Origin of the sequence: Dolichospermum planctonicum (genome assembly GCF_005402965.1) — a bacterium.
Taxonomy (GTDB): domain Bacteria; phylum Cyanobacteriota; class Cyanobacteriia; order Cyanobacteriales; family Nostocaceae; genus Dolichospermum; species Dolichospermum planctonicum.
This window is the reverse complement of sequence record NZ_BJCF01000003.1, coordinates 1-115,343: the sequence shown is the minus strand read 5'-3', so window position 1 is coordinate 115,343 and position 115,343 is coordinate 1. Positions and strand designations below refer to the sequence as shown.

At 37.9% G+C, this 115,343-nt stretch carries 97 protein-coding genes, 4 pseudogenes and 1 CRISPR repeat array; of the genes and pseudogenes, 45 read left to right on the top strand and 56 right to left on the bottom strand.

The genetic code is table 11. From position 1 onward, the window contains the following. Positions 1-169: 169 nt before the first annotated feature. The gene (locus tag FFO06_RS02515; RefSeq protein WP_137906619.1) at positions 170-1,762 is read left to right on the top strand and encodes a glycoside hydrolase family 57 protein; all 1,593 of its coding nucleotides are present in this window, start codon (positions 170-172) and stop codon (positions 1,760-1,762) included. 118 nt (positions 1,763-1,880) lie between these two features. Here the strand turns inward: FFO06_RS02515 and FFO06_RS02510 are convergent, their stop codons facing one another. After that, on the bottom strand, positions 1,881-2,108 hold the full coding sequence (locus FFO06_RS02510) for a photosystem II protein, Psb35-related (protein ID WP_137906618.1): 228 nt from the start codon (positions 2,106-2,108) through the stop codon (positions 1,881-1,883). A 424-nt stretch (positions 2,109-2,532) separates the two neighbouring features. On the opposite strand from FFO06_RS02510, the gene FFO06_RS02505 reads away from it, so the two are divergent. Both FFO06_RS02505 and nifJ read left to right on the top strand, forming a co-directional pair. Beyond that, positions 2,533-2,979, top strand: coding sequence for a tellurite resistance TerB family protein (locus FFO06_RS02505; RefSeq protein ID WP_137906617.1), 447 nt, complete (start codon positions 2,533-2,535; stop codon positions 2,977-2,979). Between the two features lie 440 nt (positions 2,980-3,419). Further along, positions 3,420-6,971 (top strand): pyruvate:ferredoxin (flavodoxin) oxidoreductase, encoded by a 3,552-nt coding sequence (nifJ, locus tag FFO06_RS02500; RefSeq protein WP_137906616.1) that lies wholly within the window; start codon positions 3,420-3,422, stop codon positions 6,969-6,971. Positions 6,972-7,038: 67 nt separating this feature from the next. Here the strand turns inward: nifJ and FFO06_RS02495 are convergent, their stop codons facing one another. The 3 genes from FFO06_RS02495 to FFO06_RS02485 are packed head-to-tail and all read right to left on the bottom strand — an operon-like array spanning position 7,039 to position 7,958. Beyond that, the gene (locus FFO06_RS02495) at positions 7,039-7,458 is read right to left on the bottom strand and encodes a PIN domain-containing protein (RefSeq protein ID WP_137906615.1); all 420 of its coding nucleotides are present in this window, start codon (positions 7,456-7,458) and stop codon (positions 7,039-7,041) included. Between the two features lie 17 nt (positions 7,459-7,475). Next, entirely contained in the window at positions 7,476-7,691 is a 216-nt protein-coding gene (locus FFO06_RS02490) for a hypothetical protein (RefSeq protein ID WP_028082405.1), read from the bottom strand. A gap of 30 nt (positions 7,692-7,721) precedes the next feature. Continuing rightward, positions 7,722-7,958, bottom strand: a complete 237-nt coding sequence (locus FFO06_RS02485) for a UPF0175 family protein (protein WP_137906614.1) — start codon at positions 7,956-7,958, stop codon at positions 7,722-7,724. A 243-nt stretch (positions 7,959-8,201) separates the two neighbouring features. Here FFO06_RS02485 and FFO06_RS02480 point away from each other — a divergent pair, with 243 nt between their 5' ends. Together FFO06_RS02480 and FFO06_RS02475 are read left to right on the top strand one after the other, a co-directional pair. Next, positions 8,202-8,447: a helix-turn-helix domain-containing protein gene (locus tag FFO06_RS02480; RefSeq protein ID WP_028082404.1), complete on the top strand. Its 246-nt coding sequence runs from the start codon at positions 8,202-8,204 to the stop codon at positions 8,445-8,447. Beyond that, on the top strand, positions 8,447-9,187 hold the full coding sequence (locus tag FFO06_RS02475) for a hypothetical protein (RefSeq protein WP_028082403.1): 741 nt from the start codon (positions 8,447-8,449) through the stop codon (positions 9,185-9,187). The genes FFO06_RS02480 and FFO06_RS02475 overlap by 1 nt, the downstream gene beginning before the upstream one ends. Here the strand turns inward: FFO06_RS02475 and FFO06_RS02470 are convergent. Next, complete coding sequence (locus FFO06_RS02470; protein WP_137906613.1) at positions 9,144-10,337, bottom strand: DNA cytosine methyltransferase; 1,194 nt, start codon at positions 10,335-10,337, stop codon at positions 9,144-9,146. The two genes, FFO06_RS02475 and FFO06_RS02470, sit on opposite strands and share 44 nt — an antisense overlap. A gap of 236 nt (positions 10,338-10,573) precedes the next feature. Between FFO06_RS02470 and FFO06_RS02465 the strand changes: the two genes are divergently transcribed. Then, positions 10,574-10,870: a hypothetical protein gene (locus tag FFO06_RS02465; RefSeq protein WP_137906612.1), complete on the top strand. Its 297-nt coding sequence runs from the start codon at positions 10,574-10,576 to the stop codon at positions 10,868-10,870. Between the two features lie 3 nt (positions 10,871-10,873). Continuing rightward, entirely contained in the window at positions 10,874-11,278 is a 405-nt protein-coding gene (locus FFO06_RS02460) for a type II toxin-antitoxin system VapC family toxin (protein ID WP_137906611.1), read from the top strand. A 95-nt stretch (positions 11,279-11,373) separates the two neighbouring features. On the opposite strand, the gene FFO06_RS02455 is transcribed toward FFO06_RS02460, so the two are convergent. Continuing rightward, positions 11,374-12,951, bottom strand: coding sequence for a B12-binding domain-containing radical SAM protein (locus FFO06_RS02455; protein ID WP_137906610.1), 1,578 nt, complete (start codon positions 12,949-12,951; stop codon positions 11,374-11,376). A 275-nt stretch (positions 12,952-13,226) separates the two neighbouring features. Here FFO06_RS02455 and trpS point away from each other — a divergent pair, with 275 nt between their 5' ends. The 8 genes from trpS (at position 13,227) to FFO06_RS02415 (ending at position 20,803) form a co-directional block, all read left to right on the top strand. Next, a complete protein-coding gene (trpS, locus tag FFO06_RS02450; protein WP_137906609.1) occupies positions 13,227-14,372 on the top strand; it encodes a tryptophan--tRNA ligase in 1,146 nt (381 codons plus the stop codon). Positions 14,373-14,499: 127 nt separating this feature from the next. Then, the gene (locus FFO06_RS02445; protein ID WP_137906608.1) at positions 14,500-15,414 is read left to right on the top strand and encodes a methylenetetrahydrofolate reductase; all 915 of its coding nucleotides are present in this window, start codon (positions 14,500-14,502) and stop codon (positions 15,412-15,414) included. Positions 15,415-15,505: 91 nt separating this feature from the next. Then, on the top strand, positions 15,506-16,249 hold the full coding sequence (locus FFO06_RS02440) for a Uma2 family endonuclease (RefSeq protein ID WP_137906607.1): 744 nt from the start codon (positions 15,506-15,508) through the stop codon (positions 16,247-16,249). Between the two features lie 436 nt (positions 16,250-16,685). Then, positions 16,686-16,940 (top strand): DUF6737 family protein, encoded by a 255-nt coding sequence (locus tag FFO06_RS02430; protein WP_137906606.1) that lies wholly within the window; start codon positions 16,686-16,688, stop codon positions 16,938-16,940. Continuing rightward, complete coding sequence (locus FFO06_RS21355) at positions 16,924-17,637, top strand: TIGR04283 family arsenosugar biosynthesis glycosyltransferase (protein ID WP_190371700.1); 714 nt, start codon at positions 16,924-16,926, stop codon at positions 17,635-17,637. The genes FFO06_RS02430 and FFO06_RS21355 overlap by 17 nt, the downstream gene beginning before the upstream one ends. A gap of 27 nt (positions 17,638-17,664) precedes the next feature. Further along, the gene (locus FFO06_RS21350; RefSeq protein ID WP_190396737.1) at positions 17,665-18,351 is read left to right on the top strand and encodes a TVP38/TMEM64 family protein; all 687 of its coding nucleotides are present in this window, start codon (positions 17,665-17,667) and stop codon (positions 18,349-18,351) included. Between the two features lie 225 nt (positions 18,352-18,576). Further along, complete coding sequence (locus FFO06_RS02420) at positions 18,577-20,124, top strand: mercuric reductase (protein ID WP_137906605.1); 1,548 nt, start codon at positions 18,577-18,579, stop codon at positions 20,122-20,124. Between the two features lie 79 nt (positions 20,125-20,203). Further along, positions 20,204-20,803, top strand: coding sequence for a MiaE family protein (locus tag FFO06_RS02415; protein ID WP_137906604.1), 600 nt, complete (start codon positions 20,204-20,206; stop codon positions 20,801-20,803). Here the strand turns inward: FFO06_RS02415 and FFO06_RS02410 are convergent. Further along, positions 20,800-21,132, bottom strand: a pseudogene (locus FFO06_RS02410) (DUF4351 domain-containing protein); the annotation flags it as partial. The gene FFO06_RS02415 and the pseudogene FFO06_RS02410 sit on opposite strands and share 4 nt — an antisense overlap. A gap of 108 nt (positions 21,133-21,240) precedes the next feature. Here FFO06_RS02410 and recR point away from each other — a divergent pair. Continuing rightward, entirely contained in the window at positions 21,241-21,798 is a 558-nt protein-coding gene (gene recR / locus FFO06_RS02405; protein ID WP_236097053.1) for a recombination mediator RecR, read from the top strand. A 229-nt stretch (positions 21,799-22,027) separates the two neighbouring features. On the opposite strand, the gene hisS is transcribed toward recR, so the two are convergent. Together hisS and FFO06_RS02395 are read right to left on the bottom strand one after the other, a co-directional pair. Next, positions 22,028-23,422 carry a histidine--tRNA ligase gene (gene hisS / locus FFO06_RS02400; protein WP_137906603.1) on the bottom strand — a complete coding sequence of 465 codons (1,395 nt, stop codon included), beginning with the start codon at positions 23,420-23,422 and terminating at the stop codon, positions 22,028-22,030. A 244-nt stretch (positions 23,423-23,666) separates the two neighbouring features. Beyond that, entirely contained in the window at positions 23,667-25,088 is a 1,422-nt protein-coding gene (locus FFO06_RS02395; protein WP_137906602.1) for an aldehyde dehydrogenase family protein, read from the bottom strand. Between the two features lie 496 nt (positions 25,089-25,584). Between FFO06_RS02395 and FFO06_RS02390 the strand changes: the two genes are divergently transcribed. Together FFO06_RS02390 and FFO06_RS02385 are read left to right on the top strand one after the other, a co-directional pair. Next, positions 25,585-26,448: an isocitrate lyase/PEP mutase family protein gene (locus tag FFO06_RS02390; RefSeq protein WP_137906645.1), complete on the top strand. Its 864-nt coding sequence runs from the start codon at positions 25,585-25,587 to the stop codon at positions 26,446-26,448. A gap of 132 nt (positions 26,449-26,580) precedes the next feature. Further along, positions 26,581-27,942 carry an NAD(P)/FAD-dependent oxidoreductase gene (locus FFO06_RS02385; protein ID WP_137906601.1) on the top strand — a complete coding sequence of 454 codons (1,362 nt, stop codon included), beginning with the start codon at positions 26,581-26,583 and terminating at the stop codon, positions 27,940-27,942. A 196-nt stretch (positions 27,943-28,138) separates the two neighbouring features. Here the strand turns inward: FFO06_RS02385 and FFO06_RS02380 are convergent, their stop codons facing one another. The 9 genes from FFO06_RS02380 to FFO06_RS02345 form a co-directional block, all read right to left on the bottom strand. Next, positions 28,139-28,357, bottom strand: a complete 219-nt coding sequence (locus tag FFO06_RS02380; protein ID WP_137906600.1) for a hypothetical protein — start codon at positions 28,355-28,357, stop codon at positions 28,139-28,141. 2 nt (positions 28,358-28,359) lie between these two features. Beyond that, complete coding sequence (locus FFO06_RS21345) at positions 28,360-28,623, bottom strand: J domain-containing protein (protein ID WP_201275404.1); 264 nt, start codon at positions 28,621-28,623, stop codon at positions 28,360-28,362. Then, positions 28,610-29,014 carry a hypothetical protein gene (locus tag FFO06_RS21340; protein WP_190371706.1) on the bottom strand — a complete coding sequence of 135 codons (405 nt, stop codon included), beginning with the start codon at positions 29,012-29,014 and terminating at the stop codon, positions 28,610-28,612. Before FFO06_RS21340 ends, FFO06_RS21345 begins: the two co-directional genes overlap by 14 nt. 62 nt (positions 29,015-29,076) lie before the next feature. Beyond that, positions 29,077-33,387, bottom strand: a complete 4,311-nt coding sequence (locus FFO06_RS02370; protein ID WP_137906599.1) for a beta strand repeat-containing protein — start codon at positions 33,385-33,387, stop codon at positions 29,077-29,079. Positions 33,388-34,095: 708 nt separating this feature from the next. Next, positions 34,096-35,834: direct repeats of the CRISPR family, unit length 36 nt; unit sequence GTTTCCATTCAATTAATATCCCCAGCGAGTGGGAAC. 676 nt (positions 35,835-36,510) lie between these two features. After that, positions 36,511-37,800 carry a Glu/Leu/Phe/Val family dehydrogenase gene (locus tag FFO06_RS02365; protein ID WP_137906598.1) on the bottom strand — a complete coding sequence of 430 codons (1,290 nt, stop codon included), beginning with the start codon at positions 37,798-37,800 and terminating at the stop codon, positions 36,511-36,513. An 865-nt stretch (positions 37,801-38,665) separates the two neighbouring features. Beyond that, positions 38,666-40,150: a carotenoid oxygenase family protein gene (locus FFO06_RS02360; RefSeq protein ID WP_137906597.1), complete on the bottom strand. Its 1,485-nt coding sequence runs from the start codon at positions 40,148-40,150 to the stop codon at positions 38,666-38,668. A 34-nt stretch (positions 40,151-40,184) separates the two neighbouring features. Further along, positions 40,185-41,522: a folate/biopterin family MFS transporter gene (locus tag FFO06_RS02355; RefSeq protein WP_137906596.1), complete on the bottom strand. Its 1,338-nt coding sequence runs from the start codon at positions 41,520-41,522 to the stop codon at positions 40,185-40,187. Positions 41,523-42,136: 614 nt separating this feature from the next. Next, a complete protein-coding gene (locus tag FFO06_RS02350) occupies positions 42,137-42,685 on the bottom strand; it encodes a Uma2 family endonuclease (RefSeq protein WP_137906595.1) in 549 nt (182 codons plus the stop codon). Positions 42,686-42,955: 270 nt separating this feature from the next. Further along, complete coding sequence (locus FFO06_RS02345; protein ID WP_137906594.1) at positions 42,956-44,962, bottom strand: eCIS core domain-containing protein; 2,007 nt, start codon at positions 44,960-44,962, stop codon at positions 42,956-42,958. Positions 44,963-45,073: 111 nt separating this feature from the next. Between FFO06_RS02345 and FFO06_RS02340 the strand changes: the two genes are divergently transcribed. Then, positions 45,074-47,176 carry an ATP-binding protein gene (locus tag FFO06_RS02340; RefSeq protein ID WP_137906593.1) on the top strand — a complete coding sequence of 701 codons (2,103 nt, stop codon included), beginning with the start codon at positions 45,074-45,076 and terminating at the stop codon, positions 47,174-47,176. Between the two features lie 197 nt (positions 47,177-47,373). On the opposite strand, the gene FFO06_RS02335 is transcribed toward FFO06_RS02340, so the two are convergent. The 20 genes and pseudogenes from FFO06_RS02335 to FFO06_RS02250 all read right to left on the bottom strand — a co-directional run bounded on the left by FFO06_RS02335 (position 47,374) and on the right by FFO06_RS02250 (position 67,445). Further along, positions 47,374-47,586: a hypothetical protein gene (locus FFO06_RS02335; protein ID WP_137906592.1), complete on the bottom strand. Its 213-nt coding sequence runs from the start codon at positions 47,584-47,586 to the stop codon at positions 47,374-47,376. A gap of 4 nt (positions 47,587-47,590) precedes the next feature. Then, entirely contained in the window at positions 47,591-48,019 is a 429-nt protein-coding gene (locus FFO06_RS02330; protein WP_137906591.1) for a contractile injection system spike tip protein, read from the bottom strand. 254 nt (positions 48,020-48,273) lie between these two features. Continuing rightward, positions 48,274-50,364, bottom strand: a complete 2,091-nt coding sequence (locus FFO06_RS02325; protein WP_137906590.1) for a hypothetical protein — start codon at positions 50,362-50,364, stop codon at positions 48,274-48,276. A gap of 52 nt (positions 50,365-50,416) precedes the next feature. Continuing rightward, positions 50,417-52,057, bottom strand: a complete 1,641-nt coding sequence (locus FFO06_RS02320) for a phage tail protein (RefSeq protein ID WP_137906589.1) — start codon at positions 52,055-52,057, stop codon at positions 50,417-50,419. Continuing rightward, positions 52,038-53,018, bottom strand: a complete 981-nt coding sequence (locus tag FFO06_RS02315) for a baseplate J/gp47 family protein (protein ID WP_137906588.1) — start codon at positions 53,016-53,018, stop codon at positions 52,038-52,040. The genes FFO06_RS02320 and FFO06_RS02315 overlap by 20 nt, the downstream gene beginning before the upstream one ends. A 3-nt stretch (positions 53,019-53,021) precedes the next feature. Then, on the bottom strand, positions 53,022-56,519 hold the full coding sequence (locus FFO06_RS02310; protein WP_137906587.1) for a baseplate J/gp47 family protein: 3,498 nt from the start codon (positions 56,517-56,519) through the stop codon (positions 53,022-53,024). 41 nt (positions 56,520-56,560) lie between these two features. Further along, positions 56,561-56,950, bottom strand: a complete 390-nt coding sequence (locus FFO06_RS02305) for a GPW/gp25 family protein (protein WP_137906586.1) — start codon at positions 56,948-56,950, stop codon at positions 56,561-56,563. Next, the gene (locus FFO06_RS02300) at positions 56,950-57,648 is read right to left on the bottom strand and encodes a phage baseplate assembly protein V (RefSeq protein ID WP_236097050.1); all 699 of its coding nucleotides are present in this window, start codon (positions 57,646-57,648) and stop codon (positions 56,950-56,952) included. The genes FFO06_RS02305 and FFO06_RS02300 overlap by 1 nt, the downstream gene beginning before the upstream one ends. A 5-nt stretch (positions 57,649-57,653) precedes the next feature. Further along, positions 57,654-58,715, bottom strand: a complete 1,062-nt coding sequence (locus FFO06_RS02295) for a phage late control D family protein (RefSeq protein WP_137906584.1) — start codon at positions 58,713-58,715, stop codon at positions 57,654-57,656. Positions 58,716-58,729: 14 nt separating this feature from the next. Beyond that, a complete protein-coding gene (locus FFO06_RS02290) occupies positions 58,730-59,407 on the bottom strand; it encodes a CIS tube protein (protein ID WP_137906583.1) in 678 nt (225 codons plus the stop codon). After that, positions 59,404-60,975 carry a hypothetical protein gene (locus FFO06_RS02285; RefSeq protein ID WP_137906582.1) on the bottom strand — a complete coding sequence of 524 codons (1,572 nt, stop codon included), beginning with the start codon at positions 60,973-60,975 and terminating at the stop codon, positions 59,404-59,406. Before FFO06_RS02285 ends, FFO06_RS02290 begins: the two co-directional genes overlap by 4 nt. 8 nt (positions 60,976-60,983) lie before the next feature. Continuing rightward, positions 60,984-61,469: a phage tail protein gene (locus tag FFO06_RS02280; RefSeq protein ID WP_137906581.1), complete on the bottom strand. Its 486-nt coding sequence runs from the start codon at positions 61,467-61,469 to the stop codon at positions 60,984-60,986. A 16-nt stretch (positions 61,470-61,485) separates the two neighbouring features. Continuing rightward, positions 61,486-61,623: pseudogene (locus FFO06_RS22420) on the bottom strand (DUF6760 family protein); the annotation flags it as partial. 17 nt (positions 61,624-61,640) lie between these two features. Next, positions 61,641-62,003: a phage tail assembly protein gene (locus FFO06_RS02275; RefSeq protein ID WP_137906580.1), complete on the bottom strand. Its 363-nt coding sequence runs from the start codon at positions 62,001-62,003 to the stop codon at positions 61,641-61,643. Positions 62,004-62,030: 27 nt separating this feature from the next. Further along, entirely contained in the window at positions 62,031-62,471 is a 441-nt protein-coding gene (locus FFO06_RS02270; protein ID WP_137906579.1) for a phage tail protein, read from the bottom strand. Between the two features lie 85 nt (positions 62,472-62,556). Continuing rightward, on the bottom strand, positions 62,557-63,672 hold the full coding sequence (locus tag FFO06_RS02265; RefSeq protein WP_137906578.1) for a phage tail sheath family protein: 1,116 nt from the start codon (positions 63,670-63,672) through the stop codon (positions 62,557-62,559). 1 nt (position 63,673) lies between these two features. Beyond that, positions 63,674-65,029, bottom strand: a complete 1,356-nt coding sequence (locus FFO06_RS02260) for a phage tail sheath family protein (RefSeq protein WP_137906577.1) — start codon at positions 65,027-65,029, stop codon at positions 63,674-63,676. A gap of 260 nt (positions 65,030-65,289) precedes the next feature. Then, a complete protein-coding gene (locus tag FFO06_RS22415; RefSeq protein ID WP_306420167.1) occupies positions 65,290-65,973 on the bottom strand; it encodes an RNA-guided endonuclease InsQ/TnpB family protein in 684 nt (227 codons plus the stop codon). Between the two features lie 41 nt (positions 65,974-66,014). After that, complete coding sequence (locus FFO06_RS22410; protein WP_306420161.1) at positions 66,015-66,554, bottom strand: hypothetical protein; 540 nt, start codon at positions 66,552-66,554, stop codon at positions 66,015-66,017. Between the two features lie 237 nt (positions 66,555-66,791). Beyond that, positions 66,792-67,445, bottom strand: a complete 654-nt coding sequence (locus tag FFO06_RS02250) for a Pvc16 family protein (protein ID WP_137906576.1) — start codon at positions 67,443-67,445, stop codon at positions 66,792-66,794. Positions 67,446-67,966: 521 nt separating this feature from the next. Between FFO06_RS02250 and FFO06_RS02245 the strand changes: the two genes are divergently transcribed. Both FFO06_RS02245 and FFO06_RS02240 read left to right on the top strand, forming a co-directional pair. Further along, positions 67,967-68,242: a hypothetical protein gene (locus FFO06_RS02245; protein WP_137906575.1), complete on the top strand. Its 276-nt coding sequence runs from the start codon at positions 67,967-67,969 to the stop codon at positions 68,240-68,242. A gap of 238 nt (positions 68,243-68,480) precedes the next feature. Further along, positions 68,481-70,208, top strand: coding sequence for a succinate dehydrogenase/fumarate reductase flavoprotein subunit (locus FFO06_RS02240; RefSeq protein WP_137906574.1), 1,728 nt, complete (start codon positions 68,481-68,483; stop codon positions 70,206-70,208). Between the two features lie 306 nt (positions 70,209-70,514). Here the strand turns inward: FFO06_RS02240 and rpsU are convergent, their stop codons facing one another. The 13 genes from rpsU to FFO06_RS02175 all read right to left on the bottom strand — a co-directional run bounded on the left by rpsU (position 70,515) and on the right by FFO06_RS02175 (position 82,362). Continuing rightward, positions 70,515-70,694 (bottom strand): 30S ribosomal protein S21, encoded by a 180-nt coding sequence (gene rpsU, locus FFO06_RS02235; protein ID WP_028084685.1) that lies wholly within the window; start codon positions 70,692-70,694, stop codon positions 70,515-70,517. A gap of 101 nt (positions 70,695-70,795) precedes the next feature. Further along, on the bottom strand, positions 70,796-72,085 hold the full coding sequence (locus tag FFO06_RS02230; protein WP_137906573.1) for a hypothetical protein: 1,290 nt from the start codon (positions 72,083-72,085) through the stop codon (positions 70,796-70,798). Positions 72,086-72,382: 297 nt separating this feature from the next. Continuing rightward, positions 72,383-73,882, bottom strand: a complete 1,500-nt coding sequence (locus tag FFO06_RS02225; protein WP_137906572.1) for an Ig-like domain-containing domain — start codon at positions 73,880-73,882, stop codon at positions 72,383-72,385. A 104-nt stretch (positions 73,883-73,986) separates the two neighbouring features. Next, entirely contained in the window at positions 73,987-74,754 is a 768-nt protein-coding gene (locus FFO06_RS02220; RefSeq protein ID WP_137906571.1) for a TIGR03943 family putative permease subunit, read from the bottom strand. Positions 74,755-74,926: 172 nt separating this feature from the next. Next, entirely contained in the window at positions 74,927-75,982 is a 1,056-nt protein-coding gene (locus FFO06_RS02215) for a permease (protein WP_137906570.1), read from the bottom strand. 330 nt (positions 75,983-76,312) lie between these two features. Then, on the bottom strand, positions 76,313-76,891 hold the full coding sequence (locus FFO06_RS02210) for a Uma2 family endonuclease (RefSeq protein WP_137906569.1): 579 nt from the start codon (positions 76,889-76,891) through the stop codon (positions 76,313-76,315). Positions 76,892-77,121: 230 nt separating this feature from the next. After that, a complete protein-coding gene (locus tag FFO06_RS02205; RefSeq protein ID WP_137906568.1) occupies positions 77,122-77,661 on the bottom strand; it encodes a Uma2 family endonuclease in 540 nt (179 codons plus the stop codon). Between the two features lie 35 nt (positions 77,662-77,696). Beyond that, complete coding sequence (ccmO, locus tag FFO06_RS02200) at positions 77,697-78,482, bottom strand: beta-carboxysome assembly protein CcmO (protein ID WP_137906567.1); 786 nt, start codon at positions 78,480-78,482, stop codon at positions 77,697-77,699. Positions 78,483-78,582: 100 nt separating this feature from the next. Then, a complete protein-coding gene (gene ccmN / locus FFO06_RS02195) occupies positions 78,583-79,350 on the bottom strand; it encodes a beta-carboxysome scaffolding protein CcmN (RefSeq protein WP_137906566.1) in 768 nt (255 codons plus the stop codon). 160 nt (positions 79,351-79,510) lie between these two features. Next, on the bottom strand, positions 79,511-81,178 hold the full coding sequence (ccmM, locus tag FFO06_RS02190) for a beta-carboxysome scaffolding protein CcmM (RefSeq protein WP_137906565.1): 1,668 nt from the start codon (positions 81,176-81,178) through the stop codon (positions 79,511-79,513). A gap of 114 nt (positions 81,179-81,292) precedes the next feature. Beyond that, positions 81,293-81,598, bottom strand: coding sequence for a beta-carboxysome shell vertex protein CcmL (ccmL, locus tag FFO06_RS02185; RefSeq protein ID WP_028084695.1), 306 nt, complete (start codon positions 81,596-81,598; stop codon positions 81,293-81,295). A 6-nt stretch (positions 81,599-81,604) separates the two neighbouring features. Then, positions 81,605-81,949 (bottom strand): carbon dioxide-concentrating mechanism protein CcmK, encoded by a 345-nt coding sequence (locus FFO06_RS02180; RefSeq protein WP_015080435.1) that lies wholly within the window; start codon positions 81,947-81,949, stop codon positions 81,605-81,607. Positions 81,950-82,053: 104 nt separating this feature from the next. After that, on the bottom strand, positions 82,054-82,362 hold the full coding sequence (locus tag FFO06_RS02175) for a carbon dioxide-concentrating mechanism protein CcmK (RefSeq protein WP_027401081.1): 309 nt from the start codon (positions 82,360-82,362) through the stop codon (positions 82,054-82,056). 641 nt (positions 82,363-83,003) lie between these two features. Between FFO06_RS02175 and FFO06_RS02170 the strand changes: the two genes are divergently transcribed. From FFO06_RS02170 to FFO06_RS02125, 10 genes are all read left to right on the top strand, one after another. Continuing rightward, on the top strand, positions 83,004-84,860 hold the full coding sequence (locus FFO06_RS02170; RefSeq protein WP_137906564.1) for an NAD(P)H-quinone oxidoreductase subunit F: 1,857 nt from the start codon (positions 83,004-83,006) through the stop codon (positions 84,858-84,860). A gap of 146 nt (positions 84,861-85,006) precedes the next feature. Beyond that, complete coding sequence (locus FFO06_RS02165) at positions 85,007-86,509, top strand: NADH-quinone oxidoreductase subunit M (RefSeq protein ID WP_137906563.1); 1,503 nt, start codon at positions 85,007-85,009, stop codon at positions 86,507-86,509. A gap of 59 nt (positions 86,510-86,568) precedes the next feature. Continuing rightward, positions 86,569-87,699 carry a CO2 hydration protein gene (locus tag FFO06_RS02160; protein WP_137906562.1) on the top strand — a complete coding sequence of 377 codons (1,131 nt, stop codon included), beginning with the start codon at positions 86,569-86,571 and terminating at the stop codon, positions 87,697-87,699. 502 nt (positions 87,700-88,201) lie between these two features. Continuing rightward, entirely contained in the window at positions 88,202-89,950 is a 1,749-nt protein-coding gene (locus FFO06_RS02155) for a serine/threonine-protein kinase (protein WP_137906561.1), read from the top strand. Then, on the top strand, positions 89,950-90,714 hold the full coding sequence (locus tag FFO06_RS02150) for a hypothetical protein (RefSeq protein ID WP_137906560.1): 765 nt from the start codon (positions 89,950-89,952) through the stop codon (positions 90,712-90,714). Before FFO06_RS02155 ends, FFO06_RS02150 begins: the two co-directional genes overlap by 1 nt. A gap of 97 nt (positions 90,715-90,811) precedes the next feature. After that, positions 90,812-91,093: a type II toxin-antitoxin system RelE/ParE family toxin gene (locus FFO06_RS02145; RefSeq protein WP_137906559.1), complete on the top strand. Its 282-nt coding sequence runs from the start codon at positions 90,812-90,814 to the stop codon at positions 91,091-91,093. 11 nt (positions 91,094-91,104) lie between these two features. After that, entirely contained in the window at positions 91,105-91,395 is a 291-nt protein-coding gene (locus tag FFO06_RS02140) for a HigA family addiction module antitoxin (protein WP_137906558.1), read from the top strand. 15 nt (positions 91,396-91,410) lie between these two features. Further along, the gene (locus FFO06_RS02135; RefSeq protein ID WP_137906557.1) at positions 91,411-91,962 is read left to right on the top strand and encodes a hypothetical protein; all 552 of its coding nucleotides are present in this window, start codon (positions 91,411-91,413) and stop codon (positions 91,960-91,962) included. Between the two features lie 73 nt (positions 91,963-92,035). After that, complete coding sequence (locus FFO06_RS02130; protein ID WP_228036400.1) at positions 92,036-92,359, top strand: type II toxin-antitoxin system ParD family antitoxin; 324 nt, start codon at positions 92,036-92,038, stop codon at positions 92,357-92,359. A 6-nt stretch (positions 92,360-92,365) separates the two neighbouring features. After that, positions 92,366-92,689 carry a type II toxin-antitoxin system RelE/ParE family toxin gene (locus tag FFO06_RS02125; RefSeq protein WP_137906644.1) on the top strand — a complete coding sequence of 108 codons (324 nt, stop codon included), beginning with the start codon at positions 92,366-92,368 and terminating at the stop codon, positions 92,687-92,689. A 146-nt stretch (positions 92,690-92,835) separates the two neighbouring features. On the opposite strand, the gene FFO06_RS02120 is transcribed toward FFO06_RS02125, so the two are convergent. Next, a complete protein-coding gene (locus FFO06_RS02120) occupies positions 92,836-93,456 on the bottom strand; it encodes a (2Fe-2S) ferredoxin domain-containing protein (protein WP_137906556.1) in 621 nt (206 codons plus the stop codon). 15 nt (positions 93,457-93,471) lie between these two features. Next, entirely contained in the window at positions 93,472-93,729 is a 258-nt protein-coding gene (locus FFO06_RS02115) for an Asr1405/Asl0597 family protein (RefSeq protein WP_137906555.1), read from the bottom strand. A 349-nt stretch (positions 93,730-94,078) separates the two neighbouring features. On the opposite strand from FFO06_RS02115, the gene dpsA reads away from it, so the two are divergent. The 7 genes from dpsA (at position 94,079) to nblB (ending at position 102,633) form a co-directional block, all read left to right on the top strand. Continuing rightward, positions 94,079-94,633, top strand: a complete 555-nt coding sequence (gene dpsA / locus FFO06_RS02110) for a DNA starvation/stress protection protein DpsA (protein WP_137906554.1) — start codon at positions 94,079-94,081, stop codon at positions 94,631-94,633. Between the two features lie 541 nt (positions 94,634-95,174). Continuing rightward, the gene (gene carB / locus FFO06_RS02105; protein ID WP_137906553.1) at positions 95,175-98,483 is read left to right on the top strand and encodes a carbamoyl-phosphate synthase large subunit; all 3,309 of its coding nucleotides are present in this window, start codon (positions 95,175-95,177) and stop codon (positions 98,481-98,483) included. A 670-nt stretch (positions 98,484-99,153) separates the two neighbouring features. Continuing rightward, positions 99,154-100,110 carry an RNA polymerase sigma factor, RpoD/SigA family gene (locus FFO06_RS02100; RefSeq protein ID WP_028084705.1) on the top strand — a complete coding sequence of 319 codons (957 nt, stop codon included), beginning with the start codon at positions 99,154-99,156 and terminating at the stop codon, positions 100,108-100,110. Between the two features lie 232 nt (positions 100,111-100,342). Further along, positions 100,343-100,684, top strand: coding sequence for a DUF760 domain-containing protein (locus FFO06_RS02095; RefSeq protein WP_137906552.1), 342 nt, complete (start codon positions 100,343-100,345; stop codon positions 100,682-100,684). Positions 100,685-100,792: 108 nt separating this feature from the next. Continuing rightward, positions 100,793-101,215, top strand: a complete 423-nt coding sequence (mutT, locus tag FFO06_RS02090) for an 8-oxo-dGTP diphosphatase MutT (RefSeq protein WP_137906551.1) — start codon at positions 100,793-100,795, stop codon at positions 101,213-101,215. A 253-nt stretch (positions 101,216-101,468) separates the two neighbouring features. Further along, positions 101,469-101,927 (top strand): CBS domain-containing protein, encoded by a 459-nt coding sequence (locus FFO06_RS02085; protein ID WP_137906550.1) that lies wholly within the window; start codon positions 101,469-101,471, stop codon positions 101,925-101,927. Positions 101,928-101,970: 43 nt separating this feature from the next. Then, a complete protein-coding gene (nblB, locus tag FFO06_RS02080) occupies positions 101,971-102,633 on the top strand; it encodes a phycobilisome degradation protein NblB (RefSeq protein WP_137906549.1) in 663 nt (220 codons plus the stop codon). A 221-nt stretch (positions 102,634-102,854) separates the two neighbouring features. Here nblB and FFO06_RS02075 read toward each other — a convergent pair whose 3' ends face one another. Both FFO06_RS02075 and FFO06_RS02070 read right to left on the bottom strand, forming a co-directional pair. Then, on the bottom strand, positions 102,855-103,373 hold the full coding sequence (locus tag FFO06_RS02075) for a DUF456 domain-containing protein (protein WP_137906548.1): 519 nt from the start codon (positions 103,371-103,373) through the stop codon (positions 102,855-102,857). A 46-nt stretch (positions 103,374-103,419) separates the two neighbouring features. Next, a pseudogene (locus FFO06_RS02070) lies at positions 103,420-103,524 on the bottom strand (cofactor assembly of complex C subunit B); the annotation flags it as partial. Positions 103,525-103,550: 26 nt separating this feature from the next. On the opposite strand from FFO06_RS02070, the pseudogene FFO06_RS02065 reads away from it, so the two are divergent. The 7 genes and pseudogenes from FFO06_RS02065 to FFO06_RS02035 all read left to right on the top strand — a co-directional run. Further along, positions 103,551-103,679: pseudogene (locus FFO06_RS02065) on the top strand (HEAT repeat domain-containing protein); the annotation flags it as partial. A gap of 134 nt (positions 103,680-103,813) precedes the next feature. Then, the gene (gene bioU / locus FFO06_RS02060) at positions 103,814-104,818 is read left to right on the top strand and encodes a (S)-8-amino-7-oxononanoate synthase BioU (protein ID WP_137906547.1); all 1,005 of its coding nucleotides are present in this window, start codon (positions 103,814-103,816) and stop codon (positions 104,816-104,818) included. A 264-nt stretch (positions 104,819-105,082) separates the two neighbouring features. Beyond that, positions 105,083-105,721 carry a lysophospholipid acyltransferase family protein gene (locus tag FFO06_RS02055; protein ID WP_137906546.1) on the top strand — a complete coding sequence of 213 codons (639 nt, stop codon included), beginning with the start codon at positions 105,083-105,085 and terminating at the stop codon, positions 105,719-105,721. Positions 105,722-105,920: 199 nt separating this feature from the next. Beyond that, positions 105,921-107,021 (top strand): HindVP family restriction endonuclease, encoded by a 1,101-nt coding sequence (locus tag FFO06_RS02050; protein ID WP_137906545.1) that lies wholly within the window; start codon positions 105,921-105,923, stop codon positions 107,019-107,021. Continuing rightward, positions 107,021-107,983, top strand: coding sequence for a DNA cytosine methyltransferase (locus FFO06_RS02045; RefSeq protein ID WP_236097049.1), 963 nt, complete (start codon positions 107,021-107,023; stop codon positions 107,981-107,983). Before FFO06_RS02050 ends, FFO06_RS02045 begins: the two co-directional genes overlap by 1 nt. 15 nt (positions 107,984-107,998) lie before the next feature. Further along, positions 107,999-110,485, top strand: coding sequence for an ATP-dependent helicase (locus tag FFO06_RS02040; RefSeq protein WP_137906544.1), 2,487 nt, complete (start codon positions 107,999-108,001; stop codon positions 110,483-110,485). A gap of 167 nt (positions 110,486-110,652) precedes the next feature. Next, positions 110,653-110,955 (top strand): DUF2288 domain-containing protein, encoded by a 303-nt coding sequence (locus FFO06_RS02035; RefSeq protein WP_137906543.1) that lies wholly within the window; start codon positions 110,653-110,655, stop codon positions 110,953-110,955. A gap of 139 nt (positions 110,956-111,094) precedes the next feature. Here the strand turns inward: FFO06_RS02035 and FFO06_RS02030 are convergent, their stop codons facing one another. Beyond that, positions 111,095-115,117, bottom strand: coding sequence for a serine protease (locus tag FFO06_RS02030; RefSeq protein WP_137906542.1), 4,023 nt, complete (start codon positions 115,115-115,117; stop codon positions 111,095-111,097). Between the last annotated feature and the right edge of the window lie 226 nt (positions 115,118-115,343).

Sequence of the window (115,343 nt, the reverse complement as noted above, 5' to 3'; positions counted from 1 at the left end):
TTTATAACCGCCCGTTTAACTTCCGCGCAGCGGTGCTAGGCCAAAATATTTTTCTAATAACTATTAACTTAGCATTCATGACCAATGACCTATATAGTCTTAAAATATTCTTAATTTCCCCACACAGACTTTTTGTCTGTAACCTCCAAGTACCACACAGAAAAATATTATGGCTATAGGCTACGTCGCGCTTGTACTTCATGCACATCTACCCTTCGTTCGTCATCCGGGAAGTGACTACGTGCTAGAAGAGGAATGGCTTTATGAAGCGATTACAGAAACTTACATTCCCTTATTAAAAGTATTTGAAGGCTTAAAGCGAGATGGTGTTGATTTTAAACTCACCATGAGCATGACACCTCCCTTAGTGTCCATGCTTCGTGATCCTCTATTACAAGAACGCTATGATGCTCATCTAGCTCAATTAGAAGAGCTTGTAGAATTAGAAGCCGAGCGCAATATCCATAATGGTCATGTTCGTTATTTAGCGGAACATTATGCAACTGAGTTTAATGAAGCGCGGGAGTTATGGGAACGTTATCAAGGTGATTTAGTTACAGCATTTAAACAGTTCCAAGATAGTAATAACTTAGACATTATTACCTGTGGTGCTACCCACGGCTACTTACCATTAATGAAAATGTACCCCCAAGCTGTATGGGCGCAAATTCAGGTAGCTTGTGAACATTATGCGGAAACCTTCGGCCAAGCCCCCAAAGGGATTTGGTTGCCAGAATGTGCCTATTATGAAGGTGTAGAACGAATGCTGGCTGATGCTGGTTTACGTTATTTCCTCACAGATGGACATGGTATTTTATACGCTCGTCCCCGCCCGCGTTTTGGTAGTTATGCCCCAATTTTTACGGAGACTGGTGTAGCAGCTTTTGGTCGAGACCATGAATCTTCTCAGCAAGTATGGTCTTCTGAGGTCGGTTATCCTGGTGCAGCAGAATACCGGGAATTTTATAAAGATTTGGGTTGGGAAGCTGAATATGAGTATATTAAGCCCTATATTATGCCCAATGGACAGAGGAAAAATACAGGTATTAAGTATCATAAAATCACTGGTCGAGGCTTGGGTCTGGCGGATAAAGCCCTCTATGATCCTTACTGGGCAAAGGAAAAGGCCGCAGAACACGCTGCTAATTTCATGTATAATCGTGAGCAGCAAGCTGGACATTTACACGGTATGATGGGTCGGCCACCAATTATTGTTTCTCCCTATGACGCGGAGTTATTTGGTCACTGGTGGTATGAAGGTCCCTGGTTTATTGATTATCTGTTCCGTAAGTCATGGTATGATCAAAAAACCTATGAAATGACCCATTTGTCCGATTACTTACGTGCTAATCCTCATCAGCAGGTATGTCGTCCCTCTCAATCTAGTTGGGGCTTTAAGGGTTTCCATGAATATTGGTTGAATGATACCAATGCTTGGGTTTACCCGCATTTACATAAAGCTGCGGAAAGGATGATTGAAATTTCCCAAATGGAAGCAGAAGATGAGTTACAATTAAAGGCACTTAACCAAGCTGCGCGAGAATTGTTATTAGCACAATCTTCTGACTGGGCTTTTATCATGCGGACCGGAACAATGGTTCCCTATGCGGTGAGAAGAACTAGATCACATTTAATGCGTTTTAATAAATTGTATGCAGATGTGAAAGTGGGTAAAGTTGATAGTGGTTGGCTGGAAAAAGTTGAGTCCATAGATAATATTTTCCCCAATATTAACTATCGCGTTTATCGTCCTGTATTTTAATGGAGTCGTAGATCCTCGACTTTTTCTTCATGTCGGGTCTATGCCTAGAAAAGCAAAACCCCCAGTTATAATCCTGGGGGTTATTTTTATACACATCTTGTCAAGCTGCCATTAAATACTATTGAGGTAAGTTACGGCTGTTGTAAGCATCTATGGCATAGGCTGGAGTGCGTTGAGTATAGTCTGTATCTAAGCCAGTAATAGATTTAGCTAAAGCTTCAAACTTATCAGAAGCCCAATTACGTTCGTGAATGGGCTTGCTTTGTTCACCCATGAAGTATGCTAAAGAACCAATAACGGAAGCTGCTACCCAACCAACAACCAATAGAGAGATTAAAATAGTCATTTGAGAACCTCGGTTTTTACTTTTTGTAACCTTATGTAAATAAATATAACAGATTATTAACAAAGCTTGCAAATTGTTTTTTGGTGTGCATACCCAGCAAAGAGGTGAGGAAATCCCCACTGTCATAATTTTGTAACAACAAGCACTAAAATAAGACACTGTGATCAACAAAGAATGAATATAGGCTATTTGGGGATCAAACAGAATAAAGTGTAGCTTGGGTTTCACTTCGTTTAACCCAACAAATTCAAGTTTCTTTACCTCAACCCAACCGACAAGATCAGCGATTCCTGCGGAGCGCAACGCTTACGCACTAAATAACGTTCAATTACAAAACTTTATTTACTGTAAAATACCCCATATACTGATCTATAGGTGTTAAATTAATAAATAGACTTATAACCTTTGTCAGGAGGGTGAAATTATGGGTTTATTTGATAGAATTGCTGGTAGTACCAAAAAAGCCTCCAGCACATTAGGTCCTGCGGAAGCTTTTGCAGCAATCGCTCTGATTGCAGTTGCATCTGATGGATATATCAGCGATACAGAAGCCCAAGCACTCAGCACAATTTTAGGACGGATGCAGCTATTTAGAAGCTATCCCGGTGATGTGATGCGAAAAATGTTTGATAAACTTCTCAGTATCATGCAGAGGGAAGGTTTGGATGCTTTGTTGAATGCTGCTATTGCTGCCCTACCTCATGATCTCACAGAAACAGCTTTTGCGATCGCCACTGATATTGTTTTAGCTGATGGTGAAGTCACAGAAGAAGAACAAAAACTATTGAATGATTTGTTTCAACTCTTAGAAATTTCCGAAGAAACAGCAATTAAAATTATTGATGTGATGTTGATTAAGAATAAGGGTTAAAAAGTTGGCTAAGGTGTCTTCATTGACACCTTATTTTAATCTAATTGTCAGGATTCAGGATATAGAAAACTTGATCTAGCAGGGAACAGGCTTCATGCTTCATTCTCAACTCCTGATCAGGAAATAGGCCAATTTAGAATAAAATGGCAACGAAAAAAACTCCCGCACCTCTACCCCATGAAAATCATCAAACTTTGATCAATCAAAGATGATAAATATTGAGTACAACATTAATATTAATAGTAATAGTATATTTACCATCTGCTATAATCAAAATATTGGCTAGAAGTCAGAATAACTAATAACTAATAATTAATAATTAATAAAAATGTAATATATCTGACAAATTAACTTCCTGACTCTAGCTATTTCTAATGCTTATCTTTTTGGTTTCTCTGCATACAGTTGAAACAACCACAAAAGACTCAGGAAGAAAAATCATGAACAAATCTTATGCCACAATTGATGGTAACGAAGCCGTTGCCCGTGTAGCCTACAAATTAAACGAAGTTATCGCTATTTATCCTATCACCCCATCTTCAAATATGGGTGAATGGGCTGATAGTTGGATGTCGGAAAATAAACCAAATCTTTGGGGTACAGTTCCCAGCGTCACCCAAATGCAAAGCGAAGGAGGGGCTGCTGCTGCTGTCCATGGGGCATTACAAACGGGGGCATTAAGTACAACCTTCACCGCTTCCCAGGGATTATTATTAATGATTCCTAACTTGTACAAAATTGCCGGAGAATTAACTAGTTTTGTCCTTCATGTTTCTGCCCGTTCCTTAGCTACCCATGCGTTATCTATTTTCGGTGATCATAGTGATGTTATGGCTGCTAGGGCGACTGGTTTCGCTTTTTTGTGTTCGGCTTCTGTCCAGGAAAGTCATGATTTTGCCTTAATTTCTCATGCTGCGACTTTAGAAACAAGAGTGCCATTTTTGCACTTTTTTGATGGGTTTAGAACTTCCCATGAAGTGCAGAAAGTTGAGTTATTATCAGATGAAGATCTCCGGGAATTTATACCTATAGAATTAATATCTAACCATCGTCAACGCTGCTTAACTCCAGATAAACCAGTATTACGAGGAACAGCCCAAAATCCCGATGTTTACTTTCAATCTCGTGAAGGTGCAAACCCTTATTATCATGTTTGTGCCGATATTGTTGAAAAGATCATGGATAAATTTGGCAAACGCACAGGTAGATATTACAAACTCTATGAATATCATGGTGTAGCAGACGCAGAAAGAGTAATTGTGATCATGGGTTCTGGTTGTGAAACTGTCCATGAAACTGTAGATTATCTCAACAACGCAGGGGAAAAAGTTGGAGTTATTAAAGTGCGACTTTTCCGCCCATTTGATGTGGCAAGATTCATAGAAGCATTACCCAATAGTGTCAAATCCATTGCAGTTTTGGATAGAACTAAAGAAGCCGGCAGTGCAGGAGAACCATTATATTTAGATGTGGTGACAGCTATTTATGAAGGCTGGAAAAAAACTACATTTCCAAAAATTGTTGGGGGGAGATATGGACTTTCTTCTAAAGAATTTACTCCCGCAATGGTTAAGAGTGTTTTTGATAATCTTAGCCAAATTAAACCCAAGAATCATTTTACAATTGGGATTAATGATGATGTTAGTTTCACCTCTTTAAATTTTGACTTTAATTTCTCTACAGAACCGGATCATGTAGTTCGGGCAATGTTTTATGGTCTGGGTTCAGATGGTACAGTGGGTGCAAATAAGAACTCCATCAAAATCATCGGTGAAGGTACAGAAAATAACGCCCAAGGTTACTTTGTTTATGATTCCAAAAAATCCGGTTCAATGACAGTTTCTCACCTGCGTTTCGGACCTGAAAAAATTCGTTCAACCTATCTCATAGACAAGGCTAATTTTATCGGTTGTCACCATTGGGGATTTGTGGAAAGTATTGATATTTTAAAAGCTGCTGCACCAGGGGCGATTTTATTGTTAAATAGTCCTTATGATGTAGATACAGTTTGGGAAAATCTTCCCTTGAAAGTAAAACAGCAAATTCTCGCCAAAAATCTCAAAGTTTACACTATTAATGCCAGTCAAGTGGCGAAAAATAGTGGTATGGGGCATAGAATTAACACTATTATGCAGGTCTGTTTCTTTGCTTTGGCGGGAGTATTGCCAGAAAAAGAAGCAATTGCTAAAATCAAACAGTCCATAGAGAAAACTTATGGCAAAAAAGGTGTGGAAGTTGTCCAGAAGAATTTAAAAGCTGTAGACAACACCCTAGAAAATCTCCATGAAATCGAAATTCCTCTCGTACAAATAGGTAATAAAGAAAATTGCCAATTAGCAATTACCAAACCCAAATTTGTTGAGAATGTTCTCAGTAAAATTATGGTCTGGGAAGGTGATGATTTACCTGTGAGTGCTTTACCCGCTGACGGAACTTTTCCCAGTGGGACTGCAAAATGGGAAAAACGCAACGTGGCGGCAGAAATACCAGTTTGGGATAGTGATGTCTGCGTTCAGTGTGGTAAATGTGTGATGGTTTGTCCCCACGCGGCTATTCGCGCTAAAGCCTATCCAGCTAGTGAATTAGTCAAAGCACCGACAACTTTTAAATCAACTAACGCCAAAGATAAGAGTTTTGCTAACCAGAAATTCACTATTCAGGTAGCCCCAGAAGACTGTACAGGCTGCGAAATTTGTGTTAGCGTGTGTCCTGCCAAAAACAAAGCCGAACCCACCCGCAAGGCCATTAACATGAGTCCACAATTACCCTTGCGGGAACAAGAACGAGAAAATTGGCATTTCTTTTTGAGTTTACCAAATCCTGACCGGAAAACTTTGAAAGTAAACCAAATTCGACAACAACAATTACAAGAACCATTGTTTGAGTTTTCTGGTGCTTGTGCTGGTTGTGGAGAAACCCCCTACCTTAAATTATTAACACAATTATTTGGCGATCGCTCACTCATTGCCAACGCCACCGGTTGTTCTTCCATTTATGGAGGAAATTTACCCACAACTCCCTGGAGTCAAAACGCAGACGGAAGAGGTCCGGCTTGGTCTAATAGTTTATTTGAAGATAACGCCGAATTTGGTTTTGGTTATCGTTTATCCATAGACAAACAAGCAGAATTTGCAGCAGAATTATTATCACAATTAAGTAATGAAATTGGCGATAATTTAGTTAATGCCATTCTTAAAATGGAACAAAAAACCGAAGCTGATATTTGGGACCAGCGGGAAAGAATTGTCATCCTCAAACACAAATTAGCACAACTTTCCGAAACCACAACAGAAGCCAATCTAAAATCCAAAATCCAAAATCTCCAATCCTTAGCTGATTATTTAGTTAAGAAAAGTGTGTGGATAGTTGGGGGTGATGGTTGGGCCTATGATATAGATTTTGGAGGAATTGATCATATAATTTCCACAGGTCGCAATGTGAATATTTTGGTCATGGACACAGAAGTTTATTCTAATACCGGAGGACAATCTTCTAAAGCTACTCCCAAAGCCGCAGTAGCTAAATATGCGACTGGAGGTAAACCTGCACCCAAGAAAGATTTAGGTTTAATGGCCATGACTTATGGTAATGTTTATGTTGCCAGCGTCGCTTTAGGTGCGCGAGATGAACATACACTCAAAGCATTTTTAGAAGCGGAAGCTTTTGATGGTCCATCAATCATAATTGCCTATAGTCATTGTATTGCTCACGGGATTGATATGACCACTGGTTTACAACAACAAAAGGCTTTAGTAGACTCAGGAAGATGGTTATTATATCGCTATAATCCGGCATTACAAGACCAGGGTAAAAATCCCCTACAATTGGATATGAAAGCGCCTTCTGAGTCAGTAGAAAAATCCATGTATCAGGAGAACCGCTTTAAAATGTTGACGAAGAGTAAACCGGAGGTGGCGAAATTGTTGCTAGAACAAGCGCAAGCAGAAGTTAATGCTAGATGGGAGATGTATCAATATTTGGCTAATAGGTAATTGGTAATTGGTAATGGGTAATTGGTTTTTACCTGTTACCTATTATCAAATAATCAATCACAAATTTTCATTCTCGCCAATTATCTATGATTAAAGGATAACCTAATGCTTGAATTTTCTGATAATGCTTAGTATTACCTGTGACTAAAATTAAATTGTTTTGGATAGCGATAGAAGCTATTAATACATCTGCTAATCCTATTGGTTGTCCAGTGCTTTCTAAATCAGCATGAATCAATCCTGAAAGTTCTGCACTTTTTTGGTCTAAATGTAGGATTTCGATTTGAGATAAATCTGCTAAAAATTCTTGAATGCGATCATGACGATTTAATTTTCTCCATCCCTTAACAATTTCGGAAACAGTAATTACAGAAATTGTATAATGTTTCCATATTGCTCTATATGCAATAGCATTGGCATTTATTTTAGGATTTTTACCTTTACGGATTTCTGAAGTAATATCTGTATCAATTAAAGATTTTCTCACAACTCAATTATTTTTGATTAACTTCTATGGTGTAAAATATCTTCAACCATTTTATCTACTAATTCAGCATCATTAGACCATTCACCAATAAATGAATTATTGATAATTTCTGGTTTGGTTAATTGCTCAATCATTGCTTTGATTAAGTCGGCAACTTCACAATGATGTGTTTGTGTCAATTGTTCTATTTTCTCAAAAGTTTCTTGATCAAGTTCAATTTCTATTTTTTTCATGATTTCAGTTATTTTTATTTGATATAGTTATTATATTATAGCAAAGTTTTTTAAATCAACATCTAAATCAGTTTCATCATAATGAATATTAATGTTTCTGAGAGCTAATTCATTCTGAAATTGCAGTAAAGGCATTTTAGCCAGTTGGGATGCTTTAACGATACTAATTTTTTTTCTTTCAAAGAATAAAATAATCAATTCTAAAACTAATTCTTTTTCTGATAATCCACTGGCTTGGACAATATCTTCGGAAATGACTAAGCTCATGATGATCCTCCTGTTAACACAGACTAGAAAAATTATAACACATAGGTAGATATTTGTTGTTTTCTGGCATAAATTTGAGAACGGACAATTTTCACTTCTTCCGTAATTTCCTCTAAGGGTACAAGCAGTAACAATCGAACGCAGATGGACGCAGATAATTTTGTACTTCATTTGATAGATCATATCCTCTAATGTGACACATCGTCCGTAGACTGATCGTCCATAAAGACTCATAATCAGTACATGAATGAATCAAAACAAAAAATTCTTGATGCTTTAGGTTATCTGGTCAGACAACGTAGAACGGAGTTAGGAATTTCACAAGAGGAGTTAGGACTACGCGCTAACTTAGACCGCACATACATTTCTGGTGTGGAACGTGGAGTCAGAAATCCTTCCCTCACTGCTCTTGTCAGTCTTGCAGATGGCTTAGGTATTAGTGTTTCTACTCTTTTAACAAATTTAGAAATCGAAGCTGATAAAATATAGTGACAAACCAACAAAATTTAGTCGAAACAATTAAAGGCCAATTTCGACAAGGATCAACTCAATTACAAGTCTTTAATCTTTTATCAGATCAAAAATGGCATTGCAGGGAGTGCGAAGGAAAAAATATTGGATCAACTCAGTATGCTGGTGGTGGAGGTATTCAAGGACTACAACGCGGGACAAGGAGTCGTCCTGGTCTTGTCATTGAAACAAAAAAGAATTTTTGTCCAACTTGTCAACAAATACGGTTAGGAGATTGCTGGACAGGAGAGATAAAATCAGCTAATTCAGTTTCTAATATACCAGCTTCTTTAGTTCAAAGAATTCTCCAGGTTTATTCATATACAGATGTAATAGAACAGAGACAAAGAGAGAAGCATGAGTTAGTTATTGATCATAGATTTCCTATGGAACGTTGGGGAAAAAGTGAAGCTCCACATTTAACCTCTATGAGTGAAACCGAAATCAGGAAAAAATTTCAATTACTCAAGAAAGATGCTTCTGGAAATCATAATCTTTTAAAATCGAGAAGTTGTGAACGTTGTATTAAAACTGGTAAACGCGGTACACCTTTTGGCATTAAATTCTGGTATCAATCAGGTGAAGATTGGCCTTCCCAACATCAGCGAGGTGATGAAGCTGAGGAAGGTTGTATTGGCTGTGGTTGGTATGATTTTGAAACTTGGCGTAATGCACTTAACCAAAAACTATCTCAGGTTGATGAAAATGAGGTAAATTAGCAAATTGTTTTCTGTTAATTGCAATATCATTTAAGTAAGGAATCAGTGCATAACCAATACACTCTGCTAAACGTGGTGGAACAGCATTACCTATTTGCCACATGGCTTTTTTCATACTACCTTCAAAAATAAATGAATCGGGAAATGTTTGTAATCTTGCCATTTCCCTAGCAGAAATCACACGATTTAAATAAGGGTGAATATGTGTACCACCATGATTTTCTTTTACTGTCATACTCGGTTTACCAGGATATTGTCTTTTGAAAGCATCAACATATTTTGTATATAAAGAACCGCCAGGAGGAACTTGAGCAAGACGTTCCATATACTCCCGTGAATGTTTAGTCCACTCGTGATTAATTTCAGGGATGGGTGTGTATTCTGGTAAATCAGAAATTGCTGATTCAATAGCTTTGTATTCTTCTCGGTTTAATTGAGATTTAGGATAAGGGTTAGGCATCCCAAATCTATTAGCGATAAAAATAGCTCTTGGTCGAATTTGTGGTACTCCATAAGCAGCAGATTCTAAAATTGCCACAGAAATATGAGGATAACCAATAGATTCAAAAGCTTCAATAATTGCTGTCTTTACATCTCCTTTTTGTATTGTCAAAATACCTGGCACATTTTCCATCACTACATACCAAGGGCGTATTTCGGAAACAACACGCACGAATTCATAAAATAATCTATTTCGAGGATCTTTTGGATCACGTTTTCCTGCTACTGAAAATCCTTGACATGGTGGACCACCAACAACAATATTAACTTGAGGTGATCCGATTTTTTGCAGCCAATTTTCGGGGGAAAATTGTTCAATATCTCCACAGAAGTTATGACATTGTGGGAAATTTTTTTTGTGCGTAGCAGAAGCGATTGGACTAATTTCTACACTAGCTAATGGTGTAAATCCAGCTTGGAATAATCCTTGTGTGATCCCTCCAGCACCACAAAACAGATCCACAAAAGTATATTGAGATAATGGACTTGCTGGGGAACTAACATCAGTAAATATCTTATATGGATCAGAATTTTCTTGATCTAGTTCGCGCTGAATACGCTCATAGCGCCCTAACTTTGGCTTTTTTTGCTTTTGGCTAGGATTATGCTCATCCTCGTTAGGTAAAAAAGAGATTTGTGTTCCTTGCATTCGATAATTGATATGAACGTTTGCTTTGCTGTGACATATAGTCTACAATACATCAAGCATAGCAAAATTGGCAACATAATTCTAAAAACGAGAAACGAGAAAATTTATCTCGTTATCTGACACAATCTATTACTCAAAAATTAACACTGGAGTAATGAACAGGCATCAGATAACTAAAAAATGCTAAAATATATAACATTCATGAATATCATTTACATTTCTCTGGAGGAAATATTATGTTATCAACAGAACTTCAACAAGAATCAATGAAAACAAGAATTGAGAAAATTGTGGCTATTTTAATGGAAGAACGTCCTTTATTTAAGGAAGAACTAAATGCAGAGGAAATGATTCAGCATTTATGTAACATATTTCAGAAAAATTTATCTGTTGAGGAGTTTAATCTCATGGAAGATCAAGACTTAAAAAAACGCTGTAGCGGTATTTTATCTGTAGAAATCCTGTCAGGATTGTTAAATGATTTAACTCCTGAACAAATAGCTATTTTTGACGAAGCAGTTAAAAGGAAATAAAAAATGACTTATTTATTAGATACCAACATTGTTTCTTTTGCTATCAAAAATAATCTCGTAATTAAGGAAAGATTAGAAGAATTACGTTCACAAGAAGAATTAATATCCATTAGTTGTATTACTTATTTTGAGGTTAAAAGAGGTTTATTTGCAGTCAACGCAATTAAACAATTAGAAAGATTTGATAATTTCTGTAAGGATTTTCAAATCATTTTCTTAGATAATTTAGCAATTTTAGAAAAAGCCGCAGAAATTCATGCAAATCTCAGATTAAGAGGATTACCAATCCAAACAGAAGATATTTTAATTGCTGCAACTGCTATCGTTAAAGGGTTTATTCTAGTTTCTCATGATAGTGATTTATTGAGAGTTGAGGAATTAACTTTAGAGAATTGGTTAGAAGAATAGGTTTTATGTACATTTTATTATGAGAAATAGAAATAGATCCCCGATTTCTCTAGAAAGTCGGGGACATGGGTATTCAGTATTTTAAATTAATCAACTTAACTCACAGTTTCTAACTGTAAACTTATTGCTTTTTTATCCTCTTCATGCTGCTGAAATTCTGCTAATTCTGATTCTATTTCAGCTTTGACCTCATGACGGAACTTAAAAAAATGTTCACCCACACCTAAAGCAATTAAATAATCATATAATAGATGAGGTTTACGGCGTATCATTGTAATTAATTGCTGCCAAAAAACAAAACGAGTAGAACGTAATACACCTTGTCGCCAACAAATAGACATTAAAAATTTAAACTCTGATTTAGTTAAAATTCGTTGATATTTAGCCCGCCAACCTTCTATCATCATAAAATGTTTAAAAGTCCGTTTCAGGTATGGCATAGGTTCATATAAATTCCAAAAAGTATCAATAAATTCCCCAGCAATTTCCGACATTGGCCGAGTCGGAACAAAATTCATTAAAGCTTTTTGAGAACCAACAAATTCACCCAAACCATCTCTTAATCTTCCCTCTGTTTGCAAGCGATTCCACATAGCTGTATTGGGTAAAGCTTGCAGCAAATTTAAATGAGCTTGGGGAATACAAGTTTCTTCTACAAATTCTTGAATCCGTTTACCTGCACCTGGTTTTTCATGATCAAATCCTAAGATAAAACCAGACATAATTTGTAATCCCGCTTTAGTAATTTTATGGCAGGATTCCACTAGAGAACTGCGAGTATTTTGTGGTTTATTAATTCCTACCAGACTGTCTATATCAGGGGTTTCAATGCCCATAAAAACTTGCACAAAACCAGCCTTTACCATTAATTCTAGTAATTCATCATCCTCTGCTAAATTTAAAGAAGCTTCCGTCAATAAAGCAAAAGGATAATTGCGTTTTTCCATCCAAGGAATTAACTCTTTTAAAAAGACCTTAGCATTACGTTTATTGCCAATAAAATTATCATCAACTATAAACACATAACGCCACCAACCCATATTATATAAAACATCCAATTCTGCTAGAATTTGTTCAGGTGTTTTGGTGCGGGGTTTACGGCCAAAAAGAGTAATAATATCGCAAAATTCACATTGGAATGGACAACCACGGGAAAATTGCACAGTCATTGCTATATAAGCATTCAAATCTAATAAATCAAATCGAGGTAAAGGAGTTGTAGTGACATCTGGTTTTTCTGTAGCCCGGAAAATTCCTTTTTCTTCTCCCTTTTCTAAAGCTTCTAAAAACATGGGAATAGTGATTTCTCCTTCATCTAAGATTAAATAATCTGCCCCCGCTTCTAAAGCAAATTCTGGAACAGATGTGGCAAATGGTCCGCCGACTGCCACTTTTTTACCTAATCTTTTACCTTTTTTAATTAATTCACTAAAATCCTGTTTTTGAATAATCATGGCCGAGATAATGACAAGATCACACCATTGCCAATCTACATCATTTTCTAGACGAACATTGCGATCGCTCAATCGCAATTCCCAATCACTTGGTAACATTGCCGCTACCGTAATTAAACCCAATGGGGGATTAGTAGCCCGCAGATTTGCTAAATCAAGAGTTTCCTGATAAGACCAAAAAGAATTAGGCATTATCGGCCAGATTAATAACGCTTTCATCAAGCATATCCCCCTGATTTATTTTCCTATTCAAGCCCATTTAGTCTGAACTATAAAATCTGGGTTCGTTACTTTTTATCCCTCTGGAGGTACATATTTTTTATTTTTAGATCTAGAAAATAATTCCATAAGATAATGATGTTAGAAAAATTTTTCCCTCAGCAGACTGGGAAATTTTGCCAAACACCAATAACTAATCCCCAATGACGGCTAAAATGAGTCTTGTAACCGCCCCATTGACAAAGCGGGGAAGAGGAGATAAATAACGGATAATTATGGGTAAGCAGCGCGTTCTGTCGGGAGTTCAACCAACTGGTAATTTACACTTAGGTAACTATTTAGGTGCGATTCGTAACTGGGTAGAAATTCAAGACCAGTATGAAAATTTCTTTTGTGTGGTAGATTTACACGCCATTACTGTACCACATAATCCCGCCACTTTAGCGGCTGATACCTACACTATTGCGGCTTTATATCTAGCCTGTGGTATTGATTTACAATATTCTCATATCTTTGTTCAGTCCCACGTTTCCGCACACAGTGAACTTTGTTGGTTACTCAACTGCATTACTCCCTTAAATTGGCTACAGGACATGATTCAATTTAAGGAAAAGGCACTTAAACAAGGTGAAAATGTCAGCGCTGGTTTATTGACATATCCAGTATTAATGGCTGCGGATATTTTGCTTTATCAAGCGGATAAAGTTCCTGTCGGTGAAGATCAAAAGCAACATTTAGAACTGGCGCGGGATATTGTTAACAGGTTTAATCATCAATTTCCCAATCGCACACAACGGACCATTGCAGAAGAAAATATTAAGCTACGCGCTTATGATATTTGGCAGAAATCGGGAAATCAAAACTCATTAACTAATTATTTTCAAGCCAAAAAAGAACTTGAGCAGGAGCTTTTGAAGAAAAAAAAAGCACCCGTATTCAAGTTACCAGATCCTTTGATTAGAAAGGAAGGTGCAAGGGTAATGAGTTTGACAGATGGAACACGGAAAATGTCAAAATCAGATCCCTCGGAATTAAGCCGGATTAATGTTTTAGATTCACCTGAGCAAATTGTCAATAAAATTAAACGCTGTAAAACCGATCCAGTTCGCGGTTTAACCTTTGATGATGTAGAACGTCCCGAATGTCATAATTTATTAACCCTGTATACCCTATTAGCGGGAAAAACGAAGGAAACCGTAGCGGCCGAATGTGCAGATATGGGTTGGGGACAATTCAAACCTTTGTTAACAGAAACAGCGATTAATGCTTTAAAACCAATTCAGGATAAATATAAGGAGGTAATGGCAGATAAAGGCTATTTAGAGTCAGTTTTAAAAGATGGTAAAGAAAAAGCCGAGGCTATAGCTAATCAAACCTTAGCAGATGTAAAAGCAGCACTAGGTTATACAGTGCCTTTATAATTAGAATTGTATAGATGTTAGATTCCTGGACTCTTTGACCAGTCAGGGATCTGACTCATACTAAGGTTTAAACTAGAAAGTGTAATTCAGTTTACCTTTAAGAAAACCTTAAAATTAAATTTGCATCATGCAGAATAGCTATAGCACCAGTACATTAAACAACTTCCGCACCGCCGTAGCAGCAGGAGATTTTCTCATTACCGCTGAAGTTGCACCTCCGAAAGGGGGAGATATCACCCATACCATAGAAATGGCGGCGACTCTTAAGGGGAGAGTTCATGCTGTCAATATTACTGACGGTAGCCGCGCTGTGATGCGGATGTCTTCCTTGGTAGCTTCGGCAATTTTACTGCAAAATGGGATTGAGCCGATTTGTCAATTTGCTTGCCGCGATCGCAATAGAATTGGATTACAAGCTGATTTAATGGGCGCTCATGCTTTGGGTATCCACAACATTTTAGCTTTAACTGGCGACCCGGTAAAAGCAGGTGATCATCCTCAAGCCAAAGCTGTTTTTGATTTGGAAGCTGTGCGATTATTGCAGTTAATTAGAAACATGAATCTGGGAGTTGATTTTAATGAAAAACCTTTAACTGATGGTAAATTAGACTTATTTGCAGGGGCGGCGGTAGATCCTCAATCTCACAGTTGGTCCGGTTTACAAAGTCGGTTTGAAAAGAAAATAGCAGCCGGAGCGCAATTTTTTCAAAGTCAATTAATTACTGATTTTGAAATATTAGAGAAGTTCATGGATAAAATTGCCTGTGGTTATAATAAACCAATTTTAGCAGGAATTTTTCTCTTGAAATCGGCGAAAAATGCCCAATTTATTAACAAAGCTGTTCCCGGTGTGAATATTCCTGAACACATTATTGAGAGATTAGCTAAAGCAAAACATCCCCTGGAAGAAGGAATAAAAATTGCCGCAGAACAAGTGCAAATTGCTAGAGAATTGTGTCAAGGAGTGCATATTATGGCGGTCAAGCGGGAAGATTTGATCGCGCCAATTTTGGATTTAGCGGGGGTAGAGAAGGTTAGTTAGGAGGAAAAAGCGATCGTATTTAGTTAGGTGCGATCGCTTTCCCCCCCAATTTTGCTAAACTAGAATAAACCTCACACTATTAGGAGGATATATGACTTTTACAACTGATGTTCAGGAAGATCCAGACTTACGCCCTTATCCAGAAACCTCGCTTCCAGATCATACCCAATTACCAGACTCTAACGGTACATTCGTGAAAAATTGGCAAGAACATCCCCAAAGTATTCTACTAACTGATTCTATCAAACCAGTATTACAAAAACTTTATTCTGATGGTCAATATTTTATTGGTCAGGATTTAGGTATTTATTGGCGTATTACTGAACCACCAGAAATTGGTGCAGCAGCGCCAGACTGGTTTTATGTTCCCAATGTCCCACCTTCTTTAGATGGTAAAAGCCGACGTTCCTATGTTCTTTGGCAAGAATATATTTCACCATTAATTGTGTTAGAATTTGTTTCTGGGAATGGTGCAGAAGAGCGAGATAAAACGCCTTGGAAAGGTAAATTCTGGATTTATGAACAGGTGATTAAACCCGCCTTTTATGGCATTTATGAAGTGAATAAAGCCAGTATAGAAGTTTATGAATTAATTGGTGGACAATATCAGTTATTACCAGCAAATGAACGAGGACATTATCCAATTACACATACAGGTGTGGAGTTAGGTTTATGGACGGGTGAATATCAAAATATGGAGTTACCCTGGTTGCGGTGGTGGGATTTGCAAGGTAATTTATTATTAACTGGTGAAGAAAGAGCCGAACAGGAAACACAAAGAGCAAATCGCTTGGCTGCACAATTACGGGCTTTGGGAATTGAACCGGAAGCGTAATATTAAATTACAGCAAATTGTCATCAAACCCGGAACAAGAACCCCACCCCCAAACCCCTCCCCGCAAGGGATCAGAAGGCTAAGATGTACATTATATGATTGGAAATCGCTGTAAATGTAATGGTGACGATTTTGGATTTAACGGGAGTAGAGACAGATGATCAATAACCTTTTCACCACCAAACAAACTATCAGACTAATAAACTTCATCATGATTACCAATATCAAGTAAAAGAATCACTTCTTCTGTATTATTTTCATCAATTTCTAAAGTAAACAAAATTCGACAGTCGTAACCACAAGAACAAGCTTTTAATCCTCATAATTTTCCCTGTAATGAATGAGTGCTTAATTGACTTGACCAACAACCTCCTAGCCTAAAATAGACATTTCCTGCTAAACTAAAAAACAAATCCATAAATTTCTTCATAGAAAAATGTCTCAACAACAAACAATTAACCCCTGGAAATATAAACCTTGGTGGTGTCAACCTTGGTCAATTGTCCTGACTGCTATCACATTAATTAGTGGTAGTTGGTTAGTATTTAAAATTATGTGGTTAACAATTTTAGTGGCCATTCCACTATTAATTTGGATGGGATTTTTTCTATTAATTTGGCCGCAGATGATGGTTGAAAGTGGGCTTTTGAATAATATAGATAACAATGATCATCATGAAAGAAATGATTAGTCAAAATACTCACCAAAAGCAAATTTCTATTATTATTCCCACTCTCAATGAAGCGGATAATATTCAATCTGCAATTAATAGCACAAAATCCAGCACAAATATAGAAATAATAGTTGTTGACGGTGGTTCAAAAGATGAAACATTATTGATAGCTAAATCCTTGGGTGCTAAGATAATTGTCTCTCCCCCTGGACGCGCTAATCAAATGAATGTGGGTGCTATGGCTGCTAGTGGGGAAATTCTCCTGTTTCTCCATGCTGATACCCGTTTACCAACTAATTTTGAGCAAATGATTCGGAAAACATTAGCAAAACCAGGAATTGTGGCTGGTGCATTTGCTTTACAAATAAATTCACCTCATTGGGGGTTGCGTTTTGTCGAATTTGGGGTAAAATGGAGATGCAATCTTTTACAAATGCCCTATGGTGATCAGGCTATTTTTTTGACTAAGGATGTATTTCAAAAAGTTGGTAATTTCCCCCAAATACCGATTATGGAAGATTTTGAAATGGTCAGGAAATTAAAACATATCGGCAAAATTTATCTATTATCCACACCTGTAATTACTTCACCGCGTCGGTGGTTAAAAAAAGGAATTTTGCCAACTACTCTTCTGAATCAAATTATTATCATTGCTTATTTATTGGGTATTTCCCCCAATCAAATTCGTAATTGGTACTCTTCTTCAAAATTGTAAAAATTGTAAAAATTGTAAAAAATTTTCATGGTTATGACATTTTTATCAGAAATAGATTTGGCTTTAGCACAGGAATCTATTAAAGCATCTTCTCCCAGTTTTCTCTCATTTTTACAAAATACTTTACAATGGATTAATGGCCTTGGTGCTTTGGGAGGAATAGTATTTATTGCTATCTACATTCTTGCTACTTTGGCTTTTTTACCAGCCGCAATTCTCACTTTAGGTGCTGGAGTAATTTTTGGTGTAATTTGGGGTTCTTTATATGTGTTTATCGGTGCTACCTTGGGTGCTGTAGCTGCATTTTTGGTAGGACGTTATGTAGCTAGAGGTTGGGTAAAAGAAAAAATCTCTAGTTATAAAAAATTTGCCAATATTGATCAAGCAGTTAGCAAAGAAGGATTAAAAATTGTCTTTTTAATTCGACTCTCTCCTTTATTTCCTTTCAATTTATTAAACTACGCTTTGGGAGTTACTAGTGTTTCTTTAAAAGACTATTTTTTGGCTTCATTCGGGATGATTCCGGGGACAATTATGTATGTTTATCTGGGACATTTAGTAGGAGATTTAGCGTTAATTGGTAATAAGAGCCAACCTGATAATATGATTCTCCATTGGGTAATTCAAATTATTGGTTTAATAGCCACAATTGCGGTTACGGTTTATGTCACTAAGATAGCTAAAAAGGCTTTAAAAGAGGAAATATTAGAATGATTTTCCTAAGCATTTAGTAAACTTAAATATTAGTGTTATTACTAGGAAAGTATGATTATATATCAGTGCTTCACTGCTAATGATTAATCTCCCCAACTCTGAAATATTCTAGATTTGTTAAATATAAAACTGACAAATTTTTGATGATGATCTATTTATTAAATAAAGATTAGATAATCAAAAAATACTTTATCCTTTATCCTTGATAATTTAGAGGTAAAATAAATGTCAATTCCCGAATCTCCAAGAGTAACAATTCGTCCCATGGATGAGTATAATCAAAAACTACTCAAAAATGTTCACCCCGATAATTGGGTTAATCCCCAAGGGGCTGATTTGTATGATTTGGTAGTAATTGGTGGGGGAACTGCGGGTTTAGTTGTGGCTGCGGGTGCTGCGGGTTTAGATATAGGTCTAAAAGTCGCATTAATTGAAAAAAATCTTATGGGAGGAGATTGTTTAAATTTTGGTTGTATACCTTCTAAATGTTTAATTCGTTCTTCCCGTGTAGTTGGAGAAATGCAGAAAGCTAAGGATTTAGGTGTTAATATTTCCCAACAATTTGATATTGATTTTTCCACAGTTATGGAAAGAATGCGACGCATTCGGGCTAGTATTAGTCATCATGATTCCGTGGAAAGATTTAAAGGTTTAGGAATTGATGTTTTTTTAGGTGATGGTAAATTTACAAATAATAATACTATAGAAGTTGCCCAGAAAACATTAAAATTTAAAAAAGCTGTAATTGCTACGGGTGCTAGGGCTATTAAACCGAAAATTCGCGGAATTGAAGCAGCGGGTTATTTAACTAATGAAACTGTTTTTTCTCTAACTCAAAAACCAGAAAAATTAGCAATCATTGGTGGTGGTCCTATTGGTTGTGAATTAGCCCAAACATTTCGCAGGTTGGGTTGTGAGGTAATATTATTTGATCGTGGTTCACAGATTTTAAACAAGGAAGATAGGGAAGCAGCAGAAATTTTACAAAAAGTTTTAATTGATGAAGGTATTCGTTTAGTATTAAATTGTCAATTAGAAGAAGTGGTGACAGTAACCGAGGGAAAACGACTCTATTTTTCTGTGAATAGTGAACGAGACTCGGTGACAGTTGATGAAATATTAGTTGGTGCGGGACGGTGTCCCAATGTAGAGAATTTGAATTTGGCAGCAGTAGGTGTAGAATATGATCAGAATTTGGGTGTCAAAGTGAATGATTATTTGCAAACTACAAATCCCAAAATTTACGCCGCTGGTGATGTCTGCATGAATTGGAAATTTACTCACGCAGCTGATGCGGCGGCGCGAATTGTGATTAAAAATACTCTATTTTCCCCCTTTGGTTGGGGACGATCTAAACTCAGTAGTTTAATCATGCCCTGGGTGACATATACTAGCCCGGAAATTGCTCATGTGGGAATGTATGAAAATGACGCTCAAAAATTGGGGATAGAAATAGAAACTATCAAGATTCCCTTTAGAAGTATAGATCGAGCGATCGCAGATCAGGAAGAATCTGGTTTTTTAAAGATTCATCACCAGAAAGGATCAGATCAAATTCTCGGTGCAACCATTGTTGCTAATCATGCTGGGGAGATGATTTCGGAAATTACCACAGCTATTGTCAATAAAATTGGTTTAAGTAAACTTAGTAGTGTAATTCATCCTTACCCAACCCAAGCAGAAGCAATTAAAAAAGCCGCAGACGCTTATCGTCGCAGCTTACTAACACCAAAAACCAAGCAGTTATTGAGATTCTTAACAAAGTTTTCTTAATTATCAAAAAAATCAGCAATTACAGAAAATCACTGTAAAATTAATTAGCTAAATTGTTCAACTCGGAGTTATTTTTGCTGTGCTGAGTTCACCTTTACCCACTATTAATGCTCTCAAACAACCTACTAATGATGCTTGGGTAGAGCAAGCGATCGCTAATCTTGATATTATTTTATTAGATCACTCCCACTGTGAACGCAAAGCCGCCGGAGTAGCATTAAATATGATGTTTCGTTATCCTTCTCATCATAAAATGGTTAGGGAATTAACAGCGATCGCTTGTGAAGAATTAGAACACTTTGAACTGGTCAACCAATGGCTAGAACGCCGTCAGATCAAACTTACAGCCCTATCCGCACCCCCCTACGGTGCCGGCTTAAAATCCCAAGTTCGCGGCCAAGAACCCCATAGATTTTTAGACTCTTTACTCGTTACCGGTTTAATAGAAGCCCGCAGCCATGAACGTTTAGGACTTCTAGCTGCTAATTGTCCAGAACCAGAATTAGCTCAATTTTACCGCAGTTTAATGGCCTCAGAAGCCCGACATTTTGGCACATATTGGGTTTTAGCGGATACCTATTTTGAGCGAAAAATTGTCATGGATAGATTAGATGAATTAGCAGAGGTGGAAAGTCAATTATTATCAACTTTACACCCAGAACCGAGAATACATAGTTAGTCAATTTTTCCCGGACTATGTATTAATAACCAAGATTGCAAATCAGCTAAACTATTAAAATCTAAAAGTGCTTCGCTCAATTCTTCCAAAACAGATAATGGTAAACCAGAAATAGATTTTATCTTTCTTTGAGATATTTTACCAAACCGCTTTGTTAGTTGTCGAATCACCAAACCAATTGTCGCTTGTTGTATGCCTTGTTCTATTCCTTGTTCCAGACCTTGTTCTAGTCCTTCCTCCAGTCCTTCTTCTCTTCCCTCTTCCCTTCCTTCCTCTTTAATTTCTCGATAAACTCTAGTTTCTTTGAGCGTAATATCTAACATTGCATCTTTGCTCCTTTGTGCCTTGGTGCAAAACATATTTATTGTAAAATAGAGAAAAAGCCCGGAGGTAAAATTACGGTTTACGCACGTCCCTTAGCTCGATTAATTGAACAACTGCAACGGCTACCCGGAGTTGGTCCCAAAAGCGCCCAACGATTAGCCTTGCACATCTTAAAAAGACCAGAAGCAGAAGTAGAAGCTTTAGCTCAAGCACTTATTGACGCAAAAAAACAAGTGGGTTTGTGTCAAGTTTGTTTTCACCTGTCCGCAGACCCAGTATGTGAAATTTGTCGTCATCCTCAGCGAGATAATAGCACTATTTGTGTAGTTGCAGATTCTCGTGATCTGATTGCCTTAGAAAAAACCCGCGAATATAAAGGTAAATATCATGTTTTAGGTGGCGTAATTTCCCCCATGGATGGTATTGGTCCCGAACAGTTAACTATTCAAGCTTTAGTGAGACGGGTAAGCGGACAAAAACCCCAAGAGGTGATTTTAGCCATTAGTCCCAGTATCGAAGGGGAAACGACAACATTATACATAGCTCAACTACTCAAACCCTTTACTAAAGTAACTCGTATTGCCTTTGGTTTACCCGTAGGTGGTGATTTAGAATACGCTGATGAATTAACCCTGGCCAGAGCATTAGAAGGACGGAGAGAGTTAGATTAAAAGCTGCTATATTGCCTTTTTCTCTCTACAATTTAGAGAATGTAGAGACGTTTTCTATAACATCTCTACAAGGTTTGTGCATAAAGTATAGTTAAATTTGGTCGAGGTCTAATCTTTAATTACAGCAGTTCCCGATATTATGAAGTACAGATATTAATAATAAAACTCTTGTGGTGCGGGCATCTTGCCTGCACAAAGTGTACCTCACTCAAAGCTACTTGCTGTATGTTTAATGATTAGTAATTCTCCGTTTAATTTCCTCTACCAAATCTGCCAAATTTACTTCTATTTGTTCACCACTTTGTAGATCTTTTAACGACGATTTTTGCGCTGCTGCTTCCTCCCCACCAATAATTACACAAAACCTAATTCCTTGTTTATCTGCGGCTTGAAATTGTTTACCTAAAGGGCGTTTTTCAAAGTTAGTTACAACATTAATCCCCCCTTGACGTAATTGTTGTGATATTTGTAAATACATAGGCATTAAATCCTCTTGCATATTCACTACCACTACCTGAGTTGGTGTCGCAGATAAACTATTAAGAATACCCGCTTTTAACAAGCGACTAATTAACCGAGTTAAACCGATAGAAATACCCACACCAGGCATTTTTTCACCGATAAAAATTCCTACTAATTCTTCATATCTCCCACCAGAACAAATACTCCCCAAAGCCTCATGGCCTAATAGAGTAGTTTCATAAACCGTGCCAGTATAGTAATTTAAACCACGAGCAATAGATAAATCAATACAAAAACGTTTATCAGCAACTCCTAAATTTCTCACCCCATTAACCACAGTTGCTAATTCCGTTACCCCTAAATTAAATTCTGCTGCTTCGGGAATATTTTCGGCTAAATGTTTGAGTTTATCTAAAATATCATCAACACTACCATCAATTTTAATAAACTCAATAATTTTCTCCGTTTGTTCGCAAGAAATACCTTCTTTTTCTAACTCTTGTTTAACCTTAACCTCGCCAATTTTTTCCAAATTATCAATAATACTAATACAGGTTTTAATTTGCTGTTCTGCAATTCCTACAGACTGAAAAAAACCTGTGAGGATTTTGCGGTTATTCATGCGAATAACAAAATCACCAATATTAATTTTTTCAAAGATTTCCGTAATAATTGCCGGCATTTGGGCATCATAAAGTAAACTGAGTTGACCACGAGCAACCACATCAATATCACATTGTCGAAACTGCCGAAAACGTCCATCTTTTGCCCGTTCTCCCCGGAATACCATATCCATTTGATAACGAGCAAAGGGAAAAGTCAATTCATTCAAATGACGTGCAATATAAGCAGCAAAAGGAACAGTTTGATCAAATTTTAAAGCTCTAGCTTCTGAACCAGTTTCTCCCGATTTATCCTTTTCTGCTTGACGATTTGGTGGTAAAATTGGTTCGATACCATAAATAATATTATCACCTTGATTACCTTTAGCTTGCAACACTTCTAACCGTTCCACTGCTGGGGTTTCAATGGGTGTAAAACCATAACTTTCAAAAACCTTGCGAATAATATCTAGTAAATGTACTTCTAGTCGCTTTTCGCTGGGTAGAAATTCAGGAAAACCACTGGGAGTAGAAAAGTTGATTTTGTCATTTTTAGTCATGTTCTTACCTTACTAAATGGGAAATTAACTAGAGTATTAGTAAATATTAAGTAGTAAATATTAAGTAGGGTGTGTTACGGCTTGAGAATATTTGTTACCTTTAAAGATTAATGATTAGCCGTAACGCACCTTATATGTCCGTGGGTTATGCTGACGCTAACAAACCCTACTACTTACTACTATTTAAGTTTACTTTATCTTTGTTTTACTACATTTTTGCTAAACAGGCTCATATCCTATATGGTTAATTTCCATCATTAAACCACCAAGGATCTTTACTAGAGTTAGTTTTCATCAAAAATGCTTTTTTTCGTAAGAAGCGATTTAAACCCATTGTACCAATCCGTGAACCTCCCAAACCAGAAAATTTAAAAGCATTTCTGTCTCCTTCATTAATTAATGAACTTAAACCAGCATCATTAATACTAATAGTACCAGCTTCTATTTGATTGGCAACTTCTATTGCTAATTCGTCTGATTCTGCAAATACAGCAGCACTAAGTCCATAAATAGAATCATTGGCTAAATTTATCGCTTCTTCAAGATTAGCAAAAGACATCACAGGCATAATCGGTCCAAATGTTTCTTCAGTCATTATCTGCATGGAATGGTTAACTTGAGTGATAACTGTGGGACGACACCACCAACCTCCACCTAATTCTTCTACTTTACCACCACAGTGAATTACAGCCCCTTTTAACATAGCATCTTGTAAATGATCATTAATAATAGCTGCTTGTTTTTCAGAAATAATTGGACCAATTTCACCACTGTCAATAGTTGGGTAAGCTAGTTTTAATTGATGGGCTTTAGTCACTAATTGATGATAAAATTCTTCAAATATAGATTCAGCAACATAAATTCTTTCAATGGCTGAACATGACTGTCCTGTATTAGTTACAGAAGCCCATAAAATTGCTGAAGTTGCTAAATCTAAATCCGCTGATTTTAAAACAATAGCCGGGTCTTTTCCTCCCAATTCTAAAAAAGCTGGAATAAAATTAATTGCCGCATTTTCAGCGACTAAACGCCCAGTTTCCACACTCCCTGTAAAACAAATTAAATCTACATCTTCAATTAAAGCTGCTCCTGTTTGTGCTCCTCCTTCCACAAAATTTAAAACCTCTCTTAATTGGGGTATATTGTTTACGGAAGTCATTAAAGGAGCGACAAAACGAGGAGTTATTTCACTGGGTTTAACTATCACAGCACAACCAGCTAATAAGGCAGGAATTGTATCAATGGTGGACAAAGATAGGGGAAAGTTCCAAGGACTAATTACGCCAACAAGAGGATAAGGAACAGCAGTTTGTTGTAAGGAAATAAAAGGAATAGATGTATTTTTTGCCGTGCTTTGTAGTAATTGCGGAGCTAAATTACACCATTTATCAATATTAGCAAGAAATGAATCTATTTCCATGATTGATGTTGATAATCTACCCGTATCACTAACTAAAGCTTCTGTTAATTGAGTCCGTTCTGATAATATAGCTTGTTTCCATTTTTTTAAGGCCGCAATTCTTTCCTCAACTGCTAATTTTTGCCAGATAATTTGTCCTCTCCGCAGCCTGTGACATTGCTGGGAAAGTAATTTTGGTGGTGGAGGAACAATGACATAATCAAATTTACCTGTGCGGGGGTTGCGAACTTCTATGGGTTTACTCATTTGTGATTAATTTAAATGTGAATTTAAAAATATTTAATTTGATTTCGCGTCAAGGAGCAAAGGAGCAAAGACGCAAAGGAAGAATTACAATCAATATTGTAGGGCTTGCTGAAAAACCTAAAACCATTTATTAACAAACGGTAAAGGGTTTCGCGGATTTTTACCACAAAAAAGTGCCAGGTTTAGTGCCAGGTTTTGGCTAATGGTGTCTCAAAATGAATTGCATTTTTCTTTGTCGGATTTGGAAAATTGAGGATATCCAGACAGTTAAAACTGTTCCCTGTCCCCTGTTCCCTGTCACCTATCACCTGTCACCTATCACCTGTCCCCTGTCCCCTGTTCCCTGTCCCCTGTTCCCTGTCCCCTGTCACCTATCACCTGTCCCCTGTTCCCTCCCCTCACAGACAACTTATTCAGCAAGCCCTATTGTAGGTTTCCTAAACCGTTTTTACAGTATTTATTGTATTCTGAAAATAGTCCATTTATGGTTACTGGTATGTTGGCTGCTCAAAAACTGCGGGAATTACTCGCACTTCCTGAAATTATCGTTATTCCCGGTGTTTATGACTGTTTGAGTGCAAAATTGGTAGAAAAAGCGGGTTTTGATGTCGCTGCTACTAGCGGTTTCGGTATTGCTGCTTCTACCTTGGGTTTACCTGACTATGGTTTTCTCACGGCTACGGAAAATTTTTACAGTATCGGCCGGATAGCTAAGTCAATTAATATACCTTTAATCGCCGATTGTGATACGGGTTATGGTAACGCTTTAAATGTCATGCGAACCGTCCAAGATGCGGTTCAATTGGGTTTAGCGGGAATAATTTTAGAAGACCAAGAATGGCCGAAGAAATGCGGTCATTTTGCAGGTAAACGAGTGATTTCTATGACTGAACACGCGGGAAAAATCCGGGCTGCGGTAGAAGCGCGAGGTGATAGTAGTTTGGTGATTATAGCCCGAACTGATGCCCGCGGTCCTTTGGGTTTAGCAGAAGCTATTGACCGTGGTCAATTATATATTAATGCTGGTGCAGATGTGTTGTTTGTGGAAGCTCCCCAATCTGTGCTAGAGTTGCAAACTATAGCCGCTGCTTTTCCTCATGTACCATTAGTTGCAAATATTGTCGAAGGTGGTAAAACTCCGCCAATTTCTCCTCAAGAATTGCAAAATTTGGGGTTTAAAATTGTCTTTTTTCCTCTGACTGCACTCATGGCTGTCACTGAAGTCATGAATGTGTGTTTCCGTCATTTGAAGGCACAGGGAACTACTGATAATTTACCGGGTTTGATGAATTTCCAAGATTTTCAAGAACTCATGAATGTTCCTGAATATTTAGCTATAGAACAGTCATATCAACCATGATTTAATATTAGTAACCTTGACTACTTTTAGTATTTTTTTTAGTGTTCTCAATAAACGGCAAAACATATTATAATATTGTTACATATTTGTTAAGAAAGGTTACACGACTCTTAACAAAAGGAAATATTGTTTATGGTTATTCCACGCGAGAATAATGCACCACATCAGGTTGTTATCATTGGTGGTGGGTTTGGTGGATTGTATGCGGCAAAGGCTTTGGCTAATACCAATGTAAATGTGACTCTGATTGATAAACGCAATTTTCACTTATTTCAGCCGCTTTTATATCAAGTTGCCACAGGTACATTATCACCTTCTGATATTTCAGCACCATTACGATCTGTATTCAGCAAAAGCAAGAATACAAAAGTGTTTTTGGGAGAAGTAACTGATATTGACCCCAAAAAACAACAAGTTATTTTAGGCGATGAAACCATACCTTATGATACATTAATTGTAGCCACAGGTGCTAACCATTCTTATTTTGGTAAAGATCACTGGAAAGAATTTGCTCCTGGTTTGAAAACTGTGGAAGATGCAATAGAAATGCGGCGGCGGATATTTTCAGCATTTGAAGCAGCAGAAAAAGAAACTGATGCCAAACAACGCCAGGCTTTCTTGACTTTTGTGATTGTGGGCGGAGGTCCAACCGGTGTAGAATTAGCCGGTGCGATCGCCGAATTGGCATACAAAACTCTTAAAGAAGATTTCCGCAACATTGACACATCAGAAACGAAAATTTTACTATTACAAGGGGGCGATCGCATTCTCCCACATATTGCCCCAGTATTATCCAAAGTAGCAGTAGAATCTTTGCAAAAGTTGGGTGTGGTTATTCATACCCAAACCAGAGTTACGAATATTGAAAATGACATTGTTACCTTCAAGCAAAACGGTGAATTGACAGAAATTCCCTCAAAAACTATATTATGGGCTGCTGGTGTTCAAGGTTCGGCTCTGGGGAAAATCCTCGCAGAACGTACAGATGTAGAGTGCGATTTCTCTGCAAGAGTCATTGTAGAACCTGACTTAACCATCAAGGATCATAAGAATATCTTCGTCATTGGAGACTTAGCCAACTTCTCCCATCAAAATGGTAAACCCTTACCCGGTGTTGCACCCGTAGCCAAACAAGAAGGAGAGTATGTAGGTAAACTCATTCAACTCCGACTTCAAGGTCACACTTTACCACAATTTAATTACAACGACGTGGGTAGTTTGGCGATGATTGGGCAAAATTTAGCTGTTGTAGATTTAGGCTTCATTAAACTCACAGGTTTTATTGCTTGGGTATTTTGGTTAATAATTCACATCTACTTCTTAATCGAGTTTGACACTAAAATAGTAGTCATAATTCAATGGGCCTGGAATTATATTACTCGTAATCGTCGCTCTCGATTGATTACAGGGAAAGAAGCTTTTTTAACACCGCAAACTGTTAACAATAGTAGTCATTCTCCGACTACAGGAAAAAAGCAACCAGTCAATCTCTAAGATTTGTGGTTTTTAGTACCACCGCATTAACCTGGATTAAAAAACCCGCCATTCCTCTCAACACTGAATCCAATTAGGTGAGGTGGATGTTGGGTTTCCTTGCGTCAACCCAACCTACAGGGTAAAATCAAGATTATTATGATACTTTCATCAGATGAATCAACCAATTTTTCACATACAGCAGTTCCCAGTATTATCAAGTACAGATATTAATAATAAAACTCTTGTGGTGCGGGCATACTTCGACCAATCTCAGTACAAGTCTTGCCCGCACAAGGTGTACCTCACTCAAAGCTACTTGCTGTAAATTATCAAAATCAAGTTGAAAATCAAGTTGAAAATCAAGTTGCATGAGTTCAAAAGCCTCAGACAATTTTCCTTCTTCTATATAAAAAACTTCCCTATCAAATGACATATCTAAATTCCAGTAATAATACTTTTATACATAATTTCAACTCTCTCAAATATCCCTCTGTCACCAGTTTCTGGATTATCAGGATGATATATTTTAGAAAGTCTATAATAAGCAGATTTTATTTCTTCTTTTGTAGCTGTCTTTGGATCTAGTCCAAAAACCTGCCAAGGTTTGAAGTAGTTAAATATATTAATCCCATTAATACAGCCATATCCTTGTTGATTTTCTTCTCCTGATAAAATACCAACAAATTTACGATATAGCATTTCTCATGTTAATTTTAAAGCGAAAGTCAATCTTTTCCATCCCATCTGTTGCCATTATAAAAGCACCACAATTCTTTAATTCCTGCGTATTTTTCACATTAAATCTATAATATACAGCTTGCTTTAATTCCTCTATTTTAAGTGATACAACAGTTATTTTTGATTTTGGTTGAGAACTTTGGATAATAAAACAAGCAAATTGCTCCAAGATTTTAGTATCAACCCGACTCACCTTGGAAAGACGAATAATTTCATCATGTACTTGTTGGTTTAGAAGTAGTGGAGTCATTTCTTTTCGGCTACATCTTTTAACTCCGGGTTTCCATTCAATCAATGTCCCCAGTAGGGGCGAACGGCAGTTCGCCCGTACAAACACATCGTTTCCATTCAATCAATGTCCCCAGCCAGTGGCGACAAGCCCTGTAGAGGCGAACGGCAGGAAAGCCCTAACCCCTATGCTATTACTATAAAGTCTGCTGTCGTTAAAGTTGTTGGTGGATTAAACAAATTTGCAAAAGCCGCACCATTTCCTAAACCCGCTGTAATCCCATTTTGATTGTAGAATAAGTTACCACTCCCACTACTATAAACAATAAACGCAGCTTGAGTATCAACTAAATCATCATCATCAACTACCGCCAAATCACTACCTTGACTCAAACCATTACCTAGGATGCTTTGAAGAACATTAAAAGTAGCTTTACTCAAGACAAACTTATCTGTTCCTGTAGTAAAATCAAAAATCAGGTCTAAGCCAATATCACCAGCATCATAGGCTCTACCACTACTATAAATAAATCGGTCAGTCCCCGCATCACCAGTAAGAATATCATTACCCACACCTCCCGTTAAACTATCATTACCCCCATTACCTCGCAAATTATCATCCCCTAATCCTCCCACTAAGCTATTATCAAGGGAATTACCCGTTAACCTATCAGCACCATTACCACCAATAATATTTTCTATGACATTATTAGCAGCAAGAGTTAAACGAAGATTAGTGGTAACAACCGTTTGAGTTGTTGTTACTCCTAAATTCAGAGTAGCAGCCCCAGTTGTACCAGTTAAATCAATAACATCAACTCCACCTGTTAAGGTTTCCTGAATGGTGTCATTACCTAAGACTGTGGTAGCATTAAAACTATAGGTATCATTCCCATCACCACCTGCTAAAATGTTGTTAGCACTGTTCCCTATGAGGACATTGTTACCTGTATTCCCAGTACCACTAATAGCTGTAGTTCCAGTCAGAGTGAGGTTTTCCACACCAGCAGGTAATGTCAAAGTTGTAATACTTTGGATGGTATCCGTAATAGTAATCACAGGATTGGGATTAACAACCACAGCCCCAACAGGATTAGACAATGCTAAATTAAATGTTTCATTGGGTTCGTTAAAGTTGTCATTAACAATGGGAATAGAAAGAGTTGCCGTAGTTGCCCCCGCAGCAATAGTTAAAGTCCCACTCACAGGAGTATAATCACTATTGGCTGTGGCTGTACCCGCAGTGGTACTGTAATTAACGCTAACCCCTTGATTTGAAGGGGTGCTAAGGGTGAAAGTCATAATTGCGTTATTATCAACCCCTTCCACAACAGTGAGATTATTCACAGTTAAAGTCGGAACATCATCATTATTAATTGTGGCAATACCTTCTCCATCTGCTATAGTTGCATTAACAGGAGTTGAAAGATTGACCTTAAAAGTTTCGTTGTTTTCTACCAACGTATCCCCATTAACAATAACACCCACGGTTTTACTGACTTCACCAGGGTTAAATGTAATTGTTCCCGTTTGGGTAATATAATCAGTACCAGCAACAGCAGAAACGTTACTTGTTTGATAAGCGACGGTAATGGTTTGACTACTGGGGTTAGAAAGAGTCACCGCAAAGTTAAAGGTTTTTGTGCCACTATCACCTTCTGTTAAAGTCACATCATTAATACTGATTTGCGGTTGGGAGTCATTATCAGTAATGGTAATAGTGCTACTATTACTCGTTCCCACTGTATAACCAGTACCCGTCAACAGGTTGAAAATTGCTGTTTCGTTACCCTCAAATCTCGTATCTTCAGTAGGATTAACAAAAATAATGGCTGTACTACTCCCAGATGCAAAGGTAGCAACACCGTTTAATGTACTGTAATCTGTACCGTTGGTAGCTGTTCCTGATAAGCTGTAATTAACATTGAGAGATTTAGTTATGCTACCCGTGCGGTTGAGTTGGAAAATACCCAGAACTCCTGACTCCGTAGCTTGGGTATAAATAGCAGTAACAGTCACACCAGGCAAGTCATCGTTTCTAATAATGCCGATACCTTCATTTTTTAACAAAGTAGCATTAACAGCATTGGTCAACAGAACAGTAAAGGCTTCGTTAATTTCACCAACTGTATCACCATTAATGGTAATCGGTAGGGTTTTAGTTGTTTGTCCAGGAGTGAAAGTAATAGTTCCGGTTGTGGCTACATAATCATTGTTAGCAGTTGTGGCTTCATCATCAACGGTTTGGTAATTCACGCTGATAGTTTGACTATTGGGATTAGAAAGACTGACAATAAAATTAGCACTCCTTGTGCCGCTATTGCCTTCAGTGATAGTGACATCATTAATGGAGACTTGGGGGATAGCGTCATTATCGGCTATAGTTACCGTGGCTGTTTGAGCAGTTCCCAGAGTATAACCTGTGCCAGTAGCCAGAGTCAGAGTTACATTTTCGTTACCTTCAAAAATGAAGTCGTCCGTAGGTGTAACCGTGATGGTTGTGGTGGTACTTCCGGCTGCAAAGGTAGCAGTCCCCGTTAATTGCGAATAGTCTGTACCGTTGGTTGCGGTGCCAGTAATAGTATAGTTAACAGTCAAAAAATTGATATTGCTTTCGTTACGAGTCAGGGTAAAAACTCCTGGGTTGGGAGTAGTACCTGATACGGTTTCTCCTGCATTAGCATCTGTAGCAGCAACGGTAATTTGAGGAATAAAATTAGCTTGATATATCTCATAGTCTGTTCCATCCAAGCCATACCAAACTATGTTACGTGAAATTTTGGGAACAGAATCTTCATAGCTGTTATTGGTGAGTTGGATGGTACTTGTCCCATTGTAAAAGAAAATCTCATTGTCTGTACCACCATCTTTACCAACCCAAACTACATTGTTACCTGAGATTTGGGGAACAGAATCTTCATAGCTGTTATTGGTGAGTTGAGTGGTACTTGTCCCATTGTAAAGGTAAATCTCATAGTCTGTACCATCGTTGCCATACCAAACTACATTGTTACCGGAGATTTGGGGAGCAGAATCTTCATAACTGTTATTGGTGAGTTGAATAGTGCTTGTCCCATTGTAAAAGAAAATCTCATGGTCTATACCATCCGAGCCATACCAAACTACATTGTTACCTGAGATTTGGGGAGCAGAATCATTGTAGCTGTTATTGGTGAGTTGAATGGTACTTGTCCCATTGTAAAAGAAAATCTCATAGTCATAGCCATCCACGCCTCTCCAAACTACATTGTTACCTGAGATTTGGGGAGAATCATCACTGTAGTAATTACTGGTGAGTTGAGTGGTACTTGTCCCATTGTAAAAGAAAATATCATAGTTAGAGTAGCTAACATTGTAGCCGCTCCAAACTACATTGTTACCTGAGATTGCGGGTTCATAATCATCACGGCTGTTATAAGTGAGTTGAGTGGTACTTGTCCCATTGTAAAGGTAAATCTCATTGTCTGTACCATCCAAGCCATACCAAACTACATTGTTACCTGAGATTGCGGTAGCATAATCATCATAGCTGTTATTGGTGAGTTGAGTGGTACTTGTCCCATTGTAAAGGTAAATCTCATTGTCATAGCCATCTAAGCCATACCAAACTACATTGTTACTGGAGATTTGGGGAGAAGCATCATTGTAGCTGTTATTGGTGAGTTGAGTGACCACAAGATCGTTATCTGTAATCGTTAAAGTAGCGGTACTATTCGTCCCCAGGGTATAGGTAGTTGCTGCTGCCAAAGTCAGAGTAACGGTTTCTGTAAACTCGTATAAATTATCATCAATAGGGTTAACTGCCACTGTGGCAATTGGACTTCCCGCAGCAAAAGTCACCGTTCCTGATAAACTACCATAATCTGTACCATTAGTAGCCGTACCGCCAATAGTATAATTAACCGTCAGAGAACCACTAGTATTACCAGAACGACCGAGAGTAAAAACCCCAGATGTATTATTTTCGTTGGCGTTAATAGGTGTAATTCCCAAAGAAATTATAGGCAGATTTTGTTCTATTACTACTGCTTGTCCAGCTAAATTAACTACAACCTGATCATTCTCGGTTTGGAAACGAGCGATATCCCACAGACTCAAATCTTCTCCTGTTACCACCGCAGCAAAATATTCACCTTCATCTCCGGCGGTGTCTTGGTAATTCAGGATACTATCAAGATAATGCCCGTATTCTTCCAGAAATACTGCTGTAATAGCGTTTAAATCAGCGGTTTTAATTAATTCCTCCGATAAATAGAGGGTATTGGTAGCCGCCGCAAAAGCACCTCTAGCGTTGTTTATTTTACTACTAGCAATAATTTCTAAATTAGGTAACGTGCTAAAATTCCCGGTTAACCAGGCCTGTTTTAGTAGTACAGTATCTTCTCCTGTAACACCAAATATTTTTTGTAATGAAATATCAAAATCAGTGCGACCAGCAAACTTACGTAATTTAGCCAGAGCGGTTTTAAGGATAGATTGCCAATTATGATTAGTCATGACACTATACACCTGATAAGTTATTAATATTCTAAACTGGTATTTAGTGATTTTTCCAAAAGCATATCAACAATTTCCCGTATTAACGATTATCTATAGCTGCTTATTAGCATATAAAGCCATAAACAATAGTTGTAGGGTGCGTCAAATATCAACAAGGATACCCAAGGAATGGGAGAAGAAGGACAAAAATTAGGATTTATTAGCTATAACTTGCTTAATTGCTGCTCTTAAGAGATTGCGCCAATCAGGGATTTGTTTTAATTCAATTAAATCTGACATCTCAATTTTTATTTTTAGGTAGAAACTTTCTAAGAGCTTACTGTTTTTTTTGGTTGGTATAGCAACTATCAAGCTATAGAAGCCTAGAATTTTTCTTCTATTGTGAGAATACAGCAAACAGCATCATATTATGATGATGCTTATGATTATGGTGAATATAATTTTATTTGATATGCCAAAAAAAACCCGCGGGTGCAGCGCGGGAATTAAATTGTTTTTATTGATTAATAATAGTATAGCAAAAGTAGGTAAATTATGCAAGACAATTTCTAATAATTTTTTATTTTCCCATAAATCCATTATACACAATCCCGATAGAAGTTATCAAGATTCCAGACCTCATCTTTGGGCGTTTTGAGGGCGTTTCCATTCAATTAATATCCCCGACTTTGTAGGGGTGAACGGCCGTTCACCCCTACCATTTGCGGTTCCATTCAATTAATATCCCCAGCGAGTGGGAACCTTTATTTTTAAACGAGTCACAAATGAAAAATTTTGAGTTTCCATTCAATTAATATCCCCAGCGAGTGGGAACCCAAATGAACCCGGAGGTGGAATATGAACTTACAGCAGTTGTTTCCATTCAATTAATATCCCCAGCGAGTGGGAACACTACTTAACCTTTACATAGACAGTAGTGATGAGTTGTTTCCATTCAATTAATATCCCCAGCGAGTGGGAACACTACTTAACCTTTACATAGACAGTAGTGATGAGTTGTTTCCATTCAATTAATATCCCCAGCGAGTGGGAACCAGCGACATTGCGAATGAGTTGAACTGGTTTATAGAAAGTTTCCATTCAATTAATATCCCCAGCGAGTGGGAACACAGCCTATTGCACCGCGCTTAGTCATGAATTAATCGGCATAGTTTCCATTCAATTAATATCCCCAGCGAGTGGGAACACATCCAAGACGAAGAACTGAAATTGATTATTTTGTTTCCATTCAATTAATATCCCCAGCGAGTGGGAACTAGTCAGACTGCTAATAGCTTAAATATCGAGTTATCTACGTTTCCATTCAATTAATATCCCCAGCGAGTGGGAACTTAGCTGCGGTTTAAGTTGGTTCAGCCGGTTGAATCCGTTTCCATTCAATTAATATCCCCAGCGAGTGGGAACCTTATTGAAAAAAGAGACGCTGCTTATGAATCCTATGTTTCCATTCAATTAATATCCCCAGCGAGTGGGAACCATTAAAAAACAGTGAGGTTAAGCATGAGTCTAAGTCCTGTTTCCATTCAATTAATATCCCCAGCGAGTGGGAACCTATTTTGAACCATATCAATATCAAATTGACTTGGTTGTTTCCATTCAATTAATATCCCCAGCGAGTGGGAACGCATCAGAGCAAATGATAGCCGCGTGTTTAAGCGTACAAGTTTCCATTCAATTAATATCCCCAGCGAGTGGGAACCATCTAAATGATGGGTTATCCCAGCTAAACCAAGCATTGTTTCCATTCAATTAATATCCCCAGCGAGTGGGAACATCTGCATTTTCCCAGATATCTATTGATTATTTTTAAGGTTTCCATTCAATTAATATCCCCAGCGAGTGGGAACCATTTAAGCAATAAAAAGTGGTTAAGCAGTGTTGAAAATGTTTCCATTCAATTAATATCCCCAGCGAGTGGGAACATTGCCAGAAGTGCCAGAAGTGCTGACAGATGAGCAAATGTTTCCATTCAATTAATATCCCCAGCGAGTGGGAACCTTATCCCAGTAAAGAACTTATTAAAAAAGCTTGGCTAGAAGAGTTTCCATTCAATTAATATCCCCAGCGAGTGGGGACGACATCTTAAAAACATTAACGAACTTATAATATATTCGTTTCCATTCAATTAATATCCCCAGCGAGTGGGGACCCCTGCTTTTATGGCTAGACAAATCAGGAATTGATATAGTTTCCATTCAATTAATATCCCCAGCGAGTGGGAACCGGTGGTGTGTGCGTACCTTATAAACTACTGTTTGAATTAGTGTTTCCATTCAATTAATATCCCCAGCGAGTGGGAACTGTGTCAACGACTTGAATAACAAAGATGTCCTTCAGTTTCCATTCAATTAATATCCCCAGCGAGTGGGAACCGCAATGAAAAAAAATAAGGATAATGTAACAAGAATGTTTCCATTCAATTAATATCCCCAGCGAGTGGGAACCCTTCCATTTTAAACCCTTACCCAGCAAAGAGTCCAGAGACGATTTTGGCAGACCTCTGAAAAAACCTGATTTCAGGCTTCAGAAAAACTACCAACTGAAACTAACAAAACACTGAAATTATTTAATTATCAAGGTTCTGACGATTTGGCGAATCCCTGGGGTTTTTGCCCCCACTGGAGGTTTGCCAAAAATTTAAGCTGCTGTGCTAATTATATAATGATGTATATAATATGATGTTATTTCCTAGATAGTAACAAATTTTTTCTTATGTTGTGGCACAAGATACAATAACTACAAATATCAAAATCTTGATTGTTAAAGAGAACACTATGATCTCAGTCAAAAATAACCCACGGGTGCAGGGCGGGAAAAACCCATAAATAAAATAAAAAACTTACAAGTAAAATTATAGCACGTGCAATACAAAAAATCTCTACTTTTGTAGATAAATTTTCAAATATTAGTTGTAGGGTGCGTCAGATATCAACAAGGTTATTTAGATGATTTATACAGTCTGACGTGGTTGGTGAGCTTGTCGAACCACACCATACCAATGTGCCAGTTGCGTAAGTCCTGACTTTATAATTATATATGTGGAAAATGTACAGAAATTGTAAAAAGGTGCGTTAGGCTAAAGCCATAACACACCCTACTTAATTTAGATTAAAAGCATGACTAAGGATATAAACCTCTATCGGTTAAGGCTTGGGCGACTCTACCTACACCCAAAGTATAAGCAGCTAACCGCAGATTTACCCTCCTTACCTTTGACTCATGAATCACTTTACGGTAAGCCTGAACCATTAAATGTTCCATTTCTTTGTTAACTCGTTCTTCGTCCCAGAACAGGTAGGAAAGACCTTGTACCCATTCTAAATAACTCACTACCACACCCCCAGCATTGGCTAAAATATCTGGTAAGACGGTAACACCACGGGCTTCTAAAGCTCGGTTAGCTTCTAAAGTTACCGGACCATTAGCAGCTTCCGCAATAAATTGCGCTTTGATTTGATTAACATTCTCTTGAGTAATTTGGTTTTCTAATGCAGCGGGAATTAGTACATCACAGGATAAAGTTAGCAAATCTGCATTACTAATAGGTTTACCTTGGGGAAATCCCACTACACTGCGGCGGTTTTCAGCAGCGTAAGCCTTAACCACAGGAATATCAAGACCAGCTTCAGAAAATATACCTCCAGCACCACTGGAAACAGCGATAATTTTCGCTCCTGCTTTATGTAGCAATTCTGCGGCAGCACCGCCGACATTACCGAAGCCTTGAATCGCTACCCGCGCTCCCGCCAAGGATTTACCATGATCTGCTAGGGATTCACGGATGATAATCATTACACCGCGTCCGGTAGCCATTTCTCGTCCTAATGAACCACCAATAGATAGAGGTTTGCCTGTAACTACTCCTGGAACAGAATGACCCACATTAACAGAGTAAGTATCCATCATCCACGCCATTTCCCGCGCTGATGTTCCCATGTCTGGAGCAGGTATATCTACCGATGGTCCAATGTCTTTAATTAATTCACTAATATAACGGCGGCTAATTCGTTCTAATTCCCCGACAGTGAACTTTTTGGGGTCTATGGGAATTCCCCCTTTCCCACCACCGTAGGGAATACCTAACAATGCACATTTCCAAGTCATGAGCATGGCCAGGGCGGAAACTTCCCGTAATGTCACCGCCTCATGGTAGCGAATACCACCTTTATATGGTCCTAAAATATCCGAATGTTGTACCCGGTGTCCTGTCAAAACCCGCACATCTCCATTATCCATTTTCACAGGTATGGAAACTGTGACAACTTTGCGGGGATAACTAAGTATTTCTACGATACTTGCATCTAATTTCAATTCTTTAGCAGCCCATTGTAAATAGCTACAAGCTTGATCATAGGGGCAAATATGCGCCGGAGAATCACTTTCCATAAGTGGGAGAGAGGTTGTTACCATAATATTTATTCCTGAGTATAGTATCTTGTCAACTGGATTCATAAGGTTAGCTTACCCTGTTTTTTGAGAAATATATAAATTTTGTAGTTTTTGTTACAATTATATTTTTTAATTATATTTTTATTTGTATGATCTTGTTGGGTTTCGTCAACCCAACCTAGGTTAAATGAATACAGCAGTTTCCGATATTATAATGATAAAACTCTTGTGGTGCGGGCATCTTGCCCGCACAAGGTGTACCTCATAAAAATGAAATCTGCTGTATGATCTTGTTGGGTTTCGTCAACCCAACCTAGGTTAAATGAATACAGCAGTTTCCGATATTATAATGATAAAACTCTTGTGGTGCGGGCATCTTGCCCGCACAAAGTGTACCTCATAAAAATGAAATCTGCTGTATGATCTTGTTGGGTTTCGTCAACCCAACTTAGGTTAAATGAATACAGCAGTTTCCGATATTATGAAGTACAGATATTAATGATAAAACTCTTGTGGTGCGGGCATCTTGCCCGCACAAAGTGTACCTCATAAAAATGAAATCTGCTGTATGATCTTGTTGGGTTTCGTCAACCCAACCTAGGTTAAATGAATACAGCAGTTTTCGATATTATAATGATAAAACTCTTGTGGTGCGGGCATCTTGCCCGCACAAAGTGTACCTCATAAAAATGAAATCTGCTGTATGATGTTGTTGGGTTTCGTCAACCCAACCTAGGTTAAATGAATACAGCAGTTTCCGATATTATGAAGTACAGATATTAATGATAAAACTCTTGTGGTGCGGGCATCTTGCCCGCACAAAGTGTACCTCATAAAAATGAAATCTGCTGTATGATGTTGTTGGGTTTCGTCAACCCAACCTACATTAAATGAATATTTCTGGTGTAAAACTCCCATGTAAACCGTAGGGAATATGATGTTTTAGACCTAGTTTTGCAATTCTACCTTTTGCCAAATTCTGGGCATCTAAAATCACTATCTCTGAACGATGATTTTCTGCATTGTAAACTACAACTATAATCCAACCATCATCTTCTTGTTGAGAATGTGCGCGAGGAACAAAAATTGGTTCTCCTACAAATCCTCGCGGTGCTGTACTCCAAAGTTGTTTTGTTCCTGATTCTAAATCTACCTTAAAAATGGCTTGTAATGGTGCATTCAATGTTGATTGATGAGCCGCAGCACTGTATAAATAACGGTATGGTTTACCTACGTGACGTGGGTGCATAGCGGGAAATTCAGTGGTACGAGTATCTATTAACTGATTTTGGACTTGATTCTCTAATAAATTGAGATGAAATCTCCATATTTGGGGGGGTGAATTTTTATCAAAATCAGTTTTTCGATAATCGCTATTGGGTTCAACTTCCATTAATGATTCATAACAAATAGAATCAACGATAATTTCATTTTCTAGTTCAAAAGCATTAACATGATGGAAAATGAAACCTGCTTTGGTCTCTAAAATTTTGACTTTTTCCATGGGTGCTTTTGTGGTGCGAGGAATAATGATGATTTTTGTGGGTTGATTTTTTTCAACTTTAATACATTCGGCTGCACCACAGATTCCTAAAGCAAAAGGTATGGGGTTAAATTTAACGGGATTTTGGAAAAAGATACAGTAATTTTCTGTAATTACAAAATCATGAATAAAACAAAAACCAGGAACTTGATGATTTTTTTTGCTGGTAACTTCTCCCTTTGTATTCAATTCAAAGATGGTAATTGTGGTTGATAATCCCGGTTTTATGGCAAAGTTAACTAATATCCCACGGGGATCAATTCGTGGGTGGGCGCTAAAGGCTTCTCCCTTGGACAAGACACCGTTAAAATATTCATTTCCTAAGGTTTCTAAGGTGTGAGGATTGAGTAAATAGGGTTCAGCTGCTTCCCATAATGCTAGGAGTTTTTTACCCCAATAAATAACGTTGGTATTGGCAATATTTTTGAGTTTAAAATCGAAAATATTAGCTAACCAACCACCGGGTTTTTGTGTGCCGAAAACCCCCCGATAAAGAATTTTTTTTGCTTTTTGTTCTGCTAAATAACCTGCTGTTTGTACAAATCGGTTACGAAAATGAGCGCGGCCATTGATAAATGTAATGCGGCTGATCATCCCGTCACCATCAAAAGGATGGTGTAATCTTTCTCCATTTATATCTAATAAACCTGATCCATTTCTAAATAATGTTCCTGCTAATTCTGGGGGTATTTCTCCTTCAATATCATCAATCCAATAGTCATATTCTTCGGGAAGGGATTCATATCCACCTTGCCAATCTTTGATGGTATAGGATTTTTCTAGAACTTGGTTATCTTGTTGGTGATCTTGGGTTTCTAATGTTTGCATTTTTTTGGTTGACTGTCCTGAAAGACTATAAAGACTATATTGATGAACTATCATCAATTTCTATTGTACCATCTGGTAGCCAATTAATGAAAAATATGGGAATTAGAGAACTCAAGTTAGTAATGATGATTAGTAACCATAATAAATCAAATTGATTTTCTGTGATTCCTAACCATTTCATCATCATAGACCCTAACCAATAGGAAACTGTTCCTCCTAAATTAAATATAGACATTATTAAAGCAAAAAATGTGGCTTCTATGCCGGGAGGACAAAGCTTTGTTGCCAAGACTAGGACGGGCATAAATACAATTTGTCCAATCACGGTAATAACTAAATTATCACCTAAACTAAACCAATGATCATTTATTCCTAAAAGTCTGTTGGTATGAGTTACTAATAATAAGGTTGTCATTCCTAAAGCGGTGGATATAAGAATACCCCAAGTAAAGATAATTTTAAAGGAGATAGTTTTAAAGTAACGCTGAAAAGCCCACACTCCGACTAAAGAAGCAAAACTTGTGACTAATCTCACTCGTCCTAAAAATTCTGGTTGAAATTGTAGTTCGTTGGTTGTAAAATAGAAAAAAGCTGATTCGGCATTTGGTGTAGCGTGCCAAACAAATATAAATACTGTTGGTAGTAAAACTGCTTTTTTTGTGATTGCTTGACGTATTTGTATTAATTGATATTTAATATGATCATAATTGCTTTTTTGATCATCTTTGTGCAGGGGTTTTTCTGTAATTAACCAAGCGACAAATGAGGTAATTATAGGAAATAATGCCGTGATTAAAAATACTGTACGAGTGGTAAAGTATTCTAAAAGTAGGCCGCTAAAGTAAGCTGTACATAAGCTACCAATGGCTGAAATAGCCCAGCAAAGAGATTGTAAAGAACCTAATTTTTCTGCTGATTCTGATCTGGCTCTTTCCACTACTATGGAATCAACTATCACATCACTAAGAGCAACGGAAAAAGAAGAAAGGAGAATCATCATTGTTGCAATTGAGCCACTATTAACTATTGTTCCTAAACTCAACCAAGCTGCACTACCGATAATTCCCGATAGGAATATATAAGTTTTTCTATGGTAGCCAAATAATGGTAAAATATCAGCAATAAAACCATATAATGGTTTAATCATCCAAGGTATGGTACTGATACCGATAATTGCGGACATTTGTACGGGACTTAATAACAATTCATCTTTGAGAAAAAAGCTAACAGCTAACCGGGATAACATTAATATCCCTTGGACAAAATATATAGTCAGAATTGCAATTAACTCAGGAGTAAGTTTATTTCCTAAAAGAATTTGCTCAATTAGTGAATCTTTAAGTTTTGGCAATTTGGCAGCTTCATTTAACATTGAAATCAATATTTTTTAATTTTCATTTACTTTTATATCATATCGAGATATTCAAAATATTCAATCAAAATATTCAATCAAAATATTGTCTAAATTGACTTCAATTCCATTCTACAAATCTCAGAGCATATTTGCCAGGTTATAAACTTTATCAAAAGCCTTTTTCCTACCCTTCCTTTACCTCTTGGTTGTCACAAAGCAGACTTTTTGCTTCTCTTCCCAAGCAAGCAGGGCGTTTTCATTCTCGGAGGTAAAGAAGAAAAGAATAGTGATCTTTTCTTGAGAAAATCAAAAAGAGATCAGCGATCACCTAACGAAAAAAATAATTACTTTATACAGACAATTGGGTATTTTGGAAAAATAAGTGTTAATACAGCACTTCCTGATGTTATGAGGTACAAGAACCCCACCCCCAACCCCCTCCCCGCAAGCGAGGAGGGGGCTTAAGATGTACTTCATAAGAGCGGAAACCCCTGTATTGATGAGAATCTTTGGTTAAAAAGTGTTGCTTTAAAATGGGAATATAAAGATCCAGCAGACTGAATTATTGTGGCTTTAGCAGATCAATATTATGCTCCTATTATTACCAAAGATCAAAAAATTAATCCAGATTTCTAAGCTTGTTGTTGGGTTAAGGCAATGATTGTCTCTACTGTAAAATCAGAAATGTTATCTAAAGTAGGAAGTTGATCATTTCCTGCATAAATTAGGGGTAATTCCTGTTTTTCCCAAACCCAAATTTGTCGGCGTTGAATGTCAATTAACCAGGCGAGTAGAGTTCCGTTACTTAGGCAATGCAAAATTTTACTTTGTAAATCTAACATACTTTGATTGGGAGAGCGAATTTCAATTAGCCAGTCGGGTGAACCTTGAAAGGGTCCATCTTCATCGGAAAGTCGATCCCGTTGAATGATAGCAATATCAGGAACAGGAGAAAAGGGCGGAACAATGCAACGGAGTTCTTGAATGGCTTCGTAGGATTGGGTTCGGTTGTTAATTTGGTTAACTAGGTTACGTTGAAGACGCGAATGAAAAAGGGTGGGCATCGGTTTCTGTTGGGCTTTCTCTTGAATAAACTCCCAAGCGGGTGAGCTTTCAATGTTGGGTTGTTGGAGAAAGGTTTCTAGATTGTTTAAGGTATTAGTACGAGGAGGAGATTGCATTGTAAATTTATGATTTACTGATAGTTAATTTACAAATCATTTTTCGGCGATCGCCTTATAACTTTAGCCGATCTGTCGGGTGAAAAGTAGCCATCTTTATGTTGCGTTATATTATGTTGCCTTACATCCCACATTCTGCACCCGACAGGGGCAGCGATCGCACTTTTTGGTAGGGTGTGTTAGCGCAGCGTAACGCACCGATACCTCCCATACTTATGTTGCGTTACATTTCATTAACGCACCCGACAAGATCGGCGATCGCACTGTTTCTCATTTTGTTTTGTTACGCAAAGCCTCATTCTCAGAAAGCTTCGCTTCTATCAAATCTTTCTTCAGATTTCCCCACTCTACTGTATTAGAATTTGCGGGATTCGGGATGAACTGACCTACTAGAATGTCAACACCAGTAGAATCCTTGAGCCATAACCCCGATCCTTCAGGAACATTCATACGGCCTATATGATACTCTTGGTTAATCGTACCAAATGCGGTTTGTAATCTAGAGCTAGGCTTTGTCATACCCATATTTGTTAGCGGATCTTCCTTATTCTTCTTCTGGTCAGCCGTCAGTGTTGTCAACATACCCTGATCGACCTTGGCTCTGGCAATAAATTGAGTCAGAATCTCAATCTTTTTGGACAAGGAAGTAAGCATCTGGCCTGAATCCTTCGCTCCAGCTTTTTCTGCTAGTGTTTGCAATAAAACTGGATCACCAATAGTTGTTTGGATATCTAATAGCTTGTTCTCAGCCCAACTTTTGACGTTGCCGTGAACTGGTACTTTAACGTCAGCTAATTTATTCTCAGGAATTGCTATTTTCATATAAAAGACATTTGGCACAGCTTTAAGCGTCCGTCCTTTATCATCAGCAGCAGTATCATAGACATATGAGCTATGAGCATCTGCTTTTGCCATTGTTCCATCCGCCTTCAAAGTGCCTGCTTGATAACCTCCATAGTCAAGCCCAAAATTGGCAGTAGCTTCTTCCCCAGTAAGTCCTTGATCGTAGTTCTTCTCATGGGCAACTGACCCGCCCACTAATGTCCCCTGTTTATGATTCTGCTTGATTTCCAAAATAGTTTGGATTGTTGAGTCGGGAATGATTTTGTTGATTGTCATGCCAGGCAGTATGTATGACATAAACTTTGAGTTGACAACGATGAGATTCCACATCTGTTCATCTTGAAGATCTTGCCCGCCATTTGCTAACTCTAGTACGCTCGCCGAAGCAGTATCATCGTATTTGGTCAGTCTGACTAGATTCATTAAAGTCTGCGACATTACTTCAGGTGCTGCTTGACCTTCACCTGCTGTAAAATTATTAACATTTTCATTTCTTCCGTCCCCTCCTCGCGCAAGTTCCTCTGCCATCCCTTGACCATGCTTCTTACCAGCTACGAGTTTTTGCTGACTAGCTTTTGAGCCAATGTGTTTTTCTAACATAGCGATTACACTGGGATCAAATTTTCGCTGTAAGGATTGTGTGAATGCAGAGTTCGTATTAATTGATGTGGAGTTCTGTTCTACTTGACGCTGTACTGCTCCACCATTTTGCTGCACCACATGGGTCAACTCATGGGCAATCAGTTCCTGCCCACCCCGACTTCTTGGCTGATATTCCCCCCGCTTAAAAAACAAATCCTGTCCGATTGTAAACGCCCGCGCTCCCACCGACTGGTTCAACGCATCCGCAGGTCCATCGGTATGCACCCGCACCCCACTAAAATCCGACCCCATCGCCTCACCCATTTTCCTCTGCAACTCAGGGACTAACGGTTGCCCTCCCCCCCGCGCACGATTGATTTCCGATTCCAGACTTGTTGATACTTCCCCTCCCGCGCTCATCTCTTTTCCTTGGATAGGAGCGATTACTTTCTTCTGTAATTCATCCTGCTCTTGCTGACGTTGGACAGAAGACCTTTGGGCTGATGAATTAGAAACGGGAGCATGAATTTGTTGCACCACCTGAGCCGCCACCTGATCCGCCTCCTGCTCATAGCGGTCATTCGCTTCACCAACCACCATCTTTGCCTGCATGGGAGCTAAGGAATGGGATAAACCGCGAAAACTCGGTTTCCCTTGGATCATTGACTGAATTTGACCCGATTGAGAAAAACCTGACGTGATTTGTTGCCTAAATGCTGCACTGGCTGCCCGACTGCCATAAACTTCCTGAAACTCATTAATCGGATCACGGACAGAAGCACGAGAAGCAACATTCGATACAGCTTGCTCTGCTTTAGATAGAGAATGCTTGTGAAGTCTCGTTTGCACCATGACTCTTTTCTCCCGTTATCTCAAAAAATTGATAAAAGCTGAATAATGTCCCTGATTTTAGCATTAAACTACTCAACAGCAGTTAAAATCTCAATATCTTAACCCAAATTAATGCTTCCCCATCTTATCCCCCTCCTGCAATGGTTAGACCAAAAACTTGAAACCGCGATCGCCAATCTGGATGACGCAGAAAAAACCGTTAACCCCTATCATGACCTGTTACAAATCACCCCAGAAACCGCCGAAAAAATAGTAGGAAAAACTCTGGATCAATCGTCTTTCGTAACAGAAGATAACCCGAATTTAGCGATCGCTGTTATTGCTGACACTCCCTTACATTGGCTACAAAAAACCTATCAATTAGATGATATTGAAATTAAAATCATGGCGATCGCTTTGGCGGTTGAACTCGATCGCAATTATGAAAAACTCTATGCCTATCTCCAGGACGATGTGCGAGCCAAAAGACCGACGGTTGATCTGGCTCTTAACTTAATTTGTGCGAATATTCCCGAAAAACTCACCTATCGCCGCTATTTCCAGCCGGACTCTACCCTCATACGCCATCGCCTGTTGCAACTCGTTTCCCCTGTTGACCATAGTTCCCTACTCGCCCAGGAATTACATCTAGACCCGCAAATTACTCAATATTTATTAGAAATCCCTGGGCTAGATGCTCGATTTAAAGATTACGCCCATATTATTGAACCTCAAACCGAATTTACTGCCCTAAAAAGTCCCCCAGGCTTACTCCGACTCATCCAAGACCATTGGCAAGCAAGCAAACCTCTAAAACTCTATTTTCAGGGTGGAGATTCCCTAGAAAAACAAACCCTGGTTCAATCCCTAGCCAATCAGATCAAAGCTTCCTTACTGATCGTTGATTTGCCAAAAATGATGGCGGCAAAAGTCAATCAAGAAACGGCTTTGTTTCTGCTATGGCGACAGGCTCAACTGCAACAAACCTGGCTTTATTTAGCGAATATCGATCCACTTTTTCAAAATACTGAAAATATCGCCTTTCAAGGTCTTTGTAGAGCATTAAGGGATTATCCCAGCCTGGTGATTTTGTCGGGAGAAATGCCTTTTCCCAGTAGTCCCTATCCCTTGGGTTTATTAACGATTCCCTTTACTCTGCCTGATTTTGAACAACGGCGGGATTGTTGGTTATCCCATTTAACGCCCCTGGGTATAATGTTAAACCCTGCCGAACTGGACTCTTTGAGCGATCGCTTTCGTCTCTATTCCCATCAGATCAGGAATGCGGTAGCAATGGCTAGTCAACAGATGCTCTGGGAAGGTTATCAAGACAAGGAATCTCAGGGGAAGGAGAAGCCTAAATCGAGTTATCTATTTGCGGCTGCGCGTGCGGAATCTGGGTATGCTCTGATTACCCTAGCCCGGAAAATTGAGCCAAAGTATGGCTGGGAGGATATTATTCTTGAGTCTAACCCCGCTCATCAACTCCGAGAACTTTGTAATCAAGCCAAACAGCATCATTTTGTCATGGAAACCTGGCAGTTTGGTGAGAGATTATCCCTGGGTAAAGGGTTAAATGCCTTATTTTCAGGTGCGCCAGGGACGGGAAAAACCATGGCAGCGGAAGTAATTGCCCAGGATTTACAGTTAGACTTATATAAAATTGATCTGTCTCAAATTGTTAGTAAGTATATTGGCGATACGGAAAAAAATCTTAGTCAGGTATTTGATGCGGCCACTAATTCTAACGCTATTCTGTTGTTTGATGAGGCTGATGCCCTGTTTGGTAAGCGTTCTGAAGTCAAGGATGCCCGCGATCGCTATGCGAATATGGAGACGAGTTATTTGTTACAAAAAATGGAAGAGTATGCAGGAATTGCGATTTTAACGACTAATTTTCGCCATAATTTAGATGAGGCTTTTACACGCAGATTACGGTTTATTATTGAGTTTTCTTTACCGACTCAGGAGGAACGTCGTCGAATGTGGGAGCTTATGTTGCCGATGAATACGGCTATCTGTCAGGATTTAGATTTGGATTTTTTGGCTGGTCGTTTTGAGTTAACGGGGGCGGATATTCGCAATATTGCACTACGGGCGGCTTTTTTGGCAGCGGGGGATGAGAATCAGGACAACAGAGCGATCGCTATGAACCATATTATTAAGGCGATCCGTCTGGAATATCAGAAGCAAAACAAAATTTTAATGACGGGGGATTTAGGCGACTATGCCTAGATAAAGCTTTGTAGGATATACAGCAATTTCAGCTTGAGTGAGGTACACTTTATGCGGGCAAGATGCCCGCACCACAAGAGTTTTATCATTAATATCTGTACTTCATAATACCGGGAACTGCTCTAATATATTATGTCCTTTTTCTGTAAGAGATCTAATGACAAACTGCCCTATTTTCATCGTCAAAATAAACAATTTTAGTTAATAATTTCTACGGGAGTTTCTTGAACGGGTTCTAAGGTTTCATTAACTCTGTTAATTTCTTCTTCTAGGATTTGAATTGCTCCACTAATTCGCAGTAATGTATCCCGCAGATTGGACTGTTTACTTTCTAGTTCGGTCATCATTTTTTGACCCGATTCAAATTCGCTTTTGAGTTCGGTTAGGCGTTTTTCCAGTTGTTCTTTCATGGTGTTAGGTTGCTTTAACTTTGAGGTTGGTGGTCATAAATGTACCCGTCCCTGAATATTGGGGGGTAGCATCGGGGATTGGTCCGGCTGGTGTGGGTTGTTGGGCAGGAACAGCGACCTGGAATTTAGCGGTAAAAGTGGCTCCTTTGAGGAGGACGGGTTTACCGCCTGATTTGGTTTTCGTTGCTTTTTGGTTGCCCCCCAGAGATTGAATAGAAAGAATGCCCACACCAGGAATACTATATTGGGGGGTCATGTAGGGGCAACCAGGGACGATTACTGTTTTTTCGTCGCCATCAACACAAATCAGTTTACCGTTAATTTTACCTTTGCCTGTGCCGATTAAGTCCCCTGGGCGGACTGTAACAATTGCCTGTCCAAAGGTGGGATTAAACATGACTTTATCCCCTGTGATCAAGATAAAATCAGCCATTGGTTTCTATAATTCTAATTGTTCTGGTTTGATAAAGTAATGCCTTCTTTATGAATATTTCTTAGTAGAAGGCCAGAGCGATTTATAAATTGTTCTTTATCCATAAATAATTGATTGTTGACAGTGACAGTTTTCATAAAATTCAATAGCAATAGGTCTCGAGTTATTTATTACAAAAAATGGAATAGTATGAAGGAATTGCCATTTTAACTACTAATTTTTGCCATAATTTAGATCAGGCTTTTACTCGAAAATTACGGTAGTTTAATAATGAAAGCCAACACATAAAACGGTGGCATATTTTCATGGGATTGACCGGATCCATTATTTTGAATTGATATCCCAGTTGTTACTGAAGTAGTGTCTTTACTCATGGTCTCACCAGTACCACTGTCGCCTTTTGACAGTTCGCTGCTATAGTTTCCGTCATCAATTCCCGGAAGTTGTCTACTAGCTGTCCATCTATGGGAGTGCCCTGGATCTGTTATGCCATGATTGTGAGCGGGCATTTCTGCCACTGTCAAAGTATGACGTTCTACCCCACCAGTCATCCCTTTTGTGCGATTTGTTAGTCCATTACCCTGACCACTACCCAAAATAAATCGTCCCCGTAAATCAGGTCTGCCTGCTTGCCCATCACACAAAGCCCACCCCCCTGGAATACTGATTTCATCTCCAGACCACATGACAATCATTCCTGTAATGATGATCATGCGAGTGATATCTAATGTCGGAATGCGAGCAATATCTAGCACCCCAGCATTAATATTTGACGCATTAATATTACCTGTAATCGTACCAGTAACCCTTAAATTACCACTAACTTCTAATTTTTCGGATGGAGTTGTTGTGCCAATCCCGACATTGCCATTACTATTAATAACCATCCTATCATTATTATCAACCCGAAAACCAATGTATCCATCACCAGCTTTCTTATTGATCAGCGTATAAGTACCTGTACTATTTTGTAACAAGGCATAGCTGTTTAGACCTGCCTGACTGCTGTGCGAAAAACCAGCCCATCCAGATCCATGACCAAGATCACCTAAAAATACATTATTTACTTTTAAATTGCCAGCAAAAGAGGACGTTCCTGTCCCGTTTACAGTTAAAGAACCATCCGCTCCTGTCGTTAGTGCCATTCTTTCATTATTACCGTTATTATCTCGCCAAGAGTGTTTTCCATTAGCCGCGTAAAATAATGTCCCGCCATTTATGCCTAAACCATAGCCAGTCCATAGCTGAAGCTTCAGGTTATTGGTAATATCTGTATCTGAAAATTCAATTTTTTGATTTCCTGGTACAGTTATTTTGTTACCTGCTGTCAGACTGCCAGTAACTTTTAAATTGCCACTAACTTCTAGTTTTTCTGATGGGGTTACTGTACCAATGCCGACATTGCCACTTGGTTTAAGTCTCATAATTTCTGTACCGTTTGCAGCCCCTCCAGACAGTACATTAATAAATCGCAAATCATCTTGTGGATCATCTCCCCAAGCAATAACAGCATCTTCTCGGTTTGATCCTTCATCTTTTAAACCAATAAAAAGATTATCACTATCCGAAAGAATACTTATGCCTCGCGTCATCCAATCACGCGTTCCCCCAGTAGCATCCTGACCAATTTTCAAGACATTTGTAACTGTTAAATTTCCTGAAATAGTTCCAGAAGTAATTTTATCTGCTGACAAATTAGGAATACGCTCAACAGCTAATACTCCAGAATTAATATTTGTCGCATCAATATTACCTGTAATTGTTCCCGTTACCGTTAAACTACCATTTAAAATCGCTACATTAGGATTATCATTCCCCCCTGATCGCAGAGTTAAATCATTGCCAGTCGCATTAGGCAAAAAGATGCCTGAATAATCACGAACAGTTAAATCTAACGTCAGAACATTATTAACAATAGAAATTTTAGCTAACTTCACACCATCATTGGGAGTTGTAGCCGCAAAACCAATGGTTGGGACTTCTTGCCAGCGAGTGAAGTCTTCTTGTTGTTTAACCTGTTTTTCTTCTTTATAACTAATATATAACTCTCCATTCGTCAGGGGAGCAAACTGAGAAAAAGAAGTATCCTTTTTCAGGATAATTAAATCTCCATTGCTATTAATACCAGATCCAGATTTTATTTGGACTTCTTGCTTATCCTTGATCACCTCTACTTCCAATCCTTCAACAAGGCCTGAAACATGAAGACTTTGCCGATGATATTTTTGGCGGTCAATTAGATATTTTTGTTCAACCTCAAAATCATCTTCTAATAAAAATTGACCAGGGAAATAGTTAGGGCGGGCATCAACAAAGTTGGTAAAATCGGTTTTTGATTTAGGCATGGCTTGACTCCTTAAAAATGAATTGTCAGAATAATTTAATTAATGGTTAAAGTTACTGAGTTCCTAAAATGGTAAAAACAGTGCCTTGTTTATCTGTGTTAATGATTTTTCCATCCTGATCTTGATAACAAATTTTTAAGATATCTTTAGCAGGAACAGCAGCTAGGTTTAAATCTTCTTCAAACAAGGTAAAAACTGCTGGAACTAGATTAATATTCATTTTAACACTAACACGAACTTTTCCGCTAGTCTCAACATTGTTAAGATTTTTAACTTTCAACTGTAACTTATCTGAAATATCGAGAAGTTGTGGGTAACTAAGCTGGCGTTTAATAGACATCTCCGAAAAAGAATCTAAAACCCTTAACCTGTCTAGTCCAAAACCTGATTTCCGGAGATATCTAATGGTCATTTTATTGCCTTGAACAACTGTTTCCGGCGTTAATAAATGATAGTTGGAATTTTCATCTTGAAAACGAAGAGCAATTTGGTTGATGATATTTTCTGTGATTGCTGGAGGTTGATTAATTTGTACCGTAGCCTCTAATTCAAAAATTTGAATTATGGGAGAGTCAAATAAAGTGAAATTATAGGGATTTGTCCAGAAAGACTTGGTAATCTGCATCCCAGAAAACTCAGGAGATTGGGCTTGTTTAAGAATGGTATTACCTCCAATAATATTACCTGATTTATCTTGACTACAAAGTTTGAGAACGGGTAATAGATTCAATGATTTTTCTAATAAGATAGTCTCTTTCTGATTACCATTAAGATCCATAAAAAGCGTTATTTTTAAACCTCCTACAAAAAGATTATCAGTTTGATTAGACAATATCACATTAAAACCTGCTAAATTATCTAAAAATTGTTGATAGGTTATTTTTTGTTTAACGTAAAAAGCCTGATTATCTGTAACAATTAAGGGAGAATAAGGAGTAATTTCAGTTGTATTTCCTTGAATTTTCACAACTAACTGCCTAGACAAATTAATAATTTTCTCTGGCGCGGTTTGCTGAGGAATAATCGCAACTTCTAATGTAAAATCTTGGGTTTGAAGGTCATTAAATAATTTAAAGGGATAGTTAACCTGCGATCGCCGGGTCAACTGCATTGTCGGCACAAGAATTTTCAGCGAATAAAAGGTATGGGCTGGTTTTTCTTGATCGATAATAGCTTTTGCAATCCTAGACTGTCGCCAATACTTTTCAGGATCGCGGTCATTTAACGTTAATTGAACCTGAAAATAATTCGGGAAATTATCAAATTGGTCAAAAATTTCAACCTTATCGCCAAAACCTGAATTGACTAGATAGAGCTTTAAAACCGAAGCCAAGCCTTCTTTTGTCCCTCTTATCCGATATAGTTTCACGATTTCCGTGATAAATGCTCGCTTAGTGCTAGGTTCCCAGTCATCTCGTAAACTTAAGGCCACCCAACCCGCTAACCAAGGCAAAAACTGCTCTGGCGTTTCTTGGGGATGAAAATAAGTCTCAATCCGATTAATAATCTCTTCTAATCCAGGGACATTTTTGCTATTTCCTTGAATGATTTTTTCATAACTGGGTAAATCCTTCACTCCCGAAAGAATCTTTTCAAAAGCCAATAAAAACCTACCCATAAAGGGATCTTCCTCAAGAATGGCAGGTAAATATTGCAGATAGCTACTGACTAAGTTAGACTTCTCTGGATTCATTGCCGATTTTCACCTCGATTGTAATTGTTGCAGTTTGCAAATTGATCAATTGGTCATCATCTAACCTAATTTCCCTAATTTCAGTGACGACCGTTTCAGATTTTTTTTCTGAGTTAACTATTTGAGTTTTTTCTTCTGGGTGAATAATTAATTTTTTTACATAATCTACCCCAGATAAATTATCCAACAGTTGATACAATTCTGATATATAAACATTGCGACCAAAGGGATAGCCCTTGCCCTGCCAATATTTTCCTGATTGCCGAGGATGAAAATAATATTTTAACGCTTCCTGAGCATTTTCTTTAACATCTTCTGGCTTGATGCCATCTTCAATCACTAATGTTGTTTCCAGATTAACTGATATATATTTGGGATTAACTAGATGAATACGGGTGGTTAATAACCTTCGCTGATCGAGAAATTTAAAGAGATTTGGATAGGCAGCAGTTTCTGTGCTGGTGATATGATCATCATCTTTAACAACAACTAGGGTAATATGACCTTTGGCGTTAGTTTGATTTTGATTCCTCAGAGGTAAACAATTAACCCTAGCGATAGATTCTGCTTTGGTAAAATCCTGTGAATTTTTCCACTCTTCAAGAATGAGTTTCTTGTAATCTTCTTCCGTGACAGCCCGATAGGTGTTTCTTAATTCTAATAAGGTTTTTCTAATTTCTAGCTGGAGTTGTTTCTGTTTTTCTTCAGTAGATTTGTTCGGTAAAGTCCATTGTTCTCCCTTTAATAAACTCACAAAACTAGCATAATTTTGATCGGGAATTTGATTAATTTGATAAAGGGTCATTTCTGTTAACCAAGCAAACAATTCAATTAGAATAATTCCCGTATCTGTTGGATTATGGTCAGTCCATTCAGGATATTCTAAGGGAATAAGCGCGATCGCCTCTTGCACCAAATCATCATAGCTCTGATCATCTAGATTAGGTAAGGGTAAATTCATAATTTAATTTCCTCCAGAGGATTGCAAATGAATAATATGATGCCCCGAAAATATTAATGAGTCGGCCGCTAGTTCAGGGGATTCGGGGTCGGGATTAATCTCCAATAAATCCACATGATCAACCCCAGAAATGGACTGAATGAGTGCGTAAAAATCAGACTTTTGGGGATAGCGTCCAAATCGCCAACCGTCTCCACTTCCACCCGTCAGGGGATGTAAAAAGGCTTCTAAACGCCGATTAATCGTCTCTCTGAGGCGATCTAATCCTTGGTAAGTCGTGGGTGTAATGGTGGCAGTTACAATGATTTCTTGCCATTGGGGAACGGTGACAGTTAGATCTAACATCGCCTCACAACGCGATTGGATATAGCCTTCGACTTTTTCTAATAAAGCTAAACTGGGATTGGGTTGACGTTCTTTACTATTAGGTAAAACTATTAATTTAACTTTTCCTGAATCCTGATTAATTGATAATAGCATTTTTTTAAATTCATCGGGGTTGGTAATTTGTGTCCTTTTACTGTTGATATAATCATTAAGTGTTATGTCTTTCTTGGTCGGATCTAACCACAAACCTCCATTTAATGCACTAAATTCTGGAGTCATTAAATCTGGTGTAATTAATTTAACTCTCTTCACATCCGTAGATGCCTCATAGGCTAAATCTTCTATATCTTGAAGGGTGACTGCGCGATTTCTGTGCCGTAATTTTTGCGGAACTCTTTCTTTGAGGCGTTCGAGCTTTTCTTGATTGGCCCCCCCAGCCGCCGCTTCTAAATTGACAACTCGATCAATATAGGGAACAGTGGTTTTAAGTTGATTGACTGATTGGGAAACGAGATTTCCCTGTTCACCACCGCCAGTACGATAAAAAGAAAGACGAATATTATTACGACCCCTGGGAGGAATCATCCCTGATTGTCCATCACCAAAGCTAATTTTTCCTGTCTGACGATCTAATAAATAATGGCGATCGCTCTCCGTTGAACTATAAAAATCGGGAACTTCTTGCCATGTTACCCAAATTTCTTCAATCTCTCCTAAATTATCTCGAATCACTGTCAATTTATCCGAATCAAATTGTTCAGGAATTTCATTTTCTCGAATTTCTAATTTTTCTCCGATTAAAATCGGTGAATAACCGGCAGTAAAAGTTTGGTGAGCTTCGTAATTACTTGAACCTAATATTTCTGCTTGGATCGTAGTTGCCTGAACTGCCCAGGTTGTATTGGTCAAAATTTTATTTAAACGAGGCTGAATCGAAAAATTTCCCCCTTGCCAACGGACTCTTAACCAGTATAAGTCCTGATTAAATATCATTGATTTGGTGAAATCGCTAGGAGCAATAAATTGAATTAAGCCTCTCTGAGAAAATGCTTTTGTTTGATCATTGACTCCCAAAGTTTGCCAACCCAGGGGGCTAAAATATTCCCAAATTAATTGAGGATTACTTCGAGAAATTGCTTGAGATAATTCTTGAGGAGATGGAGGATTTACCTGGGCATAAAGAGTAACCGTTTGATTGCCAAAAGGTTTATCAAACCCTAAATATAAACTAGGATTTTTATCAATAGTGGGGATAAATGGTCGAAAATGACAATCAATACGGGTATCTTTTAAGTATGTTTGACTGAGACTTGCCGCTAAAATAAGTTGCTTAGTTTGAGGATTGATATACTCGATTTGATGAATTTCTGGATTAGGCCGAGAGGGGAATGTTAAAAATTCTCCAACTGCCAAACCTTCAACTTGATTAATACTAACTCTCTGACTACCCTGATCTATTTTATCCGTTAATTTTATATCAAACTTTTTCGGATGGGAATAATGAAGATCATTATAGGCAAAATAAATCGCCTTTTCATTAAAATTAAAGTTATAGGTTAACTTAAGAGATTGGATGATCGGTGGGTCATAATTCGGAGGAACGGTTTCAGAGATGACATATCTTAAGAAAATTTTTGTTCCTTTTACTTTGGCTTGGGGATTAGTAACTAATGTTTCTAAGGTTAATTGGTTATTACTAAGACTTTGAATTTTATATTCTTCTCTTTTTTCACTATTATTTTCTAACCAGACTAATCGGATCATATCACCAGCTTTGAAAAAATCTGATGCTGTACCTACGATAGAAATCGTTTTATTATCATTAGTGACACTATCAACGATAGCCACCTCATTATAGATCGCATATTTTCTAATAGTGGAAGCTTGTCCATAAAGTCCTTGGGTAATTCTAGCGCGAATCCAGTAACGAGTTTCTCCATTAACTGTACTGGGTGAAGGAATTTGCTGGGGAAACTTTAATGTCGTAGTTATTGGACTATTTTTAATCAACTGAGGTGATGAATTCATCCACAATTGATTTTCACTTTGTGTTATCGCAATTTTTTTCCATTCTCCCTGTGCTTGTATTTCCCAGGTAATAGTTATATCAGCAGAGGCTAGATTGGAGTTATGGCTTAACTCAAAAGTCAATGTGATATTTGCGCCAGGTTTAACAAACCTATCATGTAAGGCAATATAAAAAGTATCATTTAATTTGGGTTCTTCTCCAAAGGGATAAAAATTCTTACTCTGATCTAAGGGGGTATCATTATATAAACAAACTTCAGGCATGAGATTTACTTGATTAATCTGTGTGCTACCTTGAATTTGATTAATAATGGGCAAATTCTCTACCCAAGAATTTAATTTTAATTTGGCTTGTAGCCATTTTCCTGATTTTCCATTAATTTCAGAGACAGAAGGAAGTTTAATATCAGCAAAATTTAAGATACACTGGCTGTCTTTAATCGTTAAGTTAGGACGAGAAAGATTTTGCCACTCTAGACCATTCCAATAAGACCAATCTAAAGATAAATTTAAATCCGCCATACTTTGGGGATTATTTGTTTCTATAGTCAGGCTTAAATTAGATAATTCAGGCAAATTAAATATTTCATGACAAGTTATATAAAGAGAATGCTGAATCGGGCGATCGCCTGAAAAAACCAGAAAAGATTGATCTTCTTTTCCTGTGACAAATAAGGTATAGTCACCATATTTATCTTGATTGGGTTCTCGTACAAATACCGCTTTTAATTGAGCAGTGGTAACAATAAGTTCCTGCTCAGTTTCAAAAATAATTTCCTCATCATTGCCTTCCAGGGGAGGTGCAGAAATTTGGGTATAGGCAGGAACAAATGCCCCCACTGGACTGGCTTCGGCTAAATAAAAAGTTAAGGGAACTTTTGCGGGTTGAGGCGGCTGTAATTGTCCGCCAATTAAATCGAGAAAGGCCAGAAAATTTTTCTCAGGGACTTGATTGAGGCGATCGCTAATTTTTGTTACCATACGACCAAAAATGCGAATTAAAGCTCGACCCACATCCATTTGCCCTAGGGGAGGGGCTTTCCATCCCTGTTCAAGACTCGAAGTAAACTCTTGAACAAAGGCTTCTGTTTGTTGGACAATCTCTTCATAGGTACGTTGGTCAATTTTAGGCGGTAAAGAAGTCATATTTAATCCTCCGTAGTAGGTTTAGAATAGAGAAATAGTTGTTATTGATCTAAGTAAAATGGATAAACTAAATTAAAAATATTGTTAGTAGTGCGAACCTGATAGTTTATTTGGATCAAAATAACATGAGGTTGACTCGCATCAGGAATGGTATCAACATCTAAAACATCAATACGAGGTTCCCACTCAATTAAGGCCTCTCTCACATCGCTGACGATTTGACCGATGGTTCCGAGATTATTGGGAGAAAATACCCTTTCATAGATACCGCAACCAAAATTAGGACGCATTACCCGTTCTCCCTTAGCTGTACGGAGAATCATGATCATAGATTGACGAACTGAATCCTCATATTTTTGGGTTTTAATTTGACCTTTTTCATCAATCTTCACCGGGCTTGTCCAACCCACTCCTAAAAAATCAATATCCATTACATCACCTCCAGGGAATTATTATTAATTTTTACACCTGCTGAGCACTTAATACCTAAGCCCGAGGACGCTTCCAGTGCGTACTTAGATTTAGCTTTTATAGTACAATCTTTTCCCGTTTCCAATTGATAATTTTCCTGGGTTTTAATTGATAAGTTCTTACATTCTATCGAAACATCGTCATCACTACTTTTTAAGATAATTTTTCCGCCTGTTTCTATGGTTAAATCTTTTTCCACCTTGATATTCATCGTATTTTCTTTGGAATCAATAATAATTTGATTCTTCCCTGTTTTATCTTGAATAATAATTTTCTCTTCTCCCTCAGTGTCATCTAGGATAATAGTGTGACCACTGCGCGACTTAATCATTCTTTTATTATTTTTTCCATCTTCATTCACTTCAGGTGGCGTATCTTTACCATTCCATAATGAACCAAGAATGTAGGGAAAATTCATATCACCATGCTCGAAAGCCACTAAAACTTCGTCGTCAACTTCGGGCAACAAAAATAAACCCCGATCTTTCCCTGCCATTGGACTAAGGACCCTAGACCAATCACTTTCATCATTTTCTGATAACCAAGGGAACTTAACCTTAACTCGACCCATTTTTTTAGGATCTTGATTATTGGTGACGATCGCAATAGTCACACCATAAAATTTATGATTTTGTTCCTTTGCCATTAATAAGTCCATTCCCATCATGTCGCAGTCCTCCTAGCTGTAAATAGAGTTTGATACCCTTGATCGGGTGAAAATTTGTGTTCTGTGGTCGTCACGTAGTAAAGACCGCTAAATCGCTTACCGATACCTTTAACTTCGATCACTTTGCCGATTCGTAAATCGGGATTCCCCAAACTACTTCCCTCCGCTATCACATAGGCGATCGAAATATCTCGAAATTGTCCTAAGGCCATTTCGTCGGCTTCTGCTTTTGTTGACATCGGTTGATCGACAATTGTGTTACTAGATTTTCCAAAGGTGCGGATCATCTGAGATCCTGTTTTATCTCCTCCCATTTTACTGTTTTCTTTGCCCACCCCCGCCTTACTCACCACAACTTCTTTGTCTTGAGGATTCCAACCTCTAACTTCTACCTCAGAAACTTGATTTAGACTACTTAAGCGAGGAAAAAATTCAACTAAATCCTCTTTATAAGTAAGTGTTAAAACCTTACCCGCAGAATTTTTATGGGGACGAAAATACAAATCTTTTTTGTCAACGACCACCTCATAACCAATGCGCTCGGCGCGAGTTTTTAAAAAATCCCAGTCAGTTTGATTATGTTGTAAGACGTATTCTAATTTTACCTTACTATCAGTAACTTTGGCATTCAATCCTCTGGATCTAGCAATTTGGCTAGCAATTTCACTATCTTTTACTTTGAGAAAAGATTTTGTCTGATTACCACGTAATAAACGATGGCGTAAATCATGGCCTCTCACTCCCAATACGGGTACTGATTCTTGACTAAATTCTGGTTCTAAAGCAGTAATTTCTCCCGTAATAATTGTTTTGAGATCCTTTGCATATCCCATTTGAATTTCTACTGCATTACCAATTTCAAATAAATTATTATCTGCCCAGGTTACTTTTTGTTTGACTAAATCCCAACTAACAATTTTTAATTCAAACATACTCGGTACTTCCAGATCTTCGGAAATAGATACTGAAATCAAATCGGCATCTACTTCAGGGGATAGAGAACTACCGTTAATTAAGATTTTTTTATTTGGGTTCAATAGGTCGGCATTACTTGGCATAGCTGATCTTAATTTTATGAATTTTGAAGATTATTATTAATTCGTAAAGGGGGAATTGTTAGCACCATTCCTGGATTTAAAATTCGAGGATTAATCAAGCGATTTTCTGCGGCAATAATTCGCCATAGAGAGGGATCACCATATTCTTCTGTGGCAATACTACTGAGACTTTCTCCCTCTTTTACAATCCTCACGGGATCATCAATCGGGTTGCCAATTTTGGCTTTTATCCCTGGTTCTTGCCACTCTTTAAACGTACAATCTAAGGTAGCACGAACAGGGGTTCCATCTTCAAGAAAGTGGGTTAGGGTTTTAGTGACACTTATTAAAAAACCATCGGGTAATAAAACACTGTCCTTTCCTGATATTGTCCCCCATACTAATCGGCATCGCGGAGGACGTTTTAAGTTGAGATTAACCTGTGCCAAATTGTAAATGAGTCTCGTATAATTTTGAACATTTTTATTGGGTTTTATCTCAAAGGTAGTATCAAAAAATAAATTAATACTTAGAGTTGCAGGATCTTCAAAAAAGTTATAAGTTCTTTTGTATTTATGAAATTCAACTCCACCTCCTGATTTAGTAACAGTAATCTGATTCGGGTTAAAGGGAACTTTGATCAGCAAAGGAAATTGACCAGGTTTTTGCCCTTTGCTTTTCTCGGCATAAATTTTTAATTTTTCTAAACTCATCGTTTTTGTCCTCTGCGTTCACTTTCGATTACTAAACGTCGCATGATTTTCCGCTCAACTTGATCGGCGATCGCCTCTAGATTAACTTTTGGTGGAGTGGTTTGCATGGGAGAAATTCTGGTTTCTGTGGGAGGAGATGATACCGCAAAAACTTTAGGAACTTCTGGACTCTGTTGTGGCGATTGCCTGTGAATATCAAAGTTAGTAGAACTGGGCAATGATGGAATTCTAGAAGCCAGGGGTAAGGGAGCCGCGATCTCTGGGCTATCAACCCTAGTTTTTACGTTAATTGTAGGCATTTTTGACGAATTAAATGGTGGCATGGGCAGTTGCTTTTGTATATTTTCTGAAGGGTACTGATGAGAAATTTTAACCACAGGTAATTTAATTTTTCTTTGCTCTAAGATCATCGAATCTATTAAAAATTCTTCAGTGATAGGTTCTTCTAAAGAGCGATTAAATCTTTGCTTTCTATTCTCAGAATAATTAATTAGGGAGGAATTGGTTGATGATATAGGCAGACTTAAAGGACGCTCTTGAATAGACTTATTTTCAGATAATAACTTAGAAGAATTTTCTGGTAATAATGGATTAACAATTAGATATTTTCTCTCCGAAAAATTAGAATTTCTATCAATAATTTTGGTAATCGCTAATGGATCTTCCCTTTTAAAACCATTATTTATCAAGGAATATGTCTGATTTGACGATAAAGAATTATCTATGATCGCTAATGGATGAACAGTTTGATGTTGGGTTAAAGAAATACTGTTTTTTTTGTTAATAGAATCAGAAGTTTCTGATTTAAATTTTCCAGTAATCATAGTAGATGAACTTGCGATCGCCTCTAAGGATTCTGAATTAGTCACTAGCGGCATTTCTATCGCGGGAGCAATTTCATTCCCTGTTGATGCTTGAATTACTATAGGATTGGCAGTATTAGGTTCTCTGTTTTCTGTCAAATAATTACTCGCTGCTGAGGGTGTTTGAGAAGATGCTGTTTTTGCTTGTATGGTTTTCTCGGTATTTGATGCTAAATTGTTAGTCTGATTGACTGTCAAAGTTTGATTATTTTCTGATTGTTGTCCGGGTGTTACAGGGGTAGAATTAATTGATAAAGGCATTTCTATCGCAGGAGCAATTTCATTCACCGTTGATGCTTGAATTACTATAGGATTGGCAATATTAGGTTCTCTGTTTTCTGTCAAATAATTACTCGCTGCTGAGGGTGTTTGAGAAGATTCTGTTTTTGCTTGTATGGTTTTCTCGGTATTTGAGGCTAAATTGTTAGTCTGATTGACTGTCAAAGTTTGATTATTTTCTGACTCTCTCAAAGCAGGTAAAGCATAAACAATTGGTACAGAGTCTACAGACATTTCATTAAGCCCTTGCCAACGCTGTAGATATTGACTTAATAGGGGTAAACGATTCAAAAAGCGATCGCAACGATCAATAATTTTTTGGCCAATATCCTGCTTAATAATGCCAGGTTGCTGACCTAAAAGAACTAACCGCTGCAACAACTGAGGATTTAATGAATCTTGCCAGTTTAATGAAGAATTTTCCATGAAAATACCTATCTTTCCTTAGTAATCCCTTGATGAACGAGTTCGATCCGTTCGATCGCAATTTCGTCACTACTAGCATTGAACGTTGGCCCTTCCCATTTAACGGGATAGGCATTTTTAAAAGTCCACGACAAAACGGGAATCCGTTGACTATTTAATAAAAGAATCGTGCCATTTTTTTGCTCAATAATGCCTTTACTGGTCGCTTTGTACCACGTAAAAAACAGATCATTACTGACTAATCCTCGTGTAAAAACGAGATTGGGATAGGTTGTATTTTTAGGAAATTGATGAACAAAACCATTCACTCCTCCTTCCTCATAGGATTCAAGCTTTATTTCACTGCTTAAGCCTGTTATCTCCGTAAATCCACCCTCGATCACTCCTCCGATTTCCACTTTAAAGTTGTAACTTTTATAAGGATCGTGTTCTTTTAAAGAACGATTCGATCCTTTCTTTAAAGCATCATTAAGTTTTGTAAATAGGGGATTCACTGCACGCTCCTTGAATTTAAGAATTGTTGAGTTGTTCGTTGATTCGTGCGACCTGGGCAACCCATTGTTGGCGATCGCGGTGTTCCATCATCATCACTTGGTCATGGGTCCAATGAAAATAGTAGGCAAGATAGGCTACCTCCTCCAGTAAACGCTCTGGGGGGTAGCGACTTACTCCCCCAGAGGAACGGTCTCCACTTCAAATTCCCCTTGGCAATGGGGACAGGCAACCAATAAACGACTATGACCATTTTGATTAATTCGTTGATAAAAATCCTGCAAATAAATCAAATCTCCCGAAAATAATTCTTCGATCACCTTGGTATTAATTTGCTCTAATGCTCCCAGTTTGGTAATTACCCGCGCTAAGAGAATAATGATCAAATAGCCTGGATTTTTTTGCACTCTGGGATCTCGTAGAGGGGCAATTTCATCCTGGGCTGTGGAGAGACGCATGGTTCCCTCACGGTGGAGATTTCCATGAGCATCCAGATACCCCTGGGGAAGAATAAAGGAAAATTCGGTTTGTAGCATAGATAATTATCAATTATTTAAGGCTGATTAACTGACAGTAATGCCTTCGTGAACTAATTCCAAGGTTTCGATTGCGACTTCATCGGAAGTGGCATTAAAATCGGGGGCGTTCCAGGTGGTTGGCCAACAATTTTCTAAGTTCCAACGTATTTTTTCTTGTCCCTGATTATCAGCTAAAATGATGGAGACGTTGCGTCGCTCTGCTGTGCCGTCCTGTAAAGTTTTATGCCATTTCCAGAGTTCTTGGTTATCGGTAATGCCGCGTTTGAGAGAAATGTTGCCGTAACTATTGAGGCCTGGAATTTGGCGTTGGGTTAAAGTTTTGTCCGTACCTTCTCGATAGGTTCCCGCTGCGCGGGTAGCCGTTAATCCGCTACATTCCCGAAAACCAGCATGGATAATGCCATCCCATTCCACCCAGAAATTATAGCCACTATAGGGGTCATGGGCATTAACAACGTTAGGCATGATTAGATCTCCGTATTGTTTAATAAATTTTAGTCGCTATCTTGGTTGATGATTTTATGCAAAATTATTTTGCTAATTTAGCAACCTAAACTAGGGCAATACTATTTCCCGTTTGTACCAAAAGAAGTTGAATAAATTCTCCTGGAATGGTAGGAGCTAAACCGATTTGTGCGATCGCTTTTCCCATTTCCCGACTTTCGGGTGGATTGGTGATTGCATCACATTTTACATAAAATGCTTGCTCGGTAGTTTCTCCCTGTAAGGCTCCTTGTTGCCAAAGAGATTCACAGTAAATGGTCAATTCTCGCTGTATGCGTAACCACAGGGAAAAATCATTGGGTTCAAATACAGTATCCCCTAAGTTGAAGTCAATCCAACGTTTAAACGTCAAAAAAAGACGACAGACATTGACATATTTCCATTCAGGCAAATCACTCAGGGTACGAACCCCCCAAACCCTTAGTCCCCGTCCCCGCAAACTACGAATGATATTAACCCCCGCTTCTTTTGCTTGATTGAGTTGGATTTGCTGCTCTGGTGTGAGGGAAAAACTGAGATCAAGAATGCCTTCAATGACTTGGTTGGCTGGGGCTGTGTGAACTCCACCCGTTCGGTCAGATTGGGCATAAATTCCCGCAATATGGCCACAGGGAGGAATGGGATTTTCTCGATTTTCAATCTTGAGCCAAGGCGCGTACAATGCCCCATGATTGCTAATTAATCCTTGTTTTTGCCTGTTTATGGCTTGAACCTCAGCACTATCAACAGCATCTAGAATAGCAAAGCGATCGCCCATTTTTTCACAATGGGATAGAATTTCCCGTTGCATTTCTAAAATATCCTGAGTATCACCCTTCACGATGTCGGGAGCGCAGACTAAATCAATGTTTTCGACAATTTCACTCGCTTCTAATCCCCTTTTCAAAGCATCTAGGGTATTATCGGGCAAAGGCATAACATAGCAAAGACGACCGCCATTTTCAAAAAAGCCTCGAACCGCATCCCCCAAATACCCATCTTTCTTAGGACTCAAAAATTGTTCAAACTGACCCAACAGAGTTAGTCGTTGAGGAAAATAAACTTTCTCCTGATCACCAGCAAGACCGAAAAAAATAGGAACTCCCGTGAGTAATTGGGCTTCAGGAGCAGGACTAATTTCCGTTAGATAAACGCCAGGAATTTTAGATTGGAGTTGTTGCATTTTATTCTTTAGTGCCAGACCACTGACTCAAACGAAAGATCACAAATTCAGCAGGTTTAACCGCCGCAACCCCGATTTCTATCACCACTTGACCGAGATCCCGTAGAGCAGGAGGATTATTCTCTGCATCGCATTTGACATAGAAAGCTTCCTGGGGAGTTGTTCCAAATAAAGCTCCTTTGCGCCATTCTAAAGTCAAGAAAGCAGAAATATTACGACGGATTTTTGCCCAAAGTTCAGGGGTATTGGGTTCAAAAACAACCCATTGCGTCCCTTTATCAATGGAGTCTTTCAGATAACAAAAATGACGACGAACATTAATATATTTAAACTCTAAATTTGCGTCACCGCCGAGGGTACGCGCCCCCCAAACCAGAATATTGCCATTGAGTTTACGAATAACATTCACGCCCTGGGGATTCAGCCTATCTTGCTTGGCTTTACTGATGTTAAATTGCAAATCCAAAGCACCCAGAAGAGGTACATTAGCTGGGGCTTTATGAACACCTCTTTCTCCATCAACCCTGGCATAAACCCCCGCAATATGTCCACTGGGCGGAACAAAAATGTTGATCTTTGTCGCAGGGTCGTAAACCTGTATCCAGGGAAAATAGAACGCCGCATAAGAGGTAAAGCCAGGCACTGTTGGCTTGGTTTCACTGCCTAAATCAGTAGCGGGCTGACAATCAAGGATGGCAATGCGATCGCCCATCTTAGCGGCATGGTCTTTAATTTTGCCAATAATATTCGCATCCGCTTGTCCGGGAGCGACAACAATACTGATTTCATCAATGGCTTCAAAATCATTCAAAACCCCATCTACATCCTTGGTATCGGATACCCAGGTGACATAGGCCCGAGTTCCGCCATTGCGAAAGAAACCATAAACCGCATGGGCAAAAATATTCTGCTCTGGATTGTCCTTGGTAAAATCCCCAAAAAATTGTTTAAATTCAGTGAAATTAGTAATTAATTTGATTTCACCTGATGAAACTGAAGTCCAGTAATCAATTATAATTTCGGACTTGTCAGGGGGAGCCGATGTAAATTCAATGTTGGAAATTTTGTCATTTGTTACATTGTTTAATTTAAATTCACTGTTTTTGGGTATTGATTCAGGCAAAGTAACACTTTCTTTGTCCGTCGCTACTGGGTAATTTTTCAGCGAAAAAATCTTCTTGTTACCATCCCCAACGCCTACTTTTTCCTGACTAATTTTGTTGATGTAATATCCAGCAGGGGACTTACGTTGAAAAATACCGATAAATCCAGCAACACTCGTTCCTGCTCCCGCAATCGGTGCAGAACCAGAAGACACCTCTTCAACATAGACACCCGGCGATAAATAAGTCGGCATGGCTTAAACTCCTGAGTAGTGTAGTTTAGAAAACTGTAAAATATTTTTGGGAGAAAGTGTTAAATCCTGCAACAAAATTTTACAATCTTTGGGTTTTATCCGGGTAAAATCCCTGATTTAATCAGAATAGCGTCATTAAATCCTCAATTTTAGTATCATCAACGACAATACACTACTTAGGTAATATCCTCGAAATCTTAACATTCAACACTTCTGATATGGGCTATCATACAAATCCAAGATTAAGCTTCCCCGGTTTTCTAAACCGGGGATTTCTGAAGAGTCCACAAACGAACTTTCTTAGGCTGACTTAAACAGCCTCTATGGATTCCGCTAAGATCAATTCCTAGCATCACCATTACTTTTCTCAAGATATTAGCAGCACCATTAGCATCTGCATTAATTTTGAATCCATCAGAAGTTTTATACACCCCACGACTAACTCGTTTCCCAGTCGCTTTCCACCCCAGGGGTTTTTCACCGAATTTAGGCATATTATCACCGCCGAGAAACGATGATTGGGAAGTATATGATTCTTCTGTTTCCATAAAATCTATTCCGTATTGTTTACATAGTTGAGCAATACGGTCTTTTAATTTTGCTGTGGGAATTTGGACAAACTTCTGATTATTTTTAGCACCTAAGTCAATACCATCTTTCTGTCCTTTATTCCATCCAAAAACAATAGTACCAATTTTGTTGTCAATGCAGTGGTTAACGACTATCCTTGCGGCTTTATTCACTGCATTACGCATTTGTCGGTTTCTTTTTTCGGTAATAGCAGTTAATCTATTAGTCCAAAATCCCTGCGGTTTATCGCTTTTAAGTTTAGCTACTGATTTGTTGTACCACTGATTTAAACTTTTTAAATGAATTCCATCAACAATAAATGATGTTCCTAGATTAGAAACACAGGTTAACCAGTTGTTTAGCCCATGGTCAATCCCTAAAACATTTTTCTTGTCAACATCAGACCTTACTTCATTTACTTGATAGACTCCGCATAAAATTGTCTATTTCTAGGCAGAATACGTACTTCTCTGATTGATTTAAAGTCAAGATTAGATGGTATGGGCAAATAAAAACAATCCATGTTAAACCATGCTTTAACTTTTGTTCCCAAAGGAAATCTAATCATCCCATCAATTAACTTTAATGACCTGCCAGTAAAAGTAGCCACGGTCATCACGCTTTTACAGGAATTAGGTAATTTTGGTTTCTGGGAAACTTCACCTTTCTTTGCAGTTTTAACTAACCCAATGTACGACTTAAAAGATTCAGATACACTGGCCAATATTTGCTGGGAAGTATCAGAATACAATGCCTGGTAATGAATGTTTTTCTGATAAGTTCCTAGTTGCTTGTGCAAATCTGCTCTACTAGGAATACAACCAGTTTGAAAATACATCTGTCTGGAATAGTAAACACCGCAATTTATCAGCTTTTCAGCTTCTGTACAAACGTATTCTAAAATTGCTGTTTGATTAATATCAGATTTAACGAGAACTTGTTGACATCCGTACATTGTTCGACCTTCAATGTTTATTGATTTAAAAAGTATAGCTGAGGTATGATTCACTTGTCAGATGTTATCAAAAGATATATCGAAGATCGGCATCACGGTTAATTATCACAGCGAATAAATTCGCCGTTGGCACTTCCTCCACTGTCTAAAGCCAACTGGCTTCCGTGCCTTTTTTGCGATTTTCTTGTGATTGAACATCCTAGACAATAATCTCCGACAAACTCAAGACGGCTAAAATTAACCAGATGAGTTTTTCTGCTGATTTCTCTGGACACTAGAACTCTCTAAGGTGACCTTGCTTGTTTTTATTAATGGCACTTCTTCTTGTTCATCATCAACAACATAAGGGACGGGAATTGTTACAGTACAATGAATGGAAGCCTTGGGTTTTCCTCCTATTGCTTGCCAAAATTCACCTAGATTTTGAACTTGTCCAGATCGTAGTGAGATAATAGGTACGGGCAACTCTTGTTTTTTTAGTGTTCCCTGCAAAATTGTAGATGGAATATAACGAGATCTCACCAAAATTTGCATAATTTCTCCAAGTATTTGATGTTCATAGAGAAAAGGAACTTGATTACTATCGTCACGATTAGATTGAGGTCTATTAGTCCAAACAGTAATTAAATAAGAACAATCAACCCTAGTTGAAGCAAAAACTCTTTTTGAAACTCCTTCTGCTTTCATTGACATATCCCAACTTCTGACAGAACTACGCAGTTCAACATTTTCTCGTATATCATATAAAAAAAGGTTGATAATAGTTCCTTCGTTTTCAAGATCCTGACTAGGTGGCTCAAAACTAATTTTATAACCACGTTGGTCTATCACATCATTTTTTAAATTATTACTTAATAGTAATTTTAAGGTTTCATCTAAATCTTTTAACATCGCTTTAACTCCTTTTGCCTAAAGTGTCATAATTAAAATCTTAGGTGATTTTCTATTAAATAAAACCTAGATACTTCTTGACTAAAAAATAATATTTACCATATTTATTTACCATATTATTTATTATTAAATTTTTTTTAAAAGTTTCAAAGCTTTAATTGGTAAAAACTAAACTCAGTTATATCCCATGAGCAGATTTATTACCGTGAAATATAATACAAGAAAATATAACATCATTCTTCAGATCAAAGCTTACCCCTTACAAAAATTTACATTTTTAAGAATTGATAGCCCCTGAGGGTGTGACGAAATCCTTTCAACCAATTATGCAGTCAGGGTTTTGAACGTTGGCGCTATGAAAAAAACACAAAAATCAGACTTGTGGGTTTTGGTTTTTACTCCAGTTGTTGATATTTGTAAAGTAATATTACAAACCTTGGAAAAATATTGAGAAATTGCTCACCTGGCAAACATAGCTTTAAGGTAGTAGCTATAGAAGAGAATTAAGGCCAATTTATAAAATGAACAAAAATAATCTTCAAAACTATCGGTTTGCTTGTACCTTGACCTTTGGTGATATATATGGCCAAATTATTATTTGGTTAATTACCATTACCATTAGTTTAGCATCTGCGTTAGCATTAATGGGCGCGAAACGACCTGTTTACGCTTTGGCTACGGTGGGTCTTGTGGTTCTCCTGTCTCTGCCTTTTTTACTTTTTGCCTTTGTGACAACTCTATTAAATAATATTGAATTGAATGCTGTAGAGCCGGAAACAAAGACTGAATCAACATAAACCAATGATTTGACCTGATTTGACTACAAAACCCTATTACCCTGTCTCTAGCAGGGCTTACGCAACTGGCATAATAGATAAAATCGTAGTCAGGAATTTAGTTCTATCTTTAGACCTGAATACAAACAAACGATGATAACTTTTGATAATAACTTTTTGTGACAATTGCGTAAGTCCTAATCAAGGACGGGGAATTTTTTGATCATCTTTTATCATCTTTTATCATCGGTGATTGACAATGCTAGAACATGATGTAATTATTGTTGGTGGTGGTTTGGCTGGATGTCGGGCTGCGGTGGAAATCGCCCGCATTGACCCTAATTTAAAGGTGGCGGTAGTTGCTAAGACTCACCCCATTCGCTCTCATTCTGTGGCTGCTCAGGGCGGTATGGCCGCATCTTTGAAAAATGTTGATGATCAAGATTCCTGGGAAGCTCACGCTTTTGACACTGTTAAGGGTTCTGATTATTTAGCGGATCAAGATGCAGTGGCAATTTTAACCCAAGAAGCACCAGATGTGGTGATTGATTTAGAACATCTAGGGGTGTTGTTCTCTCGTTTACCTGACGGTCGCATTGCTCAACGGGCTTTTGGTGGCCATTCTCATCACCGTACTTGTTATGCTGCTGATAAAACCGGTCACGCGATTTTACATGAATTGGTAAATAATTTACGCCGTTATGGTGTCCAAATTTATGAAGAATGGTATGTAATGCGTCTGATTTTAGAGGACGGCCAGGCTAAGGGTGTGGTTATGTTTCATCTTGTGGATGGAGATGTTCAGGTACTACGAGCAAAGGCTGTGATGTTCGCTACAGGGGGCTATGGTCGCGTTTATAATACGACCTCTAATGATTATGCCTCCACTGGCGACGGTTTGGCAATGACGGCGATCGCTGGTTTACCTCTACAAGATATGGAATTTGTTCAGTTTCATCCCACTGGGTTGTATCCGGTGGGGGTGTTGATTTCCGAGGCTGTAAGGGGTGAAGGAGCTTATTTAATTAACGCTCAAGGGGATCGGTTTATGGCTAATTACGCCCCCAGTCGCATGGAATTAGCCCCTCGTGATATTACCTCACGGGCGATCGCTTATGAAATCCGTGCTGGTCGTGGTGTAAATACTGATGGTAGTCCCGGTGGTGCTTTTGTCTACCTGGATTTACGCCATCTGGGTAAGGAAAAAATTATGAGTCGTGTTCCTTTCTGCTGGGAGGAGGCCCATCGTTTGGTTGGTGTGGACGCTGTAACTCAACCTATGCCGGTACGTCCCACGATTCACTATTGTATGGGTGGTATTCCTGTTAATACTGATGGTCAAGTCCGTCATAGTGCTGATGGTTTTGTTGAAGGCTTTTTTGCCGCAGGTGAGACAGCTTGTGTCTCTGTTCACGGTGCTAATCGTCTCGGTAGTAACTCTTTATTAGAATGTGTAGTTTATGGCAAAAGAACCGGAGCAGCGATCGCTAATTATGTCCAAAATCGTCAATTACCATCAGTAGATGAAGCACGGTACATCAGGGAATCCCAGGAAAAAATTCAAGCTTTAATAGCACAACCTGGACAATATCGAATTAATCAAATTCGTCAATCTTTTCAAGATAATATGACTGAATATTGCGGCGTTTTTCGCACCGCAGAATTAATGGGTCAGGGTTTGGAAAAAATAGCTGAATTACAACAGCAATATTCACAAATATACTTAGATGACAAGGGAAAAAGCTGGAATACAGAATTAGTTGAAGCCTTAGAACTACACAGTTTAATGGTAGTAGGACAAACCATTTTAGCGTCGGCCTTAAATCGTCAAGAAAGTCGTGGCGCTCATTTCCGAGAGGACTTTTCTCAAAGGGATGATGTCAACTTTCTTAAACATACAATGGCTTATTATTCATCAACAGGTATTGATATTCAATACCGTCCAGTCACAATCACTATGTTTACACCAAAGGAGCGAAAATATTAATTAAATTAAAGTTATCATTCATCTGTTTAGTATGGTAATTGATAATTGATAATTGATAATTGATAATTTGCTGGTGCGAAAACATATTTTGCTCGCTTGTTACTTATTAATGCTAACACCCAATAACCATGGGTGTAGCATATTATTATATTTATAAGCGTAGAAAAAAGCTGTCTGATAAATAGTTAAAGCTCTTAGGAAATCCTAAAATGATAAAACTAACTAATTTCCACCCAGCAATTAACCTTTACAGTATATCTTTAGCTTATAACATCTCAAGCAAATTTTGTAGCCACCGAAATATGTTTATCTAAAACGCCGGTTACGTCTAATAGCAACTGCTTTACGTTTACGCTTTTCCAAAGGTGTTTCAAAGTGTCGCCGAGATTTTACATCAGCTAATATACCAGCTTGAGCAACTTGGCGTTTAAAACGACGCAAAGCCGAATCTATGCTTTCATTTTGTCCTAAAAGCACCTGAGTCATTCTTATCCTGCCCTTAATTGATTGATGATTTTCATTTTGAAAATTTTCATTCTCAAAAAGCATTTTATCAAAAACTTGATCAGAAATAAACTCTTCACAAGTTACTTAGGTTTGGGTTGAAAATTCGGTAATTCTACAGATGCTAAAGATTTCCGTCCCTTGGGTGGTCGTTGGGGATAAATCAATGGTGAAGGTGATTTATGTGCAGATGTATCAGATGTATTATGATCTAAAGATTGATCATCTGCAACATCTAACCAATAATCTTCCATTTCCACCTCTGTAGAAGTGATTGGTAATGCCGGCACTGGTGATAATAGCAAATTTTGCTGATCATGGTTTTCATTAGTAGCTAATGGATTAATTTCTAGCTTTACATCCTGATTGATTGTTATTTCTGTTTGTGGATTATTTTCCAGATTCAAGGACAGATTTTCCCAAATAAATGTATCATCGTCATCAGGATGATGAATATTTACCTCTCCTGCTGTTGCTTGTGAAATTACTTGAGGTAATGGACTAGTAAAAAGCTGATGGGTGATATCATCCTGTGGCAGACTTTCCGGTAATATTTCAGAACTAGCTACAGTTTCCACCTTACCCGTTATTGACTGGGAGATCAATGGTTCTTGATCGTGGCCATAGTCATCAGAAATAGTTGCCTTTGGTGGCATCCAGGGATTATGTATAGAATCGCTTGGAGAATCTGTAACTCCAGACCAAGGTTGAATAGGTTGAGCGTTGGGGAACAAAGATCGAGCTTTTCTAGAAAATCTAGTTTGTTTGTGAATAACATTGTATGGGTGATGACCATCATTCTCTACATAAATCCCATCACCGGGAATTGGTGTATCCAGACATTTTTCCAAAGCCGACTTAAATTGTAAAGTCTGTCGTTGTTGACGCATAAGTCTAGCCCGCAATTCACGACAAGTATTTTCCGATTGTAATAGCTGCTGGGACTGTTCACCATAATTACTTTGTAGCAAAGAACATTCCCGTTCTAAACGCGCTAAACGTTGTTGGCTAATTTCCATAAGGGATTTATAACTCTCTATACAGACTTCCTGGCGTTGAACCGTTTGTACAGATATTTCTAACTGTTGATATAAAGACTGAATTTGCTCACCCGCAGCGGAAAGTTCTTGAGATTGTTGTTTAAACATGGACTCAGTAACACTAGAGCGTGTTTTCTGCCATTGCAAAATTTTTTCTGCTTCCGCCAATTCCGTTTTTAACTGCTCTACTTGAGCGTATAAATCATTATTAGCTGTGCGTAATTCTGTATTTAAGTTTAGTAGTTGCTGAAATTCTAAATTGACCTGTGCCTGTTGATCAATGTCAAGTTCTGCAATCAAGTCCTGTTGGTTGCTGTCTGCCAATTTTTCCATAACTACGGTTTCGTGTTTATCATCTGTACTTAGCCGATAGCGTCGCGTTCTTGAAGGCTAATGGGAGGTAAATTTGTTATGCTCACTATGGTTATGATCCACAAATACCTAACCAATATCAATCCTTTGACACCAACAAAATAGTCAATAGATATTAAATCTACAAATTACGATTGTGAATTAGTTCCACCCTGAAATTGTAGGGGGCAACGGCCGTTGACCCCTACTTGTACCGAAAACTCCCAATCTAAAATCTAAAATCTAAAATCTAAAATTTTTTGGTCAGTTGTCAATCAATTAAGGTAGCCAATGGGGATGAAAGCCGACGAGGGGTAATTGTTCTGGTTTAATATCAATGTTAGTATTATCAGGGATGGGTAGCAAGGGCATTAACCAAAGAGTACTACTAGCAATCGGTTCACCATCCTCAGTTTTTAAGGTATTTGCAGGTAATGGTGTAGTATTATTGTTGATGGGAATTACTTGGTCAAATAATAAGCCTAAACCGTCAGGCGCTAAACTGGTTTGGACATTGCGTTGAGCAGCAGGTAGCAGTAGTAGTGGTTTTTGCATTCCTGTTTTCAAATCAATGGCCAGTAAATAAGGCTGTTCCAGATATTGTTCCTGAGAAATAAGTTGTGTCAGTAAGCAGTAAAGAGTGGGGGACGCAGGATCAAACTGACAACTAAGAATAGAGCCTTTAGTCTTTAATAATTGCTTTTGTACACCTTGATTGGTTACCAAAAACAAATCCCGCGTATAATCAGTATTAAATTTGACCATTGCCGCCTGGGAGCCGTCTTTAGAAAAGGCTTGTACTAAGCCAAATTGGGGAAGAAAATCTAGGGGTTTGTTGCTATTACCGTCTAAAGAAACAATTGCTGTTCCCTGACCTTGGGAAACTGCTACGGCTTTGCTGTCTGGTGTAATCAAAAAATCCCCACCCGGTTGTCCTTGTAAGCGTTTTGGGATGGGTTTTTCTGAATAAATATCATTGCTAGTAGGTAAATACCAGAGAGCAAAATCACCAGGGTTATCCCGTTTACCTCTTTGAATAACAATAGTTTCTCCATCTGCTGAAAGGTCAAATTTCAGATTTTGATATTCTTTGTTATCCAAAATCAAGTCAACCTTCCCGGCTGCTTTTGCTTCCTTACCAATTTGACTAGAAATACCCGTAGTAACAGTATAAATTTGGGCTGAAAGTAGGTCGGGATTTTGAGAAGAACGAGCAGAAAATACAATTTTTTCACCATTAGGGAATGGCTCAAAATCCATAACAATTAAGTCTTTGGGGGTAAGAACCTTTTTTTGTTCTTTGGTCAAATTATAAAGTACCAACTGCCCTGGAAATTCTTGACTAGTTCCAATATAAAGGATAACGCGATCGCGGGTGGTAAAACTACCATTAAAAGGCTGCATAACCCGGTTTTTTCCTTCTGCTTGGGAATATTTGTCTCTACCTTTTTCTAATTTAACTTGGTAAGTTGTGCCATAGGGGGCTGGTGTCAGCAGTGTATACACCATTCTTCTTCCCGCCCAACTAATTTTACCAGCCAAAGGTGGATCTATTTTCAGATTTTCCTCCACACTTTTGATATCCATAGGCCGACTAAAATTCAGAGAAAATGAAACATCATCCGCTCCAATTTGTTGTTTTTCCCAGGTAAAATTGCGGACAACAGGTTTGACAACATCACCTTTCCAGATGATTAACCCTATGAGCATACTTAATAATAGCATCAGGGCGATCGCAATTCCGTCTAATGGTTGAATAAATTTATAAGATTTGCTCATCTAACAATTTTGGATTTTGGATTTTGGATTTTGGATTTTAGATTGGCCATCTTTTGTATATTTAAGAAGCACAAGCAAAAGTTAAAGGGATCATCTACTGCTGATTAATAACTGTAGGGATTTTGAGGTTGGGGAATTTTTTTCAGAGAATTGGCCGCAATAGTTAATTGGCGCTTTTGGGCAATGGTTTGAGTTGTCATTTGTCCTTCCACTTCTAACCATGTATCAGGTGGGTATTGTTGACGAGACGAACTTGGTAATTGCACTGGTAATCCTACTGGATAAGCATCTGCGGCACAACAAGTGAGGATAAATCGGGCTAAAAATATATATTCTTGACTAACATTAGGTTGGTGAATCACAAATCCCTGCACCTTTACCTTTTGTCCCGTATATGCGTCTGGTTCAGGATATACATTTAGTGTTCTTACCCAGTCTACAAGCGATCGCTCCTCTGGACGAACCTGAGCGCGAAATGCTTGGGGTTGGACACGAGTTGCACCAATTAATTCTGTCACACCCCGATCCAAAGCTGTTTGACTAGCAAAAGCACGGGGTGTAATCATTAACCCTAGAATTGCGGCTGTTAATAGCAGGAAACTACCCCAACCAGGGGGAAATACATTAATGTGCAAAGCATTAGCCTTATCTAGTTGGCGGCGGTGTTTCCACAGTTGTAAACCTTTAAAAAAACCAATAATTAACAAACCTATACCACCGACAATGGCTAACCAAAAGTAATCAGGGTGAATTAACAAATACAGTTTACCTGTTAGCCAGTATTTCAACATTAAAATACCCCAAGCTGTAATAGCGACCACATCTAACCAGGGTATGAATTTATTTGAGGCTTTGATTTGAGAATTTGACATTTTGTCGGTAATAGGTGAAGTGGTAATACATTAGGACTTACGCACAAATTACGGAATAATCAACCACATATCGAAGCGAGCGAAAGCTGCACTAAGGCCTAGCAACCCTGGTGATAGCAGCAGAGGACACCAAGGAAAAAGCGTTTCTCCAGTTTGCGTCAGTCCCATGATCTCAGATTACGTGCAAATTCATGAATAAAGTGAATAAAAGCGTCAATTGTCCAGCTAAGAAAAAAAGATAGATCAGAGCTTTCGGCTTAAAAATGGATAACATTAAACCAATACCTTTAATATCAATCATCGGTCCAAATACTAGAAATGCCAATAATGACCCGCTGGTAAAAGTAGAAGCAAAAGATAAAGCAAAGAAGGAATCAACTGTAGAACATATTGATACAACTCCTGCTAAAACTAGCATGGCTAAAATGGAGCTAACAGGACCTGCTCCCAGACTAAGAATGAGTTCACGGGGGGCTAAAACTTGGATAGCAGCAGCTATGGCACTGCCTAATACCATAACTCCGCCTAATTCCCGCAATTCTTGGACAATATTATCTAATACAGACTGGAGTTTCTCTGGTAAAGGTTTACTAAAGTTAGGAATTGTAGCCACTTCACTGTAATAATCATCTATGCGTTTTGGTTTTCCCGTTGTTCCACCCAGAATATAAGTTCCCGATTGCAATAAACTAGGCCTATTGGTTTGCAGTTGTAATTGGGATTGTTTTCCCCCGCGTGTTGTTTTTGCTTGAGTAGGGGGGTTAAATTTGAGGTAACGAGCTATACTTGGTTGCAAAAAGGGAATTAAGTCTGATTGAAAACTGAAAATAAAACCAATAATGGTAGCAATGGCTAGAGAAAATACCACTCTTAACACTACTATTTCTGGTTGATCACGGAATGCAGTCCAAGTTGACCAGATGACAATTGGGTTAATTGTCGGTGCGGCTAATAAAAAGCCCATTGCTACTGGTGTAGGTACTCCCTGCATTAATAACCGCCTAGCCACAGGTACATTACCGCACTCACAAACTGGAAACAAAAGACCCATTGTACTGCCAAATAAAGCCCCCAGCAGGGGATTTTTGGGCATTTTTTCGACCAATTTACTCTCATCAATAAAAAACAGTAGTACACTGGAGAAAAATACACCCAGCAGTAAAAAGGGCATGGCCTCAACTAGCAGACTGAGAAATAATGTAAAACCATTGTTCAGTTGATTCGTCATGCGTTGCAGTCAACAGCGGTTGGTGAGTTTTAGGGTTTTGTTTTGTCATATTACCCGATGGGGTAGCATCTGCCCAGGGGATTCACCCCCCAGACGGGATCAATAAATTAATAATAATAGCAGGGAATAAGCAATATGGAATAGAGTTGAAATTTTCAACCAAAAATATATATAAATAAAGTCGGGATTAGCATAGCCACGACTCTAAACGGGCGCCGAGACAGAGTAAGACTAGCAACAGTCAGCATCAGTCAGTGAAGCGTTAAGTGTTTCCCCGTCTCTTTAGAGCGGTGAGTATGTCAATCTAACTATATTTTTGTTATTTTAATGCTATGCTAATTCCTCAAAAACAATATCCTCATAAACCGACTCAATGGGAAAACTTAAATCAATACTTCGTAGCTCGATATTATCCCCCGACTGATAATTAAAAATCTCCCAATTACCGCGATCATTTTTGCGGTATAAATCAATCGCTATTTTCTCAGCATCAACCAAAACATAATCTTGCAAACTAGGATTGCGACGATACAATCTAAATTTATCCCCTCGGTCATAATTGGCTGTACTCGGAGCTAAAACCTCAACAATTAAACAGGGATATTGAATTGCTTGGGTTGCAGTGCGATCGCTATCTTCGCAAGTAACGCTCACATCAGGATAAACATAATCGTTCGTTTCCAAAATATTTACACGACAATCGGAATTACCAACCTGACAACCACCACCCCGTAAATGACTTTTAACGATAAAAATAATATTACTAGCAATTCGTCCATGATTTTGAGTTCCCCCACTCATAGCGTAAACTTCACCATTCAGATACTCATGGCGAAGCAATTGTTTCTCTTCCCAGACAAAATATTCTTCGGGTGTTAACTTAGGAAACTTATCTTTTACAGCAATCATTTTTTGTTACCTCATCTGTAATCGACACAAAGTAAAATCGCATTACCAGACTTTCCTTAGCAGCCACTCAGCAGCCCCCCCATTGTTCCTGTTAGGTGATCGCTAGTAATAGTAATATTTCTGATTTTTAGGACAAAATACAACATCAATAATAGAAAAAAATAGAAAAAATCCGAATCAACCGATTGTGACATCAGGGGTGCGGAATGTGGGTTTAATCATCATCCAAACTACTCAAAAACAGGCGACCAAATTTCCGAAATTGCCACTTCCCAACCAGGTAATAAATCAGGAAGAGTTAAAATATCACCATCTTTGAAAATCACCGTTTCTCCATGACAAGAAACCTCTACAGTTCTTGTTTTGGGATTAATTAAAATCCCAACTTTTGCACCTAAATTCATAAAATCTTCAATCTTTTTTCTCAGTTTATCTAAGGAATCAGTTTTAGATTTTACTTCAACTACTAAATCAGGAACTAATTCTGCATAATCTTCCGTTGATTTTTTCAGGCGATTAGCACAAACAAAAGATACATCAGGCGCACGTAAATCAGAATTTGGTAATTTAAACCCCGCACTAGAACCAACTACACGCCCTAGTTTACGAGGTCTTACCCAGTTACCCAAAATTCGCGCAAACTCAGTACCTACTTCTTCCGATTCATAACCTGACGGACTCATAATAATGATACTCCCATCTACTAATTCCAGGCGATAGTCAGGATATGCTATCTGTATTTCTTCTAGTTCTTTGACTGTAAAAGACATGATCGTTTTCTCCTGAAATACTACTCCCCGTGATATTATTCATCATGCCAAATTTCTTCCTTCACCCTCACAGGCAATTTCGCTAAATCTGGCAACTCCACCGCCTCCACATCTGTGATTTTATCTTTAATATTAATAGGTATATTCACTGGTTGGCGTTCTTCCATCCAGCAACTAGCCACAGGTAAAGTTTCTTCTAACTCATCTAATGGCCGAGGAATCACCATAACTGCATTTAACTCACCAATGCGTTCCGCTTCAAACATTCCCGCTTCCACTGCTACAGCTACATTAGCCACTGAACCACGAATGATAGCCGTACATAAACCAGCACCAATTTTTTCATAGGAGGCTAAATGCACATCAGCAGCTTTCAGCATGGCATCACAAGCTCCCACCATGGCTGGAAAGCCGCGAGTTTCCACCAGTCCAATGGCTTGATTACTCAAACGACTGTATCTACCATCTTCCATAAATTTAGTCAGACGGTTAATCGGTAGAACTATATCTAAATTAGGATAGGGACGGGGAATAACCAAACTAGACACCAACTGTCCAAACTGTTCAGCGGTTTGTACACCTGCTTCTACAGCCAAGCGCACATCAGCGATACCACCTCGCACAATAGCGGTACAATGACCACTACCAATTTTTTCATAGCCAACTAAGTGGACTCCAGCCGACTTTAACATCATGTCAGCCGTGCCAACTATAGCGGGGAAACTGAGAGTTGAGACTAAACCTAAAGCAGTATCTTTGAGGCTATCACGGCGACGTGGTGCATGAATATTGCTCAAAGCACTTTCATTATATGTTTCCATCTGCATTTTCCAGGATAAGGTTCGTATAGCGTCTTCAATCACAGAAGAATGAAAACTAGCATTTGAATATGGACTTGGGTTCACACTTCATACTTAACACTTAACCTGAAGAATTGTCAGAGTTTTGATTGCCCAAAGATTGTCTATGGGGAAATAATGTACTCAGCAGCCTATTTATGCTACCTTGTCCATAAATTTGTGTACCAAAAATATTGTGAGTTTCAAGATTCGACTGACTGGGTTTTAAGTTCTCAGAGCATTCTTCTGTAGAATCCGGGAGCGTAGTTTCTTTAGATGTAGAATCACTTACCACAGCGGTTTCTTCTACCGGAGGAGACTGGCTTTTCGGTGTGGGTGAAGGTGGAGATACGGGTGTAGATTGGTGTTTAAATTCCAGAAAAGCCGCCACCGAGAGTTGAGTTGAGGAAATTACTTGTTCCTCTTTCTCTGGTTTCTCTGGTTTCTCTGGTTGAGAATTAGAAGACTCCGGTTTTTCCGCTGACGGTTCAACAACCTGCCGACTAGTATCCCCCAAAATTGAACCAGGGGCAATCACTTGTCCTGGTGCTACGGAATAGTTAAAAACCGTTGTCGCTGCACCAATACAGGCATTAGCCCCAATTTTACCTTGACCAACCATCAAAAAACCGGCTCCCAGGTTTGCTCCTGCTTCTATTTCTAGGATACCCTCGCTCACTTGGAGAATTGACCCCATACCCAGGCATACCCCAGCACCAATCACAATTCTACTGTTAGTAGCTGCTTGGAGAATTATTCCCGGAGCTAATACCGCACTGGGATGAATAATCACGTCGCCATAAATATGTGTATCAAATCTATCGCTCAGTTGTAGCAGCGATACTGACATGAAATTACCTCGGAAGCCGGAAATGGACGATATATTAGCTAATGGGTAATGGGTAATTGGTAATTGGTAATGGGTAATGGGTAATAGGTAATTGGTATTAAATGATTATTGTCTCTTACCTCTTGCCCTTTCCCTCTTGCCCTTTCCCTTTTCCCTACTCCTATGGACGCTGAATAATTGCTTCTAATACGCGGCGTTTTGCTTTGGGGTCTGTCCCCACTAAACGCACATACTCGCCTGGATATTCAGAAACATACCCTTCTAATGTTGCGATCGCTTCTCGTTCAGATGTAGTCTGAATTTGACCCGCAACTGTCCAAGTACCTGTGCGGAAGCGGCGTTGGTCTACGTGTTCAACCGCAATTTTTGCACCACTGGACAACAATTGGCGCAATTGATCTACTGTTTCCGCGCTTAGACGGGTGCTGGTAACTGTCGCCGTTGCTGTCGCCGTTGCAGTTGCAGAATTTGTACTTGTAAATGATTTGGTGCTACCAGAAGACGCTACGAGTCCGTTTGGTCTTTGGATAATTGCTTCCAATACGCGACGTTTAGCTTTGGTGTCAATGCCAATTAAACGCACATAATCACCTTTATGGGACTCTATACACTCTTCTAAAGCAGAAATAACTGCTTGAGTAGATGTAGATTGAATTGGTTCACAACTATTCCAAGAACCTGTACGGAAACGTCGTTCATCTACGTATTCTGTGCCAATCTTGTAACCACTGGTCAAAAGTTGACGAATTTGATCTAGGGTTTCCGCACTCAATTTCCCACTACCAACGGCATTACCGTTACCATTACCATTGTAATTGCCAACGGATGCAGCAGCGGGAGCTTTAAAGCTAGATGTACCAGCGACTACACCATCAGGACGTTGAACGATTGTTTCTAATACCCGTCTTCTGTTGTTATCAATACCAAATAGACGCACATATTCACCGCTATGGTCTCGCAAACAGGATTCTATAGCAGAAACCGCCTCACCTAAAGACCGGGTTTCAATGGCTTGACAACTCTGCCAAGAACCCGTACGGAAACGTCTTTGGTCTACGTGTTCTGTGCCAATTTTAAATCCTTGTTCTAGTAGATAACGTAATTGATCTACTGTTTCTGTACTTAAGCTATAGCTGGCCACGTCACTGCTCCTTTCTAACTCTTCAATTTCAATGCTTGTATAAGATTTATCTGCTGCAAGATTAAGTTCATCCCGAATGGGCGCAATACACTTGCTATCTGCGGCGCAGTGATAACCAGCCCGCAAAGCCTGATTAATTCCGACTACATGGTGAGCAAATTCTTGATCCTGCACCTGGACATCTGGTAATCTATCCGCTTGCTGCTGAGTAGTAATTATTGATCCAGATGCTACGTATTTACCCGGTGGAATTTCTACATCTTGAATTAATGCGTGCATCATAATAATGCACCCTGCACCTACTCTGGCATTAAATACCGTAGAACGAAAGCCAATAAAACAACTATCGCCAACGTAAGCAGGTCCATGAATTAGTGCCATGTGGGTAATGGAAGCACTTTTGCCAATCCATACCGAGTATTTCTGTCCATCATCACCAATAACTCGGCCTTGCTCCAACCCATGAATAACTACACCATCTTGAATATTAGTATTTTCACTAACACAAAAAGGTGTACCTTCATCTGCTCTAATGGAAGTTCCTGGAGCAATTATGACATTTGCACCTATATTGACATCACCAATTAGGTTACAAGAAGAGTGTACAAATGCAGTTTTATCGATATTGGGTTCGGCTAAACTCCTTGACCACGGGGTTGGGGGTGCCGCCGTGCTGCGGACTACCATTGCGAGATTCCTCCTGAAATAAGCTTTTTGTCAGTGGTCAGTTGTCAGTGGTCAGTTGTCGGTTTTTACTTCTTTTCTGTCACCTGTCACCTGTCCTCTGTCACCTGTTCCTGACTATCTATACTGGTCTTTTTTGCTGTAAATGACACGATCTTCAACATAAATGGTATCTATAATTGCCACCACTGCTGCATCTAAGGGTCGTTGTTCATTGCCCAGCACTTGACGAGCAGCACTGCCGCGACTGACAAGTACCCACTCATTCACTCCTGCCCCCACACTATTATCGGCTGCTACCTCGTATACTGGCAGGAGATTGCCATTTTCATCTACCAATTGCAACATCAGCAGTTTCACACCCCGCAGACTGGGATCTTTTTGGGTGCTAGTTACTGTGCCACGAACTCTGGCAATTTGCATGATTAATTATGGTCTTCTACCGAAAGGGCGAATTGTGTTCACACCTTCCCGGAATTGTTCTACATCTTCTGTATACCGAATTGGGAGGACATATTCTAAGTTTTCGTGAGGACGCGCAATGATGTGTGTAGATAGCACTTGTCCACCGTTAACACGCTTCACTGATTCTACCCCAGCACCTACTGAAGCTTGAACTTCGGAAACGTCACCACGGACGATAACTGTCACCCGACCACTACCGATCTTTTCATATCCTACCAAAGTAACACGCGCAGCTTTTACCATCGCATCAGCAGCTTCTACTACTGCGGGAAAGCCTAATGTTTCTACCATTCCTACTGCAATTGACATTTTTTTGTCCTTAAATTAAATTTTTACCTGTATCCAGATTTAATTTCAAACCACCAGTCTCGTTAATGATTTTCGTTTAAATGGTCAGCCTTTCCACAACTAGACTAAGCGCGAAACTGTTCTACTGCTTCTGTATAACGAATTGGCAAGACGTATTCTAAGTTCTCGTGGGGACGGGCAATGATGTGTGTAGACACTACTTCACCACCGTTGACTCTTTTGGCTGCTTCAATACCAGCCGCAACTGAAGCTTGCACCTCAGAAACATCTCCCCTCACAATCACTGTAACGCGAGCGCTGCCAATTTTTTCATATCCTACTAAGGTCACACGGGCAGCTTTTACCATGGCATCAGCAGCTTCTACTACTGCGGGAAAGCCTTTAGTTTCAATCATTCCAACTGCAATTGGCATCGCAGAACTCCTCAAAAATTAATCGTTTTAGAACTAGCGGTGGAAATTTTGGCCGGGGATGCTCACTTTCCAAAATACCGCCATATTTAAGCTTATGAAACCTTGGCATCCTTGGCAACATAAATTACTATAATAGTTTGTCATAAAATATATTTAAAAAACTTAACAAAACTTTATACTGTCCTTTGTGGTCTTCAAATTCACTGATCCCTAGAGTGACAGCTTATGCTTTATAATTTCTTTATCACTTTTAGAACCACTACAGTTTACAGCCTAAGCTAATTCTTTGATAAGGAGGACTGGCATAGGCTAGGTATGTGATAGATGGGCTATTGGCTAGATATTTTACTTGGCTATTTTTATAAATACTGGGTGAAAATTCGCCAATTTTACAAATGTACATGAAAAACTAATTTAAAACAGCAGCAAGGGAAAAATGTTCTTTAATCAGAGAATATCTAAAATATGACAGCATTATTTAATGACTCGATCAAAGGCTATTTTCAAGCAAATATGCCTAAGATATTTAGCTAAAAAAATTAAGAAAACATAGATTTTCTCGGAAAATTTTGTTTTTGAGCAAAGGATTATTTAAAGGCTGTTTAAGAGAATGGAAACTCAGTTGTCAAGGAAGATTTTAAATGAATGAATTTCTATTTTTAACAAGTTGGTTCGTCCCTCTTTATAGTTTACTAGGGGCAATTTTAACTTTGCCTTGGAGTATAGGAATTATCCAACGCACAGGACCTAGACCTGCTGTATACTTGAACTTGCTGACTACCATCTTAGGTTTTATTCACAGTCTATTAGTATTTAAAGATGTTTGGAATCGAGAGCCAGTACATCTACTAATAACTTGGTTTCAAGCTGCTGATTTCCAATTATCCTTCGCTTTAGAAATTTCTGTGGTCAGTGTGGGAGCAACTGTTTTAATTACCGCACTAAGTCTATTAGCACAAATTTATGCCCTAGGCTACATGGAAAAAGACTGGTCTTTAGCCCGATTTTTTGGTCTATTAGGATTTTTTGAAGCCGCTTTGATTGGTTTAGCAATTAGTGATTCCCTCTTTCTCAGTTATGCTTTGCTGGAGGTTCTCACTCTTTCCACCTATTTACTCGTAGGATTTTGGTATGCTCAACCTTTGGTAGTTACAGCAGCACGAGATGCCTTTTTGACGAAACGGGTAGGCGACCTATTACTATTAATGTCCGTTGTCACCCTTTCTACTCTGGCTGGTAGCTTAAATTTTTCGGATTTGTATGAATGGGCGCAAACTGCTGATTTAAACCCAGTTACATCCACTTTACTCGGCTTGGGTTTAATTGCCGGTCCTGCTGGTAAGTGCGCCCAATTCCCACTGCATCTGTGGTTAGATGAAGCTATGGAAGGTCCAAACCCAGCTTCGGTGATGCGAAACTCTTTGGTGGTAGGTGGAGGCGCTTATATTCTCTACAAGATTCAACCATTATTATCTTTATCCCCTATTGCTTTGGATACTTTAGTGGTGGTGGGAATAATGACAGCAGTGGGCGCAACATTGGTATCTATCGCCCAAATTGATATTAAGCGAGCGCTATCCCATTCTACTAGTGCCTATATGGGATTGGTGTTTTTGGCGGTGGGTTTAGAACAAGGCGGAGTAGCCTTAATGTTACTCCTCAGTCATGCTGTAGCCAAAGCCCTATTATTCATGAGTTCTGGTTCAGTTATCTATACCACCCAAACCCAAGACTTAACAGAAATGGGGGGTTTATGGTCAAAAATGCCAGCTACAACCACAGCCTTTGTTGTCGGTTCAGCAGGTATGGTGACACTACTACCATTAGGCAGTTTCTGGGCAATGTTAGCATGGGCTGATGGACTGGTCAGAGTTAGCCCCTGGGTAATTGTGGTTTTAATCTTAGTTAATGGCCTCACAGCTTTGAATTTAACTAGGGTATTCCGGTTAATTTTCTGGGGAAAATCTCAACCAAAAACCCACCGCGCCCCAGAAGTCGCCTGGCCAATGGCATTACCAATGGTGACTTTAACTATACTAACATTATTGTTACCATTAATGTTACAACAATGGTATTTATTACCTAGCTGGGAAAGTTTAGATGGGTATATAGTTGGTTCTCTATTCGCTTCCACTCTGGCTGGAGTAACTCTTGGCGCTACCATTCATCTTCACAAAGCTTGGTCAAGATCCAGAATTTTAATCTGGAGATTTTTGCAAGACTTATTAGGCTATGATTTTTACATAGACCGCATTTACCGCTTAACGATTGTAAGTGCTGTAGCGCTGTTATCCAAGATATCCGCGTGGAGCGATCGCTTTTTGGTAGATGGTTTAGTCAACTTAGTCGGCTTTGCGGCAATTTTTAGCGGACAAAGTTTGAAATACAGCATTTCTGGTCAATCCCAAGGCTATATGCTGACAATTATCTTCGTTATTAGCATCCTGGGTTTTTTCATTAGTTTTTCGTTGGGTTTATTCGATAAGTTGCCTTTTTAGGAAACAGGGAACAGTCAACTGTCAACTGTCAACTGTCAACTGTCAACTGTCAACTGTCAACTGTCAACTGTCAACTGTCAACTGTCAACTGTCAACTGTCAACTGTCAACTGTCAACTGTCAACTGTCAACTGTCAACTGTCAACTATGCTCAGTACATTGATTTTACTGCCGTTAATTGCTGCGGCTTTCATTGGTTTTTATCCTTCTACCATCTCTGGTAAACTAGCCCGAATTATAGCTTTAGTTTTTAGCGTTGTTATTTTTCTATGGAGTATTTTCATAGCCATTCAGTTTAACCCCAGAGACATTACTCAACAATTTGCAGAATCCCTACCTTGGGTAGATGCCATTGGCTTAAATTACAATCTGGGTATAGATGGTTTATCCCTGCCGTTATTACTTCTGAATGGACTATTAACTTGTATTGCTATTTATAGTAGTGATGAATCTCAACAACGTCCTAGATTTTACTATTCCTTAATTTTTCTCTTAACCACTGGGGTAATTGGAGCATTTTTAGCACAGGATTTATTATTATTTTTCCTGTTCTATGAGTTGGAATTAATACCCCTGTATTTGCTAATTGCCATTTGGGGAGGTGCAAGACGAGGTTATGCAGCCACAAAATTTCTCATTTATACCGCTTTTTCGGGAATCGTCATTTTAGCTAGTTTCCTGGGTATAGTTTGGTTAAGTGGTTCTTCCAGTTTTGCACTCTTGACCTTAAATACTCAAAATCTGCCCTTAGCTACTCAAATTTTACTCCTTGTAGGCATTTTGGTCGGTTTTGGCATTAAAATCCCCCTCTTTCCCTTCCATACTTGGCTACCAGATGCCCACGTTGAAGCTTCTACACCCATATCTGTTCTCTTGGCTGGAATACTACTGAAGTTAGGGACCTATGGCCTACTGCGATTTGGCATGAATTTGTTACCAGATGCTTGGGCTTATTTAGCCCCTTGGTTAGCTACATGGGCAGTAATTAGTGTTTTATTTGGAGCTTCTTGTGCTATAGCGCAAACAGATATGAAAAAAATGGTGGCTTATAGTTCTATCGGACACATGGGCTATGTCTTGTTAGCCGCCGCCGCATCTACTCCTCTAAGCGTATTAGGGGCAGTTATGCAAATGATTAGTCACGGATTAATATCCGCTATGTTATTCCTGTTAGTAGGAGTTGTCTATAAAAAAACTGGTAGCCGAGATTTAAACGTGGTTCGGGGACTACTCAATCCAGAACGCGGTTTACCCCTGATTGGTAGTTTAATGATTATGGGAGTCATGGCTAGTGCAGGTATACCCGGAATGGTGGGATTTATTGCCGAATTTATCGTTTTTCGCAGCAGTTTTGCAGTTTTCCCGGTCCAAACATTGTTGGGAATGTTAGGAAATGGTTTAACTGCCGTTTATTTCTTAAATCTTGTCAATCGTGCCTTTTTTGGACGGTTATCAGAGGAACTTTACAACCTACCTCGTGTTTACTGGAGCGATCGCCTTCCTGCTATTATTTTAGCTGTATTTATCCTCATTTTCGGCATTCAACCCACCTGGCTGGCACATTACACCGAAACCACAATTACCACCATGGTAAACACCAGTAATCTAGTACACAACAGTGAGCATAAAATAGCTATTCAAAATAGTTAAAAGTCGTATTATTCAGCCTTTTAACTTTTGAGTTCTAATTCAATTACAGGAGAAATAGTATGGTAAAAACTGAAAAAAAGCCCGCTTACAACCCCCTATCTGAGTATCTTGAACGCTTACAAAATGGTGGTGCATTACTCAAAGATAGCCCCGAAAACGTTTTAGAAGTTGTTGGCATTCTCAAAAGTTATGGTATAGTTTTAGATGCCTATTCTAAAAACCTCATTTACATCGCTGAACATCAATTTTTAGTGTTTTTTCCCTTCTTTAAATATTTTGATGGTGATGTTTCTTTTGCTAAATTAATCCGTCATTTATGGCATGATCGGATTAATTTTGAATATGCTGAATATTGCATGAAAACCATGATGTGGCATGGTGGTGGCGGTTTAGACAAATACTTAGATACTCAGGAGTTTCAAGATAGAGCAAAAACCGTTATTGCTGCTAAATTTAAATATAATCCCCTGCTGTTGGGATTAAATCAACTATTTCCTGAATTTTTAACAGAACAGTTACGAGTTTCAGCTTATTACACTGGTTTAGGTCAATTTTGGCGAGTTATGGCTGATATGTTTCTGAATTTATCAGACCGCTATGACAACGGCGAAATTAAATCTATTCCCCAAGTTGTAGAACATATTAAACTGGCTTTAGTTGCAGATGCAATTAAACCAATTACATACAGCGTCAAAATTGGTGGTAAAGTCTATGATATTATTCCTAAATCAGTTGGTTTAACCTTCCTTGCAGATACCGCAATTCCCTATGTAGAAGCAGTATTTTTTAGAGGAACACCATTTTTAGGAACAGTTTCTTTAAACGCCCAAGCATATCAAGTTCCTCCAGATCAATCTCGATTCCAATATGGTGCATTATACGCCGATCCTTTACCTATTGGTGGTGCGGGGATTCCCCCAACTTTATTAATGCAGGATATGCGTCATTATTTGCCAGAATATTTACATAGTATTTATCGTCGCAGTCTCAGGAGTGAAGATGATTTACGAGTACAAATTTGTATGAGTTTCCAAAAATCCATGTTTTGCGTCACCACGGCCGCAATTTTAGGACTTTTACCTTATCCATTAGATACTCAAGATCCATCTGAGAAAAAAGCCATTCAAGTTTATTTAGAAAAGTGGCTGTCAAGATTAGAAAACTCCCGGTTATTAGAAGTCAATAAATAGGCTAATATAACTACCCTATCATATTGCCAAAAAATAATTTTTGCGGATTTAAAAGAAAGAAATCTCTTGACACGAAGCTAGGACTGTGTTATCATAGTACAGACGAGGAAGAACTATCTTCACTGCATAAGCAATTTTAAATACCATTAAATAAAACAAGACTAATTGGGAGTTAGTTATAGATGACTCTTCTGGTTGTTGTCTGTGTCTGGAGTGGTTAGTTAAAAACCCCTTCAAGACTCAAATTGCTATAACATCAGCAGTTGCCACAAATACGTAGTATGAGTTATCATACTAATATTGTCTTTAGAAGTATTATTACCAGCTTGGATTCTTACAGCAGTTATCCGTTTATGAAGTACAGATATTAATAATAAAACTCTTGTGGTGCGGGCAAGATGCCCGCACAAGGTAAGGTGTACCTCACTCAAACTGAACTCGCTGTAAATTCCAGATTGGATCTGAATAACAGTCACTTATTGATAAGACTGGTTTTTGCGTCATGAGCTATTGTATCAACCCGCACTGTCCCAAACCCATTGACCTAGCAAATGCAAATAATCCTATTTGTCGTAACTGTGGGTCACAATTACTGCTGCAAAATCGTTATCGGGTACTCAAACAACTAGGACAAGGTGGTTTTGGGAACACCTTTGAAATTGACGACGGTGGAGAAACCAAAGTTTTAAAAGTGCTGACTGAAAATAACTCAAAAGCGGTGGAATTGTTTCAACAAGAAGCCAAGGTTTTGAGTCAGTTAAACAGTGTGGGTATTCCCAAAGTCGAAGCAGATGGTTATTTTACGGTTTTACCTAAAAATAGCTCTGTACCATTGCATTGTTTAGTAATGGAGAAAATTGCAGGAGTAAATTTAGAGCAATGGATGGAATTTCGTAAATATCAACCTATTGCTGAAAAAGAAGCTCTCAATTGGCTCAAACAAATAGTAGAAATTCTGGCTTTAGTCCACGCTCAAAAATATTTTCATCGTGATATTAAACCTCAAAATATCATGCTGCGACCAAGTGGGCAACTTGTCTTAATTGATTTTGGTGCAGTGCGACAAATCACCACCACAATTTTAGCGAGAAATTCCCATACGAGAATTATTTCTCAAGGTTATTCACCACCAGAACAACAAAACGGTTATTCTGTACAACAGTCAGATTTTTTTGCTTTAGGACGGACTTTTATATTTTTGCTCACAGGTAAAGAACCCCAGGATAAAGCTATTTATGATCCTCTGACTAATGAGTTACATTGGCGAAAATATGCAGTTAATATTTCTCCGCTTTTAGCAGATTTAATTGATAATTTAATTGCTCCTACTGCAAATCAGCGTCCTGAAAATACGAGAGTTATTTTCCAGAGATTGCAGAAAATTGAAAAGGCTTTAAATCAACCGCAAATTTTCGGAAATACCACCAATATTCAATCAAAAAGTAGTTTTTTACCGACGGTTTCTGTTAGTCCAGGTAAACCCGTACAACTTGCGGCTAAACCAAGTCAGAAAAATCGCCAAATGTGGAAATGGTTGATTGGTTTAAGTGTGGGATATTTTGCTATTGCTGCATTGAATCAACCTAATAATAAAAACATAGTTGTAACTGAAGAAAAAATACCTGTTGTTAGTCCTAGTATTTCTAATTCATCACCAATTATTCCTATTTCTGAATCTACACCAAAGGCTAAAACGCAAATTCAGCCAAGTCCGGTAAATGTAATTTCATCTGAAGATTTGCAAGCTGAAAAAGCGAAAAGGGAAAAAATAAAAAAACGTGAAGCTGCTTTAAAAGCTGAACGAGAGAGAAAAGACGCTATAGAGAAACAAAGGAAATTAGAATCAGCCGCTAAAGCCGAACAAGAAAGACTAAAGGATATTAGGAAACAAAAAGCAGCTAAAGAAGCACAGGAAAAGCTGGAAACTGAGAGACGAAAGAGGGAATTTGAAGCAGCCATATTAGCACAACAGAAAGAACAAGTAGCACTGCAAAATAAACAAAGAAGACAAGCAGCAATACAAGCTGAAAAGGCTAACCAGGCTTTGCGAAGAAAATCACAAAAAACAATTGTGTTAACTCCAAAGAAACGACAATTACCAACTAAACCACAAAAAGTGAGGAAAAAACAAGAAAATACACCACGTTCACATGATAATGTAGTTGATGTCACTAAACCTTGGGAAAATACACATCCCATTCCTAAAGCTTCCGATGAATTAGAACAGGTAATCAAAGAGGGTAATCAATAATGAAATTCACAGTTAAAGGTCTAATTGCTTTATTTGTCACTAGCTCGGCTTTGTTGTTAACGCCAATGAGAAGTAATGCACAGGTTAATATGAAGATACTAACTCAGGTGGCTGATAGTTGTCAGAAGGATGTTTTTTCTAAAAAATACTATCAACAAATGCTATTGAATATTAATCACTTTCTGTCGAATAACAATGATTTAGGGCATAACAATGTTTTAAAAGAAGTATGTATCTACTCTCGATATCATTACTCCTTAATTTTGAATAAATTTCCTGAACTCGCTTCAACAGGAGAAATCTTACCTGGATATCCTGGTTCTGTAGCTGTTGGACAACTAGCACGCACCTTTAGTTCTTATGGTGTTAGGACGCAGTTGTTAGACTGTATTATTGCTAACAATATCTCTGGTGGCGTATGCAGGTGGAGCAAAAACCATATTTCTCAAGGCCAAAAATATAGCTCTTTTGTTCATGGATCATACTACTTACCATACGTTTGTCCTTCTTGTGTTGTAGCTCATGATGATGTATCAGGTTCAAGAGAGGTAATTTTAAAAGCTTTTATCAAATGGTTTATTAAACTTGATAAACCACAAAGACGAGAAGTGATTTCTCTTTTAGGGGATGAAGATGAAGCTCCTCAATTGAGGGAATCACTAAAGAATGAATCTCAAAAAGCAGTAGAAGAATATCAGGAAACACGCGCAAGGGTTCAGCAGCAGGAACAGGAGCGACGTAAAAGAGAATTACTTGGTAATTAGGTTTTTGTAATTTAGTAGGTTGGGTTGACGCAAGGAAACCCAACAATAATCAATAACAGCGTAACGTAAAATTAATGATAATAAATAATTAAAAGTAATGATTGTTTCCTTTAGTTGTAAAGAAACCGAAAAAATATGGCAGGGGGTAAGTTCAAGAAAATTACCAGTAGATATCCAAGAACGAGCATTACGCAAATTGCGACAACTAGAAGCAGCAGCTAATTTAGATGACTTGCGTATCCCCCCTGGAAATCGCTTAGAAGCCCTTTCTGGAGATAGAATAGGAGAATACAGTATCCGTATTACAAAGCAATGGCGGATCTGTTTTATTTGGGAAAATGGAAATGCTTATAATATAGAAATAGTGGATTACCATTAGGAGAAAATGACATGGAAAACAACTTACTACATAATCCCCATGCTGGTGAAATTTTAAAATATGAATTTTTAGAAGAATTAGACATCAGCGAAAATACTTTAGCTGTTAATTTAGGTTTAACTTATTCTACTATTCAAGGAATTATTACAGGTAAACTTAAAATGACGGCAGATATAGATTTACGTCTCTGTCGCTATTTTAGACTTTCAGATGGTTATTTTTTACGATTGCAAAACGCTTATGAAATAATGGAAGCAAAAAGAAATTTAGGAGAAATTTTAAATCAAATTATTCCTTATTAAAACAGAGGTTTTATCATGACTTTATCTTATATAGTATTAGAAGGTAATAAAAACCAAGAAATTCTAGAAAAATTACTGCCTAAAAATTTAATTCAAGATGTGAAAATAGTAGTAGGTGACAGTCAGTATGAAGTAAGATCATTAGCAAGTTCTCTAATTGCTACTAGACACATTCCTGTAATCTTAATTTTAGATGCTAATACAGATAACGAATCTCAAATATTTGAAAAAAGGGATTTAGTTAATTATTTATTACGTCGTGCTGCGGCTAAAACCCCTTTTCAAGTATCTTTAGCTATTCCTGAAATAGAAATTATATTTCTCCAAAATAAACCATTAATTGAAAAAATCACCCAACGTCAATTTAATGATTTAGAATGGAAATTTGCTCAAAGCAAACCTAAAGAATTTTTAGAGACAGTTTTAGGCACAGAAAAATCAATCAATGAGAAAATATTTAGTAATATCAATGATGAAGAAATTAAGATATTACAACAACATTCATTAATACAAGAAATAATGATTTTCCTATCATCCCTTACTCTATCTTCTGTTGCAATTAACTAACTATATATTTGTAGGTTGGGTTGACGCAAGGAAACCCAACAACACCAACTATGATCAATCGTTTTTTCTAGTAATGGCAGAAAATGACAAAACCTGCCATAATATAGAAAATAACATTCACGGAAATCACCTCATGAAAAGTATGAATATTTCCTTACCTGACACCATGCGAGCTTACGTAGAACAACTGGTAGCACAAGGTGGTTACAGCAGTGTTAGCGAATACTTTCGGGAATTAGTACGACAAGACCAAAAACAAAGAGCAAAGGAACAACTACAGACCATGCTTTTAGAAGGATTAAATTCTGGAGAAGCTACAGAAATGACAGCACAAGAATGGGAAGATATTCGTCAAGCAGTCAGAGACAAAATTAACAACCGTCAAGGTGCAATTTAGCTTGTGATGTTTGAAATTAAAAAAAGACCTCAAGTTATCCGTGACTTGATAGATTTAGCAACCTACATAGCAGAAGATAATTTAGATGTTTCTGACCGCTTTTTAATAGCAGCAGAAACAACATTTAAACAATTAGCTAAAACTCCAGCTATGGGAAAAATCTGTCAATTTTCTCATCCTAATTTAACAGATCTTCGACAACAATCAATTAAAGGATTTAGAAAATATCTGATTTTCTATCGCATTTTTGAATCAGAAATTGATATTTTGCGAGTTATTCATAGTGCAAGAGATATCGGAACAATATTAGATGAGGATTTACAATTATGAACGTAGGTTGGGTTGACACAAGGAAACCCAACAATAACCAATAACAGGGTAACGTAGAATTAATGATAATAAATAATTAAAAGTAATGATTGTTTCTTTAATCAAGTTTAGGGTGCGTTACGCTGTCGCTAACACACCCTACGGATCTAAACTTCAACAAAAGTGGGAATATTTACCATTAAATCCTCCCTTTTCTCCCGAATTTCCCCAGAAAAATGCTTATCTATTAAATCTGCAACCTGTTCAGCTTTAACTTTACTATAACGAGTTTTATCAGGCATAACTAAATTAGGACCAGCTTTACAGTTTTTCATACAGCCAGTACCTTTAATAGCGACTGAATTTTCTAAACCATGATTTGTTAATTCTGACTCCAAAGCTTGACACAAAGCTTTACCTCCGCGCTTCATACAATCAGATTTTTGACAAACTAGAATTGTTTGCACTTTGTCCGGTTTCGTCTTAGCTAGATTTTGGGCTGTAACTGTTCCCATATCAGCACTTGCAGCCATAACTCGTTCCGCTACCAATGTTACCTGATCTTTTTTGGCGTTGTATTGTTTTGTTCCCACAACTTGTAACCAAGTCCCTTGAGGTAAACGCAAATCAAAAGCACTCCGTAAATGTTTGGCTAATTTTATATAACATTCACCTTCGGAAGTCCATAATAACAAGCCTTTTAGCTTATATCCATCCTTGATGACAAAATCCAAAAATCTGCCCTCAAAACAAAATTCTGTTACTTGTGAATTAGTATATATACTCATTTTTCCCCTATCTAACTAAAATTTTTGGTAACGAATACACCAACAATTTTCAAGATTCCCAATCAAGTCTTGACGAGAAGCAGTAAATTGTTTAATTACACTCCAGAGTTGAATAGCTGCGGTGAGGTTATTTACTTCTACCATTAAAGGCTGGTTAGTATCACAAATACAAATTATATCTAATTCTTGTAAGCGTTGATAAACCTGCCAACGGTCTGCCCAATCTATATCAATAACGTGCTTTTTGTCTGTTTCTGAGCTAGAAGATTTCAAGTGGATAGCCCCCAAAATGCCATAAAATTGCAGTAAAACTAGAAACTCACAGCCTAAATTTACAACTTAGTGGGAGTTTAGCCTCTTTCTCTAGAATACACTAAGTGCAAAATATTGTCATTAATTTTGAGAAAAAATCTCATCTTTTTTAAATTGGTGGATATGCACATTTTGTGATTTAAGTCAATATATATAGCTACAAAGGTAGATATATTACAAAAATTGATGATTGCAATTACTAGTAATGTCAAAGTTTTTAATATTTAGTAGCCTTGTTTTTATTTTAAAAATGCTAAGATGTTAAAGGTAAGCAGTTAAAAACTATAACTCTTAAAAAGAGAGGAAAACCATGTCTGATACGCAAACTATATTACACAATTTTGGTCAGGTTTATGACAATCCTGTATTATTAGATCACAGTGTAACCGCACCAGTTGTTGAAGGATTCAATGTCGTATTAGCTAGTTTTCAGGCATTGTATCTACAATATCAAAAACATCATTTTGTAGTTGAAGGTGCGGAATTTAATTCCCTGCATGAATTTTTCAATTCCAGCTACAAAGAAGTACAAGATCACATTCATGAAATCGGTGAACGTTTAAATGGTTTGGGTGGAATACCAGCAGCAAGTTTTAGTAAATTAGCTGAATTATGCTGTTTTGAAACAGAAGCAGATGGTGTATTTTCGGCGCGAAAGATGGTAGAAAATGATCTAGTAGCCGAACAAGCATTAATTGGTGTAATTCGCCGTCAAGCTTCACAGGCTGAGAGTTTGGGCGATAGAGGTACAAGGTATTTGTACGAAAAAATCCTCTTAAAAACTGAAGAAAGAGCTTATCATTTAGCTCACTTCTTAGCCAAAGATAGTTTAACCTTGGGTTTTGTCCAACGGGCTGAAAACTAAACTTTTCGTAATCTCGATTCAACTAAACTTAAATGGTAAAAATTTTTAGTAATTGAGAATTTTACAAAATTAATCCTTTTGGCAGAAAAGTATAAATTATGCTTTCTGCCATTTTTTATAATGGCATATTTTTTATATTTAGCTAATTAAAGCTAATTAAAAATATTGTCATTTATCCATTTAAATATAAATGCAATTTCTTAAATATTTCACATATATCTAAAAATAAATTATTGATAATCTATGTCAAAAAGAATAATTAAGCAAATAAAAATATTTAGCAACAACTTAATTATTATAACTTATAACCAATAAATAAACACTTAACCTCTCTGCGTCTTTGCGCCTCTGCGTGAACAAAAAATATGAAAACTAGTCAGAAAAATCCTCCATATCCATAATTCTTTCCTCTGTTAGTGATAGCGAAGCACTGCTGCAAGCAGTTCGCTACCCGGAAAAGTTGATAATGAATGGCATGATAGGGGGTAAAGACCTTTAAAATAGTCCAAGATTTGTATTTTTGTCATCTAAGGTAAAAACTATGCCCCGTCGTCAAGACCTCAAAAAAATTCTCCTGTTAGGTTCAGGACCCATTGTCATTGGCCAAGCCTGTGAATTTGATTATTCTGGAACTCAAGCCTGTAAAGCTTTGCGAGAAGAAGGCTATGAAGTAGTGCTGGTCAATTCCAACCCAGCGACAATTATGACTGACCCCGAAACAGCAGACCGCACTTATATTGAACCGCTGACACCGGAAATAGTGGAAAAAGTTATCGCCAAAGAAAGACCAGATGCTTTGTTACCAACTATGGGTGGACAAACTGCGTTGAATTTAGCTGTGGCTTTGGCAAAAAATGGCGTTTTGGAAAAGTACAATGTCGAGTTAATTGGTGCGAAATTACCAGCCATTGAAAAAGCCGAAGATAGGAAACTGTTTAACGAGGCCATGGCGAAAATTGGCGTAGCAGTGTGTCCCAGCGGTACAGCTTCTACTTTAGAAGAATCAAAAGCGATCGCTTTAGAAATCGGTACATATCCCCTAATTATCCGTCCAGCCTTTACAATGGGGGGGACGGGGGGCGGTATCGCCTATAATCAAGAAGAATTTGAAGAAATGGCCCAGGTGGGTATTGACGCTAGTCCGGTTTCCCAAATTCTCATTGACCAGTCTTTATTGGGCTGGAAGGAGTATGAATTAGAGGTAATGCGAGATCTAGCCGATAATGTTGTTATTATCTGTTCTATTGAAAATCTCGACCCCATGGGGATTCATACAGGAGATTCTATCACGGTTGCCCCTGCTCAAACTCTCACCGATAAGGAATATCAACGGCTGCGGGACATGGCCATTAAAATTATCCGGGAAATTGGAGTAGAAACCGGTGGTTCTAATATCCAGTTTGCAGTAAATCCCGAAAATGGTGATGTAGTCGTAATTGAAATGAATCCCCGTGTATCTAGAAGTTCGGCCTTATCTTCCAAAGCTACGGGTTTTCCTATCGCCAAAATTGCGGCTAAGTTAGCGGTGGGTTATACGTTGAATGAACTACAAAACGATATTACCAAGAAAACCCCCGCTTGTTTTGAACCAACCATTGACTATGTTGTCACAAAAATTCCCCGGTTTGCATTTGAAAAATTCCCTGGTTCTGAATCGGTACTCACGACACAAATGAAGTCAGTGGGTGAAGCCATGGCCATTGGCCGCACATTTAATGAATCTTTTCAAAAGGCTTTGCGGTCTCTGGAAACAGGCCGCGCTGGTTGGGGTGCTGATAAGTCCGAAAAATTGCCCAGCGGTGAACAAATTCGCGCCCAGTTGCGGACACCAAACCCAGAAAGAATCTTTTCTGTACGTCATGCTATGCAATTGGGAATTAGTAATGAGGAAATTTACGAATTAACAGCCATTGACCCTTGGTTTTTAGATAAGTTACAAGAACTGCTAGAAATAGAAAAGTTTCTCAAACGCACTCCCTTAAAGCAGTTGACAAAAGAACAGATGTATGCTGTCAAAAGAAATGGCTTTAGCGATCGCCAAATAGCATATTGTACTAAAACTAAGGAAGACGAAGTTCGCACCTATCGCAAATACTTAGAAGTTATCCCTGTTTACAAAACCGTTGATACCTGCGCGGCGGAATTTGAAGCCCTGACTCCATACTATTATTCTACTTACGAAGAAGAAACGGAAGTATTACCTAGCGATAAACCCAAGGTGATGATTTTGGGAGGTGGTCCCAACCGTATTGGACAAGGGATTGAGTTTGATTATTGTTGTTGTCATGCTGCGTATTCTTTACATGATGCCGGGTATGAAACTATTATGGTCAATTCTAACCCAGAAACGGTTTCTACAGACTATGATACCAGCGATCGCCTCTATTTTGAACCGTTAACAAAAGAAGACGTTCTCAATATCATTGAAGCCGAAAATCCCCTGGGGATAATAGTCCAATTTGGTGGCCAAACACCATTAAAATTGGCTGTACCATTGCAAGAGTATCTTCAACAACAAGCAGCCATTTCTAATGTTTCACAAAATGGGGAAATCCAAAATCCAAAATCCAAAATCCAAAATCCCCAGATTTGGGGAACATCACCTGATTCTATAGACATGGCGGAAAACCGAGAACGGTTTGAAAAGATTCTTCAAGAATTAAATATCGCTCAACCGCCTAATGGTATGGCTAGAAGTTATGAAGATGCTTTAATTGTTGCCAAGCGTATTGGCTATCCAGTGGTGGTGCGTCCTAGTTATGTACTGGGAGGACGAGCAATGGAAATAGTTTATTCTGATACTGAGTTAGAAAGGTATATGACCTTTGCAGTTCAAGTAGAACCAGAACACCCCATTTTAATTGATAAATTCCTAGAAAATGCCATTGAAGTGGATGTAGATGCGATCGCCGATCACACTGGTAACGTTGTTATTGGTGGCATCATGGAACATATCGAACAAGCGGGTATTCACTCAGGTGATTCCGCTTGTACCTTACCTTCTATATCCCTATCTCCAGCAGTGCTAAACCAAATCCGTTTATGGACAGTACAACTAGCACAAGCTCTATCCGTAGTGGGATTAATGAATATTCAGTTCGCCATAGTTGGTAATAATAGTTATTCTCCCCAGGTGTATATTCTGGAGGCTAACCCCAGAGCATCACGGACAGTTCCCTTTGTATCTAAAGCAACAGGCGTACAATTAGCCAAACTCGCATCCTTGGTTATGTCGGGTAAAACCTTAGAGGAATTGAAATTCACTAAAGAAGTTATTCCCTCACATATAGCCGTTAAAGAAGCCGTTTTACCATTTAGTAAATTTCCGGGTACAGATACCATATTAGGTCCAGAAATGCGCTCAACAGGGGAAGTAATGGGCATTGATAGCGATTTCGGCCGCGCTTTTGCTAAAGCCGAATTAGGCGCAGGGGAAAAACTACCACTTCAGGGAACTGTATTTGTGTCTATGAGTGATAGAGATAAACCTTTAGCCGCAGATGTGATTAAAGAGTTTATTAAATTAGGCTTTACAATTATGGCCACCCAAGGTACACGCCAAATTCTGCAAAAAGCAGAGTTAGAGGTGACATCAATTCTTAAACTCCATGAAGGTCGTCCCCATGTCCTTGATGCTATCAAAAATGGAAACATTCAACTCATTATCAATACACCCTCTGGAGAAGAAGCTCATGCAGATTCTAAGTTAATTCGTCGCACAGCTTTAGGTTACAAAATCCCCATTATTACCACCATTGCTGGCGCTAGGGCTACAGTCGCTGCTATCCGTTCTCTGCAAAATACCACCTTAGATGTCAAAGTTATCCAGGAATACTGTCCTAAGAGTTAATTGTCAATTGTCAGTTATTTTTTTAAGACCTAAGCCCCAGTGACGAGAGAATGAACCACATTCTAGAAATAGAAGCGTTCAGCGCAGGTGTTGTCGAAGGATAGGACAGGAAGGAAAAAAGTAGGTTTCAACCGGATTTTACCTTTACCTCAGTCCTATTTTCTTAACCATGGACCATTAACACAAACATTAAGCAATTGTTACAAGAGAATAATTATGGTTATTATTGAGATATTTTAACAAATATGAGGAAGGAATTTTTTCGTGGAGAATTTGGCTCAAACCCTTTAAATCTATGATGTTCAGGAACTTGAGATTTTGAGGTGATGTCAGTTTGCTGGGAAAGTGCGGATTTTGCGGTAGTCAAATTATTCTCATAAATGTTACAATTCTTAATATCGCTAAAGACGCAAAAAATATCTGACTTGCTACCCTGTATCTAAGCTATAGATACTTGTAAAAACCAGGATATAACTGTAGTATTTAGCAGTAAAATACCTAATTTCCCAAAAGATGAGCAACAGTCTTTGACTAGGCGCTTTTGTTGTCAACCATCATCAGGGTTTCCTGTCCAATTAGGTAGCAACCTCCCAATACGATGATTCGGTTCACGAATCTATCAACACACAGCACACAATAGTGTAACCCACCATTACCAAAGAGTAGCGCCATGAAGACCGCTAAAACAGCCACCGACCTCGTGCGGACTTACCTGCGTGAGATTGGCCGTGTGCCACTCCTCACCCACGAAGAAGAGATTTTTTATGGTAAACAGGTGCAACGATCTACTGCCTTGCATGAGATCCGGGAAGGTCTTGCTACCCGGTTGGGTCATCCACCAAGTTTAGAAGCATGGGCCGCAGCGTCTGATTTAGAAGTATCAGAATTAAATCAGGCCATTTCCCAAGGTGAAATAGCCAAACGGAAAATGGTAGAGGCCAATCTCCGATTAGTTGTGTCTATTGCCAAAAAGTACATTAAGCGCAATGTTGATTTACTTGACCTCATTCAAGAGGGCAGTATTGGTATGCAAAGAGGTGTAGAAAAGTTTGACCCCACTAAAGGCTATAGATTCTCTACTTATGCTTATTGGTGGATTCGTCAAGCTATTACCCGTGCTATTGCCGAAAAAGCCCGGACTATTCGCCTACCTATTCATATTACCGAAAAACTCAATAAAATTAAAAAAGCCCAGCGTCAACTATCCCAAGGTCTGGGACGTGCGCCTACGATAGCTGAGTTATCCCAAGAATTAGACCTCACACCTAAACAGGTGCGAGAATATCTAGAAAAGGCTCGTCTGCCATTATCTCTAGATTTGCGTTTAGGAGATAATTATGATACTGAACTTGGGGAAATGTTAGAAGATACAGGTGCAACACCGGAAGATTTTGTCATGCAAACTTCCCTATCTTATGACTTAGAGCGGATGATGTCAGAACTCACCCCCCAACAACAGGATGTAATTAGTCTACGCTTTGGACTAAAAGATGGACAATCCTTAACTTTGGCTAAAATTGGTGAAGTCCTGAATATTAGCCGGGAACGGGTTCGTCAAATTGAACGCGAAGCTTTAAGTAAACTTCGCAAATCTAAAGCCACTATGAATGAATATCTTGCAAGTTAGTCGCTTGTTTTCTGCTTTCTTTATGGGTGGAGTTTCCCCACCCATACTAACCATACTAGTAGGTGAAAAAACCCCCATTTCTAGTACGGTTAAACCGACTCCCTCAAAAGGAATAATCTGCTATTATGATTAATATCGTCTGTATAATAGTCAACTAAATCGAAGCAACAATACTATCAATTATTTCAGTCACAAACCCCATTGTTAGCAGTGACACTATAGGAGGTCAAGCATGAGTAACCAATCTAACCGAGTATCAGAATTTTTTAATAGTGAGTCGGAAACAGGTAATTTATTATGGCAATACGTTAAATCCTTAAGTCCAGATACAATTACTCAATTATCCAAACCCAGTTCCCACGAAGTTTTACAGGTCATGGAACGTAATATTATCGGACTTTTAGGAAATCTACCTTCTGAACAGTTCGGTATTACTATTTCTACCAGTCGAGAAAGCTTAGGTCGCTTATTAGCATCCGCGATGATTAGTGGTTACTTTCTGCGGAATGCAGAGCAAAGGATGGGTTTTGATATGGTTGTACAAGCAACAGAAGCGAATAATAGCGTTGAATAATATTATTGTAGCTTCAGAAAATTATCAAAACAAAGATCAACTCGGTAGAGATATAATTAATCTGCCGAGTTTTTTGATTATTTATTGGTAGTTGGTAGGTAATATTATATGAATGAAACCAATTTTTCTATTCCTCATAAAATTATTGGTGTTGCTGTTATTTGGAATGACCAAAAACAAATTTTAATTGACCGTCGGCTTCCCCAAGGTACAATGGGTGGTTTATGGGAATTTCCAGGAGGAAAAATCGAAATTGGTGAAACTATTCAAGAGTGTATTAAACGCGAAATCTCGGAAGAGTTGGGAATAGAAATTGTCGTTGGAGAACATTTAATTACTATTGATCATACTTATGCTCATTTACGGGTGACTTTAACGGTACATCATTCTCAACATTTAACAGGTATTCCCCAAACTATAGAATGTGATGAAGTTCGCTGGGTAAGTTTGGACGAATTAGATAATTTTAATTTCCCAGAAGCGAATGGGGAAATTATCACAGCTTTAAGGAAATATGATCAGGAAAATTGATAAATTAGACATTTATTCCCAATATTTACACATCTTTAAACCTGCATTTAGATCCCCTACTTTTAAGTTAATCTTTGGTAAATAATAATTTATCAAAGAAGTCGGGGATCTTTTGTTTGTGTTATGATAAAAATCAAATATTGTTAACCCTTTTTTCAACAATCAAAGGTAACAATCTATTAACACTATTTATTTGTTACTAATAATTTTCTACAATAGTTAAAAGGACTTTTATTAAAGGTGTAGGTAAAAAATGTCTAAAACCGTTGCTGACGTGATGAGTCGTGATCCTATACTCGTCCGTCCTCAAACTCCCTTAAAAGAAGCTATCCAGATTTTAGCAGAAAAACGAATTAGCGGTTTACCTGTAATTGATGACGCAGGTAAATTAGTGGGGATTATATCAGAAACAGACTTGATGTGGCAAGAAACCGGTGTAACTCCACCCGCTTATATTATGATTTTGGATAGTGTGATTTATTTACAAAATCCCGGTACTTATGAACGAGATTTACATAAGGCTTTAGGACAAACTGTAGGAGAAGTTATGAGTAAAAATCCCGTGGCTATTTCTCCTGATAAATCATTAAGAGAAGCAGCACAATTGATACAAAATCACCAGGTTCAGCGTCTCCCTGTTCTTGACAATGGGGGTAACGTCATTGGTATTCTCACTCGTGGTGATATTATTCGTGCTATGGCTACTGACTAAGAAGCACCAGAAGATTAACGGACAAATGACATAGGATAATTAAATGGCTGTTTCGGCTGATACTATCAAAACATTACTAGATTCTGACAATTTGGGCGATCGCTTACGTGCGGTTAATCAAATCCGCGAACTAGAACCACACATCGGTTTAGAGTTAATACAGATTGCTATAGGTGATAGCAGTGCGCGGGTACGTTATGCTGCGGTCAGTCAAATGGACACCCTGGGAAAACAGGATTTACCATTATCCTTGACAATATTACGGGGTTTACTTTATGATCCCGAAGCAGATGTGCAAGCAGCCGCAGCAGACTGTTTAGGTGCGCTAAAATTACATGATGCTTTTGAGGACTTACAAAAGCTTTACCAAGAAACATCAGAATGGTTAGTCCAGTTTAGCATTATTGCGACCTTGGGAGAATTAGGAGATCCACGCGGCTTTGAACTACTCAAAGAAGCAATTTCTTCAGATAATGGCTTAATACAAACTGCGGCCATTAGTTCTTTTGGTGAGTTGGGAGATACAAAAGCAGTTCCTCTCCTCGTTCCATACTGCACTAATCCAGATTGGCAAGTGCGTTACAGAGTTGTGCAAGCGTTGACTCGCTTAAATAGTGAGGATGCTAAAACTATTCTAGCCAATTTAGTAAATGATGAAGTGGAAGCTATTTCTCATGAAGCTAAAAAAGCTTTACAGTTAGTTTAGCCTAGTAGTTGCGTTTATTCGATAAAGCGCAACTGCTGAACTCATTTTTCTAATTTCTCAATTTTTCTAAATAACTTGATTTTTGATTGATATCAAAAACTTGATCATTAGACATCAGGTGAAAATTAAAAAATTAAATATGTGTTATCTGTAACACTTAACTCTTTTAGAGACGTTCCATAAAACGTCTCTACATTTTTTATCTTTCGCGGAAATTTCTCTTAACCCCCATATACCTGCGGCCAAGTCGTCACTACAAATACTATAACCGCACTGATAGCTAGGATACCTTGAATCAAATTTCCCACCACCGTTCCCACGGTAATTCCGATACCAGCTTTTACCGCAGACCATAATCGTCTTTGGTAAAGGAACTCACCCACAATTGCACCTAATAATGGTCCAAATAGAATTCCCAATAATGGTCCACCAAAGGGTAAAGCGGGTAATAATCCCAAAAATCCCATTAATAAACCCACAAAAGCGCCAATTTGTCCCCACTTACTAGCACCTGCTTGTTTAGCCCCAATGTAACCAGCAAGGAAATCAACTCCCGTACTCAGAAGTAAAACAATGATTGTCACAATCAGGGGAATTTTAATAGCAGCAAAGGAATGACTGACCATTCCCCAGATGATAATAGATATTAAAATCAGGCTGCTTCCAGGGATAGCAGGAACTACAGCACCAATAATTCCCACTAACATTATAGCCAATAATAGCCAATAAATAATCTGCATAATTAATTTAAGAGTCGGAAGTTAGAAGTCGGAAGGAAGAAAAAAATTACTCATTACTAAGAGTAACAGCTAATTTATCCGTAATTCCCGCAGTCCAGTTTTCATCTTGTTTAGTATAACTGCACGGTTGATTTGCTGCTAAAATTAAAACTCTTTACTTTACCAACGGAATGTTAAATGAGTGTATCTGCTGATATTATAAAAGAATTACTGGATTCTAACAACTTAGGCGATCGCTTAAGTGCAGTTAATCAAATACGCGAATTAGAACCACATATCGGTTTAGAATTAATACAAATTGCTATATTACTTACTCCTGCATCATAACTATACCCCAAATTAATCTACTTATTCGCGCCTTTGCTCCTGAGCGTCTTAGCGCGAAACCTTGATCAAAAATCAAGCATAATTAACCATTATCAAACAAAGAAAAAAACACTATGAACACACAACCCCTCCCCCTCCCCCTCTGCGTCGGAGTTCTCGGCTTCGGTGGACTCGGCCAAGCAGCAGCCAAACTCCTTTCCAGCAAACGGGAAATGATTCTCGTCGCCGCCGCAGACCAAAAAGGTTACGCTTACTCTAGAGAAGGCTTAAACACCCAAGCTTGTATCACGACCTACCAAAATCAAGGTACAGTGGGTTATTTAGAATCCGTTGGGACTTTAAGCAACAACAGTATTCAAGATTTAATCACCACCAGTCAGCCTGTAGATGGTTATTTTCTGGCTTTACCCAACCTTCCTAATGATTTTATTCCTTCGGTAGCTAAACAGTTCATTCAAGCCGGTTGGCGCGGTGTCCTGGTTGATGCTATAAAACGCACCAGTGCCGTAGAACAACTTTTAGCGATGAAAGATGAACTACAAGCAGCGGGAATTACTTACATGACTGGCTGTGGTGCTACTCCGGGACTGTTAACCGCCGCTGCCGCTTTAGCCGCTCAAAGTTACGCTGAAGTCCACAAAGTAGAAATTACCTTTGGTGTAGGAATTGCTAACTGGGAAGCTTACCGTGCTACTGTGCGGGAAGATATTGGCCACATACCCGGTTATACTGTAGAAACTGCTAGAGCCATGACAGACCCAGAGGTAGAAGCATTACTAGATAAAACCAATGGTGTGTTAACTTTAGCGAATATGGAACACGCTGATGATGTGATGTTAGAAATAGCGGGTATTTGTTCACGGGATAGAGTCACAGTTGGTGGTGTCGTTGATACCCGTAATCCCCAAAAACCTCTCAGTACAAATGTGAAAGTTACCGGACGCACCTTTGAGGGGAAAATATCCACTCACACCTTCACATTAGGGGATGAAACCAGCATGGCCGCCAATGTGTGTGGTCCAGCCTTTGGTTATCTTAAAGCTGGTCAAGAATTGCATAATAGGGGCATTTCTGGCTTATTTACCGCAGCGGAAATCATGCCAAAGTTTGTAAAATAGGTGATTGGTAAAAAACAAAAAAACAAAATCCCCGACTTCTTTAAGGAGTCCGGGATCTAAACCTAGTACAACCGTGAAATCAATATCGCACTTTTTAACTTATAGGACTTACGCGCAATTTGCTTCTTCATGAACTACTAAGGAGCGAAGGACGGGGCTTGTGTCCTATGTTTTTGGTCATATACCTTAAATGACATAGGTATTGGTCAATTAATTCTGTATACTTATATTCTGTTTCATTTACATTATCTTTTGTGATCTTTTGTGACTAGAAATCGTGAACCTTTAGTTAGTTTAGCACTGTATCACGCTTTTAAGTGGTCGGTGATTAGCCCCTTGCTACACACATACTTCCGGGGCAAAATTTATGGCGCGGAAAATGTCCCCCAAAGCGGTGCTGTCATCATAGTTAGTAATCATGCTAGTTATTTTGACCCACCTATAGTTTCCAGTTGTGTCCGTCGTCCAGTCGCTTACATGGCCAAAGAAGAATTATTTAAAGTTCCTGTTTTAGCACAAGCAATTAAATTATACGGTGCTTACCCCGTCAGTCGCGGTACTGCTGACCGCAATGCTATCCGTGCGGCTCTAGAATATTTAGAGAATGGTTGGGCTGTGGGTGTATTTTTAGAAGGTACACGCACTCCAGATGGTCGCATAAGTGACCCAAAAAGAGGTGCAGCCCTCCTGGCAGCTAAGGCCAAAGCTCCTTTTTTACCAGTGTGTTTATGGGGAAGTGAGCAGATTTTACAACCCGGTTCTTCTTTACCTCGTCCCGTACCTTTGACTATTAGAATTGGTCAATTAATTGACGCTCCCAGTTCTAATAATAAGGAAGAATTGGAAAGAGTGACTCAAAAATGCGCTGCGGTAATTAATGAAATGCACGATTTGGGCAGGTAAAATTTAAAAAGGAGATGCACTATAGCATTTCCTTTCTCAGTCAGGTACAGGAATCAGCAATAAACCGCAGATAAACCCAGATAAACCCAGATAAATCTGTACCTGGGTCGAGTAAGAACCTTACGCCAAATAATCAGCTAAATATCAAAAAATTAATTTATAATAAAATTATTATCTAAATAATATCAAAGTTAGACTAATGCAACCAGACAATGTACAAGTAGGCTTATTTGGATTAACTCATTCCAATAGAGACTTTTCTCAAAGAGAAAGTTGGGGAAAAAATCAATTTAATAATTCTTTTCCCGCATCCTTAGCTTGTTATATGTATCAGAAAGGTTTAAAACTTAATTATTTAACCTTGGACAAACAGTTAAAAATTGAGCATCAAGAAATAGATATTTCTCAAATATTTGGTATTGATCCTCTTTCTCCCCATTTATTTTTTTCTTTTGAGAGTGACTATATACCTTATAGAAAAATAGTTGTTGGTAAATTGCCGCGAGTTGATTTAGTAACCCATGATCTTAATAGAGATAATGCTTGTTTACGAAGTATAGAAATTAAATTAACTGCATTACCTGATAATTCTACTTATCGGTTACCAGATTATGAATACGGCTGTGAAATTGTTACCAGACCAGATACTATTGTGTATCTTGCTTTGAGTATTGCTCATAAATTTGAAAATTCAAGAGATAAATTACTCAATTATCTTCAACCCGTATGTAGTCAAATTGAAGATTGGTTAAGTATCCGTCAGGTATTGCCTTTTATTCCTCAAATTGTAGATAGTTTAGATACTTTAATAAGTGAGAATATAGCAATTCAATCTCCCTTAGTTATGCAACCGATATGGAAAACTGTAGGTAAAACTTCTAAACTTTATCAAAACTGTTTAGATATTTTTATCTGGAGTAACTTTGGTTTTACCAGGCTTTTCTTTGATATCACTAAAAGATTAGCTAAATCAGAAGAAACCATTCAAAGACCTATGCGTTCTGTTGTCTGGTTGGCAAAGATGTTATATGAATTTGCTCTGGTCGGTAAAATAAATCATAAATTGGTGATTGATACATTAACCTATAACACCAAGAATGATAAAGCCTTTGCTTTAAGTGGTTCTAATACTCGTCCTTATATGACTTGTGATAATTTGCTTCAACCCAGAATTACCAAAGAAGAAATTAAAAACATCATTTTAGGAGGAGGGCAAAACTTTTTAAGTCCTGAAAGAAGATTTGATGCTATTATTTTCAGCAATCCAGAAATTTTTGATGATAGACTAAAGGAAATTTAATGAATATACAAATGAAATCGTCTTCCTTAAAGGTCATAGATATATTTTCTGGTTGTGGTGGTTTATCGCTAGGATTTCAGAATAGTGGATTTCAAATTGTCGCTGCTTTTGAAAACTGGAAATCTGCCATAAATGTTTATCAGCAAAATTTTCATCATCCAATTTTTGAATATGATTTGAGTCAGGTAAATAATAATTATTCAATATTTAAAAAATTCTCACCTGATGTAATTATTGGTGGTCCACCATGTCAAGACTTTTCCAGCGCTGGTAAGCGTAATGAAGATTTAGGTAGGGGAGATTTAAGTATTACATTTGCTGAAATAGTAGCTAATGTTTCTAGTCAATGGTTTGTTTTAGAAAATGTACAATTATTTAGAAAATCACACAAATATCAAGAATTTAAGCAAATCCTCAAATCTGCTGGTTATGGTTTAACAGAAAAAGTATTAGATGCTAGTCTATGCGGTGTACCACAAAAGAGAAGGAGATTCTTTTGTATAGGAGAATTGGGTGGTAAAGATGATAATTTAAAGACTTATCTGGAAGCTAATTTATCCAAAAAAAATACAACCATTAGAGATTATTTAGGAAATAGTTTGGGGATTGAATATTATTATCGTCATCCTAGAAGTTATCAAAGAAGAGCCATTTTTACTATCGATGAACCAAGTCCAACTATTAGAGGCGTAAATAGACCAATACCTAAAACTTATCAACAACATCCCGGAGATGTTGCACCATTAACACCAGATTTACGTCCTCTAACTACTCGTGAAAGAAGTTATATTCAAACTTTCCCTGATGATTTTATTTTTGTCGGTTCAAAAACAGATTTAGAACAAATGATTGGTAATGCTGTACCCATTAAATTAGCAGAATATGTTGCTAAATCTCTACTAATGTATATTGAAGATAAAAATAAATATCACATATCTGATGTTTCGTTGTTAACTGTTTAAATTATCATATTTCCTATGTCACAAACTCAACCCAACCCTGAACAACTAAAAATCATCAACCACATAAATGGAGCATTATTAATATTAGCTCCCGTGGGAACTGGTAAAACCCGCGTTTTATCCTCAAGAGTTGTCAACGCAATTAAACAAGGTATTCCTCCCGAAAAAATACTCTGTCTCACTTTCACTAACCGCGCAGCTAAAGAAATGAAAAAACGGTTAGCAGAAATGTGTCCTCAACAATTTCGCCATATCACAATTAAAACTTTTCATAGTTTATGTACTTCTATCCTGAGAATAGAAGCGAGAAATATTGGTTTACCAACAGATTTTGTAGTTTATGATGATACTGACTGCTTAGGAATAGTTAAAGATATTTTTAAACTACGTGACGATAAAAAAGCTCAAAATAAATTATCACAAATAGCAGATTGTAAAACTAAAGCGAGTCATTTACAACTATCTCCTAATTACCCTCTAGAAAAATTATTTGCACCATTAGGAATATATAAGGCAAAATTAGCTAATAAATACCAAAATTTATTACAAGAATGTCATGCTTTAGACTTTGCTGATTTAATCTTTTATATTCGTTCTTTGTTTTCCTATTATCCAGAAATTAAACAAAGATGGGAAAATCGTTTTGATTTTATTCAAGTAGATGAAGTTCAAGATACTCATTTATCAGAATATGAACTTGTCACAACTTTAGCTGCTAGAACTGGTAATATTGCCATAATTGGAGATTTAGATCAAACTATTTATGAATGGAGAGGTTCTGAACCTGAAAAAGTTGTCAGTCAATTTAAACAACAGTTTCAACCTCAAGAATATTCTCTAACTTGGAATTATCGCGCTACTAGAACTTTACTTAATACCGCTTCTGGTTTTGCTGATTCCTTTGCAACAAGACATACAAAAATAACTCCTGCACTCAATTGTAAAAATGGTGAACTAATTCCAATTTATGCAGCTAAAAATGAATATGATGAAGGAAAATGGATTGCTAAACAAATTCAAAGTTTAGCTAAAAATAATCCTGATTTTCCATATAATCGAGTTGCTGTTTTAACGAGAAATCATAAACGTATTGGTATAATTAGCAAAACTTTAGAAAAATTCAATGTTCCCTGTATCACAGTTGAACAACATGATTTTTTTTCTCTTCAAGAAATTAAAGATACTCTTGCTTATTTACGTTTTATTATTAATCCTTTTGATGCAACTTCACTGTTAAGAATGTTATTACGTCGTAGTCGGGGAATTGGTAATTTTACTATTAATCATATCATCAAGATCATCAAGGCAAATGAAGTTTGTGGTTTTAAATTAACTGATATGGCCTCAACACAAACTTTTATTGATGGTGATCCTTTTAGTAATTTAATTACTGCTTATGATTCAGGAACAATTGTTGTTTTTGATGTGGAAACTACGGGTTTGATAACCGGTAAAGATCAAGTAATTGAAATTGCTGCTATTAAATTGATTAATGGTCAGATAAAATCTGAATTTCATGCTTATATTAAAAATACTATACCCGTGGGAGATTCAGAACAAATACATGGTTATAGTGATGAATTTTTAGCCACAAATGGGAGAAATGCTCTTGATGTATTTATAGAGTTTTTAGCATTTATTAGTGATGCTTTTTTATTGGGACATAATCTCGGCTTTGATATTAAAATGATTATAGCTGATGCTCAAAAATTGGGTTTATCAACTCCTCAATTTATATGGGGAGATACCTGGGATTTAGCAAAACGATTTATCCCAGCAGATAATTATAGTTTAGAAAATTTAGCAACTCAATTAAACCTCAATCAATTACCCAGTCATCGCGCTCTTGATGATACCCGTACAACTGTGGAATTATTAACAATTCTCATACCTTTAATTAAACATCGTGCTGATTATCGTCAAGCTTTAGTTTATCTTTATGGAGAGGAATTTGAAGCTTTAGCTAATGATATTCACAGTTGGAAAAATTCCAGCCAAAAATTACGTCCAGCAGATTTATTAGGTAATATTTTAATCGAGTCTGGTTTATATGATTTTTATGAAAATCATCAACCACACAGGTTAGAAAATCTGAAAAGATTAGTCAAGATTTTCAAAGAACAGGATAATGTAGAATTACATCCTGATACAGCGTTAAGAAATATTCTCGAATATACAGCTTTAGCGAAAAATTTAGATCAAATTTCTCAAGAAAATAATCAGCTTTTAATTATCACAATTCATCAATCCAAAGGTTTAGAATTTGATCATATTTTTATTGCGGGTATGTGTGATCAAGAATTTCCCAGTTATTTCAGTTTACGGGATAATCAATTAGAGGAGGAAAAGCGGTTATTTTATGTAGCGTTAACAAGAGCAAAAAAACAGTTATTTATCTCCTGGTTTCTCAAAGATTATAAAAATGAACCTAAGTCCAAAAGTCAGTTTATTAACTCACTACCTACTGAATATTTAATTGAAACTACATTCTCTAGCAGCTAATAAAATGATTGTAATACCAAATAGAATAAGATTTTAAGAATAATTGACCGTAGACAAACCCAGATAAAAACACATGAATTAATGGATTTTATGATTCTGTGCAGCCTCACATACAATTGGGTTGTTATATTGTAAAATCAAACTAGTAACCAAAAAAGTGGCAAATTATGTCGGAATTACGAGAAAAATTACAGCAAAATCTTGATGAAGCAGAATGGGAATGGTTAATTCCCCATGTTCAAAAAGATGCAGTGATTGTAGTAGCGGAAAATTTAGACTTATTAGATGTGGGAGAAGCGATCGCTAGTGATAATATTCTTTCAGTACAACATTGGATAGATGAACAATTATTAGCTAAACCTACAGTAGATCAAGTGGGAGAATGGAATTTCCACCGTAACAAGCGATTTAATGCTCTGATCGTTGAACCTTATGTGTTAGTAAAAGAAATAATTACTCCCATCTCGTAAATTGTTAATATTCTATTAATATTTCATGACAGTTGATTGAACTTATTATTTGCGAGAAATTAAAAACTCTGTAGAGAGGTTTTTTGTAGAGACGTTATATGGAACATCTCTACATTATTTTTACCTCAATGTCTATTGTCTAAATCAAAGCTTTAATTCTGGGATTTTGGAGAAATAATTGCGTATTAATTATCAACTTTTCACCCCAACCATTTTCTTTGAGAAACTCAATCTTTCCATAACGTTTATCTAATTTTAATGCCGTTTCTGCGGATTTCAAACCGGCTTCTTGATCACCTTTTCCATACAAGGCTACACCTAATGCTAAATGTGCTTCTGCAAAATTGCTATTGATTTTGATCGCATTTCGCCAATAATTAATTGCTGTTTCTACTTCTCCCATTTCATAGGAAACTATACCTAAGTTCGTGTAAGCTTCGGGATAGTCTGGTTTTAATTTAATGGCTTGATTCCAATCATTAATTGCCTGTTTGTAGTCTTTTAAGAAATAGTGAGCAATACCCCGAACATAGTAGGCTTCGGTAAAGTCTGGTTTTAATTTAATGGCTTGACTGTAATCATTAATTGCCAGTTTATAGTCTTTTAATTGTAAGTAAGCAAGACCCCTACCACCATAGTATATTGCATTTTTAGGATCAAGTTGAATGGCTTGAGTATAATCATTAATTGCCAGTTTATAGTCTTTTAATTGTAAGTAAGCAAGACCCCTACCACCATAGTATATTGCATTTTTAGGATCAAGTTGAATGGCCTGAGTATAATCATTAATTGCTTGTTTGTAGTCTTTCAATTGTAAATAAGCATCACCCCTAGCACCATAGTATCCTGCATTTTTAGGATCAAGTTTAATGGCTTGAGTCCAATCATTAATTGCTTGTTTGTAGTCTTTTAATTCAAAATAGGCAAAACCCCTACGGGCATAGTATCCTGCATTTTTAGGGTCAAGTTTAATGGCTTGAGTGTAATCATCAATTGCCTGTTTATAGTCCTTTAATTGAAGGTAAGTAAGACCCCGACGGGCATAGTAATTGGCATTTTTAGTGTCAAGTTTAATAGCTTGACTGTAATCATCAATTGCCTGCTTGTATTCTTTTAACTGCAAATAAACATTACCCCGACTCCGATATGTATCAGCATATTGAGGATCAATTTTAATGGCTTGAGTGTAATCATTAATCGCCTGTTTGTAGTCTTTTAATTCATAATAATTATCCCCTCTATCACGATAGTATGTTGGATTTTTAGGATCAAGTTGAATGGCTTGAGTGTAATCATCAACCGCCTGTTTGTAGTTTTTTAATTCGCCATAAACAGCACCCCTAACAACATAGTATGCTGCATTTTTGGGGTCAATTTTAATGGCTTGAGTGTAATCAGCCGTGGCTTCTTGAAACTTGTTTAAAAGAGCATAAAAGAAACCCCTGGACAAATAGTAGTCGGCATTTTTAGGGTCAAATTGAATGGCTACATTCATTAAACTAATTATTTCATTGGGGGCAATGCGAATAGCTTCAGTAAAGTCAGCTATACCTTGTTTTTGTTCTTTCAATTGAAAATATTGAGAAGCACGCTGGAGATATAATGAAGCTTTGCCAAGATAGTAATTAGACAAGCGAATAGCTTCAGTAAAATCAGCTATAGCTTTTTTATTATCTTTTGATAAAGAGTACGCTTCAGCCCGACTCTGGTAATATTGAAAGTATAATAGATTTTTGGGAGCAATGCGAATAGCTTCAGTAAAATCAGATATAGCTTTCTTATAGTCTTTTAATCCTAAATAAGCACTACCTCGATTTTTGTAATCTTCAGCATCCTTTGGTTCAATGCTAACGGCTCTTTTGTAATCGGCTGTAGCTTTGTTTTCATCATTTAATAAAGAGTAAGCATTACCCCGACTGCTGTAGTATTCGGCATTGTTGGGAGCAAGACGAATAGCTTCAGTATAATCAGCTATAGCTTTTTTATAATCTTTTGATAAAGAGTAAACAAGACCCCGAAGACTGTAGCAGAAGGCACTGTCAGGAGCAAGACGAATAGCTTCAGTATAATCAGCTATAGCATTTTGATATTCACCTAGGAAAAGGTAGGCAAAAGCTCGTATCCCATAGGCAGAAAAATGAGGGTAAATTTTAATAGATTGATTTACAGTATCAATCGCTTCAGGAAAGCGCTGTAATAAAAACAACACACGACCTCGCCAAGCGTAAAGATCAAATTGATTAGGACTCAGAGCAATGGCTTTGTCTAGAGATACCAATGCTTCTGAAGATTTATCTGATTGCAATAGTGAGTGACTTCGCTCTTTCCAAGCTTGAGCAAAGTTGGGATTAATTTTAAGAGCTTTATCAAAAGCAGCAATTGATTCTGGGTATTTTTTCTCACTACTAAATATCATCCCCTTGAAATACCAAGCTTGATAAAAATTCGGTTTTTTGCTAATCGCTTTATCAACGGCTTTTATTGCTTCTGCATATTTCTGAGAACGCCATAGTTGATTAGCATAATTTAGCCATAATATTTCATCATCACTATTTTTAGGAACTTGATCCAATGGTAATAAATATTCACTAATTACATCCTCTTCCGATTTTTTTAGTGTAGCTGGTGCAGTAGTTTCGACTTTTAAATCTGAATCTATTCCTGCTTGTTCAACTAAATTTAAAAATGTCCTAATGGGAACACCAGAACTACTACCTAAATTGATTTCACCATCAAAATCGAGTGATATTTCACCTTCCACTCTGCCATGAATACCAATTAATCTTCCTTGGGTATCTAAAACTGCACCGCCACTCATTCCGCCTTTAGTAATATTACTATAAAGTAGATCATAACCATCACTTAAAACAGTTTGTATTCGCGCAGGTATCCGAGAACTTTGATTATTGAAACTTACATAAGTATTCAACCTGATTAATTCTGGTTGGCTCAAAACTCCCGCCGTCAAAATCCGATGAGGTTTGTTTTTACTTTGTTGTTTATTACCAGGAAAACCAGAAACAAACACTTTTTGATCTTTAGTATTTAAACTATAATTTGCTAAAGTTGCAACTCGATATTTTTGATTACTGGTAAATTGAACAACGGCTAAATCAACTCCAGGCATTCTTTTCGCATTGCTGACATTTATAGCATATCTTTGATTATCCGGTGCGACTATTTCTAACTTATTTTTTAATTTTTTTTCATCACGATTCCAGATAACATGATCTGCGGTCAACACATAATAAATATTACCTTGCTGGGCAATAATTACCCCAGAACCCATATCTGTGGAGTTAGCATTAGGAATTAAAACCGTAATTTCTTGGGCAATTTGGTCAATATTTTGGATTAAACCTTTTTTTACTCTCAAACCCGAATTATCAATCTTTATAGGCGATTTAGCCACAAATTCCGGGACTATCTTAGCAACACTATAAATCGGTAAACCCCAACTATATTGACGCATTTGCTGACGTTCGGCTGCGCTGGGTTTACTATTGTCAATATAGGTATATATTTTATCAGAAATAGGATAGGCATGAACGGCATTAATGCCAATAACTTCACCTTGATAATTTAATATGGGTCCGCCACTCATTCCCGGTTGAATTTTGTTATTATAACCAATGCGATAACCTCCTTGAAAACTTTTATCTGGTAATAGAGAAATTTGTCCTTCTGTGAAAACTAATTTAGCACTATCATTCACAAATCCAGCCGCGACAATTTTTTGATTTACTGCTATAGGTGCGGAAATTCCTAAGGTAGCTATGGTATATTCTCCTGTTGATTGAAACTGGAATAAAGCTGCATCTTGATTTTTTAAAGATGGGGGTTTTTCTTTAATGACAGTAGCAGGATATATTTTTCCATCTGGTGCTTGAATGCGATAAGATTCCCCTGGATTAATCACATGATCATTAGTTAAAATAGTGTAATTATTACCATTTTTGGCAATTAAAGTTCCTGAAGCACTGCCATTTTTAGTTAATATTTTCACGGTGATAGATTTGGCTAAATCTTGTAATTGTGCTGAGGTTAATAGTTTTTTTGTAGGTTCTTGTGCGGTAACTGGTTGAGGAGAAATCAATAACAATTGCTGAGGAATAGTTAATAAAGCAGTTGTGCAAATGAGGGTAAAAAATAGGTATTTCATGATCTTTTTTTGTTTGAGTAAATTAGGGGATGAATATAAGTAGGTTGGTTTGAGGAACGAAACCCAACACTTCTTGACAACTTCTTTAAATTAGTTGGTTTTCACTTCGTTCTACCCAACCTACAATTTTTGAGAATCTGGTGCTTGAATGCGATAAGATTCACCTGGATTGATTACATGATCATTAGTTAAATAAGTAGGTTGGGTTGAGGAACGAAACCCAACA

Excerpts from the sequence above, each read along its gene's own strand:
- FFO06_RS02515 (WP_137906619.1), top strand. The coding sequence starts at position 170 with ATGGCTATAGGCTACGTCGCGCTTGTACTTCATGCACATCTACCCTTC.
- FFO06_RS02510 (WP_137906618.1), bottom strand. The coding sequence starts at position 2,108 with ATGACTATTTTAATCTCTCTATTGGTTGTTGGTTGGGTAGCAGCTTCC.
- FFO06_RS02505 (WP_137906617.1), top strand. The coding sequence starts at position 2,533 with ATGGGTTTATTTGATAGAATTGCTGGTAGTACCAAAAAAGCCTCCAGC.
- nifJ (WP_137906616.1), top strand. The coding sequence starts at position 3,420 with ATGAACAAATCTTATGCCACAATTGATGGTAACGAAGCCGTTGCCCGT.
- FFO06_RS02490 (WP_028082405.1), bottom strand. The coding sequence starts at position 7,691 with ATGAAAAAAATAGAAATTGAACTTGATCAAGAAACTTTTGAGAAAATA.
- FFO06_RS02485 (WP_137906614.1), bottom strand. The coding sequence starts at position 7,958 with ATGAGCTTAGTCATTTCCGAAGATATTGTCCAAGCCAGTGGATTATCA.
- FFO06_RS02480 (WP_028082404.1), top strand. The coding sequence starts at position 8,202 with ATGAATGAATCAAAACAAAAAATTCTTGATGCTTTAGGTTATCTGGTC.
- FFO06_RS02470 (WP_137906613.1), bottom strand. The coding sequence starts at position 10,337 with ATGCAAGGAACACAAATCTCTTTTTTACCTAACGAGGATGAGCATAAT.
- FFO06_RS02465 (WP_137906612.1), top strand. The coding sequence starts at position 10,574 with ATGTTATCAACAGAACTTCAACAAGAATCAATGAAAACAAGAATTGAG.
- FFO06_RS02460 (WP_137906611.1), top strand. The coding sequence starts at position 10,874 with ATGACTTATTTATTAGATACCAACATTGTTTCTTTTGCTATCAAAAAT.
- FFO06_RS02455 (WP_137906610.1), bottom strand. The coding sequence starts at position 12,951 with ATGAAAGCGTTATTAATCTGGCCGATAATGCCTAATTCTTTTTGGTCT.
- trpS (WP_137906609.1), top strand. The coding sequence starts at position 13,227 with ATGGGTAAGCAGCGCGTTCTGTCGGGAGTTCAACCAACTGGTAATTTA.
- FFO06_RS02445 (WP_137906608.1), top strand. The coding sequence starts at position 14,500 with ATGCAGAATAGCTATAGCACCAGTACATTAAACAACTTCCGCACCGCC.
- FFO06_RS02440 (WP_137906607.1), top strand. The coding sequence starts at position 15,506 with ATGACTTTTACAACTGATGTTCAGGAAGATCCAGACTTACGCCCTTAT.
- FFO06_RS02430 (WP_137906606.1), top strand. The coding sequence starts at position 16,686 with ATGTCTCAACAACAAACAATTAACCCCTGGAAATATAAACCTTGGTGG.
- FFO06_RS21355 (WP_190371700.1), top strand. The coding sequence starts at position 16,924 with ATGAAAGAAATGATTAGTCAAAATACTCACCAAAAGCAAATTTCTATT.
- FFO06_RS21350 (WP_190396737.1), top strand. The coding sequence starts at position 17,665 with ATGGTTATGACATTTTTATCAGAAATAGATTTGGCTTTAGCACAGGAA.
- FFO06_RS02420 (WP_137906605.1), top strand. The coding sequence starts at position 18,577 with ATGTCAATTCCCGAATCTCCAAGAGTAACAATTCGTCCCATGGATGAG.
- hisS (WP_137906603.1), bottom strand. The coding sequence starts at position 23,422 with ATGACTAAAAATGACAAAATCAACTTTTCTACTCCCAGTGGTTTTCCT.
- FFO06_RS02395 (WP_137906602.1), bottom strand. The coding sequence starts at position 25,088 with ATGAGTAAACCCATAGAAGTTCGCAACCCCCGCACAGGTAAATTTGAT.
- FFO06_RS02390 (WP_137906645.1), top strand. The coding sequence starts at position 25,585 with ATGTTGGCTGCTCAAAAACTGCGGGAATTACTCGCACTTCCTGAAATT.
- FFO06_RS02385 (WP_137906601.1), top strand. The coding sequence starts at position 26,581 with ATGGTTATTCCACGCGAGAATAATGCACCACATCAGGTTGTTATCATT.
- FFO06_RS02380 (WP_137906600.1), bottom strand. The coding sequence starts at position 28,357 with ATGTCATTTGATAGGGAAGTTTTTTATATAGAAGAAGGAAAATTGTCT.
- FFO06_RS21345 (WP_201275404.1), bottom strand. The coding sequence starts at position 28,623 with ATGCTATATCGTAAATTTGTTGGTATTTTATCAGGAGAAGAAAATCAA.
- FFO06_RS02370 (WP_137906599.1), bottom strand. The coding sequence starts at position 33,387 with ATGACTAATCATAATTGGCAATCTATCCTTAAAACCGCTCTGGCTAAA.
- FFO06_RS02365 (WP_137906598.1), bottom strand. The coding sequence starts at position 37,800 with ATGGTAACAACCTCTCTCCCACTTATGGAAAGTGATTCTCCGGCGCAT.
- FFO06_RS02360 (WP_137906597.1), bottom strand. The coding sequence starts at position 40,150 with ATGCAAACATTAGAAACCCAAGATCACCAACAAGATAACCAAGTTCTA.
- FFO06_RS02355 (WP_137906596.1), bottom strand. The coding sequence starts at position 41,522 with ATGTTAAATGAAGCTGCCAAATTGCCAAAACTTAAAGATTCACTAATT.
- FFO06_RS02350 (WP_137906595.1), bottom strand. The coding sequence starts at position 42,685 with ATGCAATCTCCTCCTCGTACTAATACCTTAAACAATCTAGAAACCTTT.
- FFO06_RS02345 (WP_137906594.1), bottom strand. The coding sequence starts at position 44,962 with ATGGTGCAAACGAGACTTCACAAGCATTCTCTATCTAAAGCAGAGCAA.
- FFO06_RS02340 (WP_137906593.1), top strand. The coding sequence starts at position 45,074 with ATGCTTCCCCATCTTATCCCCCTCCTGCAATGGTTAGACCAAAAACTT.
- FFO06_RS02335 (WP_137906592.1), bottom strand. The coding sequence starts at position 47,586 with ATGAAAGAACAACTGGAAAAACGCCTAACCGAACTCAAAAGCGAATTT.
- FFO06_RS02330 (WP_137906591.1), bottom strand. The coding sequence starts at position 48,019 with ATGGCTGATTTTATCTTGATCACAGGGGATAAAGTCATGTTTAATCCC.
- FFO06_RS02325 (WP_137906590.1), bottom strand. The coding sequence starts at position 50,364 with ATGCCTAAATCAAAAACCGATTTTACCAACTTTGTTGATGCCCGCCCT.
- FFO06_RS02320 (WP_137906589.1), bottom strand. The coding sequence starts at position 52,057 with ATGAATCCAGAGAAGTCTAACTTAGTCAGTAGCTATCTGCAATATTTA.
- FFO06_RS02315 (WP_137906588.1), bottom strand. The coding sequence starts at position 53,018 with ATGAATTTACCCTTACCTAATCTAGATGATCAGAGCTATGATGATTTG.
- FFO06_RS02310 (WP_137906587.1), bottom strand. The coding sequence starts at position 56,519 with ATGACTTCTTTACCGCCTAAAATTGACCAACGTACCTATGAAGAGATT.
- FFO06_RS02305 (WP_137906586.1), bottom strand. The coding sequence starts at position 56,950 with ATGGATATTGATTTTTTAGGAGTGGGTTGGACAAGCCCGGTGAAGATT.
- FFO06_RS02300 (WP_236097050.1), bottom strand. The coding sequence starts at position 57,648 with ATGGACTTATTAATGGCAAAGGAACAAAATCATAAATTTTATGGTGTG.
- FFO06_RS02295 (WP_137906584.1), bottom strand. The coding sequence starts at position 58,715 with ATGCCAAGTAATGCCGACCTATTGAACCCAAATAAAAAAATCTTAATT.
- FFO06_RS02290 (WP_137906583.1), bottom strand. The coding sequence starts at position 59,407 with ATGAGTTTAGAAAAATTAAAAATTTATGCCGAGAAAAGCAAAGGGCAA.
- FFO06_RS02285 (WP_137906582.1), bottom strand. The coding sequence starts at position 60,975 with ATGGAAAATTCTTCATTAAACTGGCAAGATTCATTAAATCCTCAGTTG.
- FFO06_RS02275 (WP_137906580.1), bottom strand. The coding sequence starts at position 62,003 with ATGCTACAAACCGAATTTTCCTTTATTCTTCCCCAGGGGTATCTGGAT.
- FFO06_RS02270 (WP_137906579.1), bottom strand. The coding sequence starts at position 62,471 with ATGCCTAACGTTGTTAATGCCCATGACCCCTATAGTGGCTATAATTTC.
- FFO06_RS02265 (WP_137906578.1), bottom strand. The coding sequence starts at position 63,672 with ATGCAACAACTCCAATCTAAAATTCCTGGCGTTTATCTAACGGAAATT.
- FFO06_RS02260 (WP_137906577.1), bottom strand. The coding sequence starts at position 65,029 with ATGCCGACTTATTTATCGCCGGGTGTCTATGTTGAAGAGGTGTCTTCT.
- FFO06_RS22410 (WP_306420161.1), bottom strand. The coding sequence starts at position 66,554 with ATGTACGGATGTCAACAAGTTCTCGTTAAATCTGATATTAATCAAACA.
- FFO06_RS02250 (WP_137906576.1), bottom strand. The coding sequence starts at position 67,445 with ATGTTAAAAGATTTAGATGAAACCTTAAAATTACTATTAAGTAATAAT.
- FFO06_RS02245 (WP_137906575.1), top strand. The coding sequence starts at position 67,967 with ATGAACAAAAATAATCTTCAAAACTATCGGTTTGCTTGTACCTTGACC.
- FFO06_RS02240 (WP_137906574.1), top strand. The coding sequence starts at position 68,481 with ATGCTAGAACATGATGTAATTATTGTTGGTGGTGGTTTGGCTGGATGT.
- rpsU (WP_028084685.1), bottom strand. The coding sequence starts at position 70,694 with ATGACTCAGGTGCTTTTAGGACAAAATGAAAGCATAGATTCGGCTTTG.
- FFO06_RS02230 (WP_137906573.1), bottom strand. The coding sequence starts at position 72,085 with ATGGAAAAATTGGCAGACAGCAACCAACAGGACTTGATTGCAGAACTT.
- FFO06_RS02225 (WP_137906572.1), bottom strand. The coding sequence starts at position 73,882 with ATGAGCAAATCTTATAAATTTATTCAACCATTAGACGGAATTGCGATC.
- FFO06_RS02220 (WP_137906571.1), bottom strand. The coding sequence starts at position 74,754 with ATGTCAAATTCTCAAATCAAAGCCTCAAATAAATTCATACCCTGGTTA.
- FFO06_RS02215 (WP_137906570.1), bottom strand. The coding sequence starts at position 75,982 with ATGACGAATCAACTGAACAATGGTTTTACATTATTTCTCAGTCTGCTA.
- FFO06_RS02210 (WP_137906569.1), bottom strand. The coding sequence starts at position 76,891 with ATGATTGCTGTAAAAGATAAGTTTCCTAAGTTAACACCCGAAGAATAT.
- FFO06_RS02205 (WP_137906568.1), bottom strand. The coding sequence starts at position 77,661 with ATGTCTTTTACAGTCAAAGAACTAGAAGAAATACAGATAGCATATCCT.
- ccmO (WP_137906567.1), bottom strand. The coding sequence starts at position 78,482 with ATGGAAACATATAATGAAAGTGCTTTGAGCAATATTCATGCACCACGT.
- ccmN (WP_137906566.1), bottom strand. The coding sequence starts at position 79,350 with ATGTCAGTATCGCTGCTACAACTGAGCGATAGATTTGATACACATATT.
- ccmM (WP_137906565.1), bottom strand. The coding sequence starts at position 81,178 with ATGGTAGTCCGCAGCACGGCGGCACCCCCAACCCCGTGGTCAAGGAGT.
- ccmL (WP_028084695.1), bottom strand. The coding sequence starts at position 81,598 with ATGCAAATTGCCAGAGTTCGTGGCACAGTAACTAGCACCCAAAAAGAT.
- FFO06_RS02180 (WP_015080435.1), bottom strand. The coding sequence starts at position 81,949 with ATGTCAATTGCAGTAGGAATGGTAGAAACATTAGGCTTTCCCGCAGTA.
- FFO06_RS02175 (WP_027401081.1), bottom strand. The coding sequence starts at position 82,362 with ATGCCAATTGCAGTTGGAATGATTGAAACTAAAGGCTTTCCCGCAGTA.
- FFO06_RS02170 (WP_137906564.1), top strand. The coding sequence starts at position 83,004 with ATGAATGAATTTCTATTTTTAACAAGTTGGTTCGTCCCTCTTTATAGT.
- FFO06_RS02165 (WP_137906563.1), top strand. The coding sequence starts at position 85,007 with ATGCTCAGTACATTGATTTTACTGCCGTTAATTGCTGCGGCTTTCATT.
- FFO06_RS02160 (WP_137906562.1), top strand. The coding sequence starts at position 86,569 with ATGGTAAAAACTGAAAAAAAGCCCGCTTACAACCCCCTATCTGAGTAT.
- FFO06_RS02155 (WP_137906561.1), top strand. The coding sequence starts at position 88,202 with ATGAGCTATTGTATCAACCCGCACTGTCCCAAACCCATTGACCTAGCA.
- FFO06_RS02150 (WP_137906560.1), top strand. The coding sequence starts at position 89,950 with ATGAAATTCACAGTTAAAGGTCTAATTGCTTTATTTGTCACTAGCTCG.
- FFO06_RS02145 (WP_137906559.1), top strand. The coding sequence starts at position 90,812 with ATGATTGTTTCCTTTAGTTGTAAAGAAACCGAAAAAATATGGCAGGGG.
- FFO06_RS02140 (WP_137906558.1), top strand. The coding sequence starts at position 91,105 with ATGGAAAACAACTTACTACATAATCCCCATGCTGGTGAAATTTTAAAA.
- FFO06_RS02135 (WP_137906557.1), top strand. The coding sequence starts at position 91,411 with ATGACTTTATCTTATATAGTATTAGAAGGTAATAAAAACCAAGAAATT.
- FFO06_RS02130 (WP_228036400.1), top strand. The coding sequence starts at position 92,036 with ATGGCAGAAAATGACAAAACCTGCCATAATATAGAAAATAACATTCAC.
- FFO06_RS02125 (WP_137906644.1), top strand. The coding sequence starts at position 92,366 with ATGTTTGAAATTAAAAAAAGACCTCAAGTTATCCGTGACTTGATAGAT.
- FFO06_RS02120 (WP_137906556.1), bottom strand. The coding sequence starts at position 93,456 with ATGAGTATATATACTAATTCACAAGTAACAGAATTTTGTTTTGAGGGC.
- dpsA (WP_137906554.1), top strand. The coding sequence starts at position 94,079 with ATGTCTGATACGCAAACTATATTACACAATTTTGGTCAGGTTTATGAC.
- carB (WP_137906553.1), top strand. The coding sequence starts at position 95,175 with ATGCCCCGTCGTCAAGACCTCAAAAAAATTCTCCTGTTAGGTTCAGGA.
- FFO06_RS02100 (WP_028084705.1), top strand. The coding sequence starts at position 99,154 with ATGAAGACCGCTAAAACAGCCACCGACCTCGTGCGGACTTACCTGCGT.
- FFO06_RS02095 (WP_137906552.1), top strand. The coding sequence starts at position 100,343 with ATGAGTAACCAATCTAACCGAGTATCAGAATTTTTTAATAGTGAGTCG.
- mutT (WP_137906551.1), top strand. The coding sequence starts at position 100,793 with ATGAATGAAACCAATTTTTCTATTCCTCATAAAATTATTGGTGTTGCT.
- FFO06_RS02085 (WP_137906550.1), top strand. The coding sequence starts at position 101,469 with ATGTCTAAAACCGTTGCTGACGTGATGAGTCGTGATCCTATACTCGTC.
- nblB (WP_137906549.1), top strand. The coding sequence starts at position 101,971 with ATGGCTGTTTCGGCTGATACTATCAAAACATTACTAGATTCTGACAAT.
- FFO06_RS02075 (WP_137906548.1), bottom strand. The coding sequence starts at position 103,373 with ATGCAGATTATTTATTGGCTATTATTGGCTATAATGTTAGTGGGAATT.
- bioU (WP_137906547.1), top strand. The coding sequence starts at position 103,814 with ATGAACACACAACCCCTCCCCCTCCCCCTCTGCGTCGGAGTTCTCGGC.
- FFO06_RS02050 (WP_137906545.1), top strand. The coding sequence starts at position 105,921 with ATGCAACCAGACAATGTACAAGTAGGCTTATTTGGATTAACTCATTCC.
- FFO06_RS02045 (WP_236097049.1), top strand. The coding sequence starts at position 107,021 with ATGAATATACAAATGAAATCGTCTTCCTTAAAGGTCATAGATATATTT.
- FFO06_RS02040 (WP_137906544.1), top strand. The coding sequence starts at position 107,999 with ATGTCACAAACTCAACCCAACCCTGAACAACTAAAAATCATCAACCAC.
- FFO06_RS02035 (WP_137906543.1), top strand. The coding sequence starts at position 110,653 with ATGTCGGAATTACGAGAAAAATTACAGCAAAATCTTGATGAAGCAGAA.
- FFO06_RS02030 (WP_137906542.1), bottom strand. The coding sequence starts at position 115,117 with ATGAAATACCTATTTTTTACCCTCATTTGCACAACTGCTTTATTAACT.